The 112,595-nt window shown below is 58.8% G+C and carries 120 protein-coding genes (2 of these 120 cut by a window edge); 57 read left to right on the forward strand and 63 right to left on the reverse strand.

Annotation, left to right across the window (positions count from 1 at the left end):
- Positions 1-14 carry the end of a glyoxylate/hydroxypyruvate reductase A gene (locus GS614_RS16015; RefSeq protein WP_171726785.1) on the forward strand. It extends 919 nt beyond the left edge of the window, so the window shows 14 of its 933 coding nt (coding positions 920-933); its start codon lies beyond the left edge, outside the window; its stop codon occupies positions 12-14.
- A gap of 2 nt (positions 15-16) precedes the next feature.
- On the opposite strand, the gene GS614_RS16020 is transcribed toward GS614_RS16015, so the two are convergent.
- The 6 genes from GS614_RS16020 to GS614_RS16045 all read right to left on the reverse strand — a co-directional run bounded on the left by GS614_RS16020 (position 17) and on the right by GS614_RS16045 (position 6,587).
- Positions 17-2,032 carry a M3 family metallopeptidase gene (locus GS614_RS16020; protein WP_171726786.1) on the reverse strand — a complete coding sequence of 672 codons (2,016 nt, stop codon included), beginning with the start codon at positions 2,030-2,032 and terminating at the stop codon, positions 17-19.
- A 75-nt stretch (positions 2,033-2,107) separates the two neighbouring features.
- Complete coding sequence (locus GS614_RS16025) at positions 2,108-3,157, reverse strand: molybdopterin-synthase adenylyltransferase MoeB (RefSeq protein WP_171726787.1); 1,050 nt, start codon at positions 3,155-3,157, stop codon at positions 2,108-2,110.
- Entirely contained in the window at positions 3,157-3,612 is a 456-nt protein-coding gene (gene dut / locus GS614_RS16030) for a dUTP diphosphatase (RefSeq protein WP_171119662.1), read from the reverse strand. The genes GS614_RS16025 and dut overlap by 1 nt, the downstream gene beginning before the upstream one ends.
- Before the next feature lie 15 nt (positions 3,613-3,627).
- A complete protein-coding gene (coaBC, locus tag GS614_RS16035) occupies positions 3,628-4,824 on the reverse strand; it encodes a bifunctional phosphopantothenoylcysteine decarboxylase/phosphopantothenate--cysteine ligase CoaBC (RefSeq protein WP_171171088.1) in 1,197 nt (398 codons plus the stop codon).
- A gap of 63 nt (positions 4,825-4,887) precedes the next feature.
- Positions 4,888-5,712 carry a ChaN family lipoprotein gene (locus GS614_RS16040; protein ID WP_171726788.1) on the reverse strand — a complete coding sequence of 275 codons (825 nt, stop codon included), beginning with the start codon at positions 5,710-5,712 and terminating at the stop codon, positions 4,888-4,890.
- A complete protein-coding gene (locus GS614_RS16045) occupies positions 5,709-6,587 on the reverse strand; it encodes an RNA polymerase factor sigma-32 (protein WP_152456879.1) in 879 nt (292 codons plus the stop codon). The genes GS614_RS16040 and GS614_RS16045 overlap by 4 nt, the downstream gene beginning before the upstream one ends.
- Positions 6,588-6,686: 99 nt before the next feature.
- Between GS614_RS16045 and cobU the strand changes: the two genes are divergently transcribed.
- The 4 genes from cobU to GS614_RS16065 are packed head-to-tail and all read left to right on the forward strand — an operon-like array spanning position 6,687 to position 10,285.
- On the forward strand, positions 6,687-7,208 hold the full coding sequence (gene cobU, locus GS614_RS16050; RefSeq protein WP_171726789.1) for a bifunctional adenosylcobinamide kinase/adenosylcobinamide-phosphate guanylyltransferase: 522 nt from the start codon (positions 6,687-6,689) through the stop codon (positions 7,206-7,208).
- Entirely contained in the window at positions 7,205-7,783 is a 579-nt protein-coding gene (locus GS614_RS16055; RefSeq protein ID WP_171171094.1) for a histidine phosphatase family protein, read from the forward strand. Before cobU ends, GS614_RS16055 begins: the two co-directional genes overlap by 4 nt.
- A 58-nt stretch (positions 7,784-7,841) precedes the next feature.
- The gene (locus tag GS614_RS16060; RefSeq protein ID WP_171726790.1) at positions 7,842-8,723 is read left to right on the forward strand and encodes a glutathione S-transferase; all 882 of its coding nucleotides are present in this window, start codon (positions 7,842-7,844) and stop codon (positions 8,721-8,723) included.
- Positions 8,724-8,770: 47 nt separating this feature from the next.
- Positions 8,771-10,285: a YifB family Mg chelatase-like AAA ATPase gene (locus tag GS614_RS16065; RefSeq protein ID WP_171616780.1), complete on the forward strand. Its 1,515-nt coding sequence runs from the start codon at positions 8,771-8,773 to the stop codon at positions 10,283-10,285.
- Here GS614_RS16065 and gshB read toward each other — a convergent pair.
- The 3 genes from gshB to rsmI all read right to left on the reverse strand — a co-directional run bounded on the left by gshB (position 10,282) and on the right by rsmI (position 12,506).
- The gene (gene gshB / locus GS614_RS16070) at positions 10,282-11,214 is read right to left on the reverse strand and encodes a glutathione synthase (protein WP_171206023.1); all 933 of its coding nucleotides are present in this window, start codon (positions 11,212-11,214) and stop codon (positions 10,282-10,284) included. The two genes, GS614_RS16065 and gshB, sit on opposite strands and share 4 nt — an antisense overlap.
- 61 nt (positions 11,215-11,275) lie before the next feature.
- Positions 11,276-11,647, reverse strand: coding sequence for a YraN family protein (locus GS614_RS16075; RefSeq protein WP_171726791.1), 372 nt, complete (start codon positions 11,645-11,647; stop codon positions 11,276-11,278).
- A gap of 1 nt (position 11,648) precedes the next feature.
- Positions 11,649-12,506 (reverse strand): 16S rRNA (cytidine(1402)-2'-O)-methyltransferase, encoded by an 858-nt coding sequence (gene rsmI, locus GS614_RS16080; RefSeq protein ID WP_171726792.1) that lies wholly within the window; start codon positions 12,504-12,506, stop codon positions 11,649-11,651.
- Between the two features lie 88 nt (positions 12,507-12,594).
- On the opposite strand from rsmI, the gene GS614_RS16085 reads away from it, so the two are divergent.
- From GS614_RS16085 to murJ, 3 genes are read left to right on the forward strand one after another with little or no spacing between them, the layout of a single operon-like run.
- Entirely contained in the window at positions 12,595-13,755 is a 1,161-nt protein-coding gene (locus GS614_RS16085) for a penicillin-binding protein activator (protein ID WP_171634868.1), read from the forward strand.
- Positions 13,715-16,534, forward strand: a complete 2,820-nt coding sequence (locus GS614_RS16090; protein ID WP_152456870.1) for a [protein-PII] uridylyltransferase — start codon at positions 13,715-13,717, stop codon at positions 16,532-16,534. Before GS614_RS16085 ends, GS614_RS16090 begins: the two co-directional genes overlap by 41 nt.
- Entirely contained in the window at positions 16,531-18,072 is a 1,542-nt protein-coding gene (gene murJ, locus GS614_RS16095; RefSeq protein ID WP_171726793.1) for a murein biosynthesis integral membrane protein MurJ, read from the forward strand. Before GS614_RS16090 ends, murJ begins: the two co-directional genes overlap by 4 nt.
- Here murJ and GS614_RS16100 read toward each other — a convergent pair whose 3' ends face one another.
- The gene (locus tag GS614_RS16100) at positions 18,073-18,759 is read right to left on the reverse strand and encodes a rhomboid family intramembrane serine protease (protein WP_171171106.1); all 687 of its coding nucleotides are present in this window, start codon (positions 18,757-18,759) and stop codon (positions 18,073-18,075) included.
- An 86-nt stretch (positions 18,760-18,845) separates the two neighbouring features.
- Here GS614_RS16100 and trpS point away from each other — a divergent pair, with 86 nt between their 5' ends.
- The 13 genes from trpS (at position 18,846) to GS614_RS16165 (ending at position 30,352) form a co-directional block, all read left to right on the forward strand.
- Complete coding sequence (gene trpS, locus GS614_RS16105; RefSeq protein ID WP_171726794.1) at positions 18,846-19,874, forward strand: tryptophan--tRNA ligase; 1,029 nt, start codon at positions 18,846-18,848, stop codon at positions 19,872-19,874.
- Between the two features lie 59 nt (positions 19,875-19,933).
- Positions 19,934-20,797: a branched-chain amino acid aminotransferase gene (locus tag GS614_RS16110; RefSeq protein WP_171726795.1), complete on the forward strand. Its 864-nt coding sequence runs from the start codon at positions 19,934-19,936 to the stop codon at positions 20,795-20,797.
- Positions 20,798-20,874: 77 nt separating this feature from the next.
- On the forward strand, positions 20,875-21,330 hold the full coding sequence (locus tag GS614_RS16115) for a universal stress protein (protein ID WP_152456865.1): 456 nt from the start codon (positions 20,875-20,877) through the stop codon (positions 21,328-21,330).
- 9 nt (positions 21,331-21,339) lie between these two features.
- Complete coding sequence (locus GS614_RS16120; RefSeq protein ID WP_171616793.1) at positions 21,340-21,933, forward strand: 2-hydroxychromene-2-carboxylate isomerase; 594 nt, start codon at positions 21,340-21,342, stop codon at positions 21,931-21,933.
- Positions 21,934-22,002: 69 nt separating this feature from the next.
- Positions 22,003-22,566, forward strand: a complete 564-nt coding sequence (locus GS614_RS16125; protein ID WP_152456863.1) for a NifU family protein — start codon at positions 22,003-22,005, stop codon at positions 22,564-22,566.
- The gene (tsaB, locus tag GS614_RS16130; protein ID WP_171171114.1) at positions 22,556-23,146 is read left to right on the forward strand and encodes a tRNA (adenosine(37)-N6)-threonylcarbamoyltransferase complex dimerization subunit type 1 TsaB; all 591 of its coding nucleotides are present in this window, start codon (positions 22,556-22,558) and stop codon (positions 23,144-23,146) included. Before GS614_RS16125 ends, tsaB begins: the two co-directional genes overlap by 11 nt.
- Complete coding sequence (locus GS614_RS16135) at positions 23,143-23,577, forward strand: N-acetyltransferase (protein ID WP_171726796.1); 435 nt, start codon at positions 23,143-23,145, stop codon at positions 23,575-23,577. Before tsaB ends, GS614_RS16135 begins: the two co-directional genes overlap by 4 nt.
- 139 nt (positions 23,578-23,716) lie before the next feature.
- Entirely contained in the window at positions 23,717-24,715 is a 999-nt protein-coding gene (locus GS614_RS16140) for a BMP family protein (RefSeq protein ID WP_171726797.1), read from the forward strand.
- A 95-nt stretch (positions 24,716-24,810) separates the two neighbouring features.
- Entirely contained in the window at positions 24,811-26,340 is a 1,530-nt protein-coding gene (locus GS614_RS16145) for an ABC transporter ATP-binding protein (protein WP_171233094.1), read from the forward strand.
- A 1-nt stretch (position 26,341) separates the two neighbouring features.
- Positions 26,342-27,436: an ABC transporter permease gene (locus GS614_RS16150; protein WP_152456858.1), complete on the forward strand. Its 1,095-nt coding sequence runs from the start codon at positions 26,342-26,344 to the stop codon at positions 27,434-27,436.
- A complete protein-coding gene (locus GS614_RS16155; protein WP_171119681.1) occupies positions 27,436-28,404 on the forward strand; it encodes an ABC transporter permease in 969 nt (322 codons plus the stop codon). The genes GS614_RS16150 and GS614_RS16155 overlap by 1 nt, the downstream gene beginning before the upstream one ends.
- Positions 28,405-28,661: 257 nt before the next feature.
- Entirely contained in the window at positions 28,662-29,582 is a 921-nt protein-coding gene (locus GS614_RS16160; RefSeq protein ID WP_171171123.1) for a sulfite exporter TauE/SafE family protein, read from the forward strand.
- 2 nt (positions 29,583-29,584) lie between these two features.
- Positions 29,585-30,352, forward strand: coding sequence for a TIGR02186 family protein (locus GS614_RS16165; protein ID WP_171206032.1), 768 nt, complete (start codon positions 29,585-29,587; stop codon positions 30,350-30,352).
- A 3-nt stretch (positions 30,353-30,355) separates the two neighbouring features.
- Here GS614_RS16165 and GS614_RS16170 read toward each other — a convergent pair whose 3' ends face one another.
- The 6 genes from GS614_RS16170 to GS614_RS16195 form a co-directional block, all read right to left on the reverse strand.
- On the reverse strand, positions 30,356-31,084 hold the full coding sequence (locus GS614_RS16170; protein ID WP_171363576.1) for an SDR family oxidoreductase: 729 nt from the start codon (positions 31,082-31,084) through the stop codon (positions 30,356-30,358).
- A complete protein-coding gene (locus GS614_RS16175) occupies positions 31,081-32,613 on the reverse strand; it encodes an ATP-dependent RecD-like DNA helicase (protein WP_171363575.1) in 1,533 nt (510 codons plus the stop codon). The genes GS614_RS16170 and GS614_RS16175 overlap by 4 nt, the downstream gene beginning before the upstream one ends.
- A 60-nt stretch (positions 32,614-32,673) precedes the next feature.
- Positions 32,674-33,312, reverse strand: a complete 639-nt coding sequence (locus GS614_RS16180; protein ID WP_152456852.1) for an acyl-homoserine-lactone synthase — start codon at positions 33,310-33,312, stop codon at positions 32,674-32,676.
- Positions 33,313-33,395: 83 nt separating this feature from the next.
- Positions 33,396-34,115 carry a LuxR family transcriptional regulator gene (locus GS614_RS16185; protein WP_171634910.1) on the reverse strand — a complete coding sequence of 240 codons (720 nt, stop codon included), beginning with the start codon at positions 34,113-34,115 and terminating at the stop codon, positions 33,396-33,398.
- Between the two features lie 368 nt (positions 34,116-34,483).
- Complete coding sequence (gene ccrA, locus GS614_RS16190; RefSeq protein ID WP_170346380.1) at positions 34,484-35,767, reverse strand: crotonyl-CoA carboxylase/reductase; 1,284 nt, start codon at positions 35,765-35,767, stop codon at positions 34,484-34,486.
- A 136-nt stretch (positions 35,768-35,903) separates the two neighbouring features.
- On the reverse strand, positions 35,904-37,268 hold the full coding sequence (locus GS614_RS16195; RefSeq protein ID WP_171119687.1) for a 1-acyl-sn-glycerol-3-phosphate acyltransferase: 1,365 nt from the start codon (positions 37,266-37,268) through the stop codon (positions 35,904-35,906).
- A gap of 144 nt (positions 37,269-37,412) precedes the next feature.
- Here GS614_RS16195 and GS614_RS16200 point away from each other — a divergent pair, with 144 nt between their 5' ends.
- From GS614_RS16200 to deoD, 3 genes are all read left to right on the forward strand, one after another.
- On the forward strand, positions 37,413-39,380 hold the full coding sequence (locus tag GS614_RS16200; RefSeq protein ID WP_171171138.1) for a protein meaA: 1,968 nt from the start codon (positions 37,413-37,415) through the stop codon (positions 39,378-39,380).
- Between the two features lie 124 nt (positions 39,381-39,504).
- Positions 39,505-39,822 (forward strand): H-NS family nucleoid-associated regulatory protein, encoded by a 318-nt coding sequence (locus tag GS614_RS16205; RefSeq protein ID WP_171206038.1) that lies wholly within the window; start codon positions 39,505-39,507, stop codon positions 39,820-39,822.
- A gap of 17 nt (positions 39,823-39,839) precedes the next feature.
- On the forward strand, positions 39,840-40,550 hold the full coding sequence (gene deoD / locus GS614_RS16210; protein ID WP_171331358.1) for a purine-nucleoside phosphorylase: 711 nt from the start codon (positions 39,840-39,842) through the stop codon (positions 40,548-40,550).
- 37 nt (positions 40,551-40,587) lie between these two features.
- Here deoD and GS614_RS16215 read toward each other — a convergent pair whose 3' ends face one another.
- The 13 genes from GS614_RS16215 to GS614_RS16280 form a co-directional block, all read right to left on the reverse strand.
- Complete coding sequence (locus tag GS614_RS16215; RefSeq protein WP_171726798.1) at positions 40,588-41,451, reverse strand: DUF1989 domain-containing protein; 864 nt, start codon at positions 41,449-41,451, stop codon at positions 40,588-40,590.
- A 290-nt stretch (positions 41,452-41,741) separates the two neighbouring features.
- Complete coding sequence (locus GS614_RS16225) at positions 41,742-41,882, reverse strand: hypothetical protein (protein ID WP_171119692.1); 141 nt, start codon at positions 41,880-41,882, stop codon at positions 41,742-41,744.
- A gap of 123 nt (positions 41,883-42,005) precedes the next feature.
- Entirely contained in the window at positions 42,006-42,785 is a 780-nt protein-coding gene (locus GS614_RS16230; RefSeq protein ID WP_152456842.1) for a succinate dehydrogenase iron-sulfur subunit, read from the reverse strand.
- A 31-nt stretch (positions 42,786-42,816) separates the two neighbouring features.
- Positions 42,817-43,458 carry a sulfotransferase gene (locus tag GS614_RS16235; protein WP_171726800.1) on the reverse strand — a complete coding sequence of 214 codons (642 nt, stop codon included), beginning with the start codon at positions 43,456-43,458 and terminating at the stop codon, positions 42,817-42,819.
- 132 nt (positions 43,459-43,590) lie between these two features.
- Positions 43,591-44,190 (reverse strand): class I SAM-dependent methyltransferase, encoded by a 600-nt coding sequence (locus GS614_RS16240; RefSeq protein WP_171726801.1) that lies wholly within the window; start codon positions 44,188-44,190, stop codon positions 43,591-43,593.
- Positions 44,191-44,214: 24 nt separating this feature from the next.
- Positions 44,215-46,020, reverse strand: a complete 1,806-nt coding sequence (sdhA, locus tag GS614_RS16245) for a succinate dehydrogenase flavoprotein subunit (RefSeq protein WP_152456839.1) — start codon at positions 46,018-46,020, stop codon at positions 44,215-44,217.
- An 18-nt stretch (positions 46,021-46,038) separates the two neighbouring features.
- Positions 46,039-46,410, reverse strand: coding sequence for a succinate dehydrogenase, hydrophobic membrane anchor protein (gene sdhD / locus GS614_RS16250; RefSeq protein ID WP_171726802.1), 372 nt, complete (start codon positions 46,408-46,410; stop codon positions 46,039-46,041).
- A gap of 13 nt (positions 46,411-46,423) precedes the next feature.
- Complete coding sequence (sdhC, locus tag GS614_RS16255; protein WP_152456838.1) at positions 46,424-46,810, reverse strand: succinate dehydrogenase, cytochrome b556 subunit; 387 nt, start codon at positions 46,808-46,810, stop codon at positions 46,424-46,426.
- A 214-nt stretch (positions 46,811-47,024) separates the two neighbouring features.
- Positions 47,025-47,687 carry a DUF1194 domain-containing protein gene (locus GS614_RS16260; RefSeq protein WP_171171150.1) on the reverse strand — a complete coding sequence of 221 codons (663 nt, stop codon included), beginning with the start codon at positions 47,685-47,687 and terminating at the stop codon, positions 47,025-47,027.
- Between the two features lie 54 nt (positions 47,688-47,741).
- Positions 47,742-48,770, reverse strand: a complete 1,029-nt coding sequence (locus tag GS614_RS16265) for a MaoC family dehydratase (protein ID WP_171726803.1) — start codon at positions 48,768-48,770, stop codon at positions 47,742-47,744.
- On the reverse strand, positions 48,770-48,976 hold the full coding sequence (locus GS614_RS16270; protein ID WP_152456835.1) for a DUF1737 domain-containing protein: 207 nt from the start codon (positions 48,974-48,976) through the stop codon (positions 48,770-48,772). Before GS614_RS16270 ends, GS614_RS16265 begins: the two co-directional genes overlap by 1 nt.
- Positions 48,977-48,988: 12 nt before the next feature.
- Complete coding sequence (locus tag GS614_RS16275; protein WP_171726804.1) at positions 48,989-49,543, reverse strand: NnrU family protein; 555 nt, start codon at positions 49,541-49,543, stop codon at positions 48,989-48,991.
- A 6-nt stretch (positions 49,544-49,549) separates the two neighbouring features.
- Positions 49,550-50,407: a CoA ester lyase gene (locus GS614_RS16280; RefSeq protein ID WP_171726805.1), complete on the reverse strand. Its 858-nt coding sequence runs from the start codon at positions 50,405-50,407 to the stop codon at positions 49,550-49,552.
- A gap of 171 nt (positions 50,408-50,578) precedes the next feature.
- On the opposite strand from GS614_RS16280, the gene GS614_RS16285 reads away from it, so the two are divergent.
- Positions 50,579-50,884: a hypothetical protein gene (locus tag GS614_RS16285; protein ID WP_171726806.1), complete on the forward strand. Its 306-nt coding sequence runs from the start codon at positions 50,579-50,581 to the stop codon at positions 50,882-50,884.
- Here GS614_RS16285 and GS614_RS16290 read toward each other — a convergent pair whose 3' ends face one another.
- A complete protein-coding gene (locus tag GS614_RS16290; protein ID WP_171363565.1) occupies positions 50,885-51,640 on the reverse strand; it encodes a sulfite exporter TauE/SafE family protein in 756 nt (251 codons plus the stop codon).
- Positions 51,641-51,807: 167 nt separating this feature from the next.
- Here GS614_RS16290 and mdh point away from each other — a divergent pair, with 167 nt between their 5' ends.
- The 10 genes from mdh (at position 51,808) to lpdA (ending at position 63,451) form a co-directional block, all read left to right on the forward strand.
- Positions 51,808-52,770, forward strand: coding sequence for a malate dehydrogenase (gene mdh, locus GS614_RS16295; RefSeq protein ID WP_117870353.1), 963 nt, complete (start codon positions 51,808-51,810; stop codon positions 52,768-52,770).
- Positions 52,771-53,079: 309 nt separating this feature from the next.
- Positions 53,080-54,273, forward strand: coding sequence for an ADP-forming succinate--CoA ligase subunit beta (sucC, locus tag GS614_RS16300; protein WP_152456830.1), 1,194 nt, complete (start codon positions 53,080-53,082; stop codon positions 54,271-54,273).
- 97 nt (positions 54,274-54,370) lie between these two features.
- Positions 54,371-55,198: a glycosyltransferase family 25 protein gene (locus GS614_RS16305; RefSeq protein WP_171119701.1), complete on the forward strand. Its 828-nt coding sequence runs from the start codon at positions 54,371-54,373 to the stop codon at positions 55,196-55,198.
- Positions 55,199-55,211: 13 nt separating this feature from the next.
- On the forward strand, positions 55,212-56,093 hold the full coding sequence (sucD, locus tag GS614_RS16310) for a succinate--CoA ligase subunit alpha (RefSeq protein ID WP_152456828.1): 882 nt from the start codon (positions 55,212-55,214) through the stop codon (positions 56,091-56,093).
- A gap of 116 nt (positions 56,094-56,209) precedes the next feature.
- Positions 56,210-56,707, forward strand: a complete 498-nt coding sequence (locus tag GS614_RS16315; RefSeq protein ID WP_171726807.1) for a DUF805 domain-containing protein — start codon at positions 56,210-56,212, stop codon at positions 56,705-56,707.
- Positions 56,704-57,246 (forward strand): DUF805 domain-containing protein, encoded by a 543-nt coding sequence (locus tag GS614_RS16320; RefSeq protein WP_171363561.1) that lies wholly within the window; start codon positions 56,704-56,706, stop codon positions 57,244-57,246. The genes GS614_RS16315 and GS614_RS16320 overlap by 4 nt, the downstream gene beginning before the upstream one ends.
- The gene (locus GS614_RS16325; protein ID WP_171726808.1) at positions 57,243-60,200 is read left to right on the forward strand and encodes a 2-oxoglutarate dehydrogenase E1 component; all 2,958 of its coding nucleotides are present in this window, start codon (positions 57,243-57,245) and stop codon (positions 60,198-60,200) included. The genes GS614_RS16320 and GS614_RS16325 overlap by 4 nt, the downstream gene beginning before the upstream one ends.
- Before the next feature lie 3 nt (positions 60,201-60,203).
- Entirely contained in the window at positions 60,204-61,718 is a 1,515-nt protein-coding gene (gene odhB / locus GS614_RS16330) for a 2-oxoglutarate dehydrogenase complex dihydrolipoyllysine-residue succinyltransferase (protein WP_171726809.1), read from the forward strand.
- A gap of 2 nt (positions 61,719-61,720) precedes the next feature.
- Positions 61,721-61,990 carry a hypothetical protein gene (locus GS614_RS16335; protein WP_152456823.1) on the forward strand — a complete coding sequence of 90 codons (270 nt, stop codon included), beginning with the start codon at positions 61,721-61,723 and terminating at the stop codon, positions 61,988-61,990.
- A gap of 72 nt (positions 61,991-62,062) precedes the next feature.
- Positions 62,063-63,451, forward strand: a complete 1,389-nt coding sequence (gene lpdA / locus GS614_RS16340) for a dihydrolipoyl dehydrogenase (RefSeq protein WP_171331372.1) — start codon at positions 62,063-62,065, stop codon at positions 63,449-63,451.
- Between the two features lie 21 nt (positions 63,452-63,472).
- On the opposite strand, the gene GS614_RS16345 is transcribed toward lpdA, so the two are convergent.
- Positions 63,473-64,051 carry a TetR/AcrR family transcriptional regulator gene (locus tag GS614_RS16345; RefSeq protein WP_171726810.1) on the reverse strand — a complete coding sequence of 193 codons (579 nt, stop codon included), beginning with the start codon at positions 64,049-64,051 and terminating at the stop codon, positions 63,473-63,475.
- Between the two features lie 103 nt (positions 64,052-64,154).
- On the opposite strand from GS614_RS16345, the gene GS614_RS16350 reads away from it, so the two are divergent.
- Positions 64,155-64,748, forward strand: coding sequence for an NAD(P)H-dependent oxidoreductase (locus tag GS614_RS16350; RefSeq protein WP_171616837.1), 594 nt, complete (start codon positions 64,155-64,157; stop codon positions 64,746-64,748).
- Positions 64,749-64,768: 20 nt separating this feature from the next.
- Here GS614_RS16350 and GS614_RS16355 read toward each other — a convergent pair whose 3' ends face one another.
- Genes GS614_RS16355 through GS614_RS16370 form a run of 4 tightly spaced genes read right to left on the reverse strand, consistent with a single transcriptional unit; the run spans position 64,769 to position 67,674 of the window.
- The gene (locus GS614_RS16355; protein ID WP_171233121.1) at positions 64,769-65,374 is read right to left on the reverse strand and encodes a pyridoxamine 5'-phosphate oxidase family protein; all 606 of its coding nucleotides are present in this window, start codon (positions 65,372-65,374) and stop codon (positions 64,769-64,771) included.
- Positions 65,358-66,101, reverse strand: a complete 744-nt coding sequence (locus GS614_RS16360; protein ID WP_171233122.1) for a 1-acyl-sn-glycerol-3-phosphate acyltransferase — start codon at positions 66,099-66,101, stop codon at positions 65,358-65,360. Before GS614_RS16360 ends, GS614_RS16355 begins: the two co-directional genes overlap by 17 nt.
- The gene (locus tag GS614_RS16365) at positions 66,101-67,000 is read right to left on the reverse strand and encodes an ABC transporter permease (RefSeq protein WP_171171176.1); all 900 of its coding nucleotides are present in this window, start codon (positions 66,998-67,000) and stop codon (positions 66,101-66,103) included. Before GS614_RS16365 ends, GS614_RS16360 begins: the two co-directional genes overlap by 1 nt.
- Positions 66,997-67,674 (reverse strand): cell division ATP-binding protein FtsE, encoded by a 678-nt coding sequence (locus GS614_RS16370; RefSeq protein WP_152456816.1) that lies wholly within the window; start codon positions 67,672-67,674, stop codon positions 66,997-66,999. The genes GS614_RS16365 and GS614_RS16370 overlap by 4 nt, the downstream gene beginning before the upstream one ends.
- Before the next feature lie 182 nt (positions 67,675-67,856).
- Here GS614_RS16370 and GS614_RS16375 point away from each other — a divergent pair, with 182 nt between their 5' ends.
- Positions 67,857-68,597, forward strand: coding sequence for a zinc-ribbon domain-containing protein (locus GS614_RS16375; protein WP_171206056.1), 741 nt, complete (start codon positions 67,857-67,859; stop codon positions 68,595-68,597).
- Positions 68,598-68,600: 3 nt separating this feature from the next.
- Here GS614_RS16375 and GS614_RS16380 read toward each other — a convergent pair whose 3' ends face one another.
- The 5 genes from GS614_RS16380 to argH form a co-directional block, all read right to left on the reverse strand.
- Positions 68,601-71,144, reverse strand: coding sequence for a TIGR02302 family protein (locus GS614_RS16380; RefSeq protein WP_371809408.1), 2,544 nt, complete (start codon positions 71,142-71,144; stop codon positions 68,601-68,603).
- A gap of 37 nt (positions 71,145-71,181) precedes the next feature.
- Positions 71,182-72,447, reverse strand: a complete 1,266-nt coding sequence (gene lysA, locus GS614_RS16385; protein WP_171726811.1) for a diaminopimelate decarboxylase — start codon at positions 72,445-72,447, stop codon at positions 71,182-71,184.
- Between the two features lie 62 nt (positions 72,448-72,509).
- The gene (locus tag GS614_RS16390; RefSeq protein WP_171119713.1) at positions 72,510-72,665 is read right to left on the reverse strand and encodes a hypothetical protein; all 156 of its coding nucleotides are present in this window, start codon (positions 72,663-72,665) and stop codon (positions 72,510-72,512) included.
- A gap of 87 nt (positions 72,666-72,752) precedes the next feature.
- Positions 72,753-72,968 (reverse strand): hypothetical protein, encoded by a 216-nt coding sequence (locus GS614_RS16395; RefSeq protein WP_224854660.1) that lies wholly within the window; start codon positions 72,966-72,968, stop codon positions 72,753-72,755.
- Positions 72,950-74,338 carry an argininosuccinate lyase gene (argH, locus tag GS614_RS16400; RefSeq protein WP_171363555.1) on the reverse strand — a complete coding sequence of 463 codons (1,389 nt, stop codon included), beginning with the start codon at positions 74,336-74,338 and terminating at the stop codon, positions 72,950-72,952. The genes GS614_RS16395 and argH overlap by 19 nt, the downstream gene beginning before the upstream one ends.
- A gap of 21 nt (positions 74,339-74,359) precedes the next feature.
- On the opposite strand from argH, the gene GS614_RS16405 reads away from it, so the two are divergent.
- From GS614_RS16405 to GS614_RS16455, 11 genes are all read left to right on the forward strand, one after another.
- Positions 74,360-74,926, forward strand: coding sequence for a TlpA disulfide reductase family protein (locus tag GS614_RS16405; protein ID WP_171119716.1), 567 nt, complete (start codon positions 74,360-74,362; stop codon positions 74,924-74,926).
- Positions 74,927-74,989: 63 nt separating this feature from the next.
- Positions 74,990-75,358: a hypothetical protein gene (locus GS614_RS16410; protein WP_171363554.1), complete on the forward strand. Its 369-nt coding sequence runs from the start codon at positions 74,990-74,992 to the stop codon at positions 75,356-75,358.
- 84 nt (positions 75,359-75,442) lie between these two features.
- Positions 75,443-75,772 (forward strand): hypothetical protein, encoded by a 330-nt coding sequence (locus tag GS614_RS16415; protein ID WP_170346337.1) that lies wholly within the window; start codon positions 75,443-75,445, stop codon positions 75,770-75,772.
- Positions 75,773-75,831: 59 nt separating this feature from the next.
- Positions 75,832-76,218 carry a hypothetical protein gene (locus GS614_RS16420; RefSeq protein ID WP_171119718.1) on the forward strand — a complete coding sequence of 129 codons (387 nt, stop codon included), beginning with the start codon at positions 75,832-75,834 and terminating at the stop codon, positions 76,216-76,218.
- Positions 76,215-77,186 carry a sterol desaturase family protein gene (locus GS614_RS16425; RefSeq protein WP_152456808.1) on the forward strand — a complete coding sequence of 324 codons (972 nt, stop codon included), beginning with the start codon at positions 76,215-76,217 and terminating at the stop codon, positions 77,184-77,186. The genes GS614_RS16420 and GS614_RS16425 overlap by 4 nt, the downstream gene beginning before the upstream one ends.
- A gap of 93 nt (positions 77,187-77,279) precedes the next feature.
- Complete coding sequence (locus tag GS614_RS16430; RefSeq protein ID WP_171171185.1) at positions 77,280-77,468, forward strand: hypothetical protein; 189 nt, start codon at positions 77,280-77,282, stop codon at positions 77,466-77,468.
- Positions 77,469-77,571: 103 nt separating this feature from the next.
- Positions 77,572-78,405 (forward strand): EAL domain-containing protein, encoded by an 834-nt coding sequence (locus tag GS614_RS16435; RefSeq protein WP_171726812.1) that lies wholly within the window; start codon positions 77,572-77,574, stop codon positions 78,403-78,405.
- 190 nt (positions 78,406-78,595) lie between these two features.
- A complete protein-coding gene (locus tag GS614_RS16440; RefSeq protein WP_170346332.1) occupies positions 78,596-79,771 on the forward strand; it encodes an acetyl-CoA C-acetyltransferase in 1,176 nt (391 codons plus the stop codon).
- Positions 79,772-79,957: 186 nt separating this feature from the next.
- Positions 79,958-80,680 (forward strand): acetoacetyl-CoA reductase, encoded by a 723-nt coding sequence (gene phbB, locus GS614_RS16445; RefSeq protein WP_152456804.1) that lies wholly within the window; start codon positions 79,958-79,960, stop codon positions 80,678-80,680.
- Positions 80,681-80,980: 300 nt separating this feature from the next.
- Positions 80,981-81,928, forward strand: a complete 948-nt coding sequence (locus GS614_RS16450; RefSeq protein WP_171726813.1) for a transcriptional regulator GcvA — start codon at positions 80,981-80,983, stop codon at positions 81,926-81,928.
- Positions 81,925-82,791: a DMT family transporter gene (locus GS614_RS16455; RefSeq protein WP_171363550.1), complete on the forward strand. Its 867-nt coding sequence runs from the start codon at positions 81,925-81,927 to the stop codon at positions 82,789-82,791. Before GS614_RS16450 ends, GS614_RS16455 begins: the two co-directional genes overlap by 4 nt.
- Here the strand turns inward: GS614_RS16455 and GS614_RS16460 are convergent.
- From GS614_RS16460 to GS614_RS16470, 3 genes are all read right to left on the reverse strand, one after another.
- Entirely contained in the window at positions 82,788-82,952 is a 165-nt protein-coding gene (locus GS614_RS16460; RefSeq protein ID WP_083445267.1) for a YdcH family protein, read from the reverse strand. The two genes, GS614_RS16455 and GS614_RS16460, sit on opposite strands and share 4 nt — an antisense overlap.
- Positions 82,953-83,067: 115 nt before the next feature.
- Complete coding sequence (locus GS614_RS16465) at positions 83,068-83,847, reverse strand: tRNA1(Val) (adenine(37)-N6)-methyltransferase (RefSeq protein WP_171726814.1); 780 nt, start codon at positions 83,845-83,847, stop codon at positions 83,068-83,070.
- The gene (locus GS614_RS16470; RefSeq protein ID WP_152456800.1) at positions 83,844-84,059 is read right to left on the reverse strand and encodes a DUF2007 domain-containing protein; all 216 of its coding nucleotides are present in this window, start codon (positions 84,057-84,059) and stop codon (positions 83,844-83,846) included. Before GS614_RS16470 ends, GS614_RS16465 begins: the two co-directional genes overlap by 4 nt.
- A 56-nt stretch (positions 84,060-84,115) precedes the next feature.
- Here GS614_RS16470 and GS614_RS16475 point away from each other — a divergent pair, with 56 nt between their 5' ends.
- Positions 84,116-85,114, forward strand: a complete 999-nt coding sequence (locus GS614_RS16475; RefSeq protein WP_171119725.1) for a polyprenyl synthetase family protein — start codon at positions 84,116-84,118, stop codon at positions 85,112-85,114.
- Here GS614_RS16475 and GS614_RS16480 read toward each other — a convergent pair.
- From GS614_RS16480 to soxR, 4 genes are all read right to left on the reverse strand, one after another.
- Entirely contained in the window at positions 85,107-85,928 is an 822-nt protein-coding gene (locus GS614_RS16480; RefSeq protein ID WP_171726815.1) for a 4-(cytidine 5'-diphospho)-2-C-methyl-D-erythritol kinase, read from the reverse strand. The genes GS614_RS16475 and GS614_RS16480 overlap by 8 nt on opposite strands.
- On the reverse strand, positions 85,918-87,588 hold the full coding sequence (locus tag GS614_RS16485) for a tetratricopeptide repeat protein (RefSeq protein WP_171726868.1): 1,671 nt from the start codon (positions 87,586-87,588) through the stop codon (positions 85,918-85,920). The genes GS614_RS16480 and GS614_RS16485 overlap by 11 nt, the downstream gene beginning before the upstream one ends.
- Positions 87,589-87,733: 145 nt before the next feature.
- On the reverse strand, positions 87,734-89,380 hold the full coding sequence (locus tag GS614_RS16490; protein ID WP_171726816.1) for an electron transfer flavoprotein-ubiquinone oxidoreductase: 1,647 nt from the start codon (positions 89,378-89,380) through the stop codon (positions 87,734-87,736).
- Between the two features lie 136 nt (positions 89,381-89,516).
- Positions 89,517-89,972, reverse strand: a complete 456-nt coding sequence (gene soxR / locus GS614_RS16495) for a redox-sensitive transcriptional activator SoxR (RefSeq protein WP_171119728.1) — start codon at positions 89,970-89,972, stop codon at positions 89,517-89,519.
- A gap of 86 nt (positions 89,973-90,058) precedes the next feature.
- On the opposite strand from soxR, the gene GS614_RS16500 reads away from it, so the two are divergent.
- The 3 genes from GS614_RS16500 to GS614_RS16510 all read left to right on the forward strand — a co-directional run bounded on the left by GS614_RS16500 (position 90,059) and on the right by GS614_RS16510 (position 92,151).
- Positions 90,059-90,439, forward strand: a complete 381-nt coding sequence (locus GS614_RS16500) for a VOC family protein (RefSeq protein WP_171726817.1) — start codon at positions 90,059-90,061, stop codon at positions 90,437-90,439.
- A 231-nt stretch (positions 90,440-90,670) separates the two neighbouring features.
- Positions 90,671-91,141, forward strand: coding sequence for a transcription elongation factor GreA (greA, locus tag GS614_RS16505; RefSeq protein WP_152456794.1), 471 nt, complete (start codon positions 90,671-90,673; stop codon positions 91,139-91,141).
- Positions 91,142-91,155: 14 nt separating this feature from the next.
- Entirely contained in the window at positions 91,156-92,151 is a 996-nt protein-coding gene (locus GS614_RS16510) for a hypothetical protein (protein WP_171726818.1), read from the forward strand.
- Here GS614_RS16510 and GS614_RS16515 read toward each other — a convergent pair.
- The 6 genes from GS614_RS16515 to fdhD are packed head-to-tail and all read right to left on the reverse strand — an operon-like array spanning position 92,148 to position 97,353.
- Entirely contained in the window at positions 92,148-92,741 is a 594-nt protein-coding gene (locus tag GS614_RS16515) for a GNAT family N-acetyltransferase (RefSeq protein ID WP_367397109.1), read from the reverse strand. The genes GS614_RS16510 and GS614_RS16515 overlap by 4 nt on opposite strands.
- A complete protein-coding gene (gene glp, locus GS614_RS16520; protein WP_171726869.1) occupies positions 92,738-94,783 on the reverse strand; it encodes a gephyrin-like molybdotransferase Glp in 2,046 nt (681 codons plus the stop codon). Before glp ends, GS614_RS16515 begins: the two co-directional genes overlap by 4 nt.
- Positions 94,784-94,803: 20 nt before the next feature.
- Positions 94,804-95,295 carry a molybdopterin-guanine dinucleotide biosynthesis protein B gene (mobB, locus tag GS614_RS16525; RefSeq protein WP_171119730.1) on the reverse strand — a complete coding sequence of 164 codons (492 nt, stop codon included), beginning with the start codon at positions 95,293-95,295 and terminating at the stop codon, positions 94,804-94,806.
- On the reverse strand, positions 95,292-95,936 hold the full coding sequence (gene mobA, locus GS614_RS16530; protein ID WP_171726819.1) for a molybdenum cofactor guanylyltransferase MobA: 645 nt from the start codon (positions 95,934-95,936) through the stop codon (positions 95,292-95,294). The genes mobB and mobA overlap by 4 nt, the downstream gene beginning before the upstream one ends.
- Positions 95,933-96,469 carry a hypothetical protein gene (locus GS614_RS16535; RefSeq protein WP_171726820.1) on the reverse strand — a complete coding sequence of 179 codons (537 nt, stop codon included), beginning with the start codon at positions 96,467-96,469 and terminating at the stop codon, positions 95,933-95,935. The genes mobA and GS614_RS16535 overlap by 4 nt, the downstream gene beginning before the upstream one ends.
- Entirely contained in the window at positions 96,466-97,353 is an 888-nt protein-coding gene (gene fdhD, locus GS614_RS16540) for a formate dehydrogenase accessory sulfurtransferase FdhD (RefSeq protein WP_171726870.1), read from the reverse strand. The genes GS614_RS16535 and fdhD overlap by 4 nt, the downstream gene beginning before the upstream one ends.
- Before the next feature lie 49 nt (positions 97,354-97,402).
- On the opposite strand from fdhD, the gene GS614_RS16545 reads away from it, so the two are divergent.
- Together GS614_RS16545 and GS614_RS16550 are read left to right on the forward strand one after the other, a co-directional pair.
- Entirely contained in the window at positions 97,403-98,119 is a 717-nt protein-coding gene (locus tag GS614_RS16545) for an AzlC family ABC transporter permease (RefSeq protein WP_171206073.1), read from the forward strand.
- Positions 98,116-98,448, forward strand: a complete 333-nt coding sequence (locus tag GS614_RS16550) for an AzlD domain-containing protein (RefSeq protein WP_171119734.1) — start codon at positions 98,116-98,118, stop codon at positions 98,446-98,448. Before GS614_RS16545 ends, GS614_RS16550 begins: the two co-directional genes overlap by 4 nt.
- On the opposite strand, the gene GS614_RS16555 is transcribed toward GS614_RS16550, so the two are convergent.
- The 7 genes from GS614_RS16555 to GS614_RS16585 form a co-directional block, all read right to left on the reverse strand.
- Positions 98,437-99,069, reverse strand: a complete 633-nt coding sequence (locus tag GS614_RS16555; protein ID WP_171206074.1) for a hypothetical protein — start codon at positions 99,067-99,069, stop codon at positions 98,437-98,439. The genes GS614_RS16550 and GS614_RS16555 overlap by 12 nt on opposite strands.
- Positions 99,070-99,086: 17 nt before the next feature.
- The gene (locus GS614_RS16560) at positions 99,087-99,221 is read right to left on the reverse strand and encodes an aa3-type cytochrome c oxidase subunit IV (RefSeq protein ID WP_050604020.1); all 135 of its coding nucleotides are present in this window, start codon (positions 99,219-99,221) and stop codon (positions 99,087-99,089) included.
- An 89-nt stretch (positions 99,222-99,310) separates the two neighbouring features.
- Positions 99,311-99,850 carry a hypothetical protein gene (locus tag GS614_RS16565; protein WP_171726821.1) on the reverse strand — a complete coding sequence of 180 codons (540 nt, stop codon included), beginning with the start codon at positions 99,848-99,850 and terminating at the stop codon, positions 99,311-99,313.
- A complete protein-coding gene (locus tag GS614_RS16570) occupies positions 99,837-101,678 on the reverse strand; it encodes a glycerophosphodiester phosphodiesterase family protein (protein WP_171726822.1) in 1,842 nt (613 codons plus the stop codon). The genes GS614_RS16565 and GS614_RS16570 overlap by 14 nt, the downstream gene beginning before the upstream one ends.
- Before the next feature lie 56 nt (positions 101,679-101,734).
- Positions 101,735-102,187: a DUF6173 family protein gene (locus GS614_RS16575; protein WP_171119738.1), complete on the reverse strand. Its 453-nt coding sequence runs from the start codon at positions 102,185-102,187 to the stop codon at positions 101,735-101,737.
- A 4-nt stretch (positions 102,188-102,191) separates the two neighbouring features.
- Positions 102,192-103,238, reverse strand: coding sequence for an MBL fold metallo-hydrolase (locus GS614_RS16580; protein WP_171726823.1), 1,047 nt, complete (start codon positions 103,236-103,238; stop codon positions 102,192-102,194).
- Positions 103,238-104,941 carry an acyl-CoA dehydrogenase gene (locus tag GS614_RS16585; protein WP_171726824.1) on the reverse strand — a complete coding sequence of 568 codons (1,704 nt, stop codon included), beginning with the start codon at positions 104,939-104,941 and terminating at the stop codon, positions 103,238-103,240. The genes GS614_RS16580 and GS614_RS16585 overlap by 1 nt, the downstream gene beginning before the upstream one ends.
- 138 nt (positions 104,942-105,079) lie before the next feature.
- Between GS614_RS16585 and GS614_RS16590 the strand changes: the two genes are divergently transcribed.
- Positions 105,080-106,030: an L-threonylcarbamoyladenylate synthase gene (locus GS614_RS16590; RefSeq protein WP_171726825.1), complete on the forward strand. Its 951-nt coding sequence runs from the start codon at positions 105,080-105,082 to the stop codon at positions 106,028-106,030.
- On the opposite strand, the gene GS614_RS16595 is transcribed toward GS614_RS16590, so the two are convergent.
- Positions 106,031-106,585 carry a YqgE/AlgH family protein gene (locus GS614_RS16595; RefSeq protein WP_152456781.1) on the reverse strand — a complete coding sequence of 185 codons (555 nt, stop codon included), beginning with the start codon at positions 106,583-106,585 and terminating at the stop codon, positions 106,031-106,033.
- Between the two features lie 151 nt (positions 106,586-106,736).
- On the opposite strand from GS614_RS16595, the gene GS614_RS16600 reads away from it, so the two are divergent.
- Positions 106,737-107,543, forward strand: a complete 807-nt coding sequence (locus tag GS614_RS16600; protein ID WP_371809409.1) for a protein-disulfide reductase DsbD domain-containing protein — start codon at positions 106,737-106,739, stop codon at positions 107,541-107,543.
- Between the two features lie 4 nt (positions 107,544-107,547).
- Complete coding sequence (locus GS614_RS16605; protein ID WP_171229821.1) at positions 107,548-107,997, forward strand: NUDIX hydrolase; 450 nt, start codon at positions 107,548-107,550, stop codon at positions 107,995-107,997.
- Here GS614_RS16605 and GS614_RS16610 read toward each other — a convergent pair.
- Both GS614_RS16610 and GS614_RS16615 read right to left on the reverse strand, forming a co-directional pair.
- Entirely contained in the window at positions 107,964-111,365 is a 3,402-nt protein-coding gene (locus GS614_RS16610; protein ID WP_171726827.1) for an efflux RND transporter permease subunit, read from the reverse strand. The genes GS614_RS16605 and GS614_RS16610 overlap by 34 nt on opposite strands.
- A gap of 5 nt (positions 111,366-111,370) precedes the next feature.
- On the reverse strand, positions 111,371-112,595 hold the 3' portion of the coding sequence (locus GS614_RS16615; RefSeq protein ID WP_152456777.1) for an efflux RND transporter periplasmic adaptor subunit. The gene runs 224 nt beyond the window's last position; the window shows 1,225 of its 1,449 coding nt (coding positions 225-1,449); the start codon falls outside the window, past its right edge — the gene reads right to left on this strand; the stop codon is at positions 111,371-111,373.

Raw genomic sequence — 112,595 nt, forward strand, 5'->3', positions numbered from 1 at the left:
CTTTGGGCTACTGATTTCAGGCCGCGATCAGACCGCGGCCTTTCAACAGGGCGTCAACCCCCGGCAATCTTCCCCGGAACGCCAGATACAGGTCTTCTGCCTCGCGCGAACCGCCAGTGGACAGGATGTTGTCCTCCAACGCTTTGGCGCGTTCGGGGTCAAAGGCACCTCCCGCCTCTTCAAAGGCGGCAAAGGCGTCGGCATCCATCACTTCGGACCACATATAGCTGTAGTACCCCGAGCTGTAGCCATCGCCTGCAAAGACATGCGCGAAATGCGGAGTAGCGTGGCGCATTCCAATGGCCTTCGGCATCCCCAACCCGGCCAAAACTTCTGACTGTTTCGCCATCGGATCTGCCGGCGCCTCGCCATCGTGGAAGGCCAGATCAACAAGGGCCGAGGCGACATATTCCACCGTCTGGAATCCCTGATCGAAATTGGCCGCTTTCAGCACCTTTTGCAGCATTTCCTGCGACATCGGCTCGCCCGTTTCCGCATGGGTCGCAAACTCGGCAAGAACCTCGGGCACTTCCAGCCAGTGTTCGTAAAGCTGGCTGGGCAATTCTACGAAATCGCGCGCCACAGACGTGCCCGAGATGCTTTCATATGTCACGTTGGACAGCATCTGGTGCAGGGCATGGCCGAATTCATGAAACAGAGTCCGCGCGTCATCATAGGACAGCAGGGCGGGATCCCCCTTGGCAAAGTTGCAGACATTGATGACAACCGGTGTCTGCTTCTTTGGGAATTTGGCCTGCGCCCTCATCGCGCTGCACCAGGCACCTGACCGCTTGGACCCTCGTGCAAAGTAGTCTCCGATAAATACGGCAACATGCTGCCCGTCGCGGGTAACGTCCCAAGCCCGGCAATCCGGGTGATAGAGGGGTACGTCCAACGGTTTGAATTCCAGCCCGAAAAGCCGGTTGGCGCAGGCAAACGAAGCCTCGATCATACGATCCAGTTGCAGATAGGGTTTCAACGCGGCCTCATCCAGATCATGTTCCGCCTTGCGCCGCTTTTCAGCATAGTACCGCCAATCCCAGGCTTCCAGCGGGCCGTTGATGCCGTCTTCCTGCATCATCTGCGTCAGAACATCCGCGTCGGTGTCGGCGCGGGACTTGGCCGGTTCCCAAACCTGCATCAACAGTTCACGCACCCGATCCGGCGTGCGCGCCATCTCGGTTTCCAGCTTGTAGTCGGCGAACGTGTCATAGCCCAGAAGCTTGGCACGCTCTTCGCGCAAGGCCAGGATCTCGGCCGAGATATCTCGGTTGTCTGTCTCGCCCCCATTGGCACCGCGTGCGGCCCAGGCGCGATAGGCTTTTTCACGCAGGTCCCGGCGGGGCGAGAATTGCAGAAACGGCACGATCAGCGACCGTGACAAGGTGACCACCGGCCCTTTGGCTTTCTTCTCCTGCCCCGCGGCACGCGCCGCGTCCACGACGAAATCCGGCAGGCCGTTCAGATCCTCTTCGGTCAGATCCATGTACCAGTCCCGCTCATCCGCCAGCAAGTTCTGGGTAAACGACGTGCCCAGCGACGCGAGGCGCGACTTGATCTCTTGCATACGGGCGTCTTCGTCCCCTTCCAAAGCTGCACCGGCACGCACAAAGCCCCGGTGGGTCAGCATCAGCACACGCGCCTGTTCCTCGGTCAGGTCAAGATCATCGCGCCGTGCCCATAGGTCGGCCACACGCTTGAACAGCGACTTGTTGGAAGAAATGCCCGAAAAATGCGCCGAAAGCCTGGGGGAAAACGCGCGTTGCAGTTCTTCCCGCTTGGGGTTGCTGTCCGCGCCCGCAATCGTGAAGAAGACCGACAGAACCTTGTCCAGTTGCCCGCCCGCAGCCTCGAGCGCCTCGATCGTGTTGGCGAATGTGGGGGTATCCGGATTTGCCGCTATCGCGTCAATCTCGGCGTTATGCTCTTTCATCGCCTGCTCCAGTGCCGGCGAGAAATCACCATCCGAGATATCGGAAAAAGGGGCTATTTCAAACGGTGTGGTCCAGTTGGACAGGATCGGGTTGGTCATGCGGATCTCCTTTGATCCCATAGCTATGTCGCCATGGCCGGGTGTTCCAGAACACCCATCCCATGTGAAGAAAGGTTAATCGTTTCTCATGCCACAAACGGGGCAATCGTCCCGGCGGGTCAGAACAATCTTTCGGCTTTCGCCGTACAGCGCGTCATAGATCAGCATCTCGCCGCGCAGCGCCATGCCGGCGCCCGTTATCACCTTGATCGCCTCGACCGCCATCATTGATCCGACGACGCCCGGCAGCGGGCCGATCACGCCGGCCTCGGAACAGGACGGGGCCAGACCGGGGGCCGGGGCCTCTGGGAAGATGCACTGATAGCAGGGGCTGCCCTTGGCCGGGTCAAACACACTCAGCTGACCTTCCCACTGCGACAAAGCCCCCGAAATCAGCGGTTTGCCCAGCGCGACAGCGGTTCGGTTTGCCAGATACCGGGTCTCAAAATTGTCGGTTCCGTCAAGAATCAGATCGAAGTCTGCAAACAGGTCGGTGGCGATTTCCTCGCTCAAGCGGCGGTGATAGGGCAGAACAACGACGTTCGGGTTTTGCGCATCCATCGCCTGCTGCGCCGAAAAGACCTTGGGCATTCCAATATCCGCGTCCCGGTGAATGACCTGTCGTTGCAGGTTGGCATTCTCGACAACGTCATCGTCGATGATCCCGATCGTGCCGACACCCGCAGCCGCCAGATATTGCAGCGCAGGTGCACCCAGGCCACCTGCGCCGATCACCAGTACGCGGGCTTTTTTGAGTTTTTTCTGACCGGGCCCACCCAGTTCGCGCAAAACGATATGGCGGGCATAGCGGTCCAGCTCGGCCTCGGTAAATCGGTCCGAGGGCATGTCGGGCTCCGTTTCCGAAGTTGAAACTGCGCGGTTACGCAAGGCTTTGAGTATTCTGCCATACAGCAAAGCCAGCGCCGCGAAACCCACGAGGATCAGCCAAAGCGCCACAGACCCACCCGTTGCTTCGCGAAGAGGGTGCCCATCCGGCAAGATCAGATGGGACAGTATGACGCCGGCCAGCAACATACTCACGGAAACCACCCGCGCTTTTTTCGACGTGCCGGCGATATAACCGACACCCCAAAGCCCAGCAGCCAGGATGAAAACCAACAGCATCAGCCGCGCCCGGTCGAGCCGAAACCGCCAGCCCCGCGATCGGTTTCGCCCAGAGCCTGAGCCAGTTCAAACGTTGCCTGCACTACCGGCGCGACCACAAGCTGCGCGATACGATCTCCGTGGGCGATCTCGAACCGTTCCTGTCCCGCATTCATCACGATCACGCCCAAAGGCCCACGATAGTCGCTGTCGATAGTGCCCGGCGTGTTGGGCAGTGTAATCCCATGCTTCAACGCAAGGCCCGAGCGGGGCCGAACCTGCACCTCATACCCTTGTGGGATTTCAATGCGCAGGCCGGTCGGCACCAGCGCCCGCTGACCGGGGTCCAGCGTAATCGGCGCGCCGCCGGGCAGATTGGCACGCACGTCCGCGCCGGCCGCCCCCGAGGTTTCGTAAGAGGGAAGCGCCACGGCGGGGTCTGCCCCGTCTTCGCGGATCACCCGGATTGCAACCATGCCCTTGCCTTTCCTTCAGCCCGCCAACGCGTCCGCGATTTTCGCCGCCAGACGCCGGGCAACTTCGCCTTTGCCCATACGGGGCCATTCCTCGGCCCCGTTGTCCGAAATCAGGATGACCGCATTCTCTGACCCGCCCATAATGCCTGTTGCAGGGCTGACATCGTTTGCGACGATCCAGTCGCAGCCTTTGCGCAGACGCTTGGCCGTGGCGTGTTCGATCACATTGTCGGTCTCGGCCGCAAAGCCTACAACCAACGGCGGGCGGTTCACGCCCATCCCGGAAACACGTTTCAGAATGTCCGGGTTTTCGGCGAATTCCAGTACCGGCAGGCCATCGCGGCTTTTTTTCAGCTTCTTGTCCGATGCGCTGGCGACCCGCCAGTCCGCGACCGCAGCCGCGAATATTCCGGCATCGACGGGCAGAGCTGCATCAACCGCATCAGACATCTGTTGCGCGGTTTCGACAGGTACGACCCGCACACCCGCCGGGGGCGGCACGTCTGCCGGGCCAGTCACAAAGGTCACCTCGGCCCCCAATTCCGCCAGCGCCCGGGCCACGGCGGCACCTTGGGCCCCGGACGAACGGTTGGCTATGTACCGGACCGGATCTATCGGCTCATGCGTCGGGCCGGACGTCACCAGCACCCGCCTGCCCGCCAAGGGCCCCGCAGACAACCGAGCCTCAACCGCCGTGACAATTTCCAGCGGCTCGGACATGCGCCCGGGGCCGTATTCGCCACAGGCCATGTCGCCTTCGTTCGGGCCCACAAAGCGCACGCCATCCGCTTGCAGCTGCTTCAGGTTTCGCTGTGTTGCCGGGTGGGTCCACATGCGCACATTCATCGCGGGCGCACACAGAACGGGTGTGTCCGTGGCCATCAGAAGGGTCGAGGCCAGATCGTTGGCCAGCCCTGCGGCCATCTTGCCCATCAGATCCGCCGTTGCGGGGGCCACAACGATCAGATCCGCAGAGCGCGACAGTTGAATATGCCCCATCTCGGCCTCATCAGTGAGGTCAAACAGATCGCGATAGCCTTTTTCACCTGCCAGAGCCGAAACGGACAGCGGTGTCACAAACTCTTCCGCAGCGCGCGTCAATACAGGGGTTACGTCCGCGCCACGCTCGCGCAATCTGCGGATCAGGTCCAGCGATTTGTAGGCCGCGATTCCGCCACCGATAATCAGCAGAATGCGTTTGGATGACAGCATGTTCAGCCCTTCCCGTCCCGGTCGGCCCCGACATTAGGCAAGGCCCGCAGGTAGTTCCAGCGATTAATTCTGAACCTGAAATGCTGCACAGGGGTCTTCGCGCTCGGCCGTGGGGCTATCAATCACGATATCGAATTCTCCGTCGATCGCTCCATCCTCGGATTGTCCGACGGCCACGACTTTCCAACCTGGTCTGAGGCGCGCAACATAGGTCGGTATGCCCCGATCCTTTCGCGCGTGACCATTTCCAGTAATCACGGCAACCGGACCCCCGGTTTCGTCCATCGCACGGACCACGGCACGGGCCAGCACAGCATCGCGCAATCGTTGGATCGCAACCATCTGGGGCAACATTTCAGCCGGAAGCGCATCGCAATGCGCCGCCAACTGGTCGGCTTCGCGCGCGGCTTGTTCTTCGGGCGATAGAGGCACCGTCAGACCATAACGCGCCGCGTCTGCCCCCAACGCCGTGGCGGCACCGCGTTCCATCGCGGCACGCGCAGCAGCACGCGGAACCATGGCCCCGTAAACCGGCGCGCCCGATGCTTCGAACACCGGATAATACATGCTGAGCGGCGGCCAGCCACTTTCAGCCCATTCCAGAATACGGCTCAGTTCTTCTGGGTTGGACACAGCTTTCTGAGCGAGCCTCTGCGCGCCCTCTTCCGTGACCATTTCCCAGACGACGGCCGAGGGTGAAACAGCCTTGAGCGCTTCGGCCTGCACCAGATGATGCGTCGGGTTGTCGTGAACTTCCCCCAATATCACGACATCGGCGTCCCGCATCGCGGACATGGCATCAGCGGGAACAAGTCTATCTGCCAGCCCCGGTCGCGCTGCCGCAACCGTAAGACCCAGAAGGCACACAAGAATCGCAAACTGTTTCATGCGATGAAGTGTTGCACCTCGCGCGACTGGGCTTCAAGGTTCTTGCGCATTTTCGCGAAGGCTGCGGCCTCAAGCTGTCGTACACGTTCTTTTGACAGACCCAGCTCGGTTCCCAAGCTTTCCAGGGTTCGCGCGGGGTCTCGCAGCTTGCGCTCGCGCACGATGAAACGCTCGCGATCATTCAAGGCATTCATCGCCGTCAACAGCCACTTGCGCAATTGTTCGGTATCATGGCTGTGTTCAACTGCTTCGGCTGCCTGCTCGCGGTCATCTTCCAGAGCATCGATCCACTCGCGCCCATCCTCATCAGCGGATTGCACCGCATTCAGCGAAAAATCAGAGCCGGACAGACGACCTTCCATCATCTCGACGTCGCGCAGCGGCACACCGATTTCCGTGGCGATCATCTGATGCAACTGATGACGGTCCAGTTCCTGACCTTCAGTGGCGGCTTCACGTTCCAGCCGGGCCTGAACTCGCCGCATGTTGAAGAACAGCGACTTCTGAGATGAGGTTGACCCGGTCCGAACCATGGACCAGTTCCGCATCACATAGTCCTGAATGCTTGCCTTGATCCACCATACGGCATAGGTCGAAAACCGCACGCCGCGATCTGGATCGAACTTGTCTGCGGCCTTCATCAGGCCAAGGCCTGCTTCTTGAATGAGATCATTCATCGGCGCGCCATAGCGCTTGAACTTGGCCGCCATCGAAATCGCCAGACGCATATAGGCGGTGATCAGACGGTGCAACGCCTGTTCATCACGCTCATCACGCCACGCATAAGCCAGTTTCAGTTCGGTTTCCGCATCCAGCAGCTCGGCCTTCATTGCTTGCCGGGACATCGAAAAGTCCGTCGCATTATCCAGTGCCATAAACCTCTCCCCTGTTTGCAGGTACTGGTCAGACTTGCTTTGCCGACCTATGACCATTACGCAAAACAGCACCAAACGGATCATCTATAGGTAAGTACTGTGTCGCCGGATTTAACCTTGGTTCTGGGTGGGGCCGCGTCAGGCAAGTCGGTTTTCGCCGAAGAACTGGTTGTTTCTCAGGGGAAAAGCCGACTTTACCTTGCGACATCACAAGTGTTTGATGACGAGATGCGCCAGAAGATTGAGCGCCATCTTGAACAACGCGGCGACGGGTGGACTACGGTTGAAGAACCCTTCGATCCGGGGCCGGTTCTGGCCACGTTGTCGCCCGATCAGATTTGCCTGATTGACTGCGCCACCATGTGGCTGAGCAACCACCTGTTGGCTGATACCGATCTGGAGGCGGCACAAACCGCCCTGCTTGACGCCCTTCGTGGATGCCCGGCGCAAATCGTGATCGTCTCGAACGAAGTTGGCCACGGCATTGTCCCGGACAACGCCCTGGCCCGCCGGTTTCGCGAAGCCCAGGGGCGGCTGAATATCGCACTTGCAGCGCAGGCCGATCTGGTGGTGCAGATCACCGCCGGATTGCCCTTGGTTCTGAAAGGGCAATTGCCGTGACGCGCCTTCACCTTGTTCGACACGGGCCGACACATGCGAAAACCATGGTCGGCTGGTCCGACCTGCCCGCCGACCTGAGTGATACAGCCGCACTGAAACGTCTGAACGACCATTTGCCGCCCGAGGCGCTTGTGATCTCGTCCGATCTGTCACGGGCAGTTGAAACCGCCACGGCCATACAAGGCCAACGTCAACGTCTTCCTCATCATCCGGGCTTGCGGGAAATCCATTTTGGTCACTGGGAGTTGCGCGGATTTGCCGAAATCGAAGCCGAAGACCCGGAACTGGCCTTTGCATATTGGGACAACCCCGGCGATGTCCGCCCGCCGCAGGGTGAAAGCTGGAACGACGTCCGCAATCGGGTCGACGCGGCGATCGACACGCTTGTTTCAGCACATTCAGGCGGCGATCTGGTCATCGTTGCGCATTTCGGCGTTATCCTAACTCAGGTGCAGCGCGCCCTTGATCTGGACGGACAACAGACTTTTTCACACCGAATCGACAACTTGTCGGTGACGGATATCCTGATCGACGCAGACAGGTGGTCCGTCGGTACAATTAATCACCTTCCGTGAACAGACCCCGCACAAATCACTGTTTTACCGAACTGCGAACCTGCGGCATCGTCTGCGCATGACATATGATTTGTATATCGGCGACCGCCTCTTCTCCAGCTGGTCAATGCGTGGCTGGTTGATGCTTGAGAAATTCAACCTGCCCCATAGAAGCCACATGATTGGCCTGTATTCGGGCACCATGGCACAGGATATGGCTTCCCTGGCTCCAGCGCGACTTGTACCTGCCCTGCGCCTGCCGGATGGAACTGTGGTCGGCGAAAGCCTGGCCATGGCCGAAACCCTGGCCGAGCGCCACCCTGATGCCGGGTTGTGGCCATCAGATCCCGCCGCCCGGGCAACCGCCCGCTGGCTGTGCGCCGAGATGGTGGCAGGGTTCGGTGCCCTACGAGGCGAATGCCCGATGCAATTGCTGCATGTCTGGCAGGGTTTCGACCCATCGGATGAAACACTGGCAAATCTGGCTCGTATCGAAACACTCTGGGACCATGCGCGCACAGTGTCCGGTGCGGAACAAGGCCCGTTGTTTGGCACGTATTCGCTGGCGGACGTGTTTTACACACCTGTCGCAGCGCGGATCATCGGATATGGACTGCCAGTTTCAAGGGCCAACCGAACCTATTGCCTGGACCTGTTGTCAGACCCCGCCGTCAGACAATGGCGCGCAATGGGCCTGACCGTCAGATACGACCCTTTTCCCTATCGTCAGGACTTGCCGTCCAAGCCCTGGCCGATCGGAGGGGTTTCAACCGCCAAGCCGGTCTCCGGCCCGTCAATCAACCAAGTTTGCCCCTATTCCGGCAAACCCGTCGTGGAGTTTTTGGAGTTGGACGGCAAATGCTGGGGCTTCTGCAATCCGTTCTGCCGCGACAAAACCGTTGCAGATCCCGACGCGTGGCCCAAATTCGCTGCCTTGCGCGCAACCGTTAACGACTCTTAAACCACAACCATGGCAGCAACGTCCTGTTAACCAAGAACAGGACTGCCATGGTTGCCCGCGCCCACACTGTTGCCTTTCAAGGGGTCGAAGCCCGCCCGGTCGAGGTGCAATGTGCCGTATCGCCCGGCTTGCCGGCCTTCTCCATCGTTGGCCTTCCCGACAAGGCCGTATCCGAAGCCCGCGACCGTGTCCGCAGCGCGCTGAGTGCGATGGCCATCGCCCTGCCCTCGAAACGAATTACGATCAACCTGTCTCCTGCGGATCTGCCCAAGGAAGGCAGCCACTTCGACCTGCCCATCGCAGTCGCGCTGTTGTCTGCGCTCGAAATCATCCCGGTCGATGCCGCCGAAGGAACGGTTGCACTGGGAGAGTTGTCGCTTGATGGATCTCTGGTGCCTGTTGTCGGCGCCCTGCCCGCAGCCATGACGGCAGCGTCCGAGGGCCGCATGTTGCTATGTCCCAAAGCCTCCAGCGCCGAAGCGGCATGGGTCGACGCCACTCAGGTTATCGGCGCGGATTCCCTTGGTGATGTTGTCCGCCATTTCTCGGGACAGTGCCCTTTGCCGGCGGCACAACCCGGCGAGGTGAATCTGACGCCCAGCGTGCGGGATCTGCGCGATGTAAAGGGACAGGAACGCGCCAAGCGCGCCCTGGAAATCGCGGCAGCCGGACGTCACCATCTGATCATGATCGGTACGCCGGGATCGGGCAAATCCATGCTGGCTGCACGGCTTCCGGGCATCTTGCCTCCGCTCACGGCGGTCGAAGCGTTGGAAACTTCGATGATCCAGTCCCTGTGCGGGTTGCTGGACGAAGGCGGCATCAACCGCACCCGTCCTTTTCGGGAACCGCATCATACGGCGTCGATGGCAGCCATTGTCGGTGGCGGCAAAGGCGCCAAGCCCGGTGAAATCTCATTGGCGCATAACGGCGTGCTGTTCATGGATGAGTTTCCCGAGTTTCCGCGTACGGTTCTGGAGACCCTGCGCCAGCCAATAGAGTCCGGAGAAGTCATGGTGGCGCGTGCCAATGCCCATGTGAAATACCCTTGCCGCTTCATGCTGGTGGCCGCCGCGAACCCGTGCAAATGCGGCTACCTGACGGATCCATCGCGCGCCTGCTCTCGCGCACCCGGCTGCGGCGAGGATTATCTGAACCGTATCTCGGGGCCCCTGATGGACAGGTTCGACCTGCGGATCGAAGTTCCGCCTGTGGGCTTCACCGATCTTGATCTGCCCCCTTCCGGCGACAGCTCGGCGACAGTTGCCACGCGGGTTGAAAACGCCCGCGCCATACAGGCAGACCGGTTTCGGGGAATGCCAGAGATGCGTCAGAATTCCGACGCCGAAGGCAAAGTTCTGGAACAGATCGCAACACCCGATGCAGAAGGAAAAGCAGTTTTGCTGAAGGCGGCTGATCGGTTCGGCCTATCGGCCCGTGCCTTTCATCGCATTCTGAGGGTGGCGCGGACGATCGCCGACCTGGACGGCTCAGCCGACATCCGCAGGCCACATGTCGCAGAGGCGCTGAGCTTTCGCATCAGCGCCCGCGTGATGGCTTAGATCTTGGCTTCAATCGCCTGCCAGATCTTTTCGGCAATGTTCACGCCGTCGAACCGTTCCAGCTCTTGAATACCGGTGGGCGAGGTCACGTTGATCTCGGTGAGATAGTCGCCAATGATGTCGATCCCGACAAAAATCTGCCCTTTTTCCTTCAGCAACGGTCCGATGGCGGCGCAGATCTCCAGATCACGCTCTGACAACCCGATCTTTTCCGGGCGTCCGCCCACATGCATGTTTGACCGCGTTTCGCCCGCGGCCGGCACCCGGTTGATTGCGCCAACCGGTTCACCGTCCACCAGGATCACCCGCTTGTCGCCATTGCTAACATCCGGCAGGAATTTTTGCACGATCAGAGGCTCGCGCGAGAACCCCGTGAACAGCTCGTGCAGAGAGGTCAGGTTGCGGTCATTGGCATCCAGTCGGAACACGCCCGCACCGCCGTTGCCATAAAGCGGCTTTAGGATGATATCGCCGTGCTTTTCCTTGAACGCCTTGATCGTTTTTATGTCACGGGCAATCGTTGTCGGCGGCGTCAGGTCAGGGAAATCCAAAACCAGCAGTTTTTCAGGATAGTTCCGAACCCAGAACGGGTCGTTGACCACCAGCGTTTGCCCTTTCAGTCGGTCCAGCAGATGGGTGGACGTGATGTAATGCATGTCAAAGGGTGGATCCTGACGCAGCCAGACCACGTCGAAATCGGCCAGGTCAACTTCACGTTCGGGGCTCAGAACCGCCGGATCGCCGGCGACCCGCTGCACGGTCATGTCATGGCCGCGCGCCGTGATACGACCTTCCTGATAGGCCAGCTGATCCGGCCCATAGAAAAACAACGAATGACCGCGCGCCTGCGCCTCTTCCGCCAGACGGAATGAGCTGTCGGCGTTGATGTCCACGGCCCCGATCGGGTCCATTTGAAAGGCGATTTTCATGGCGTGTCCCTCAGTTTCACGCAAGATACATGGCCCAGCAGGCCTGAGGGTTCAATGGGGCTTAGGCGTGACCGAAGGCGTTTTCGATGATTTGAACCGCGCCAGTGCTATCTACAAGCGCCGCGTCAAAGCGGACATTGGTCAACTGCCCACCCGGTTCGTTTTCCAGGTATTGCGCGGCCGAGGCACAGATTCGGTCAATTTGTCTTTGGCTGATCCGGGCTGCAGCATTTTCGAAACTGGAGCTTTTCTTGACCTCGATGAACACTAGCCCATCGCCGTCCCGCGCAATCAGATCGATTTCACCACCGGCACCCCGCCACCGATGATGCGCAATTGCAAACCCCCGGCGCTCGTAGTCCGAGGCGACCCGAAGCTCGGCCGACTGCCCCGCCTGGTAGGAAACCGAGCCCTGAATTGCACGCCGCCCCATGTCATCCCTTTCCCAGTTTCAGAGCTTTCTGGTAAATTGGACGGCGCGGCAGATCATACATTTCTGACACAAGATCCGCTGCGTCCCTGACCGAATGAGTTTCCAAAGCTCGCTTCAAAGCCTCTTCTACGTCGGATTCGTTAACACTTTGCGAATGGCTACGGTCAACCAGCAGAACGATCTCACCCTTGACCGGTTTTTCCTGAATTTCTGCCGCCAGATCGGCCAGTCTTCCACGGCGAATTTCTTCGAACTTTTTCGTCAGTTCACGGCACAAAGCCGCCTGACGGTCTGCCCCCAGGCATTCCGCAAGATCTGCAAGGCTGGCCGAGACGCGTTTTGGGGATTCATAGAACACCAAGGTGCCTGGTATGTTTTTCAAAGCCTCAATCCGGGTCCGGCGTGCACCCGATGCATTGGGCAAGAAACCTGCGAAAAAGAATGAATCCGTTGGCAGGCCCGCCAGGGTCAGCGCTGTTATGGCGGCGGATGCCCCGGGCGCACAGGTCACCATATGCCCGGCTTCGGCCGCCTGCTTGCCCAGATTATATCCCGGATCAGCGATCAGCGGCATACCCGCCTCGGATGCATAGGCGACCGATTGCCCCTGCGCCAGGGCATCCATAAGCTTGCCACGCGCCCCGGCGCCGCTGTGATCATGGTAGGCTTGGATATGCCGACCCTCCAGGGGGATGCCATGGATTTCCATCAACCGCCGCAGGCTCCGGGTGTCCTCCGCCGCTATCACATCAGCCGAGGCCAGAACATCCAGCGCCCTGAGCGTAATATCGCGCGCGGTTCCGATCGGAGTGGCAACAAAATACAGGCCCGCAGCCAATCTGATCTTTTGGAAATTCAAAGCTGGACCCTCACAGCATGACGTTTATTATCGCGGCTCAACAGAACAGAAGCATTCACAGCCGCCGGATCAGGGAGTTTTCATTTAGATGTTTACCGTTTGCAAGCCCGTAAGCAAGCTGGCGAAAGCCGCCATTGCCCTGACGACCGCAGCGTTTCTGGCCGCTTGTGAGCCGGGCGGCGTTGGGGGTGGCCCTTCGATTGACACGTCGAATCCTGTTCCGGTTGCTTTGCTGGTTCCCCGCTCGGGCGACGCCGCGCTGGCGCAGAGCCTTGAGAATGCGGCCCGTATGGCAATGTCCGATCTGCCTAACGTCAAAATCGACCTGCGTGTTTACGATACGGCAGGAAACCCGACCACGGCGACAGCGGTGGCCCAGCAGGCCGTTGCCGAAGGCGCCAAGATCATTGTCGGCCCTGTTTACGCCCAGGCGGCAAACGCTGCCGGACTGGCCGTACTGAACAATAACGTGAATGTTCTTTCGTTCTCGAACAACACCAGCATTGCGGGTGGCAATGTATTTGTACTTGGACCGACCTTTGAAAACACCGCCAACCGGCTGGTGAATTATGCGGGCAGGCAAGGCAAAACGAACACGGTTATCGTGCACAGCAATGATGCCGCGGGGCAAGTGGGGCAAGCTGCCATCGCCAATGCTCTGGCAAACAGCCGGGTCAACAATGCGGGAACGGTCGGATACGACCGGTCGCAACAGGGTGTCATCAACTCGGTTCCCACCATCAAGGCCACCGTCGATTCGACAGGGGCGGACTCGATTTTCATGACGGCAACGACAGCGGGTGCCTTGCCACTTTTCTCGCAATTGCTGCCTGAGGCCGGCGTTTCTCCGGCGACGACACAATTCATCGGTCTAACCCGTTGGGATATCCCCCCGCAAACGCTGGAGCTGCCGGGCGTGCAAGGGGGATGGTTCGCCCTGCCCGACCCGTCAAAGGCCCAAGCCTATCGTCAACGGTATAACGCGACATATGGAGAAGCCCCTCATCCGATCAGCGGTCTGGCCTATGACGGAATAGCGGCGATTGGTGCTTTGGTCAGCCAAGGCAAGTCCGATGCGCTGACCGGTGCTGCCCTGACGCAAAATGCCGGTTTCCAGGGTGTTGGCGGTATCTTCCGCCTCCGCCCGAACGGCACCAATGAACGCGGCCTTGCCGTAGCGACGATTCAGAATAAACAGGTGGTTGTGATTGACCCTGCCCCGCAAAGCTTCTCTGGTGCCGGTTTCTGAGCGATCGGGCGAGACCATGGCGCCGGATGGCGCGCTAATTTGCCCTGCCGAAAACATCTTTGACAGCGTCAGCGTCAATGATGCGCTGGCCGAGGTGTTCGAGACCAGCTCTGACAACAGCAAAATGCGTTCTGAAACAGTGCGCATCCTGCGTGACGCTCAGAAAGCGGGCCGTAAAGCCATTGCCGATGCCTTCAGCGAGCGTCCGTTCGACGCGCGCGCGCTGACCCGGTCCTATACCTACCTGACGGACCAGCTGGTCGGAACCGCGATGCTGGTCTCCAGCACGCGCTTGCACCCGCTTGCGACGCCAACACAAGGTGAAAAGATCGCCGTACTGGCCGTTGGCGGATACGGGCGCGGTGAAATGGCGCCGTCTTCTGATGTCGATCTGCTGTTTCTGACCCCCTACAAAATCACCGCCTGGGCCGAGAGCGTCATCGAATCGATGCTTTATATCCTTTGGGATCTCAGGCTTAAGGTCGGGCATTCCTCGCGCACGATCAAAGACTGCCTTCGGCTGGGCACCGAGGATTTCACGATCCGCACGGCAATGCTTGAACAACGCTATCTGGCGGGCGACAAGGCGTTGGCCGACGAGCTTGAGCGACGCCTGAAAACCGAGCTGTTCAAAGGAACCGAGCGGGAATTCATCGAAGCCAAACTGAACGAACGAGATGAGCGGCACCTGAAACAGGGAGAGCGCTACAAGGTCGAACCCAATGTGAAAGAGGGCAAAGGGGGGTTGCGCGACCTCCAATCCCTCTACTGGATCGCAAAGTACATCTATGGCGTTCAGGACGTGGCGGAACTTGTGCCTTTGGGTCTGTTCACCCCGGAAGAGTTCAAGACTTTCGTTCAGGCCGAAGAATTTCTTTGGGCCGTTCGTTCGCATTTGCATCTGGTGACGGGTCGCGCCACCGAGCAACTGACTTTTGACATGCAGGTCGAGGTTGCCGCGCGCATGGGCTATGAGGATCACGCCGGTCGCCGGGCGGTCGAGGTGTTCATGCAACGCTATTTCCGCGAAGCCACGCGTGTCGGCGAGTTGACGCGGATTTTTCTGACGAAGCTTGAGGCGCTGCACGTGAAAGGCGCACCTTTGCTGGAGCGTATTTTCCGCAGGCGCCGGCGGGTCAAAGCGGGATACCGGGTTGTTCACGGTCGTCTGGACGTAGCGGACCCTGACAAATTTCTGTCCGACAAGGTAAACCTTCTGCGCCTGTTCGAAGAAGGCTTGCGAACGGGAATGCTGATCCATCCGGATGCCATGCGTCTGGTGGCGGCAAATCTGCATCTGATCGACGACGAAATGCGCAATGACAAAGAAGCGCGGCGCATCTTTCTTGACCTGATGCTAAAACACGGCAACCCAGAGCGAGCCTTGCGGCGGATGAACGAACTGGGTGTACTGTCCGCCTTCCTGCCCGAGTTCGAGCCCATCGTGGCCATGATGCAGTTCAACATGTACCACAGCTATACGGTGGACGAGCATACCATCCAGTGCATCGTGAACCTGGCCCAGATCGAACGCGGAGAGCTGATCGAATCGCTGCCTCTTGCCTCTTCGATTCTGAAAGGTGGGGTCAATCGCAAGGTGCTGTATGTTGCCCTGTTGCTGCATGATATCGCGAAGGGGCGACCCGAGGATCACTCGATCCTTGGGGCACAGATCGCGCGCAAGGTGGCACCAAGACTGGGCCTGAACAAAGCAGATTCGGAAACGGTCGAATGGCTGGTGCGCTATCACCTGCTGATGTCCGACATGGCACAGAAACGTGACATTTCAGACCCCCGCACAGTGCGTGATTTCGCCAAGGCAGTTCAAACCGTCAAACGGCTAGACCTGTTGACCGTTCTGACCGTCTGCGACATTCGCGGCGTGGGGCCGAACACATGGAACAACTGGAAAGCCACGCTTTTGCGTGCCCTTCACGCTGAAACCAAGCGCGCGCTGGAAACCGGGATGGAGGACCTCAACCGCGCCAATCGCGGCGCCGAGGCAAAGAAAGCCCTGCGCACCGAACTGGCAGCCTGGTCCAAGGCCGACCTCAAATCCGAGACGGGGCGCCACTACGACCCGTATTGGCAGGGTCTCAATCTGGCCACACATGTCGAGTTTGCGAACATGCTGCGTGCGCTGGAACAAAGCGGCGACCCCGGCGCGATGGAGATCCGCCTGCAACCGGACGAGGATCGCGACGCAACCCGAGCCTGTTTTGCCATGGGCGACCACCCCGGTATCTTTGCCCGCATTGCCGGCGCGCTGGCCCTGGTCGGCGCGAATGTCGTGGATGCGCGCAGCTATACGACCAAAGACGGCTATGTCACCGATGCATTCTGGATTCAGGACGCCGAAGGGCACCCGTTTGAAGCCTCGCGCCTGCCACGTCTTACACAGATGATCCATAAGACATTGCGCGGCGAAGTCGTTGCGAAGGAGGCGTTGAAATCACGCGACAAGATCAAGAAACGCGAGCGTGCCTTCAACGTTCCAACGCATATCACCTTCGACAATGACGGCTCTGAAATTTACACGATCATCGAAGTGGACACCCGCGACCGTCCGGGTCTGTTGTTTGATCTGACCCGGACCCTCGCCGCAGCGAATGTCTACATCGCCAATGCCGTGATCGCGACCTATGGCGAACAGGTGGTCGATACGTTTTACGTCAAGGATATGTTCGGCTTGAAGTACCATTCGGAAAGCAAGCAACGTGGGCTCGAGGCCAAGCTGCGCAAGGCGATCACCGAAGGCGCCGAGCGTGCTGCGTCATGAAGCAAATACGCTTGGTCTCGGGCCTGTTCACGGTCGGTTTCTGGACGCTGGCCAGTCGAATACTGGGGTTTCTGCGGGAAATTCTGCTGACCGCCTTCATCGGCCCCGGGCCGGTGATGGATGCTTTCGTGGCGGCCTTTCGCCTGCCGAACATGTTCCGCCGCTTTTTTGCCGAAGGCGCGTTTAACGCAGCCTTTGTGCCCATGTTCTCGAAACGGCTGGAAGCGGATGAGAATCCACAGGGCTTCGCGCAGGATGCGTTCAACCTGCTGGCCCTGGCTGTTCTGGCACTGGTCGGGCTGGCCATGGTCTTCATGCCCGGCCTGGTGTGGCTGACAGCCGAAGGGTTTTATGGCGATGAACGGTTCGATCTGGCCGTGGACTATGGCTATGTCGTGTTCCCGTATATCCTTTTCATGTCCTTGGCGGCCCTGTTCTCGGGCGTATTGAACGCAACCGGCAGGTTCGCCGCGGCCGCAGCGGCACCTGTTTTGCTGAACATCTTTGCCTGCACCGCGCTGATTGCCGGGGCCATCTCCGGCGGTGAGGTGATACGATGGCTGATCTCGGTCATTCCGGTCGCCGGCGTCGCACAACTGGTGCTGGTCTGGGTGGCGACCGAACGTGCAGGTATCCGTATCCGCCCCGGCCTGCCCCACCTGACGCCCGAGATGCGCCGGATGGTCCGCATCGCGGTTCCCGCCGCCTTGGCCATGGGGGTCACCCAGGTCAATCTGGTGGTCGGACAACTGGTGGCATCAAAGACCGAAAAGGCCGTGAGTTGGCTGTTCGCCGCGGATCGCCTGTACCAACTGCCTTTGGGCGTCGTCGGAATCGCCATTGGCATTGTCCTGCTGCCCGACCTGTCCCGCCGCCTGCGCGCCGACGACAAGGAAGGGGCCCGCAACGCGTTTTCCCGCGCCGGGGAATTTATGCTGCTGTTGACGCTGCCCTCTACCGTGGCGTTCCTGATCATCCCGAACCCGCTGGTTTCGGTACTGTTCGAACGGGGACAGTTCAGTCCCGAGGATACCGCTGCGACAGCTCTGGCGGTCGCGATTTATGGCATCGGTCTGCCTGCATTCATGCTGCAAAAACTGCTGCAACCACTTTTCTTTGCGCGCGAGGATACGCGTTCCCCGTTCCGCTATGCGGTGGTCGCAATGGTCGTGAACGCGGCCTTGGCGTTTGGCCTATTTCCGCTGGTGGGTTGGATCGCCCCTGCGATTGCCGCGTCAACTGCCGGCTGGGCCATGGTTGTTCTTCTGGCGATCGGGGCACGTCGCATGGGCGAAGAAGCGCGTTTCGATGACCGTTTCAGGGCACGTGCGGGCCGGATCGTTCTGGCCTCGGTCGGTATGGGCGCGGTTTTGTTTGCGTTGATCCACTTCTTGGGTTGGACGCTGGACATTCCCGGCTGGCGCTATCTTGCGCTTTTGGTCCTGATCGTGGTCGCCGCCGTCTCGTATTTCTGTCTTGGTCATGTCCTGGGAGCGTTCAAATTGTCAGAGTTCAAACGCGCCTTGCGCCGGGCCTGATCAATCGCGGCGGATGCGCCCGACGATCCGGGCCCAGGCCCCCGGCGCCACCAGAAATGACATGCCAAAGCCAGTGGCAAACCCGCCCAGATCGGCGACCCATTCCGCGTTTCCGCCGAAGATCAGACCAAACAGGAACTGAATGCCCATCAGAACGGCGATCAGTTGGAACGCCCTTGCCTGATTTGCCCCCACAAGCGACAGTTTGCGCCACAACAACCACGTGAATGCTCCGATCAGGCCATAAACAGGTGGAAACCCTCCGATCAGGGGATAGCGCGGGTCCAGCAAAACGGCATAACTCAACGCGCCGCCAATCCCCGAGACGACGAAAATCAGCAGCATGGGGACACCACCGAAAACCTCACCAACCATTTTTCCCATCGCCAGAACGAAGACACAGACAAAAATCGCCTGCGTAAAGTTGGCGGATACAAAGGGATAGGTCACGAACCGGACCAGATGTTCGAACGGCCAACGCCCGTTCAGCACCATCCAATCGAAAATATCCGCCGAGAAGGCATAGTGCTGTATCGCGTCTAGACGCCAACCCACGGCCGCCGGCCCTCCGATCAAACCGCGCGATCCCAGCGTGAAGGCCAGTTCGACGCCGATGATGAACAGAACCAGCGCCACCACAACGGGCGGCAACGGGTTTACGGCGGGTGTGTAATGCTCACTGCTCATCGGGCTGGCCTTTCGCGGCTGTTGACGTCCCTTTGCCTCATGGGTAAGCGACGGGGGCTGATTTTTCCAGACAGGAGTTCCCTTTGATGACCGAGACCCAGTTCACGCCCCGCGTGTTTTCCGGCGCACAGCCTTCGGGTAACCTGCACCTCGGCAATTATCTCGGTGCGCTTCGGAACTGGGTGAGAATGCAAAGCGAGGAATTTGAAACCATCTATTGCATGGTCGATCTTCATGCAATCACGGTCTGGCAAAATCCAACCGAGTTGCAGCATGCAACGCGGGAGCTTTGTGCCGGTTACATCGCTTCTGGACTCAACCCCGAAAAATCGATTTTGTTCAATCAAAGCCAAGTGCCGGAACACGCGCAACTGGCTTGGATATTTAACTGTGTTGCTCGTATGGGTTGGATGCAGCGCATGACCCAGTGGAAGGACAAGGCCGGCAAGAACCAGCAGAACGCTTCGCTTGGCTTGTTTGCCTATCCTGCTCTGATGGCTGCGGACATCCTCATCTACCACGCGACCCACGTACCGGTCGGGGAAGACCAGAAACAGCATCTTGAGCTGACTCGCGACATCGCCATCAAGTTCAACAACGATTTCGGCGTCGATTTCTTTCCCGTCACCGAGCCGGTGATCGAAGGTGCGGCCACACGGGTCATGAGCCTGAGGGACGGATCAAAGAAGATGTCGAAATCCGATCCTTCTGACATGAGCCGGATCAACCTGACGGATGACGCCGAAGCGATTGCCAGGAAAATCCGCAAAGCCAAGACCGACCCTGATGCTCTCCCGTCAGAGGCCGAAGGGCTCGAGGACCGCCCCGAGGCGCGTAACCTGGTCAATATTTACGCGACCCTGAACGATCAAACCATCGAACAGGTTCTGTCCGAAGTAGGCGGCAAGCAGTTCGGTGAGTTCAAACCGATGCTGGCCGATCTGGCAGTGGCGAAACTGGCTCCGATCTCGACTGAAATGTCACGCCTGATGGGGGATCAGGCCGAGATTGACCGGATTCTCGCCCGGGGCGCCGAGCGCGCACGTGAAATCGCTGCTCCGATCCTGCAAAAGACTTACGAGATCGTTGGCATGGTCGGCGCCGCATCACGCTGATTGCACTGGACCTTCGCCTGACGCCCTCCTAGGGTTTGCCTGAATCAAAGGAGGGCGTCATGGCAACCGGCACGAACATCCGGACCTATTTTCAAGGCCAATGGCATGAGGGGGACGCACCCATCATGCGCGCGGCGGATCATGGCGCCTGGCTGGGATCTTCGGTCTTTGACGGCGCGCGATATTTTGACGGCGTGGCCCCGGATCTGGAGGCCCATTGCGCACGGGTGAACCGGTCAGCCGAAGCCTTGATGCTGACGCCGACCATGACGACCGAACAGATGGTCGAGTTGGTACGCGAAGGGTTGCAGGCCTACAGCCCGGACACAGCCGTTTACATTCGTCCGATGTACTGGGGGATCGACGGTGACAGCACGGCAATAGTCCCTCAGGAAAACAGCACCGGTTTTGCCATCTGCCTGGAAGAAATCCCAATGGCCCCGGAAACCGCGTCGGCCACTCTGTCGACCACGCGCTTCCGCCGCCCGGTTCTGGAAAGCGCGGTCGTAAACGCCAAGGCGGGGTGCCTTTACCCCAACAACGCCCGCATGCTGCAAGAGGCGCGCTCGAAAGGCTTTTCCAACGCTTTGGTGGCCGATGCGATGGGGCATGTGGCGGAAACGGCGACGGCCAACATCTTCATGGTGAAGGATGGCGAAGTCTTTACACCGATCCCGAACGGAACCTTCCTGGCTGGAATTACCCGAGCACGGCATATCAAAAACCTGCGCGCAGATGGAGTAAAGGTCCACGAAACGGTTCTAAGCTTCGAGGATTTCCACGAGGCCGACGAGGTCTTCATGTCCGGCAACATGAGCAAGGTCACACCGGTAACTGCACTGGAGGATACGCAATTTCAGGTGGGTCCTGTTGCTCACCGTGCCCGCGCGCTCTATTGGGATTGGGCTGCAAGCGAACGCTAGCGCAAAGCCTCAGGCTTGCCCGAGTTGCCAGCGTGCGATCGGTCGGGCATGATCCCGGAAACCTAAAGAGGATACCCATGCGTAAGTTCCTAGTCGTTCTGGATGACAGCCGCGAATGCCTCAACGCGATGCGGTTCGCCGCGATGCGGGCTGCCCATACCGGAGGTGGTGTGACGGTCCTGTCTGTCATCCCGCCCGACGAATTCAATCACTGGATCGGTGTGGCCGAAACCATGCGTGAAGAAGCCCGCGAACGTATCCACGCGCATTTCGAAGTGTTTGCCAAATGGATGCGGGACAAGCAGAACGTGGAACCGGAACTGGCCATTCGCGAAGGCGATCCCGTGGCACAGATCATCGAACATGTTCAGTCCGATCCCGAGATTGGTGTTCTTGTACTTGGGGCAGGGACCGACAAGAAAGGTCCTGGTCCGTTGGTGACTCAACTGACGAAGAATTCGGGTAGCCTGCCGATTCCGATCACGATCGTTCCGGGCAATCTGAGCAAAGAGAAACTGGAAGAAATAACCTGAGGAGCGGCGATGGCGAAGACGATACAGTTCTGGTTCGAATTCGCCTCGACCTATTCCTACCTCAGCGCGATGCGGATCGAAGCGGCCGCGCAAGACAAAGGCGTTGACATTGAATGGCACCCGTTCCTGTTGGGTCCGATTTTCGCGGATCAAGGATGGCGCACCTCACCTTTCAACCTGTATCCGGCCAAAGGGCGGTACATGTGGCGCGATATGGAACGTCTGTGCAAGGCGCGCGGGCTTCCTTTTGCAAAGCCTGATCCATTTCCGCAGAATTCGCTCAGGGCAGCACGTCTGGTTCTGGCCATCGAGGATCATCGGGAACGGGCGGCGTTTGTTCGGGCCGTCTTCAGCGCCGAATTCGGCGCCGGGCAGAATATCTCCGAGGACAGCGTACTGGCCTCCTGCCTCGACGAGGCAGGGCTGCGCAGCAGCCTGATGAACCGTGCAGGGGACACCGACATAAAACAGGCCCTGTTCGAACAATCTGCCCGCGCCAACGCGCTTGGTCTGTTTGGTGCACCAAGTTTTCTGGCCGGGGAAGAGTTGTTCTGGGGCGATGACCGTCTGGATGATGCACTAGAATACGCTTCCACAATTTAGAATCGTTCCAAATCTTGACTTCCCGTGCGCCTGCGCGCATATCAGAAGCACATCAGACGGAGCGCCCTCATGTTCATCCAGACCGAATCCACCCCCAATCCGGCCACGTTGAAATTCCTGCCCGGCCAAACGGTGCTGGAAGCTGGAACAGCGGATTTCCCAACTGCGGAAGCGGGCGAAAAATCCCCTCTGGCCAAACGCATATTTGCGGTCAATGGTGTGACTGGCGTGTTTTTTGGCAACGATTTTGTCACCGTCACCAAATCGGACGACGTTCAGTGGGACCACATCAAACCGGCCATTCTTGGCGCAGTGATGGAGCATTATCAATCCGGCCAGCCTGTTATGGGCGCAGATTCCGCCGGGGCCTCGGGCCATGCCGAGCACTCTGGTGAGGACGCTGATATCGTCAACCAGATCAAGGACTTGCTGGACAGCCGTGTGCGTCCTGCCGTGGCTCAGGATGGGGGTGATATCACGTTCCACGGGTTTGATCGCGGCGTGGTCTATCTGCACATGCAGGGGGCCTGCGCGGGTTGCCCGTCTTCGACATTGACCCTGAAGATGGGTATCGAAAACCTTCTGCGCCATTACATTCCGGAAGTGACCGAGGTTCGCCCTGTTGCCGTCTAACCCGACGATTCTGGCATTTGACACATCGGCCGCGCATTGCGCGGCCGCTTTGTTGCGCGATGGCGAAATCGTGACGTCTCGTGCCGAAGCAATGTCACGCGGACAAGCCGAACGATTGATTCCGCTGTTGGAAGACGTTCTGGCGGAAACCGGATGTGATTGGGCCGGTTTGGACGCGATCGGCGTTGGGATAGGGCCCGGGAACTTCACCGGCATCCGTATTTCGGTTTCGGCCGCGCGGGGTCTTGCACTTGGGCTGGAAATCCCTGCGGTCGGAGTTTCCGGCTTCGATGCCTTGCGTGAGCTGGCGGAAGACGGGCAGATACCGGCGATCCCTGCCCCGCGCGACCAGGTTTATGTGAAAATGCCCGGTGCCGATCCGTGTCTCTTGCCTCGGGCCGAAGCGGAACTTGGCGGGCCGTTGTATTCCTGCTCTGACCCTGCCTTGCTGGCACAAGCCATCGCCCGGCTGGCCGCGCGGCGCTGGGATCGTACCAGCTTGCCGCCTGCACCTTTGTACGTAAGGCCCGCCGACGCGGCTCCGTCCCGCGATACCCCCCCTGTTCTGCTGAACGAATGACACCGCACGAGATGGCATCGACCCATGCCGCAGCGTTTTCGCACTCGCGCGGCTGGACAGAAGATGAATTCGCCGCCCTTCTTGAAAACCGCTTTACTCATGCCGTCGGAGATTCCCGGTGCTTTGCACTGTTTCAGGTGATTGCGCGCGAAGCCGAGTTGCTGACAATTGCGACCCACCCTTCGTTTCAAAGGCAAGGCCTGGCACTTCGACTCATGCAGGAATGGCATGATCAAGCGATCGATTTGCAGGCAACGCGTGCCTTTCTGGATGTCGCGGCCGACAACAATGCGGCCATTTCCCTGTACAATCGATGCGGATATCGGCAGTGCGGGCTGCGCAAGGCGTATTATGCGCGCGAAACGGGCCCAAAAATTGATGCACTTGTAATGGAATGCGACCTGCCCCAACGGCAATCGCCCGTTTTTTAGACCATTTGGTCAGAATTCAGTTGACCATGGTGGTTGCAAACCCCCTTAATACCCGCCATCACAACAGTTATGCTCGCTAAAAGTGGGTGAACGGGGCTAATCTGACCCTGTGCCAACAAAATAAAATTGGGAGACTGAAATGACCCTGATGAAATCCTTGATGGGTGCTGCTGCTGCCGTCGCAATGTCAGCCGGAGTGGTTCCGGCCGAACCGGCGGTGATCTTTGACCTGGGCGGCAAGTTCGACAAGTCCTTCAACGAGGCCGCCTACAACGGCGCGCAGCGCTGGGCGAATGAAACCGGCGGCAAGTATCTGGAAATCGAAATTCAGGCAGAACCGCAGCGCGAACAGGCCCTGCGCCGGTTTGCGGAATCCGGTGCAAATCCGATCATCACCATGGGGTTCGGAATCGCCGATGCCCTGGCCGCTGTTGCAAGTGATTACCCCGACACCAAATTCGTCGCTGTTGACGTGACTTGGCTGGACGCTCCAAACATCCGCCAGATTGGCTTTGCCGAGCACGAAGGGTCCTACCTGGTCGGCATGATGGCCGCCATGGCGTCGAAATCCGGCACCGTTGGTTTCATCGGCGGTATGGACATCCCGTTGATTCGCCATTTCGGATGCGGCTATGCCCAGGGCGCGAAGGCCGTGAACCCAGACATCAATGTTGTTGCCAACATGACAGGAACAACGCCTGCTGCCTGGAACGATCCGGTAAAAGGTTCGGAGCTTACAAAAGCGCAGATCAGCCAGGGCGCTGATGTGATATACGCTGCGGCCGGCGGAACCGGCGTTGGCGTTCTGCAAACTGCGGCTGACGAGGGCATCCTGTCGATTGGTGTGGACAGCAACCAGAATCACCTGCACCCAGGCAAAGTTCTGACTTCGATGCTGAAGCGTGTGGACGTCGCGGTTTATGAAGCGATGAAAGCAGGCGAAAACGTTGAAACCGGCGTTTTCATCATGGGTCTGGCCGAAGATGGGGTCGGCGTTGCTATGGATGAAAACAACAAAGAGCTTGTTTCGGTTCGCATGAGCGACGCCGTAGACGAAGCCCGCAAGGCGATCATCAACGGCGAAATCAATGTTGTAAGCTATTACGAGAACGACAGCTGCCCGGCGCTGCAGTTCTGATACCGTGCGGGGCGGGAGAGTGCCTTCCGCCTCGCCACCCACTTCGCCATCCTGGCGGACAGCCGGATGGGTTTCTCGGCAGTTGAGGGCAAGACATGACCGTCCCAGCCATTGAGCTCAAAGGGATATCCAAAGCCTTTGGGCCAGTTCAGGCCAACAAAGACATCTCGATCAGCGTTGCACCCGGTACGATCCATGGGATCATCGGTGAAAACGGCGCAGGCAAATCCACGTTGATGAGCATTCTCTTCGGCTTTTACAAAGCCGACAAAGGTGAGATCTGGATCAATGGGACCAAGACCGACATCCCGGACAGCCAGGCGGCCATCGCCTCGGGCATCGGGATGGTGTTCCAGCATTTCAAGCTGGTGGAAAATTTCACCGTTCTGGAAAACATCGTACTGGGCGCCGAGGATGGCGGGCTGCTGGCGCCATCACTGGCAAAAGCCCGCAAAGAGCTGAAAGAGCTCGAGGAAGAGTACGAACTGTTCGTCGATCCCGACAAGCGTATCGACGAGATCGGCGTGGGGATGCAGCAGCGGGTCGAGATCCTGAAGGCGCTGTACCGCAAGGCCGAAATTCTGATTCTGGACGAACCGACCGGCGTGTTGACCCCTGCCGAGGCCGATCAGCTGTTCCGCATCCTCGACCGGCTGCGGTCCGAGGGCAAGACGGTCATCGTGATCACCCACAAACTGCGCGAAATCATGGAAAACACCGACACCGTATCGGTTATGCGGCGCGGGCAAATGACGGCGACTGTCAAGACATCCGAGACCAGTCCCGAAGAGCTGGCCGAACTGATGGTCGGCCGCAAGGTTCTGCTACAGGTTGACAAGGTGCCCGCGACGCCCGGCAAACCCATCCTCGAGATCGAAAATCTCAGCGTTTTTGATTCGGCAGGCGTTGAACGGGTCAAAAATATCGACCTGACCGTACGCGCAGGTGAGATCGTCGGCATCGCCGGCGTGGCCGGCAATGGTCAATCCGAACTGCTGGAAGTTCTTGGTGGAATGCGCCCCGGACAGGGCACGATCAAGCTGAACGGCGAACCGCTGGCACTGAGTGGGGCCGGATCAGATGGTCAGGCCCGCCGCGCGCATCACATCGCCCACGTGCCCGAAGACCGGCAGCGCGAAGGCCTGATCATGGACTTCCACGCCTGGGAAAACGTGGCCTTCGGATATCACCGCGACCCGGCCTATAAACGCGGTATCTTCATGGACAACGCGGCGTTGCGCGCCGATACCGAAGCCAAGATCGAAAAATTCGACGTCCGCCCGCCCAATCCCTGGCTGGCAGCCAAAAGTTTCTCGGGCGGCAATCAGCAGAAAATCGTTGTCGCCCGCGAGATTGAACGCAACCCTGACCTGCTGCTGGTCGGGCAACCCACGCGGGGCGTGGACATCGGCGCCATCGAGTTCATTCACAAACAGATTGTCGCGCTGCGTGATCAGGGCAAGGCAATCCTGCTGGTATCGGTCGAACTGGAAGAAATCTTCTCGCTCTCGGACCGGATCGCGGTGATGTTTGACGGACATATCATGGGAGAACGCCTGCCCCATGAGACAGATGAAAAAGAACTGGGCCTTCTGATGGCCGGTGTTGCGGGAGAGGCCGCGTAACATGGAAAAAATGCCTAAATGGGCCGATGTCATTCTGATCCCCCTGATCAGTCTGATACTGGCCGCAATCCTTTCGGCGCTGGTCATCCTCGCCATCGGCGAAAACCCTGTCGAGGCCGTCAAATTGATGGTCACTGGTGCGCTGGGATCGACCTATGGCTGGGGCTATACGCTCTATTACGCGACCAACTTCATGTTTACCGGTCTTGCGGTGGCCGTCGCCTTCCATGCCCGTATGTTCAACATCGGGGGCGAAGGTCAGGCGATGCTGGGCGGGCTGGGCGTGGCCATGGTCTGTCTTTATGTCGACTGGCCGCATTGGAGCATTGCCTTGCTTGCCGCCTGCGCGGCATCGATGCTGTTCGGCGCGCTCTGGGCGGCCATTCCGGCCTATCTTCAGGCAAAGCGTGGCAGCCATATCGTGATCACCACGATCATGTTCAACTTCATCGCCGCTGCTTTCCTGAATTACATGCTGGTCAATGTCATGCGCCCGCAAGGGTCGCAGGACCCGGCCACCGCGCGGTTCTCTGAAAGCGTGCATCTGCCCTCTTTCCAGGAGATGTTCTCGACCGCAGAGAATGTTGTTTTCCGCGGCGCTCCTGCGAACATCACCTTCTTTATCGCGTTGCTTGCCTGCGTCGTTGTCTGGGCGCTGATCTGGCGCACGCGTCTGGGTTATGAAATCCGGGCTTACGGCCATTCCGAGACCGGCGCTGTCTATGCCGGTATTTCACCTGTGCGCATCACGATTGTCGCGATGCTGATTTCCGGCGGGCTGGCAGGGCTGATGGCCATCAACAATGTCATGGGCGAAGCCGAGCGACTTGTTATGAACTCGACCGAGGGCGCGGGGTTCATTGGCATCGCCGTGGCTCTGATGGGGCGTTCACATCCGTTCGGCGTGTTTCTGGCCGCGCTCTTGTTCGGATTTCTGTATCAGGGCGGCGCCGAGCTGGCGCTGTGGGCTTCGATTCCGCGGGAACTGATCGTGGTCATTCAAGCCCTGGTCATCCTGTTCACCGGCGCATTGGACAACATGGTGCGAATGCCGCTTGAAAAACTTTTCCTGGGTATGCGGAAGAGGGCTGAGTGATGGAATTTTTTGTAACCCTCATTCAGGTTCTGGATTCGACCATTCGCCTGTCCACGCCACTGCTGCTTGCCTGTCTGGCCGGTCTGTTTTCGGAACGGGCCGGGATCTTCGACATCGGCCTCGAAGGCAAAATGTTGATGTCAGCGTTCTTTTCGGCTGCAATCGCAGCTTTCACAGGGTCGGTTTGGCTGGGCCTGCTGGCTGGTATCGCATCCTCTTTGTTGCTGTCGGGCCTGCACGGGCTGGCGTCGATCACCTTCCGGGGCAACCAATTGATATCGGGCGTGGCCATCAACTTTCTGGCCTCGGGCCTGACCGTCCTGGTCGCGCAAAGCTGGTTTCAGCAAGGTGGGCGGACACCCTCCCTGTTTGGCGGGGGCCGGTTCGAACCGATCAACTTCCCATTCGCCGAGTCCCTCAGCGGTGTGCCGATTGTTGGTCCCATCTATTCCGAATTGCTCTCGGGCCACTCGATCCTGGTTTATGTCGCGTTCCTGATGGTTCCGGCCACTTGGTGGATTCTGTATCGCACCCGGTTCGGTCTGCGCCTGCGGGCGGTGGGTGAGAACCCGGCCGCAGTGGACACCGCCGGTGTCTCGGTGGTTGGCCTGCGGTTCGCCGCTGTCGCCATCTGTGGTGTGCTGTGCGGTATTGCAGGAGCCTATCTGGCTACGGCCTTGCAGGCAGGGTTTGTCAAGGAAATGACCGCCGGTCGTGGCTTTATCGCCTTGGCCGCCCTGATCTTTGCCAAGTGGCGCCCGTGGCATGCCATGTGGGCCTGCTTGCTGTTTGGTCTGCTGCAAGCGATCGCGCTGCGTTTCCAAAATATCGATCTGGGTGGCGTCGTGATTCCCGTGCAGGTGATGGACGCCCTGCCCTATATTCTGACGGTGGTGATCCTTGCCGGCTTCGTCGGCAAAGCCATCCCACCTCGGGCAGGCGGAGAACCCTACGTCAAAGAGCGCTGATAAGGCCAGTTCCGAACTGAGTTTCAGTCCTGTTCGCTGCGGAGCGGCATGCAGAGTTGATTTTGCATGCCGCAACCGTTCTAAGAGGGTATGAGTGTGTACCTTCCTGCAAACTGGCAGTTGTCCGCAGACCCGATCAGCGCAAACAGGCAGGTCTGGTCGTATGTGCCGATTAGTCACATTCAATTTTTTAAATATTTAGGCGAATGCGACGCTATGGCGTTGCGCCTCTCAACTCAGTGCGACTAGAAGAGCCCATGCAGATATACCTTCCCATCGCCGAAGTCTCAGTAAACGCCTTTCTCTTGTTGGGGTTGGGCGGCATGGTTGGCATCCTGTCCGGAATGTTCGGTGTCGGTGGCGGCTTTTTGATGACCCCGCTGCTGTTCTTCATCGGTATTCCGCCGGCGGTGGCTGTTGCTACCGAAGCCAATCAGATCGTCGCATCATCCTTTTCCGGAGTTCTGGCACATTTCCGACGAAAGACCGTGGACCTCAAAATGGGAACGGTATTGCTGGTTGGCGGGCTTGTTGGGGCCGCTTTGGGCGTGGTTGTCTTCAACTATCTCAAAAGCCTGGGTCAGGTCGATCTGCTGGTGACACTCTGTTACGTTGTTTTTCTTGGCGTCATTGGCAGCCTGATGTTTGTCGAAAGCCTGAGGGCACTGCGTAAAGCCAAGAAAGGCGGCGCGGCCCCTGCCAAGCGCCGGCAGCGGGGCTGGGTCCATGCCATGCCCTTCAAAATGCGTTTTCGCACCTCGGGCCTGTATATCTCGGTCATCCCGCCGGCCTTGGTCGGTCTGTGCGTTGGGGTTTTGTCGGCGATCATGGGCGTTGGCGGCGGCTTTATCATGGTCCCTGCCATGATCTACTTGCTGGGTATGCCGACCAAGGTCGTTGTCGGCACGTCGCTGTTTCAGATCATCTTTGTGACAGCCTTCACCACGATGCTGCACGCCACCACCAACTATACGGTTGATGTTGTTCTGGCGGTCTTGTTGCTGGTGGGCGGCGTCATTGGCGCCCAGATCGGAACCGTGATCGGAGCCCGAATGCCGGCGGAACAATTGCGCGTGCTGCTTGCCGCTCTGGTGCTGGCCGTATGTGGCAAGCTTGCACTTGATCTGCTTATCGAACCCGCCGAGCTCTACTCGCTTGGCAACGGCGGAGGGCACTGAGGATGCTGCGTTCGCTTATCGCCGCCCTGTGCTTGTTCTGCACGCCCGCTTCGGCAGCGGAAGAACAGGTTGTTCTTGGTCTCAGCCAGGACCGGGTTGCCATCACCGCGACATTCGACGGATCGGAACTTTTGATTTTTGGGGCTATCAAGCGGGAAACCCCAATCCCTTCCGGCCCTCCGGTCGAAGTCATCGTCGCGGTTGCGGGTCCGTCCGAGCCTGTCACCGTGCGACGCAAGGAACGCAAGCTTGGGATCTGGGTGAACACCGACAGTGTTCTTGTCGACCTTGCACCCAGCTTTTACGCCGTTGCAACCAGCGGACCCTTTGACGACATCCTGTCCGACACCGAAGACCTGCGTTTCCGGATTTCGATCGAACGCGCGATACGCTCGGTCGGTGCCGCGATGCATATCCGGGGCGCACAGGATTTTGCAGACGCCGTAATAAGAATTCGAGAACACGAACAACTGTATTCGATCCGCGAAAACACCGTAGCAGTGGATGAACAGACCCTGTTCCGCACCTCGATCGATATGCCCGCCGACCTGACCGAAGGCGATTATTCCGCCCGGATTTTCCTCACCCGTGGCGGAGAGGTCGTCTCGCAATATGAAGCGATCATTGATGTCCGGAAAGTCGGTCTGGAGCGTTTTTTGTACAATATGTCCCGCCAGCAGCCCGTCTGGTACGGTCTGATGTCGCTGGTCATAGCGATTGCGGCAGGCTGGGGCGCCTCGACAGCCTTCCGGCTGTTGCGAGAAAAGTAAAAGTCACCCTCGGCCGATATAGGGCATGGTCGTGGCCATGACGGTCATGAACTGCACGTTGGCCTCGGGCGGCAGGCTTGCCATATGCAGGACCGAACGCGCGGCGTCTTCCACGGCCATCGTCGGGTCTGGTGTCTCGCCCGCGGCTTGCGCCGCGTCCACAAGGCCCTGAACCATCTGCGTGCGCGCGTTTCCGATATCGATCTGCCCGCAGGCGATTCCAAAGCGACGCCCATCCAGCGAAAGGCTGCGCGTCAGCCCTGTAATGGCATGCTTTGTGGCCGAATAGTGTACCGAATTCGGGCGCGGAACATGTGCCGCTATCGAGCCGTTGTTTATGATCCGGCCGCCCTGCGGGTTTTGGTGACGCATGATTTTGAAAGCTTCACGCGCGCATAGGAACATGCCGTTCAGGTTCACGTTGACGCTTTGATACCAATCGTCCAGAGCGATCTCGTCGATCGTGCCGCCCGGCGCGAAGATCCCGGCGTTGTTGAACAGAACATCCAGCCGCCCGGTGCGGTCTGTAAAAGACCGAAAAGCCCGTTCAACCGCATTCGGGTCGGTCACATCCGCAGGCAGGACGATGGCTGCCTGATGCTCCTTTGCCAGAGCTTCCAATTTGTCTTTGCTGCGCGCCAACAGCCCGACCGTCCACCCTTGGGACAAGAACAGCAGGGCCGTTGCCCGGCCAATACCTGAACTGGCACCCGTTACGATGATGGATTTCATGTCTCTTCCGCCTCCAACGTCAGCGACGCCGCCGGAATCGCCCTCAAGTCATCCACACGCAGAGGGTGCGTGGGTTTCGACAGGCGATTGCGCACCACCCAGATCAGCCGCTCTTGCGCGCGTGTGATCGCGACATATGCCAAACGCTTCCACAATGGCTGTCCGGCCTCGGTCCGGCCCATGCGAGCGGCGGCATAGAGATCCGGAGCGAACACCTGAACCGTATCCCATTGTGACCCCTGCGCCTTGTGGATCGTCACGGCCGCTCCGTGCAAAAAGGTCGCCCCCATGCGGGCGGCATAGGGAATGAACGGCTCTTCCTCGTCCGGTTTTTCGATCTGAACAATGGACGCGGCGCTGACCTGCGGGTCTTCGGCCCCCATCACGTGAAGACGCGAGAAGCCCGGCTTTCGTCCCGGCCCCAGATATACCACCTGAGCTCCTTTGATCAGCCCACGCGCCTCAAGGTCCAGCCGTTTCTTGCGATGTTTCAAGGGCAATTCGATCCCATCACAAATAAGCGGTTCACCTTCCAGCAATTCCGTATCCGGTGCGCCGTGAACTTGCCTGAAGGCCTGTATCAAACGAATGCGCGTGGCGTTGCGCCAGACGAGAACCGGGCTTCGGGCCATCAGATCGACCTCAACCCGCTGGCCCCAGACAACCCGGTCATCCCGACGGGCTGTTTCTTCGATCAGTCGCTCGAAATCCTCGAAGCTCATTGCCGGGTCAGCCAGCGCATGCGCAAGATCCAGAATTGGGTTGTCTGCATCCTGGCGGTGCACGCGCTGAAGTGTCAGCTTCCTGGGCTCGGGCAATGCCTCGAACACCATGCTGCCAGACTGATTTACCGGTGCCAGCTGAGCCGGATCGCCGAACAACAGAAGGGTCGGGAAAATCTCTTTGAGATCATCGAACTGGCGGTCATCCAGCATCGACGCCTCATCGACGAACCCGATATCCAGCGGTTCGTCACGGCGCTTCCACCCGGTGATGAAATCCGACCCTCGCAAACCGGCGGCGGCCAGCGCCCCGGGGATAGATTTGTTGTTTTGGTAAAAAGCAGCCGCACGATCCAAGGCTTCATCCGTCAAACCTTCGATATCGGGGCGTTCGTCATTGCCAGCCAGCCATTCCGCAATACGCTCGTATTCCGGATCATAGACCGGCGTGTACAATATGCGGTGAATCGTGGTCGCAGGCACGCCGCGCAATCGCAGAACGCTTGCAGCCTTGTTCGTCGGGGCCAGGATGGCAAGGCTGCGCTTGTCTTTCGATTTGCGGCTTTCATAATCGCCGGACACGATCTGAACACCCGTCTCTGCCAGTGCCTTGTACAGCTCGGCCAACAGCAGCGTTTTGCCCGAACCAGCCTTGCCGATCACGGCCATCACACCTGATTTTCCTGCGCCTGGCAGTTTCAGAAGGGCATCATCTTCGAGATCAACACCTGCTGCCCGCAGCATCTCGGCGATGCTGTCATACGCGGCGGCCTGATCATCTGAGAACGTTACATTCGGCAAGGACATGGCGCGACCCTACAGGGCCGCGCCGACCACCACCAGATGTGGATTAGCGTTTTCCGACACTTAAGCGGACAGGGCGAACCGGTGCTGTTTCTTCGGCCCGAATGCGGCCTTGAACCACATCCGAGACAGGTCGCGCGGGATGCCCGCACGCTCGGCCACCCGGTTGCAGTCGTCCGCGGAATAGGGCCACAATCCGACTGAAATCTGATCGCGCCCGCTGCCCTGGGTTCCCAGAACCTCGGGCGAGGACCCGATCAGGCGATAGATTCTGATCATCCTTGCATCGAATACGCCGGCGATATGCGTCAGGCCGAAACCTTCCATCATTTCACCGCCGCTCAACATGATGGCGCCGGCAGTATGCGGGCTGGCTGTTCGGGACAGGCAGAACCGGGTGACTTCCCAGATCAGGGGGCTGCAAATCGGCTTGCCGCCATTCAGATGACCAAAAACCTCATTGATCATCACCCGACCGGTCGTAGGCAATACACGCATCGACCCTCCGTGGCTGCCATCCGGCTCTTCCCAGATGACATAAAGCGGATTGAGATCATCGTATTCGTCCCGTTCTTCGCCCTTCTCGTTGACGTGGACATCCCACCCCAACCTGGTCTTGAACTGATCCGCACGATCCTTGAACATCCCCTCTGCCAGAGTCGGAAATCTGTGTAACTCATCGGCATATAGATAACGCAACATGACTTGTTCCCCTTGTCGTCCTGTGCAGGAACGAAGGGAGTACAGAGTCGTGGTTAATTTTGCGTGTGGAGGCCGTTCGCCTCTTAAACCACTATTAATCCCCGGCTGAGTGCCGTGGCAATTGCGTGTGTTGTGTTATGTGCGCCCAGCTTTGAGCGCGCGCTTTCAATGTAAACGCGCAGCGTATGCTCAGAAATCGTCAGGGAATGGGCCACTTGGGCGCGGCTGTATCCCAACGCCAAAAGTGTGATCGCGTCGATTTCCCTTGGCGACAAGCTGCGCGGGCAGTCCGGCTGCCTGTCTTTTTCAAACTCCAGCGCCTTGCGATTTATGTAATGCGCAACAAGAATCAAATCACGTCCGTAAGTCGAGATAAAGTTCTTCCAGGTTTGGTCATCACAACTGTGGTTGACCGTGAACAGGGCGAACTGACCATTTGGACCCCGAATTGGGATGGAATACCCCTGATTTCCAACGCCATGGTTTTGCGCATCCAGAAGGAAGGCCTTTGCCACCTTGCCGGACCAATCCAGCGACTTCCAGTCAACCGGATGAAACCGCTGGAAACACCCCAAGATCACAGGGTCGATACGGTGATAGTTTTTTTCCCTGTAGCGCTCATCCCAGGCGTCTGAATAGGTGGTGTAGCCGTATTGATCTCCGGCACCGTCAACCCAGTGATACGTCAGGTGCTCGACCTTCAACGCGTCCCGCAAACGCTCAGCTACGGCGCTGAGTTCTTCAAGCGTGTTGGTGTTTTCCAAATCCTGAAGGATTTGACCCAAATCGACCTTCGTTGCCATTCGCGGGCGCCCGTACCTCGTTCTTCAAGGACGCAATCTCGGCAGCCGCGATCAGTCTTGTGTCATCAAGCTGCTCTGCAAGCGCGCTCAAACCATTCGCAACGGCGAAAGCATTGAGGTCCGACAATACGTCCAATATCCACTCATTTTGCGCCATCAGGGTCTCTCTGAAACAGTTAACGAAGGGTTAACACAACCATAACATGTATGATCTTTTTCAGCCTATTCGCCGGTTTCTACTCCCCAAAAATAGCGATGGGCAAAAATGCAAGCATTTGAAAGATCGTCAGAGGCCCGAAAAACGCAAAACACCCGCGAACCAGCAAGGTGATTCGCGGGCGTTTTTTGTCTACAACCCTGGCGGGTTGTTAGCCTGCGTCCAGGACTTCCTCGAGGGTACGCAGACCCGTACGCGGCGCCTGAACAAGAACGGACATATTGCCCGGCTTGTGCTCGTTCCGCAGCATTTTCATATGGGCCTCGGGCAGGTCATTCCACGTGAACACTTCGGACATGCAGGGGTCCAGGCGGCGCTCGACCATCAGCTTGTTCGCGGCTGCCGCCTGCTTCAGATGAGCAAAGTGCGAGCCCTGCAAACGCTTTTGGTGCATCCACATGTAGCGCACATCGAATGTACAGTTGAAACCCGATGTTCCGGCGCAAATCACGACCATACCGCCTTTTTTCACAACGAAGGTCGACACTGGGAAAGTGCTTTCACCCGGGTGTTCGAACACCATGTCAACATTGTTGCCTTTGCCGGTTATGTCCCAGATCGCCTTGCCGAATTTGCGGGCCTCTTTGAACCATTCGGCATATTCCGGTGTGTTGACCGTGGGCAATTGACCCCAGCAGTTAAAGTCGCGGCGGTTCAGCACGCCCTTGGCGCCCAGCCCCATTACGAAATCACGTTTGCTTTCGTCCGAGATCACGCCGATCGCATTTGCACCGGCGGTATTGATCAGCTGGATGGCATAGGAACCCAGACCCCCGGATGCACCCCAAACCAGGACGTTCTGACCCGGTTTCAGATCGTGTGGCTCGTGGCCAAACAGCATCCGGTACGCGGTTGCCAGCGTCAGGGTGTAGCACGCCGCTTCTTCCCATGTCAGATGCTTGGGGCGCGGCATAAGCTGCTGTGCCTGCACGCGGGTGAACTGGCTGAACGAGCCATCCGGTGTTTCATAGCCCCAGATCCGCTGGCTGGGCGAATACATCGGATCACCGCCGTTGCATTCCTCGTCATCGCCGTCGTCCTGGTTGCAGTGGATCACAACCTCGTCGCCAACTTTCCAGCGCTTTACCTTGTCGCCAACGGCCCAAACGATGCCCGACGCATCCGAACCCGCGATGTGGTAGGGTGCTTTGTGGCCATCAAACGGGCTGATCGGCTGCCCCAGAGCAGCCCAGACGCCGTTGTAGTTGACCCCGGCAGCCATAACCAGAACCAGCACTTCGTTGCTGTCCAGGGTCGGAACATCCACAACTTCCTGCTGCATGGCGGTGTTCGGCTCACCATGACGTTCTTTGCGGATGGCCCAAGCGTACATTTGCTTTGGGACATATCCCATGGGCGGGATTTCACCCATTTCATACAGATCTTTTTCAGGTGCCTCGTACGACGCGATACCACTTTCGGTGTCCAAAGCCATGCCGGCCTCCTCTGTTCAGTGCCTTTGCCGCGACGCAGAATCGCGCGCTTCACAGACTGGAATATTGGGCGATGAGTAATATTGCAACCGTTTTTGGCGCCATATTGTAATTTTATGACCCAGCGGTTGCAGAAAGTTATTTTGCGGATGCAGAAACCTGGTTACCTGAATCCGCCGGGGCGGATGCGGCGTAGTAGTCCAGAAGATCGCCGCGCTGACCTGATACGGACAGCATGTTCCCCTGTCGGTTCAGAATCCGGCGTTCAACCAGTTGATCCAAAGCATTTGATATGGCCTGCGAATTGTCCTTGGTCTGCGGATCATCGCGCTCCATCATCTGTCGGATTTGTGACAGCACGTCTTCTTCGGACATCGGGCCCTTGTCGCGCACCAGCAAACAGGCCGCTGGTGCCGGCACAAGCGGAATAGCATGCTGGATACGCTGCATCAGCGTCCGAGCCAAATCCGTCATCATGTCGTCACTGCCTTCAGCCCGGAATTCCTTGAGAGAGATCGGCCTGCCGTACCGGACGGACGCCAGACCGAACCGCTTGTATCGGCCGATCAAACGACGCCAGATCTGTTTCACTATCCAGCGCGTGATGACGCCGATCCGTGCGCGAAACCGCCGCTCTGTTCCAAGTGCCGCGCGGGTCAGGATGGTGTCTTCCAACACACGGTCGTAATTCAGAGCAACCGGGACAAACACCACATCGCGCCCCTGTGGCGATGTTCCATCCATAATGTACTTGAGCAGTCCAAGCTTGGGGCGCGCAATGGCACCGGTCAGGCTCAGCCCGCCTTCTGGAAACATGGCTTGAGTTACGCCGGCTTCGGTTGCGTGACGCACATAGGTGGACAGAACCTGACGATAGAGTTCGCTACCGGACTTGCGCCGGATAAAATACGCCCCCATCGCCCGGATCAATCGGCTGAGCGGCCAGACCCGGGCCCACTCTCCTACAGCATAAGACAGCGCAGAATGTCGGGCCGCAAGATACGTGACCAAAACGTAATCCATGTTGCTTCGGTGGTTCATGACAAAGACAACCGTAGCTTCGGGATCAATGTTCCTGACGGATTCTTCGTCCTGATAGCTAAGCCGTACCTCGTAGAATGTGTTGCTCAGCAAGCGGGCCAGCCGGATCGCAAAGCTGAAATAGGCGAAGGCCGAAAAGGACGGAACGATCTCTCGGGCATAACGACGTGCCTGCTCCGAGGCGACGGCCTCGGGCATGCCGGTTTCACGGGCATGTTGCTGAACCGCCTGGCCGACCTGCGGATCATAAATCAAGCGCTGGATCATGTCGTGTCGACGCGCCAACTTGAAGGGCTGGATTGGGCGTTGAAGGCGCTGGTTCAGGCGCGCCACCGCGCGTTCCAACCTGCGACGGAAAAACCAGCGGACGGACGGAAACAGGAAATGCGATGCGAAAGTGACCATGGCAAAGACCACGATCAGCACGAAAAGCCAAAGCGGAAGTTCCACGGTTTGCGTCATGGCGGCAGATTGCCACCAATCACAGCTGCCCACAATCTGAACAATTGCGGCATGCCGCAACGCAGCGAATTGACATGTCCCGAAAATTGCGCTTTAGAACCTCAAGACGAAATTTTATTGCCCACTGAAACGCGAGGCCCCGCTATGACGCAGACGCAGAAAGATCGCCCCTGGCTCATCCGAACCTATGCCGGTCATTCCACGGCCAAAGCCTCGAACGCGCTTTATCGGGGGAATCTTGCGAAAGGCCAAACCGGCCTGTCGGTGGCCTTCGATCTGCCCACTCAAACGGGCTATGACAGCGACCACACTTTGGCCCGCGGTGAAGTCGGCAAGGTTGGTGTGCCGGTCTGTCATCTGGGCGACATGCGGGTTCTGTTCGACCAGATCCCGCTGGAGCAGATGAACACCTCGATGACGATCAACGCCACTGCGCCATGGCTTTTGGCGCTTTATATCGCCGTCGCGGAAGAGCAAGGCGCGGATGTATCCAAACTACAGGGCACGGTTCAAAACGACCTGATCAAGGAATACCTGAGCCGCGGCACTTATGTTTGCCCGCCCAAGCCGTCGCTCAAGATGATCGCGGACGTGGCCGAGTATTGCTATACCAATGTTCCGAAATGGAACCCGATGAACGTGTGCTCGTATCACCTGCAAGAGGCGGGTGCGACGCCAGAGCAGGAACTGGCATATGCCCTAGCCACTGCCATCGCCGTGCTGGACGAATTGCGCCCACGTGTACCTGCCGAGGATTTTCCGGCGCTCTGCGGCCGGATTTCCTTTTTTGTGAATGCCGGCATCCGCTTTGTCACTGAAATGTGCAAAATGCGAGCCTTCGTGGATCTTTGGGATGAGATCCTGCAACAACGCTATGGCGTTGAAAATCCGAAATTCCGTCGATTCCGCTATGGCGTGCAGGTGAACTCTCTGGGTCTGACCGAGCAGCAGCCCGAAAACAACGTCTATCGCATCCTGATCGAGATGCTGGCCGTAACCCTGTCGAAGAATGCCCGCGCCCGAGCGGTGCAGTTGCCCGCCTGGAACGAGGCGCTGGGTCTGCCGCGCCCGTGGGACCAGCAGTGGTCGATGCGGATGCAGCAGATCCTGGCCTACGAAACCGATCTGCTGGAATACGATGACCTGTTCGATGGCAACCCCGCGGTCGATGCCAAGGTGAAAGAGCTGAAAGAAGGCGCACGCGCCGAACTGGCCAACCTGGATTCGATGGGCGGCGCGGTCGCTTCGATCGAATACATGAAGTCCCGACTGGTGGATTCCAACGCTGAACGCCTGAACCGGATCGAGCGCAACGAAACCGTTGTTGTCGGTGTGAACAAATGGATCGAAGGCGAGGCATCACCGCTTCAAACCGAAGACGGTGGCATCATGGTTGTTGATCCTGCCGTGGAACAAGAACAGATCGACCGCCTAAATACGTGGCGCGCAGAACGGGACGAAGCGGCCGTAACCGCGGCCCTGGCCGCGCTGCGCGAAGCGGCACAGACCGGGGCAAACATCATGGAACCGTCCATTGCCGCCGCAAAGGCCGGCGCGACGACGGGCGAATGGGCCGAAGAAATGCGCAAAGTCTATGGAACCTATCGCGGCCCAACCGGTGTTTCCGGGTCTGTTTCGAACAAGACCGAAGGGCTGGACGACCTGCGTGCCGCCGTTGATGCCGTCAGCGACAAGCTGGGCCGGCGTCTGAAGTTCCTTGTAGGCAAACCTGGGCTGGACGGCCATTCCAACGGTGCCGAGCAGATCGCCTTCCGTGCCCGCGATTGCGGTATGGACATCAGCTATGAGGGCATTCGCCTGACACCCGAAGAAATCGTTGCGGCCGCCCGCGAAGATGACGCGCATGTCATTGGATTGTCGATCCTGTCCGGCAGCCACCTGCCACTAGTCAAAGACGTCATGGAACGTCTGCGGCAGGCGGGGTTGTCTCATATCCCAGTCGTGGTGGGTGGCATTATTCCGGACGAAGATGCCGAAAAACTGAAATCCATGGGTGTGGCCAAGGTCTACACCCCGAAAAACTTCGAACTCAATTCGATAATGGGCGATATCGTTACTCTGGCGGATCCTCGGAACCTCGCGGCAGAGTAAATTAGCTTAAAGGCACTTTTTCTCCTGTTTCCGTCTCTGAAAAATTCGGGATGGAATAAGCTGATATTTGGAATTACGGTGCGCGCTCATGTGCACCGTAATTATTATCTGATGGAGAAGAATGATGGGGATCAATCTTGAGAATATGTCACGCAAAGACCTTTTGGCTTTGCGCAATGACATTGAAAAAGCTTTGGTCAGGGCAGAAAAACGCGAACGTCAGGAAGCTTTGAAAGCCGCAGAAAAGGCTGCGGCAGAATTCGGCTTCTCTTTGTCTGAGCTGTCCGGAGAAGCGTCGCGCAGCGTTAAGCCAACAAAAACAAAGGCTAAATACCGCAACCCGGAAAATCCAGATCAAACTTGGACCGGTCGCGGCCGCAAGCCTCAATGGGTGCATGACGCGCTGACCGCAGGCGTGGATATTTCTGATCTGGAAATCTAATCTGAGCGTTTTTGAAAATGACAATTCATATTGGCGCCGAAAAAGGCGAAATAGCTGAAACCGTTCTTTTGCCCGGTGATCCCTACCGGGCGAAATGGGCGGCCGAGACGTTTTTGGACGATGTCAAACAGGTCAATAACGTTCGGGGAATGCTTGGCTTTACCGGAAACTGGAAGGGAAATCCCGTGACAATTCAGGGAAGCGGCATGGGAATGCCGTCTCTTTCCATTTATGTAAACGAGTTGATCCTCGAATACGATGCGAAAACCCTGATCCGCATCGGATCCTGCGGGGGGATGCAGGACAGCGTCAAAATTCGTGACGTTATTCTGGCCATGACATCAACCACGCTGAGCACGCCGTCGCGCGGCATCATGAAAGAGCTCAACTTTGCACCCTGCGCCGATTGGGGGCTGCTGCAAGCTGCCGCCACCGCGGCTGCCGCCAAGGGAACGCCGACCCATGTTGGTGGAATTTACTCGTCAGATGTCTTTTATGACGAGCGTCCAGATCTCAATGAACAGATGGTGCGTCACGGCATTCTGGGGGTCGAGATGGAAGCGGCCGAACTCTATATCCTGGCGGCGCGCCACAAGTGCCGCGCTCTGGCCGTTCTGACTGTTTCCGACCACCTGTTGACCGGAGAGGCTCTGCCATCGTCAGAACGTGAAAGCAGCTTTGGTGAAATGGTGGAAATCGCGCTTCAGGCTGCGTTCCCCAACAGCTGATGGTGGGCAGGCACGAGGAAACGGGCGCCTGCCGTTGCTAACGCCCGTGCGAGCGATCATAACCATTGCTCGCAGGGCTATCCCACCCCTTCAAATCACCACTGGCAGGAGCGAACACCTCCACCAGCAAGGGGTGGCATGCAGCCGTGTCCGAGGAATGTTCCGAAGAACAATCCCCGCCCGGGCAGGCGCTGAGGTTGCCCAGCAAATCAATCTCGGCAAAAAATTCCAGAAAATCTCCGGGGCGCACGGGTGAGGCTTTCATGAAGTACTGACCCGTGTCGCGGGTGAAACCGGTACACATGAAGACGTTCAATACGTCGTGCACCGCGGGTTCGGCTTCGGCCAGCGGAATATTGAGGTGATCCGCAAGCGCGCGTGTCAGGTTGGAATGGCAACAATGGTGGTATTGCGTACCGGACAAAAGGTTGCCCGTATACGGATCGCATCGCGTACCGATGACGTCATGAACCGACCCCCCATAGGAATCGATCCCGTACCACTCCAGCGTATCCGCAATAATCGTGGCCATCGGGCGCAGATGAGGAAAACTGGACCACATCCGCTCTCCGGTGGTCAGATGCGTGCCATGCAGCGCCCGGGTTTTTCCGGAATAGAAGCGTTCCGAAAGGTCGTTTCGGTTCCAGAGGTTCAGATCGCCAACCTGCGGCCCCTCGACGGAAGTGATGCGAAAGAAATGGCCGGCAGGCACTTCAAAACAACGCGCATCGCGTGGCGGCACCAGCACTTCGCCCGTTTTGCTTGCGCGTGCTCGAAGGGACTTCATCCAAGGTACATCCGGTCGCGGCAATGCCTCGTTCGAGTAACAGATGACAGGGGCAACCGCGCGACGGGCTTCGGCATCTTCGGGCGGTTGTAGAGTGTTTTCTGAAACGGTCATGCCGGGCAGAGTGGCGTATTATTCAGCCCTCGGAAAGCCCTATCTTTCAGGGGTCACGCGCCCTCAAACACCGCAATGGTTGGTCCGGTGCGGTGGCTTCGGCACCGCAGAAGCTGCATCGCCAGATGCCGTGGCTCTTGTCCTGCCGCCACCTGCAATCACGTGTCAGCCCGGAATGGCGCGAGCGCCAGAGGAAATAGGCAAACACGCCGGCCGCCAGAAGAAGCAGAAGAACAGGCATCCCTGTGCTTTGCCGATAAACCGTCAGTTTGCAAGCCTTGCCGCCTGTATCAGGCTGCGTTTGCGTATTCGAAAAGCTCTGGTTCCTTGTCAGCCTTCGCAGGTTCGGGCGTGTAATAGGCCCATGCCTGTTCAAGCAGTTCCAGCGCGTCTTGGGCGTCGGTTTTCCGTTTGGATGTGTCTTTGCTCATTGGAGTGATCCTGACTTAAGCTCATCACCCCTCCCTGCCCAAAAAAAATAAGGCAATGCAGCCGGGGCTGCATCGCCTATTTTTGCAAGATGGACATGCGAAAATCGCAAATCGGGCCTGTGTTTAGACCGCGCGCTCGACCATCATCTTCTTGATCTCGGCAATCGCCTTGGCCGGGTTCAGACCTTTCGGGCAGGTCTTGGCGCAGTTCATGATGGTGTGACAGCGGTAGAGCTTGAACGGATCTTCCAGCTCATCCAGACGTTCACCGGTGGCTTCATCCCGGCTGTCGATGATCCAGCGATAGGCATGCAGCAAGGCCGCAGGGCCAAGATAGCGGTCGCCATTCCACCAGTAGCTGGGGCATGAGGTCGAGCAGCTGGCGCACATCACGCATTCATAGAGACCGTCCAGCTTCTTGCGATCTTCGATGGATTGTTTCCATTCCTTCGCAGGGCGATTGGTCTTGGTTTCCAGCCACGGCATGATGGACGCATGCTGGGCATAGAAATGAGTCAGATCAGGGATCAGGTCCTTGACCACCGGCATATGCGGCAGCGGATAGATTTTCACATCGCCCTTGATCTCATCCATGCCATAGATACAGGCCAGCGTGTTGATCCCGTCGATGTTCATCGCGCAAGATCCACAGATGCCTTCGCGGCAAGACCGGCGGAACGTCAACGTCGGATCGATCTCGTTTTTGATCTTGATCAGCGCGTCCAGTACCATCGGACCGCACGTATCCATATCAACGAAATAGGTGTCGACACGCGGGTTCTGCCCGTCATCGGGGTTCCAACGATAGATCTGGAACTTGCGCACGTTCGTGGCGCCGTCCGGCTTTGGCCAGGTCTTGCCGGTGGTAATCCGGGAATTCTTGGGCAGGGTCAGTTGAACCATGTCAATTCTCCATTCAGCACAAGGCCGCCTTTCAGCCTGTCCGGGCGCGTTCAGACGCCCCTCGGTTATAATGCCCCCAATGGGCAATGTTCACGTCGAAATCCGGAGAAAGCCAATCCGCAAGGTTTTGCGGGTCGTCCCGGTCGATATCAAAACGCAGAAAGCGCGGGTTGTCGTCAAAGAAAGCTTCGACCTCGGAATGGTGCACGTCATACATATGCGCCCAGCCCCGCTTCACCTGGTCGGCCGTCTGTCCATTGGCCTTGCAGCATCGCTCAAGGTACCTACCGCCGGAATGGTTGGCACGTGATGCGATCCAGTCATCGCGATTGCGCGTGTTCAGCAAGAAATAGGCGTCCGGGTAAGCCGCGTGCAGCTCTCGAAAGAACCGCGCGCCGTCCAGCATGAAGCGCGAATTGACGAAGGCGATATCAGTGAAGGCCCGGACTGTACCAAACCCATCCAGCGGTCTGCGCCCCATGGCAATATTGGTTACCATGCGATGTGCAAGGTTTTGACCCTGGTCATCTTCCCAATGCACCGAAGGAATCCCGCTGTTCTGAAACAGCATGTGAAACGAGGTCGTCGCACATCGGTTCAAGCCGATCAGGATGATCTTGGGATCACTTTGCCCGGATTGGAGTTTCTCGACCGTCATTGCAAGCACCAGCATAGCATACGCCGCGATGCGCCTGGGATTTCATCATGGCTTGCGCTTTTTTGAACGCCCCACCGGCATTTGACAGGATCAAAAGCGGCTTGTTTGGCTTCCCCGGTCGATATGGTGCTTGCGCCAGTCACTCGTTCATCTCCGCTCGAACACTTTGAACGCGGCGAAGCTGTTCTTTGAGGCATGGGCATGCCCTTTGACGGCAAACGGGTTCTCTTCTTCACAATAGAGCTGCCAGCCGGGCATGAAGTCTTCTATCCAGGCGGAATACGAACGATGGCGCACATGCTGGTTGGAAGGGTTCAGGTCAAAATCCGACGAATAGATAACGACATAACGCTGTGCCAACCCGAAGAGCCGCCGCATGTAGTTGTCGAAAACGCTGTCCTCGGTCAGATGATAAATGACATCCAACGAAAGAGAAACGTCATGCGGCTCAACCTCGGAATCGGCGTTTTTGAACACCCAATTGGGGCGGGATCGAAAAACTTCGTTGCAGCGCCGAACGCAGAGGTCCGAGACATCCAAGCCGGTATATTTCGGGATATCAAACAATTGCGCCTGATTTCCGTCGCCCGATCCCAATTCTACAACCGATTCCACGCCTTCCATCTCGACCATCGTGTTGATGAAATTCGCTTTGTAGACAGCAAGACGCCCGTAAGACCCCGCACCCGAGGTCTTGCCGTGCTCATATCGGCGTTGCCAATAATCGGTCGAAGAAAACTCTGCCATCTCGCCCCTGTTCCTGACCAGCCTTTAGAACGTCCGCGCTTTGGGCGCGATTTTCTGCAAGCTGATACCGCCTTGGTCCTCGGTCGTCAGCGGATCAACGATGACCGGACGATAGCTGAGCTCAACCTTGCTGCCCTCAACCCGGCTGACCGTGTGAACACGCCAGTTTTCGTCATCACGCTCGCTGAAGTCCTCATGCGCGTGGGCCCCTCGGGATTCCTTGCGGGCCTCGGCGCCGACGATGGTGGCAAGCGCGTTTGGCATCAGGTTGGTCAGTTCAAGGGTTTCCATCAGATCGCTGTTCCAGACCAACGAACGGTCTGTGACCTTCAGGTCGTCCATCTTTGCGGCAATCGCTGTCATCTTCTCGACGCCTTCGGCCATGGTCTTGGCGGTTCGGAACACGGCCGCATCCGCCTGCATGGTCTTTTGCATCTCAAGCCGAAGATCAGCGGTTGGGATTGAACCGCTGGCGTTACGCACCGCATCAAAACGGTCAAACGCCTTGTCGACCGACGCCTGGTTCAGAACCGGGTTGGGGGATTCGGCGTCGACAACCTTGCCAGCCCGGATCGCTGCCGCCCGGCCAAAGACCACAAGGTCAATCAGCGAGTTCGACCCCAGTCGGTTCGCACCGTGGACAGAGGCACAACCGGCTTCGCCAACGGCCATCAAACCGGGAACAACCGCAGTCGGATCGTCGGCAGTCGGGTTCAGAACCTCACCCCAATAGTTCGTGGGGATACCGCCCATGTTGTAATGCACGGTGGGCAGAACCGGGATCGGTTCCTTGGTGACATCCACACCCGCAAAAATCTTGGCGCTTTCCGAGATACCGGGCAGGCGCTCCGCCAGAGCTTCGGCGGGCAAGTGGCTGAGGTTCAGGTGAATGTGATCCCCTTCGGCCCCAACGCCACGTCCCTCGCGGATTTCCATGGTCATCGAGCGCGAAACGTAATCGCGTGGTGCGAGGTCCTTGTACTGGGGCGCATAGCGCTCCATGAACCGTTCACCTTCCGAGTTTGTCAGATACCCGCCTTCGCCGCGCGCACCTTCGGTGATCAGACAGCCCGAACCGTAGATGCCTGTGGGGTGGAACTGAACGAATTCCATATCCTGCAAGGCCAGCCCAGCACGGGCCACCATGCCGCCGCCATCGCCGGTGCAGGTATGGGCCGAGGTGGCGCTGAAATAGGCACGGCCATAGCCGCCGGTCGCCAATACCACCATCTTGGCGTTGAAGACATGCATGGTGCCATCGTCCAGCTTCCAGCAGACGACACCCTGACACTGACCGTCTTCGGACATGATCAAGTCGATGGCGAAATACTCGATATAGAACTCGGCGTTGTTCTTGAGCGACTGTCCGTACAGAGTATGTAGGATCGCGTGGCCGGTCCGGTCGGCGGCTGCACAGGTGCGCTGTACCGCAGGACCTTCTCCGAATTCAGTGGTGTGTCCACCGAAGGGGCGCTGATAAATCTTGCCCTCTTCCGTCCGGCTGAACGGAACGCCATAGTGCTCCAGCTCGTAGACCGCCTTGGGCGCCTCGCGGGCAAGGTACTCCATCGCGTCGGTATCGCCCAACCAGTCCGAGCCCTTGACGGTATCGTACATGTGCCATTGCCAATGATCGGGGCCCATATTCGACAGCGACGCGGCAATGCCACCCTGTGCAGCCACGGTATGAGAACGGGTTGGGAAAACCTTGGTCACGCAGGCCGTACGCAGGCCTTGTTCCGCCATACCCAATGTCGCCCGCAGACCGGCCCCACCGGCGCCGACAACGACCACGTCATATTCATGCGTTTCGTATTCGTATGCAGCCATTTCTTTCAGCTCCGGGAATTAAAGGGCAATGCGCGCGATGGCGAAGATGCCGGCCGCAGCCGCACCGTAGGACAGGCAGGTCACCAGAATAATCAGGACCTTCTTAAGCGTGCCGTGAACGTAGTCTTCAAGCATCACCTGCGCACCGTCTGCGAAGTGTTTGAAGCCAACCGCCAGCGTCAGTGCTGCCACGATGGCCGGGAAGGGCCGCGAGTAGTATTCAAGCACCACGTCAAACGGCTGACCCAGAACCGGGCCGAAGGTGAAAACAAACAAAGGCACAAGGATCAGCAGAGCCACCGAGCTGACTTTCATCGCCCAGAAATGAGCGGTGCCGGATTTCGCCGAGCCGAGGCCAGCGGCGCGTTTGCGGTCGGTCAGATAACGCATGTCAGGCCTCCAATCACGCGACGATGACAAGGGTCAGAAGGGTCAGCACGACCGATCCGATGACAACGGCCCAGCCCAGCTTTGTCGCTGTGGGTAGGTCCAACCCAATCGCATTGTCCCAGATCAGGTGCCGTACACCGGCCAGCGTGTGATACCAAAGACCCCAAACGGACAGAGCCATCACCAGATCGCCAAGTACCGAAGTAATCACTCCGTTCGCAACGGCGAAGGCCTCGGGCGACGTTGCTGCGGCCAGAAACCACCAGACGATCAGCAGCGCCGCCAGCAGTAGCGCGTTTCCGGTGATGCGTGTCAGGATGGATGTGACCGACGTCAGCTGTGGACGATAGATCGACAGGTGCGGCGAAAGTGGGCGGTTGCCCCGATTTACATCGGCCATGGCGGCTCCTTTTCGGTTGGCTACCGAACGTTTTACTGTTTTTTGCGACACTGTCACGTGCTGCGGGTGCAAAAACCACTAAATTCAGCGCAATTTGACGGATTATTCCGGTATGTGATCACACAAAATATTGTCGTGATCACATTTAACATTCCCCTTCATCAATGTTAGCGATTTCAAGACCAAAGGCATGTGATCACGAATCTCCTGACTGTCATTTCAGGCCTGCCGTTTGCTGCGTCACTTCGCGCAGCAGTTTCTTGCGAATTCGTTCCGGGTAGTCCGCGAAGCCCGAGGCCGAAACGACAAAAGCGCCCTCGCCCACGATAACATTCTCAAAGAAATAGGCCGTCAGGTCCGGTTCACTTTCTTCGATGGCCAACGCATTGACGACGATGCCTCGGTCCCGCAAAGCCGCGTGAACTTGCGTCGGTTCGACGCCTTCATTGGATACGCCGTCCCCCGACAGATCGATCAGTCGCCGTTTGCAATCGGAAACGGACTCAAATGCGTCCAGCGTCGTATGCAGCGCCTCGCCAATCGCGGTCGAGAAGTTCCGCCAGATGCGTGGATCTTCGGCAACCTGATCGGCAAAACGATCCAGCGCCGCGAAACTGTCGACTCGGGTCCAGGGGATCGTGACCTGCTGGCGCGACGACCCGGTCCATTGCACCAGCATCAACTGCGCCTGACCACGAACCAATGCCTCGGACACGATCGGGTCACGCAGACCAGCGGCCAGCCCGTCCATCTGGATACGAAACTCGCTGGCGTCGACAGAGCCGGAAACGTCAACCGCCAGGGCCAGCGCCAGATCGCAGGCCTGAGCCGCCGGTGCCAGACAAACGCTGGTCAATATCGCGCGCAGAATATGCATGTTGCAAGCCTAGCACGGCTTGCACGCGAATGGCTCACATTACCGTCAGCACGCCTATTGCGGCATGAGCGCCCAATAGTCGAGGTCCAGAAGCACATCCGGCAAATACCGGCCCTCGTCATTCTTCAACACGAACGGATCGCCACCCTTTGTCGCCACCAGACGCAGGCGGATCGCACCCACGCCGGGAACACCGGTTTCCGCCTTATCCATGACTTCGGACCAGGCCTTGATCGTGTCGCCCGCGAAACACGGGTTGGCATGCGCGCCACCATTCAGGCCGACAATCATCTGCGCGTTCGCAAGCCCATTGAACGACAATGTCCGCGCCATCGAGATCACGTGCCCGCCATAGATCAACCTGCCTTCCGGGCGGAACGTCAGGTCGAAATGCACCTTGGCGGTGTTCTGCCACAATCGCGTGGCCAGCATGTGTTCGGCCTCTTCCACGGTGACGCCGTCCACGTGGTCGATTTTCTCACCGATTTCATAATCGCCCCAACGATGCGCTTCACCGGCCAAAGCGAAATCGTAATTCGAAAAATCCAGACCTTCGGGCACGATCAGATCCTGGGGCGTCAAGGCCTTCTTCAATTCTGGAACAACCGTTTCGGGCGCTGGCGCATTCACGTCTGCCTTGCGCACCATCACCCAACGGACATATTCGATGACGACTTCGTCCAATTGGTTCAAACCACGGGTGCGGACCCAGACGACACCTGTTTTCCCGTTGGAATTCTGTTTGACGCCAATAACCTCGGACACAGATCGCAGGGTATCACCGGCGTAGACGGGTTTCAGCCAACGGCCTTCGCCATAGCCAAGATTGGCAACCGCGTTCAACGAGACATCCGGAACCGTTTTGCCGAACACCAGATGAAACGCCGCCAGATCATCAAGCGGACTTTCCGGCAAACCGCAATCCCGGGCAAATTCGTCCGAGGAATACAGCGCGTGACGCGCGGGATAAAGCGCGTGATACAAACCGCGTTCGCCCTCGGTCACTGTGCGCGGCACGGCGTGTTGCAACACCTGCCCTACGGAATAATCCTCGAAAAATCGGCCCGGATTTGTTTTTACCATTACTGCTGTCCCAGTTTCATGTCGGGGGAATAGTCGGCTTCGACCTCTTTGGTCACAGCCTGCGCACACCGCATTACATTGTTGGCTGAGTCAAAGGCATAGGACGGGTCACCGTACAGCTCCCATCCCTTCGCCAGCGCATCTGACACCTTGTGGCAGAAGGCCGACGTGTCTTCTTCGGTCAACAAACGATAGAGTTTCGCCATGGGGTTAGGTCCTCATGAGCCAAACGGAGACGGACCGACCAGGCCGTGGATATATCCGATAATCCCCAGCAGCACGATCGACGCCACAAAGAACATCGCATCCTTGCCATAGGTTCCCGGTTCACTGGGCGTCCAGTCGGGTTCGGCCTTGTTGATCACAACAACTTCGACCACGGCCCATGCCAGAAGACCGCCGAACAGGATGATCGAGGCCAGATCTCCGTTCACCAGTAAATGCGCAAAGGCCCACAGCTTGAATCCACCCAGCATCGGATGGCGAAACTTGTTCAGCACCCGGCCTTTGGTGCCCGCGGGGCTCATCATGAAGATCGCGATCAGAACCAACAGATTATTGACGTGAATCAGGAAGGTCGGCGGTGCCCAGACATAAATGAAGTCGGTCATGCGATAGCCGAACACCATCAACAGGATCGACGCGACCAGCGCCAGGGCTACTGCCCCCTTGCCCCCGTCGCCCATCGCGGCGCGGCGTTCAGGCGCCACGCGTTTGAACAGATGCGCGGCCCACCACAGCGCCACGCCTAAAATCAGAAGAACAAAGCCCATGCTGGCTTACCCCGCTTGCAAAGCTGAAATCGCCTCTGCTTTTGCCAGAATTTCACGGGCCGTTGCAACGTGCAGGTTTTCAACGATCTTGCCATCCACGACGGCAACACCCTGCCCTTGCGCTTCGGTCTCTTCGAATGCCGAAATTTGGCGACGGGCCAGATCGATCTCGTCAACTGATGGTGCGAATGCAGTGTTGGCCACATCGACCTGGGCCGGATGGATCAGTGTTTTGCCATCAAAGCCCATGTCGCGACCCTGCGCACACTCGGCGGTTAGACCCTCGGCATCCTTGAAAGCATTGTACACGCCATCGATGATGATCAGCCCTTCGGCCTTGGCGGCCAACAGGCACAGACCCAGCGAAGTCATCATCGGCAGGCGATCGGGACGAAAGCGAGTTTGCAGCTCTTTGGCCAGATCGTTTGTGCCCATCACGAACCCGGCCATCAGCGGATGCGCGGCGATCTCGGCAGCGTTCAGCATTCCGCGCGGCGTTTCCATCATGGCCCAGATCGGCAATTCTCCGGTGATCGCCGCCAGAGCATCCACGTCAGCCGCCGAATTCACCTTGGGCAACAGGACAACATCGGCATCCATGTCGCGCACCGCCTCGGCATCGGCACGCCCCCATTCGGTGTCCAACCCATTGATCCGGACGATCTTGACCCGCGCACCATAGCCCCCAGCGGCCAAGGCCCCTTTCAGCGTTTCGCGAGCGTTTTCTTTTTCGTCCGCTGCAACTGCATCTTCCAGATCGAAGATGATCGCATCCACAGGCAAAGATCGGGCCTTGTCCAGGGCCCGGTCCCTCGAACCAGGAATGTAGAGAACCGAACGATAGGGGCGCAGACGAGGATCCATGGACCACTCCCATTGAAATAAAGTTGCGCGGAATGGGACATTTTTTGCAGGAAAGTTCAAGCACAAAATCGCCGCACCGCAGCAAACCCGACGCAACGTGCGTTCCCTTAACCGGATTTCGTCCCTTGCCACCCACCCTGATCGGCAGTTGGAATCAAAAAGGGGTACGGGATGCGAAAGACGGTGTTCAAGATGACGATGGGGCTTGGGATCATGGTCCTGGCCGCGCAACATGTGCATGCTCAGAGTCAAAACTGTGCGCCCAGAGAAGCTGTACTGGAACGGTTGCACGAGGCCTATGGTGAAACGCGCAGGGGTTTGGGACTGGCCCGGAAAGGCGCCGTCATGGAGCTTTTTGCCTCGGACGAAACCGGCAGCTGGACGATCACGGTGACGTTGCCCAACGGGATCACCTGCCTTGTGGCTTCTGGTCAGGCTTTTGAAGAGGTGGCCGAGGCGCTGCGACCCAATGCCTGATCAGGTAAGCGCGTCCCAGATCAGCTTGCTGCCGGTGAGTGTCAGCAGCACATAGGCAAGCCCGAAGAACAGGCGTTCGGACAACATGAAATGTGCCCGGACGCCCAGCCATGCCCCCAGGATCGCAAAGGGTGCCAGCAGCAAATCCGCCCATAACGTCTGCCATGTGAACATACCCAGATAAGCATAAGGTATGAATTTCGCGATATTGATCACCCAGAAAACCAGTACCGTACTGGCTTGAAATTTCGTTTTCGTCAGGCGTTGCGACAATAGATAGACCGCTGCCGGGGGGCCACCGGCATGGCTGACGAAACTTGTGAAACCCGCGACCAGCCCGGCAAACAAACCGGAAGACGGCGGCAGTCGCCTGGCAAACCCGCGCACCCACCCTTTCGACTGCGCGATGTGCCAGATTACGAACCCGACCGAGATGCCACCAATCAGCAGACGCAACAGATCATCATCTGTTGCACGATAAAGCCACGCACCCATCGCCACACCGGGCACGGCGCCAAGGATAAGCAGACGGGAATCCGGCCAGCTCCACCGCCTCCAATAGGGACCCAAAGTGGCCACGTCGATCACCATCAAGATCGGCAGCATTAGGGCCAAAGCCTGCCCGGGCGTCAGGATCAAGGCCAGAATCGACGACGAGGCAAAGGCCACGCCGGAACCGAAACCGCCCTTTGAAATACCGGCAAAGATCACGGCAGGGATCGCCACGGCAAAAAACATCAAGTTCAATTCGAACATGTGACAGTCCCGGTTTTGGCTTGCCTCAAAGGCCGTTTAGCGCAATCAAAGCGGGGCCTGCAAATAGTATGCGGTTGTATGCCACGTCGCAGAACTCTTGCCTATTGACGTTTTAACGACTAGCACAACCGCGATTTCAATACCGACCGGATATGGAGAAATTCCAAATGGCCAGACCCAAGATTGCGCTGATCGGCGCGGGGAACATCGGCGGCACGCTCGCACATCTCGCAGCTGTCAAAGAACTGGGTGACGTTGTCCTGTTTGACATCGCAGACGGGCTGCCTCAGGGCAAGGCGCTTGACATCGCTGAATCCGGCCCTTCGGAAGGGTTCGACGCCTCGATGAAAGGCACCAGCGACTATGCCGATATCGCTGGCGCGGATGTGTGCATCGTGACCGCAGGCGTGGCCCGCAAACCGGGCATGAGCCGCGATGATCTGCTGGGCATCAACCTGAAAGTCATGAAGTCGGTTGGTGAAGGCATCGCAGCCCACGCACCCGACGCGTTCGTGATCTGCATCACCAACCCGCTGGACGCGATGGTCTGGGCCTTGCGCGAATTCTCGGGCCTGCCGCACAACAAGGTCTGCGGCATGGCAGGGGTGCTTGACTCGGCGCGCTTTGCACACTTCCTGTCGGAAGAGTTCAACGTCTCGATGCGCGACGTCACCGCCTTCGTTCTGGGCGGCCACGGCGACACCATGGTACCGTCGGTCCGTTACTCGACCGTTGCCGGCATTCCGCTGCCTGATCTGGTCGAGATGGGCTGGACCACGCAAGAGAAACTGGACGCCATCGTGCAGCGTACCCGTGACGGCGGCGCCGAAATCGTTGGCCTGCTGAAAACCGGTTCGGCCTATTACGCGCCTGCAACATCGGCGATCGAAATGGCCGAAGCCTATCTGAAAGACCAGAAACGCGTTCTGCCATGCGCGGCCTACTGCAACGGCGAACTGGGTGTAGACGGGCTCTATGTCGGTGTTCCGACCGTGATCGGCGCAGGCGGCGTCGAGCGTATCGTTGACATCAAGCTGAACGAAGACGAGCAGGCAGGGTTCGACAACTCGGTGAACGCCGTGAAGGGTCTGATCGACGCGTGCAAGGGCATCGACAGCTCGCTGGCGTAAAACAGCCCTGAACTCCGAATAACAGACCGGCCCGTTTCAGGGCCGGTTTTCTTTTGGTCCGCGCATGTCCCGGTCGCAAATGTTGGCGCAAACACCGCAAATCCCTTTTTTCGAATGTGATTTTCTGACGCTGCGCAGTTTTTTCGAATCGTTTTGCCACATCAGAAATTTTGTGATCACACCCCAAAATCCCGTGATCACAAATGTTGAAAATCTTCGCTAAAAACCTATCGAGCATCAAAAAACCCTTTAAACTTGCCCGCTAGACACCCCTATAACGATTAAACGCAGTCAGACGGGACAGTTTCGATGAACATTCACGAATATCAGGCCAAAGCCCTCCTTCGCAGCTATGGCGCACCGGTGTCCGATGGTCGCGCCGTGTTGCGCGCCGAAGAAGCCAAAACCGCAGCAGGTGAGCTGGACGGCCCGCTCTGGGTTGTCAAAGCACAGATCCACGCGGGTGGTCGCGGCAAGGGTTCGTTCAAAGAGGCCGACGCCGGTGAAAAAGGCGGTGTTCGTCTGACCAAATCGGTTGAAGAAGCCGCCGAAGAAGCCAAAAAGATGCTGGGCCGTACACTGGTCACGCATCAGACCGGTCCGGCAGGCAAGCAGGTCAACCGCATCTATATCGAAGCAGGCTCGGGCATCGAGCGCGAACTGTACCTGGCCCTGCTGGTAGATCGTCAGACCAGCCGCATTTCTTTCGTCTGTTCGACCGAGGGCGGTATGGACATCGAAGAGGTGGCCGCCGCAACGCCCGAGAAAATCCTGTCCTTCTCGGTCGATCCGGCCACCGGTTACATGCCGTATCACGGTCGCCGCATCGCCTTCTCGCTGGGTCTGGAAGGCCCGCAAGTCAAGCAATGCGTCAAACTGATGGGTCAGCTCTATCAAGCCTTCGTCGAGAAGGACATGGAGATGCTGGAGATCAACCCGCTGATCGTTTCCGACAGCGGCGATCTCAAGGTGCTGGACGCCAAGGTCGGCTTTGACGGCAACGCGGTCTACCGCCACCCCGACATCGCCGAGCTGCGCGACACGACCGAGGAAGACCCCAAGGAGCTGGAAGCCAGCAAATACGACCTGAATTACATCGCGCTGGATGGTGAGATCGGCTGCATGGTCAATGGCGCCGGTCTGGCGATGGCGACGATGGACATCATCAAGCTGTATGGGGCCGAGCCTGCCAACTTCCTCGACGTGGGTGGCGGTGCGACCAAAGAGAAAGTGACTGAGGCGTTCAAGATCATCACCTCAGACCCGCAGGTCAAAGGCATTCTGGTCAACATCTTCGGCGGCATCATGCGCTGTGACGTCATCGCCGAGGGTGTCGTGGCCGCGGTGAAAGAGGTCGGCCTGAAAGTCCCGCTGGTCGTGCGTCTGGAAGGCACGAATGTCGAAAAAGGCAAAGAGATCATCAACACCTCTGGCCTCGACGTGATCGCGGCGGACAACCTGAAAGACGGTGCCGAAAAGATCGTGAAAGCGGTCAAGGGTTAAGCTTGTTCAAGTGGGGCTGGCCTCGGGCCCGCCCCATCGCGGCTAAAACCAAGCTGAAAAGCATTGCCGCGCAAGGCCGAAAGAAGCAATCGATCTGATGACCATCCCAATCTTCCTCATAGGCTTGGAACGCGCCACAGGGCGGGCGCGTTTGATGGAGCAGGAGCTGCAAAAGGCAGGCCTGTCGGCGACGCGCGTCAATGCTGTTGATTGCGACGCCGCCACCCGTGAGGATTTCCTGCGCGACTGTCGGGCCGAAGGGCCGTGGGGCTATTTCCATACCAAGGACATGGCCTGCACCCTCAGCCATGCCAAAGCATGGGAGGCGCTGATCGCCTCGGGCGCGGAACAGGCGTTGATCCTTGAGGATGATGTGTTTCTGACACCGGAACTGGCAGACTGGCTGAATGATGCCTCATGGTGGCCCGCAGATGCCGATATCGTCCGGTTCGAACGCTGGCGCAGCACGAAGCTTTACGTGGCACTTGGACGCAAGCGGTTGTCCCATTTGGGGCGGGAACTGCGCCTGATGCGCTCGCGCCATCCCGGTGGTGCAGCTTATGCTCTGACACGCGAAGCGGCCCGGCACTTCCTGGCCCAGAAACCCTTTGACATTACGCTGGATGGTTTGTTGTTCAACCCTTCCGCCTCGCCGGCGGCGCGCCAGATCAACACCTATCAGGTGATCCCGGCCATGGTCGAACAGGGCAACGAAGCGCCCGGCGAATACAATTTGGGTGCGCCGCGCGCGCGGCCAACAGGCTGGCCCCTGATCCGGCAAAAAGTAAGGCGTGGCATCGCTGAAATCAGCAGCGGCCTGCGCACGGCGGCCAACCTGGCCCTGGGACGTGCCACGCTCGAGAAAATTACCTATGCGCCGCAGGTTCTGCCGGCGACTGAACCCAATCAATCCAACACCGCCTAGAGAAAGGGACAAAATGGCAGTCCTCATCGACGAAAACACCAAAGTGATCTGTCAGGGCTTTACCGGCTCGCAGGGTACATTCCACAGCGAACAGGCCATTGCCTATGGCACCAAGATGGTCGGCGGCGTCACCCCCGGCAAAGGCGGGATGGAGCATCTGGGCCTGCCCGTGTTCAACTCGGTCCACGAGGCCAAGCACGTGACCGAAGCCAATGCCAGCGTGATCTATGTGCCGCCGCCGTTTGCTGCGGATTCGATCCTCGAAGCGATTGATGCCGAGATGGAAGTGATCGTCTGCATCACCGAAGGCATCCCGGTGCTGGACATGATGAAGGTGAAGCGCGCGCTGGAAGGCAGCAAATCCCGCCTGATCGGCCCGAACTGCCCCGGTGTGATTACACCCGACGCCTGCAAGATCGGCATCATGCCCGGCCATATCCACAAGCGCGGCTCGGTCGGCGTTGTGTCCCGCTCGGGCACTCTGACTTATGAGGCCGTCAAGCAAACCACCGATGTGGGTCTGGGCCAGTCCACCTGCGTGGGTATCGGCGGCGACCCGATCAAAGGCACCGAGCATATCGACGTGCTGGAATGGTTCCTGGCCGATGACGAGACCGAGTCGATCATCATGATCGGTGAGATCGGTGGCTCGGCCGAGGAAGAAGCCGCGCAGTTCCTGGCGGATGAGGCCAAGAAGGGTCGCAAGAAGCCGACCGCCGGTTTCATCGCAGGCCGCACAGCCCCTCCGGGCCGCCGTATGGGCCACGCGGGCGCGATTGTCGCCGGTGGCAAAGGCGGCGCCGAAGACAAGATCGAAGCCATGCGCTCGGCCGGTATCGTCGTGGCCGAAAGCCCGGCGCAGCTGGGCGAAGCCGTGTTGGAAGCGATTGGGTAAGTGATCAAGAACCGGGCATATGCTTTTGGGGCAACGCCCGGCTCGGGGGTGGGCGAGACGCGCCCGCCCATCAATCCTGAAGTTTGCCTTTGGCAATTCCGGGCGGAACAGTAACGATGGGACCAAAGCAAGCCATATCAACCGGCATCCGAAAGACATTTGTCTTTTCGGGCAGAGCGTCGCGTTCTGAGTTTTGGTGGTTTGCCCCTATTGCAATTGTTTTGCCGATCTCCGCCGCATTACTGTTTGACTCGAGCGTTCTCGTAAACTGGGGCACCTCGAGGCTTTTGGTGATCACCGCCGCGTCTTTGCCCCTGCTTTCGGCAATGTGCAGACGGCTGCAGGATACTGGCGAAGATGGGCATCAAGCGCTCTATCCGTTCGCAACAGTATTTATCGCTTGGCTGGGGTATCATGTCTTTCTTGGCTTCGGGTTGCTGATCGGCGGACCGATTCTCCTGTTTCTTCTGGTCATCTTTCTTTTTGTTCCAGTGTTCCTAATCGCGATAGTGACAAGCGCGCTGGCTGCGTCCAATGTTATCGGGTTGATGCTGGTTGCTTCCGACCCAGACAAAAACCGATTTGGGGTGCCGCGTGAAGAGGGCTTCGCATGACCTTCTCCGACGCCATACGCACCTGTTTCTCCAAGTTTTTCACCTTCTCAGGTCGTGCCTCGCGGCCCGAGTACTGGTTCTTTTTCCTGTTCATCGTGATCTGGAACATCATCGCCGGGATCATCGACTGGCAGTTCTTCACTCAGGTCGCGATCACCGAAAGCGATGAGGTGAAATCCGTCACCGCAACGTCCTCGGCTCCGGTGCAGAGCATCGTCGGCCTGATCGTCTTCTTCCCGCATCTGGCCGTTGCGTGGCGGCGGATGCACGACACCGGGCGCAGTGGGCTGTATGCTCTGCTGCCGATCCTGCTGATCCTTGGGGCCTTTGCCGTCCTGATCTTTGGTATCGGGATCGCCTCGAGTTTTCAGCATGGCGGAACGCTCGACATTTTGTTTACCCGCGCAACATTGCTGATCGTCATCCCGACACTTATCGTTCTGGTGGTGTCGCCCCTCCTGGTGCTGTGGTGGCTGACCCGCCCCAGCCACCCAGGCACCAATCAATACGGTCCCAACCCACATGAGGTAGCCCAATGACCGAACACTCGCCCAATACTGCCTTTCACGCCTCGAGCTTCATGCAGGGGCACAACGCCGAATATCTGGAACAGCTTTATGCGCAGTACACCAAGAACCCCGGTGCGGTAGACGCTGCCTGGGTCGAGTTCTTCAAAGCCATGGGTGACGCCGCGCCTGATGTGCAGCGCGAAGCCGAAGGGCCTTCGTGGGCGCGCACGGACTGGCCGCCCATGCCAGCGGATGATCTGACCGGTGCGTTGACCGGCGAGTGGGCCGAGATTGACGCCAAGGCCGCAGGCAAGAAAATCAAGGAAAAGGCCGCCGACAAAGGTGTCGAAGTCAGCGATGACCAGATCAAGCGCGCGGTGCTGGACAGTCTGCGGGCGCTGATGCTGATCCGGGCCTACCGGATCCGGGGTCATCTGGCCGCCAACCTTGACCCCCTTGGCATGCGCGCGGCCAGCAATCATCCGGAACTGGATCCCAAAACCTACGGCTTCACCGATGCCGATATGGATCGCCCGATCTTTATCGACAACGTTCTGGGACTTCAGGTCGCCTCGATGCGGCAGATCGTCGAGATCGTTAAACGGACCTATTGCGGCACTTTTGCGCTGCAATACATGCATATCTCGAACCCGGAAGAGGCCGCTTGGCTGAAAGAGCGCATTGAGGGCTATGGCAAGGAAATCCAATTCACCAAGGAAGGCCGCAAAGCCATCCTGAACAAGATGGTCGAGGCCGAAGGCTTTGAGAAATTCCTGCACGTCAAGTACATGGGCACCAAGCGCTTTGGTCTCGATGGCGGTGAGGCGCTTATTCCGGCGATGGAGCAGATCATCAAGCGTGGCGGCGCGCTCGGCCTCAGTGATATCGTGATCGGGATGCCGCACCGGGGCCGTTTGAACATTCTGGCCAATGTGATGGGCAAACCGTACCGCGCCATTTTCAACGAATTCCAGGGCGGCAGTTTCAAACCCGAAGACGTGGATGGTTCGGGCGACGTGAAATACCACCTCGGTGCTTCAAGCGATCGCGAGTTCGACGGCAACAGCGTGCACCTGTCGTTGACGGCGAACCCGTCGCATCTTGAGGCGGTGAACCCTGTGGTTCTGGGCAAGGTCCGCGCCAAGCAGGATCAGTTGGGCGACACGGACCGCACCAAGGTCATGGCCATTCTGCTGCACGGCGATGCAGCCTTTGCCGGTCAGGGCGTCGTGGCCGAAGGCTTTGGCCTGAGCGGTCTGCGCGGGCATCGCACCGGTGGGACAATGCATATCGTGGTGAACAACCAGATCGGCTTTACCACCGCGCCGCATTTTTCACGCTCCAGCCCATATCCGACGGATATCGCGCTGATGGTCGAGGCGCCGATCTTCCACGTGAACGGGGATGACCCCGAGGCGGTTGTTCATGCAGCCAAGGTGGCGACCGAGTTCCGCCAGAAATTCCACAAGGACGTGGTTCTGGATATCTTCTGTTATCGCCGGTTTGGTCACAACGAGGGCGACGAGCCCATGTTCACCAACCCGATCATGTACAAGAAGATCAAGACGCATAAGACCACGCTGTCCTTGTATACGGAACGCTTGGTCAAGGATGGCCTGATCCCCGAGGGTGAGATCGAGGATATGAAGGCGGCCTTCCAGGCTCATCTGAACGACGAATTCGAGGCCGGTAAGGACTATAAACCCAACAAGGCCGATTGGCTGGATGGGCGCTGGTCGCATCTTGACAAGAACAAAGACGAATACATGCGCGGCGAGACGGCGATTACGCCGGAAACCATGGCCGAAATCGGCGATGCCCTCACCCGCGCACCAAGCGGATTTGCCATGCACAAGACGGTTGGTCGTCTGCTTGAGCACAAGAAACAGATGTTTGAAACCGGTAAAGGCTTTGACTGGGCCACTGGTGAGGCGCTGGCCTTCGGATCCCTGCTGACCGAGGGCTACCCGGTACGCCTTGCAGGGCAGGACGCCACGCGCGGCACCTTCAGCCAACGCCATTCCGGATTCGTTCATCAGGAAACCGAAGAACGGTATTACCCGCTGAACAACATTCGCGCTGGTCAGTCGCATTACGAAGTGATCGACTCGATGCTGTCCGAATATGCAGTGCTCGGGTTCGAATACGGATACTCGCTGGCCGAACCAAATGCGCTGGTCCTGTGGGAAGCCCAGTTCGGGGACTTCGCCAACGGCGCGCAGATCATGTTCGACCAATTCATCAGTTCGGGTGAATCGAAATGGCTGCGGATGTCCGGCCTGGTCTGTCTGCTGCCGCACGGGTTCGAGGGGCAAGGCCCCGAACATTCGTCGGCAAGGCTGGAGCGGTTCCTGCAAATGTGCGGTCAGGACAACTGGATCGTGGCGAACTGCACGACGCCTGCGAACTATTTCCACATCCTGCGCCGCCAACTGCACCGGACATTCCGCAAGCCGCTGATCCTGGTGACACCGAAATCACTGCTGCGCCACAAGCTGGCAGTCAGCACCGCCGAGGATTTCACCACCGGATCCAGCTTCCACCGGGTACTGTGGGATGATGCCCAGAAGGGCAATTCCGACACCAAGCTGGTGGCGGATAACAAGATCAAACGCGTGGTGATGTGTTCCGGTAAAGTCTATTTCGACCTGCTGGAGGAACGCGATGCTCGCGGCATCGACGACATTTATCTGATGCGGATCGAACAGTTCTATCCTTTCCCGGCGCATTCTCTGATCAACGAGCTTGAACGGTTCAAGAATGCCGAAATGGTCTGGTGTCAGGAAGAGCCCAAAAACCAAGGTGCGTGGACCTTTATTGAACCCAATATCGAATGGGTTCTTTCCCGGATCGGCGCGAAACATACCCGTCCGGCTTATGTCGGTCGCGCAACCTCGGCCTCGCCCGCAACGGGCCTGGCCAGCCAACACAAAGCCCAACAAGAAGCGCTGGTTAACGAAGCGCTGAGCCTCGAAGGAAAATAAGCGATGACCATTGAAGTTCGTGTTCCCACGCTTGGCGAGTCGGTCACCGAAGCCACTGTTGCAACATGGTTCAAAAAGCCCGGTGATGCAGTCGCCGTGGATGAGATGCTGTGTGAGCTGGAGACTGACAAGGTGACGGTCGAAGTGCCCTCTCCCTCAGCTGGCGTGATGGGTGAGATTGTGGCCGCCGAAGGCGACACGGTTGGTGTCGATGCTCTGCTGGCGACGATTGCTGCCGGTGAAGGTGCAGCCGCGCCTGCCCCGGCAACAGCCGCAGCAACCCCCGAGGCCGCACCCTCTGCATCGGGCGGGTCGGTTGACGTGATGGTGCCCACGCTTGGCGAATCCGTGACAGAGGCGACTGTTTCGACCTGGTTCAAGCAAGTCGGCGACAGCGTCGCGCAGGACGAGATGCTGTGTGAGTTGGAAACCGACAAAGTCTCGGTCGAGGTACCCGCCCCGGCTGCAGGTGTTCTGGCGGAAATCGTCGCGCCGGAAGGTGCAACCGTTGATGCAACCGCAAAGCTGGCAGTCATCTCGGGCGCGGCCGCAGGCGCAGCCCCTGCACCGGCAGCTGCTGCTGCGGCTCCAGCTGCGGCAAGCACCGGCAAGGATGTTGCAAATGCGCCGTCTGCCGAAAAGGCGATGGCCGAAGCCGGGTTGTCAGCCGATCAGGTCACCGGCACCGGTCGCGATGGTCGCATCATGAAGGAAGATGTAGCCAAGGCGGTCGCGGCTGCTTCGGCCCCCGCACCTGCGGCGGCTGCGCCGGCACCCGTTGCTCAGGTTCCGCGCGCACCGGTTGCCGCCGAAGATGAAGCCCGCGAAGAGCGTGTACGGATGACCCGTCTGCGTCAGACCATCGCCAAGCGCCTGAAGGATGCGCAGAACACCGCCGCGATCCTGACCACCTATAACGAGGTGGACATGACCGAGGTGATGGCCCTGCGCAATCAGTACAAAGACCAGTTCGAGAAGAAGCACGGTGTGCGCCTGGGCTTCATGTCCTTCTTCACCAAGGCCTGCTGCCATGCCCTGAAAGAAGTGCCCGAGGTCAATGCCGAAATCGATGGCACCGACATCGTCTACAAGAACTTCGTTCACATGGGCGTTGCTGCCGGCACGCCGCAGGGTCTGGTGGTTCCGGTCATTCGCGACGCGGACAGCATGTCCTTTGCAGCCATCGAAAAAGCCATCGCCGAAAAGGGCAAGCGCGCCCGCGATGGCAAGCTTTCGATGGCCGAGATGCAGGGCGGTACCTTCACAATCTCGAACGGTGGCGTCTACGGCTCGCTGATGTCCTCGCCGATCCTGAACCCCCCGCAATCGGGCATTCTGGGCATGCACAAGATCCAGGAACGGCCGATGGTCATCAATGGCGAGATCAAGATCCGCCCGATGATGTATCTGGCGCTGTCCTATGACCACCGCATTGTTGACGGCAAGGGCGCGGTCACCTTCCTGGTTCGTGTGAAAGAGGCGCTTGAAGATCCGCGCCGCCTGCTGATGGATCTGTAACCATGGCGACACATGTACTCTGGCAGGCCGATGTGGCCGATTTCGACGCCTGGCTGAAAGTGTTCCGCGAGGACAAGCCGATGCGCAAGGCCGCGGGTATCCGCGACCTGCATGTCTGGCGCGATCCCGATCAGAAGGACCATGCGATCGCGATGTTCGAGGTGATCAACTTGGACAAGGCCAAGGCATTTTTCGGATCCGAAGAATTGGCAATGCACCATGAACGAGGCGGCATTGCGCATATCTCGATCAAGCTGCTGGAACCTGTTTGACAATAGATATTCCCGACCCGTCAGATCGGGTCGGGAAAGCGCCGGATCGTCCGGTCGGTTTAGGAGAATGTAATGGCAAACTATGACGTCATCGTAATCGGCGCCGGACCCGGCGGCTATGTCTGCGCGATTCGCTGCGCTCAACTGGGCTTGAAAACCGCTGTGGTTGAGGGGCGCGAAACGCTGGGTGGCACTTGCCTGAACGTGGGCTGCATCCCGTCAAAAGCTCTGCTGCATGCCAGCCATCAGCTTCATGAAGCCGAACACAACTTTGCCAAGATGGGCCTGAAGGGCAAAAGCCCTTCGGTCGATTGGACACAGATGCAGGTCTATAAAGATGAGGTGATCGAGGGCAACACCAAGGGCATCGAGTTTCTGTTCAAGAAGAACAAGATCGACTGGCTGAAAGGCTGGGGCTCGATCCCTGCGGCCGGCAAGGTTCAGGTTGGCGATGAAATCCATGAAACCAAGAACATCATCATTGCGTCAGGCTCCGAACCGTCCTCGCTGCCCGGTGTCGAAGTGGATGAGAAAGTCGTTGTGACCTCAACCGGCGCGCTGTCTCTGGGCAAGATCCCGAAGAAAATGGTGGTGATTGGCGCGGGTGTGATCGGGCTGGAGCTGGGTTCGGTGTACAGCCGCCTGGGTGCCGAAGTGACGGTGATCGAGTTCCTCAAGGAAATCACGCCGGGCATGGACCCGGAAGTACAGAAGACATTCCAGCGTATCCTCAAGAAACAGGGGCTGAAGTTCATCATGGGTGCCGCGGTGCAGAAAACCGAAGCAACCAAGACCAAGGCGAAGGTGACATACAAGCTGCTCAAGGACGACAGCGAGCATGTGATCGACGCCGATACCGTGCTGGTGGCCACCGGGCGCAAACCTTATTCCGATGGTCTGGGGCTGGACGCTCTGGGCGTCGAGATGACCCCGCGCGGCCAGATCAAGGTGGGTGCGGACTGGCAAACCAACGTACCGGGCATCTACGCCATCGGTGACGTGATCGAAGGCCCGATGCTGGCACACAAGGCCGAAGATGAAGGCATGGCCGCCGCGGAACAGGTTGCGGGCAAGCATGGCCATGTAAACTATGGTGTCATTCCGGGTGTGATCTATACGTGGCCCGAGGTCGCCAATGTCGGTGAAACCGAGGCGACGCTCAAAGAACAAAGCCGTGCCTACAAGGTCGGCAAGTTCATGTTCATGGGCAACGGCCGCGCCAAAGCCAATTTTGCCTCTGACGGGTTCGTCAAGATCCTGGCCGACAAGGAAACCGACCGTATCCTGGGCGCCCATATCATCGGCCCCGCAGCAGGCGATCTGATCCATGAGGTCTGCGTGGCGATGGAATTCGGCGCATCCGCCGAGGATCTGGCCCTGACCTGCCACGCGCATCCGACCTATTCCGAGGCCGTGCGCGAGGCCGCACTGGCTTGCGGCGACGGCCCGATCCACAGCTGACAACCTTGATCCCGACAGCGATCAGCCTGTCGGGGTCAACCAGGCATCCAGATAGGTCTCCAACCTGTCGGTGAATGTCGTCGCGGAATGCAACGCGCAGAATCTTAGTGACATGGCCTGAATGGCAAAGGCCTGCACACCTTCGGCCAATAACTCGGGTGGCACGTCTTTGCGCACCTCTGCATCTTCGAGCCACAGCATCACGACACGGAAGTATCGCTCAAAACAATAGGCCACCGGTCCTATCTCGGCGACAGCCGTAGCACCGGAATACCTGATCAACAGATCGAATACATATCGCTCGGACGTCATGAAACTGTGAACCGGTTCCAGCGCCGCGATGATTTCTGCGACAGTTTTGGGCGGTGTTCCGGCCTCGGCCTGATCCAGACAGGCGTTCAGCTTGTCAGCAATCAGAATTTCCATCAGCGCATCCTTGTCGTGAAAATGCGCGAAAAAGGTGCCCTTCGCGACCCCAGCGGCCTTCACGACCTCTTCCACCCGTAACGCTTCATATCCGCCTTTGCGGATGACCTCTTCAGCGGCCGCGAGAAGCTTGGCGCGGGTCTTGATCGTACGTTTCTGAATTGTCTTTTGCATATGGCTCAATCGCATAATTTCTGACCGTGGTCAAATTTTTTATTGACCACGGTCACTTTTTGATTCTATAAATTGACCACGGTCACTTTTTAGGAGATACCCGATGCAACCGAAAAAGATTCTCATCCTTGACGGACACCCCGCAGAAAGCAGCCTGTCACGCACATTTGCCAAAACGTACAGGGACGCGGCCCGCAAAAACGGGCACGATGTACGGTTGGTTCATCTGAGCGATCTGCAATTCGATTTTGATTTCGGTCAGGGCAATTATCACGACTTCAAACCACTTGAGCCGGTTCTGGAACAAGTGCTGCAAGACTTTGAGTGGAGCGACCATCTGGTCCTGACCACCCCGATGTGGTGGGGCGGCCTTCCAGCCAAACTCAAAGGACTGATCGACCGGATGTTCATTCCGGGACGAACCTTTGACACACGGAACACTACCAAGATCGGGTTTCCGGCCCCGATGCTGACAGGGCGGACTGCGCGCGTCATCCTGACGTCAGACACGCCGGGATGGTTCATGCGCCTGATATACCGGCAGGCGCTTATCCGTCAGGTACGGGACCAGATTCTTGGGTTCGTCGGCTTCAAACCAACCCGTTTCACCTATTTTTCCGGCGCTAGCTATCCCAAGCCCGGCAGCGTAGATCGCTGGGTGGAAAAAGTATCCAGGATCGGGGCCGCTGCGGTTTGAACCACAGCCGACACCCACATCTACCACATCGTTTTTGCGGCGCGTGCAAGCCATTCCTCGTCATATTGCGCGCCGCCTTCCACGCCGTCTGATGCCTCGGACAGAAGCTGGCCTATCGTGGGAAGATTGCCGCTTTCGTCACCACTTGACCAGATACGCGCCCGGATCAGAGCACGGGCACATTGGCTGTATATCTCGGCGATTTCAACGACGATAACGGTCGCTGGGCGTTTGCCGGCCTTCTCGAATTGATGCCGCAGGGTCTCATCCGCCGTTACCCGCGCCAACCCGTTCACCCGAACGACGTTGTTGGACCCCGGAACAAGGAACATCAGCGAAACACGTGGATCGCGCACGATATTGCGCAAACTGTCCAGACGGTTGTTGCCGCGCCAGTCCGGCAGAGCCAGCGTATTCGCATCCAGGTCTTTAACCACCGGGCCATCATCGCCCCGAGGGCTGCCATCCACACCTTCAGGACCAACCGTGCTGAGCACACACAGGCGCGATGCAAGGATCCACTTTCGATAGAGAGGCGTCAGTTGATGAACGACCTTTCGCAAGGACGGAGCACCGGGCCGACCATACAAAGCTTCAAGCGTTTCAATGTCACGAATGTGCTCCATCCGGATCAAACCCCACTTCCCGCATCAACTCGTTGGAACGTGTTTCTATCACATCTTCCAGCCGGGCAAGGAATTCGTCCCGGCCAACACCCGGCTCGATTGGGTCGAGGAAATCGACGATCGCAAGGCCCGGTTTGCGCATGACACCCGTTCGGGGCCAGAAAACGCCAGCATTCGTCGCGACCGGAACGCAGGGAAAGCCGAGCCCTTCGTAAAGAACGGCTGTTCCAACCTTGTAAGGTTTCTTCGCACCGGGCGCCACACGTGTCCCTTGCGGGTAAATCACAAGCTGCCCGGGTTCCGAAAACTCTTTCGACACATCTTTGACCATCTTGGTCACGGCAGCACCGCGCTTGCCGCGATTGACCGGAATACAGCCAAGTCGCCGCGCATACATTCCAATGACTGGCGTAAACAAAAGCTCACGCTTCATGATGAACTTGCCGTGCGGAATGGCATCAAAAATGATGATGATATCAAGAAACGACTGGTGTTTTGCGGCTATGACCACCTCATTCGTTGGGACCGTACCCCGCACTTCACACCGAATGCCAACCATCCAACGAGCCAGCCACATGGTGCTGCGCGCGTAGGTCTTGCACGCCCTCAGGGCGCCAGCCTTGGAAAACAGTGCATAGGGCAGAAAGACAATGCCAAGGATCAGCATCCAGGCGTAGATCACGATCATGAAGATCAATGACCGAACCCATTGAACAGCCATCAACATCAGGAAAGCTCCTTCAATTTGCGTCGGGCCGCAGCCCAGGTGGCAAAAAACGCTACCATGGCACCAAGGATCGGAATAAGAACCGGCAACGCCCAGTCTTTGCCCTGAAAGCCGACGCCAGCCAGAAAACCACCCGATTCCGAGGCTTCGGGCAGCATCAGAACACCGGTCATGCCCAGCAATGTACCGACCGATGCCCCAAAAAATGCGCGATATGTAAACCGCCTTACGAATGCGCCCGCTATGAACCCATCGCGTGCACCGACCAGGCGCAACACTTCGATGATCTGGGCATTTGCGGCAAGTGACGCATTGGCGGCAAGAGTAATCATGGCAGCGGTCGCACCGCCGATCAGCAGGATCGAAATCCACCCCAGACGACGCAGGGACATCGCCGCATCAACCAAAGGCTCCCGCCACCGCGTGTGATCATCCAGTACGGCGCCCGGCACCTCGGCTCCCAGTCGCAAACGCAACCCAGCCACGTCGATGCCCGGTTCGGTTTCAATGATCTCGATAAGCTGCGGCACGGGCAGCGTATCCAGCGGCAGATCCGGCCCAAACCAAGGGGCAAGCAACGCCGCCTGCTCTTCCTGCGTCAAGGCACGGGCCGAGGCCACGCCAGGCGTCTGGCTCAGAACGGTCAGCGCGGCCTCGGTCTGGGCCGCACGCTGTTCCGTTGGCGCGTTGATGCGCAGGGTTGCAGCTCCGGCCAGTTCCGAGGCCCAGCGATCCGCAATGCGCCCCGACGCCAGAGACAGGGCCAGGGCGAATACCGCAAGAAACGCCATCGCACCCGCGACAAACAGAGTCAGGTGTGCCGTGTATCCCGTTGGGGGAACAACCCGGTCTGCCCGTTTGTCACCGCGCAACAGATTTCTGAGGTCAGGACTGATCATAGATCCGCCCCCGCCAGTTGCAGCTTGCGCTGCGAAATACGCAAGACACGGGCCTGTACCTGGCTTTTGGCCGCGCGGATCAGGCTCAGATCATGGGTGGCGATCAGGACGGTTTTGCCCATCCGGTTCAGTTCGATCAGAAGACGCAGCAGCCGTTGCGACATTTCCCAGTCGACATTGCCCGTCGGCTCATCCGCCAAAACCACGTCAGGCGACAATATGACGGCACGCGCCAGAGCGGCCCTTTGCCGCTCGCCGCCGGACAGTTCAGGCGGGAGCGCTTCGAGCCTGGCGCCAAGACCCACCCAGCTGAGCAGCTCGGTCAGGTTTTCCTGCTCGGATGTTTCCGAACGCCCGGACACCATCAGCGGCAACGCGACGTTTTCTGCAAGCGTCATGTGGTCAAGGAACTGACAATCCTGATGCACGACACCAACGCGGCGACGCAATACGGCCAGCTGGTCGCGATCAAGCGTTGAAATATCCTGGTCAAACACGCTCAACCGCCCCGAGCTCGGCAGCAGGGCACCATAGCACAGCTTGAGCAACGTGGTCTTGCCCGCCCCGGAAGGCCCGGTCAGAAAGTGAAACGAACCCGGCTGCAATTGTACCGAGACATCACTCAGCAATTCGCCACCACCGTAGGTGTAGCTGACATTTTCCAGCTCGATCACACGTGCCCCCGTTATTTTGCCGCTCTTCTTGCCCGAGCATGGTGATGGTTTCAATGGCTCTACCGAGTCCAATTGGTGACACTTGACCCGCGAAACCGAAAACGCTCTTTGCTGTTGGGTCTTAACCGAATATCATTCCTGAAAAAACTATTATCGGCCCTTCGCCCGGCCGAGGAGGCAGCATGCGTCTTACATGTCCGAATTGCAGCGCGCAGTACGAGGTTCCTGACGAGGTCATCCCCGAGGAAGGCCGCGACGTACAGTGTTCCAACTGCGATCAGACCTGGTTCCAAGCGAAGCACCCTGCCGAAGCCGCAGAGGCACCGAACGAAAAAGCGGAAACCCCTGAACAGGATGACGCATCGCCCGACGTGGTCGACGCTCCGCAGGGCGTTGAACCGGAACCTGTTGAAGAAGCGGTATCCGAAGACAAGCCAGAAATTGATGAACCCGCCGAGCCCACCGGGAATGTCGATCCGTCCGTCGCCAGCATTCTGAGAGAGGAAGCTGCCCGCGAAGCGGAATTGCGGGCGCAGGAAGGCAGCAGCCTCGAAAGCCAGCCCAATCTGGGGCTGGATACGCCGCCAGAACCCAAGGTGCGCCCCAAGCGGCCTTCGGCTTCGGAAACCGCTGTCGATGCCGGGCAGAAAGACGCACTGCCGGATGTCGAAGCCATCAATTCGACCATGCGATCAGATGAGCCGGAAGAGGTCCCGCAGCCACCCCGCAAATCGGGCGGATTCCTACGCGGCTTCGCGTTGATGCTGATCATCGGCGTGGTTCTGTATCTGATCTATGGAAATGCCCAACAGATCAGCGAAGCGGTCCCTCAGGCCGACCCGTTGCTGAGCTCATACGTGTCGCTTGTGGATCAGGCGCGTATCTGGCTTGAGGCACAGGCTGGATCCGGTGCCCAGAACTGAGGTCTAGAACCGCTCCAACAAACGTTTCAGGTATTCCAGCTCGATCTGGGGGCGGTCCGATTCCCCGGTTCTGCGCCGGATTTCATCCAGCAGTTCCCGCGCCCGGCGATACACGTCTTCGCCTTGCAGCAAATTCTCATCTGTTGAAATCGAACCGGCGGCACCCGGGTTTCGGCCCAGCGGATCGCGGTTGTTGGCTTGCATATCGCCATCCTGCGTTCCCTGACCCGGCTGATTCTGCTGGTTCTGCGCCATCGCCTCACCCAGCGAGCGCATCCCTTCGCGCAGGGCTTCCATCGCCTCGGATTGCCGGTCGATGGCTTCGGCCAGATCATCCCCACGCAGGGCCTGTTCCGCCTCGTCCATGGCGCGCCCGGCCCGGTCCAGCGCCTCGCGCGCGGCGTCGCCTTCGGGCGTACCGGCACCGGGCAACCCCTGTTGCTGGCGGCTCAACTCATCTCTCAGCGCCTGCTGCCGATCCGCAAGTGTGCCTTGACCCTGCTGGCCTTCGCCAGCCTGATCCGAGCCTTCCCCCTGACCGCCCTGACCTTCGTGGCTTTGCCCCCGGCCTTGCCCGCCATTGCGTCCCTCATTGCCCTGGCTTTCACCGGATTGAGCGCCCGGGTTGAACTGTTCCTGCAAATCACGGAAGGCCTGATCGCTCAGACCTTGTTGCTCGCGCAGAGTTTCCGCAAGACCTTCCATGGCCTGCTGACCTTCGGACTGCTGCCCACCGCCCTGGCCCTGAGTCACACGCATGTTTTCCATCATCTGCTGGAACTCTTCCAGCGCCTGCTGGGCTTCAGCCATTCGGCCCTGTTCCATGAGCTCCTGAATGCGGTCCATCATGCGTTGCAGATCATCCTGCGTCATTTGCAGGGACTCGCCGTTCTGGCCCTGCTGACGCTCGCCATCTTCGCCGTTTGGCTGGGCCAACCGTTGCAGTTGTTGGAGGTAATCCTGCGTCGCTTCGCGCAATTCCTGCATCAGTTCCGCGATTTCCTCGTCGCTGGCGCCGTTCTTCATTGCTTCGGTCAGACGTTCCTGCGCGCGCCGCATCCGTTCCAGCGCATCCGCAAGCGTGCCGTCCTCGATCAACACGGCAAGATCCCAGAGGGCCTGGGCGATCTCTGCCTGCTGTTCGGGTTTCAGCCCGTATTGATCAAAGGTCTCTAGCCGCCGCAGCACGACCCTCAGACGCAAATAGGCAGTTTCCGAACGAAACAGGTCCTCTGGAAGATGCGATACAGCCCGCAGCAGTTGCGCTATCCGAGGCGCATTGGACCGCGACCACAGCAGATCGCGCCGTTGTTCAATCACCGCTGCGGCCAGCGGATCAAAAAACCGACGGGCCGGAAGGTCGGTCACATAAGGTTCGGAAGACGATTGCTGATCCGCCGCGTCCGTGGCCATCAAAGTAATCCGGACCGGCAAATGCGCCCACGGGTGTTGCGAGAAGTCCTCGATCAGATCTTCCGCAAAATCCGCCCGGTCGCCGGTGATCGGCATAGGCAGTTCAACTGCGATCGCTTCGCGTGGCTCGGGCTCTGCTGCCAGACCATAGCGGCGGTCAACGGCAGCCAGATCCAGTTCGATCAAGGCAGAGCCTGCAACCACACCATAGTCATCTCCTGCGACGAATGGCAGCTTCATCTGCCCGCCCGCTTCGGCCTCAGCCGATCCAGCCACGGCTATCTGTGGTGCCGTGTCGTCAATGATCTCAACGGCCCATTCCCGCCCCGCTGGCCCGTCGATGCGCAACTGGCCAGAACGTTCTGCCACGAACTCCTGCTCGGGGTCGGTCGCCGCCTCGGCCCCCAGGGCCGAGCTGTTTTCCGTCAGGCTATGTGCGCCAACCTCACCATAAAGCCGCAAGGTAACGCGACTGCCTTTGGGAACGGCAAGCTCTGCATCCGTTTGGTCCGCAAGATACAGCGTTGGAAGGCCCGTATAGCGCGGGGGTTCGACCCATCCTTCCCAAGTCGGCCCTTGCCCGGCGACGGCAGTGCCCGGGGCCATGTCCGCCACAGACCCCACGCGCCACAATGAGCCGAAAACCAGCGCTACGACAAAAGCCAGCAACGCCGCGTAGCGCAGTGCATAAGGATCTCGCGATGCCAGCCGAAGATCTGGTTTCACGGCCTCGGCCGTTGCGACCCGTTGCGCCATCCGGTCTTTGTGGGCTTGCCACAGCGCCACGGAATCCCGATCGGCCGCACCAATAGCCTGATCATCCATCAAGGCCTGAATTGGGCGTCCCGGCAAGGTCTCATCCAGCCGCACCAAAACGTCGGCGCGCGAGGGCAACTTGAGACCCCTCAGGCCAAGCACCGCGGCCGTCAACAACAACCCCAGGGACAGCGCGCCAACTGCCCAGACGATTTCCACGGAAACAACATCTTGAAGCCCCAGCATCAATGCCGCAAGCAGAACAAGTGCAATCGAGAATGCCGGCCAGAACGCGCGCAACACCTGTTCAGCCACCATGCCGACATGGGTCAGCCAAACGGACAGGCGCGGAATGGGCAGGTTTGAACGGTCGGACAAGACGGGCCTCCGGGGTTAGGCCCGCGCGGTCATCGCGTCAAAGCCATGAAGGTATGGTATCGCGGTTTATGATTTCGTCAAAGCTTGGTCGTTCACGAATGACTGCAAATTGATCACCATTGACCAGAACCTCGGGGATCAGCGGGCGGGTATTGTACTCGCTGGCCATCACCGCGCCATAGGCACCCGCGCTGCGGAAGGCGATCAAGTCACCCGATTTCAGCGGCGGCATGTTGCGTTGTTTGGCAAAAGTGTCACCGGATTCGCAAACCGGGCCAACGATGTCATAGGCTTGCTGTTCCACGCCTGCCGCCGGTTCCTGCACCGCGACGATATCATGATGCGCCTCATACATCGCCGGGCGGATCAGATCATTCATGGCGCCGTCGACAATCAGGAAATCACGGCCTTCGCCCGACTTCACATAGATCACTTTGCTGACCATCAGCCCCGCATTGCCTGCGATCAGGCGGCCCGGCTCGATCTCGATCTCACAGCCCAGATGGCCCAGTGTTTTCTTGATCAACGCGCCATATTCCACCGGCAGCGGCGGCGCGTCATTCGAGCGGGTATAGGGGATGCCCAATCCACCGCCCAGGTCAAGACGGCGGATGTTGTGGCCTTCAGCCCGCAACTGCTCGGTCAGTTCGGCTACTTTCGTATAGGCCAGCTCGAATGGTTCGAGTTCCGTCAGCTGCGAGCCGATATGGACGTCGATGCCGATCACCTCCAGCCCCGGCAGGCTGGCCGCATGCGCATAGACGTCCGAGGCGCGGGATATCGGAATTCCAAATTTGTTCTCGGACTTGCCGGTCGCGATCTTGGCGTGGGTCTTGGCATCAACATCCGGATTCACCCGGACCGTGATCGGAGCAACCACACCCAATTCCAGTGCAACGGCGTTGATCACTTCCATCTCGGGCTCGGATTCGACGTTGAACTGACGGATGCCACCGGTCAGCGCGGTACGAATCTCATCCGCCGTTTTGCCCACGCCAGAGAACACGATCTTGTCGCCGGGAACGCCCGCCGCCTTGGCGCGCAGGTATTCCCCGCCCGAGACCACGTCCATCCCCGCGCCCGCCTGTGCCAGAGTTTTCAGGATCGCCTGATTGCTGGCCGCTTTCATCGCATAGCAGACAAGGTGGTCCGTGCCGTCAAGCGCATCGTCGAACAGCTGGAAATGCCGCAGCAAGGTCGCGGTGGAGTAGACATAGAACGGCGTTCCGACCGCGGCAGCGATTTCGGAGACAGGGACATCCTCGGCGAAAAGCGCGCCGTCGCGGTAGAGAAAATGATCCATGTCTGCGCGCTTAGACCAGAAGATGGCTTCGAATCAATGGATTCCGAACCCATCGACCAAGTTTAATTTCGGGTCGAAACTCCAACCCGGCCATAGCCCGAGATCGAAACTCCGGTGCCCGATTGCTTGGGCTCTGCCGCAGGTTCCGGGCGTCTTGCCGATGTAGGTTCGCAAGCCGTCAAAGCCGCAAATACCAGAATCAGTCCTAGTGTTCTCATTTCAGTATCTTTTCTTTGGATGGCATGCGCACCGACATGCCACCTCACGTTGGTGGATACAAAACCGATGCGCAATATGAAAGTGGCTTAGAATCCCAGGTAAATCCCCAGCGGCCCACGGCTTAGACCTACGCCACCGCCTACATACGCTCCGCCAGAGCCAACGCCAACGGTTGCACTGACAGTTGGCTGAGCGGGCGCAGGCTGAACGGGCTCGCCGTCGGCTCCGCATCCGGCCAGCATTAGGCCGGACCCTGCAATCAGAATCGCGCGCAGCACGGTCATCACACCATTGCCTTCCATCGTTCAACCTGAGCACGCACCTGATCCGGGGCCGTGCCACCATAGGACTGGCGTGAGTTTACAGAGTTTTCGACACCAAGGACAGAGTAGACGTCATTTGTGATCTCGGCATGGACCGATTGCATGTCGTCCAGCGTCAGATCGGGCAGGTCGCAGCCCTTCTTCTCGGCCATGGCCACCAGCGATCCGGTAACATGATGCGCGTCGCGGAAGGGCAGGCCCAGCACCCGCACCAGCCAGTCGGCCAGATCAGTTGCAGTCGAGAAACCCGAACCCGCCGCAGCGGCCAGGCTGTCGCGATTGGCGGTCATGTCCTTGACCATGCCTTCCATCGCCGCCAGCGCCAGCATCCAGTTGTCGGCGGCATCAAAGACCTGTTCCTTGTCTTCCTGCATGTCCTTGGAATAGGCCAGCGGCAGGCCCTTCATCACCATCATCAGCGCCGTGTTGGCGCCAAAGATCCGGCCCACCTTGGCGCGGATCAGCTCGGCCGCGTCGGGGTTTTTCTTCTGCGGCATGATCGACGAGCCGGTCGAGAACCGATCTGACAGTGTAACAAAGCGGAACTGCGCCGAGGACCAGATCACCAGTTCTTCGGCAAAGCGCGACAGGTGGACGGCGCAGATCGAGGCGGTCGACAGGAACTCCAGCGCGAAATCCCGGTCGCTGACGGCGTCCAGCGAGTTGGCAGCGGGCCGGTCAAAGCCCAGCGCCTGGGCCGTCATATGGCGGTCGATCGGAAAGGACGTGCCAGCCAACGCCGCAGCACCCAGTGGGGATTCATTCATCCGGGCGCGCGCATCGCGGACACGCGACAGATCGCGGCCGAACATCTCGACATAGGCCATCATGTGATGGCCCCATGTCACCGGCTGCGCCGTTTGCAGGTGGGTAAAGCCCGGCATGACCCAATCGGCCCCGGCCTCAGCCTGCGCCAAAAGCGCGCGGATCAGGGCCAACAGGCCGGATTCAGCCGCGTCCAGCTGATCGCGGACCCACAGCTTGAAATCGGTTGCGACCTGATCATTGCGCGAACGCCCTGTGTGCAAACGGCCTGCGGGCTCGCCGATGATCTCTTTCAGGCGTGCCTCGACATTCATGTGGATGTCTTCCAGCGCGATCGAGAACTGGAACTCTCCGTTCTGGATTTCTGACAAAACGGTGAGCAGCCCTTCCCGAATGGCTTCAGCGTCACTATCACTTATGACGCCTGTAGCGGCCAGCATGGCCGCATGGGCGCGCGAGCCTGCGATGTCCTGGGCTGCCATCCGCTGATCGAACCCGATCGAGGCGTTGATTGCCTCCATGATCGCGTCTGGACCAGCGGCAAAGCGGCCGCCCCACATCTGGTTCGAGGATTGATCGGTCATGTAAGAAAACCCGGAGTTGATATGCGCCTATTTCGTCTGATCCCCCTTTATATGGCCCTTGCGCTGGGTGCAAATGCCGCCTTGGCGACCGATGCCGAGACGCTGGCCCCTCTGCGGGAAGACAGCCTGAAACGTCTGATCCTGCACAAGGAACCGAAACCCGCCAAATCAATCGAATTCCAGCTAGAAGATGACGGCGGCGTCGGCACGCTTGCCGATTATGAGGGCAAGTATGTGCTGCTGAATTTCTGGGCCACCTGGTGTGCGCCTTGCCGCAAAGAGATGCCTCAGATCGCTGAGCTTCAGGAAGAGTTCGGCGGCGACAAGTTTCAGGTTCTGACACTGGCCACGGGCCGCAACTCGCCTGCCGGCATCAAAAAGTTCTTTGCAGAGAACGGCATCGCCAACCTGCCCCGTCACCAAGACCCCAGCTCGGCCGCTGCCCGTGAGTTCGGCGTCATCGCCTTGCCGATCACGGTCATCCTGAACCCCGAAGGGCAGGAAATCGCCCGGCTGATCGGCGACGCCGAATGGAACTCGGACAGTGCGAAGGCGATTATCTCGACGCTTGTTGGCGCCGAAAGTTAACGCATTCAGAAAAATTCGCGGAGTTGTGTTACCCTCCCACGCATTAAGAGTGGGAGGTTTTTAATGAAACATACGATTTTATTCCTTGCTGTTGCAGGCACATTGGCAATCGCTGGCACCGCACACGCGGACTACAAACGGATCAAGACCGCAAAGCAGTTCAATTCTGATATTGTTGGGAAAAAGCTGACCGACGAACAAGGCAATGTTTTTATCGCGAATGCTGATGGCACGATTTCAGCCAAACTCAAAAGTGGGAAAAAGTTTAGCGGAACCTGGGTCTGGAACAAAAAATTCTGGTGCCGAAACGGAGTATTGGACGGCAAGGCACTGGGCACGGATTGTCAGCTTTGGGAAATTGACGGGGCCACTGCCCGAATGACCCGCGAAAAAGGTAAAGGCGAAACAACCATTTATTCGATCAACAACTAAAGGCGTCAGCTCCTTTCAATCTCGTGATATACTGTTCCTGCCCTGCCCGGCAGGGCCGGCATATTTTTTGGAATGGAGGCAATGATGAAACCCGTCGTACTGCTGATCGGACGGTTGCCAAATGTGATCGGTGACGTGGCGCGGCAACTGGATCATCTGCCGATTCAGTGGCTGGGCGCACATGACACGGACGAGGTTCGGAAACAGCTGGATGCCGAGCCCCGGATTGCCTGTGCCATCTTGGGCGCGGGGCTTGACGACAAGATCCGTGGTGAAATGGTGGGTATTATTGCCGCCCGCCGCCCAGATATCTGCATCCATCTGAAGGATCGTACATCCGGCCCCGAGGGGCTGGTGCCCTTCGTCGAACGTGTGGTGCAACACGAGATACTGGAACGGCTGGAAAACAGCTGACGCAACGCCACCTTTGACAGAATTTCAACTCCTTTGCACTCTGCGCTCAGGAGGATGGAATGCCACTTGAAATTCTACTGGCGCTGGTCGTCGGCGGCATAGCTGGTGTCACCCTGTTATTGCATCTCACCGGCAGGTCGCAGCAGGTGATGCTGACGCCCGACATTGCACGCTCACAATGGGCACGTCACTTTCCGGACGATGATGTGGTCGACGTCACGGTTTCCCATGATGGCCACGCCGCGGTGGTGCGCACCAGTTCAGGCAATGGGTTGCTTTGGTCCTTGGGGGCCGACACCGTGGCCCGGCATCTGATGGACTATGATCTTCTGGATCATCCGGAAGGCTTTGAGATTCTGTTTCACGAATTCTCGGTGCCCAAAACACTCATCCGACTGGACGATTTCGAACGCCATCACTGGCGTGACCTGATGGAGCCCGCATGACAGACCAAATTAGTTTTCCCGATGCGGTACAATGGGCCGTTCCCTTTTTCATCGCAGCAATTCTGGCCGAGTTTCTATGGATCGCAGTCAAAGGCAAAGGCGGGCGTTATGAAACACGCGATGCAGTGACCTCTTTGATCATGGGGGCCGGAAACATCGCATCGGGCTTTTTGCTGGGCTTTATCGCCTACGCGTTTTTCATGTGGCTTTGGCAGATCACGCCGATGAACCTGGGTACGTCAATTCCGGTTATCATCCTGTGCTTTGTCCTGGACGATCTGCGTTACTACTGGGTCCACCGCTTTGGCCATCGCATCCGCTGGGTCTGGGCCAGCCACGTAAACCATCACAGCTCGCAGCACTACAACTTGACGACCGCGCTGCGGCAGACCTGGACCTATACGTTCACTTTCATGATGGTTGTACGCGCCCCGCTGATCCTGCTTGGGTTCCATCCTGCGATGGTTTTGTTCGTCGGTGGCCTCAATCTTATCTATCAGTTCTGGATTCACACCGAGGCCATCGGCAAGATGCCCCGCTGGTTCGAGGCCATAATGAACACGCCCAGTCACCACCGCGCCCATCACGGCCGCAACGCGCGCTATCTGGATTGCAACTATGCCGGGGTGTTCATCATCTGGGACAAGCTGTTCGGCACCTTCGTCCCCGAGCAGGAGGACGACCGGGTGGACTATGGCCTGGTGCACAATATCGGCACTTTCAATCCCCTGCGGGTGGCCTTTCACGAATGGGTGGCCATCTGGCGCGACGCGACCCAGCCGGGTCTGACCCTGAAACAGCGGCTGGCCTACTGCTTTGCCCCACCTGGGTACAGCCATGACGGCAGCCGGGACAGTTCGGAACAGATCAAGGCCAAGCATCTGGCGCGCCACCCGGAAGACCGCGGAACGCCAGGATTTGAGCATCTGGACAAAAAACTGCCCAGCGGACAAGCAGAACAGGCCTGAAACGGCCGGCTGGAACCTGCTTGTGCCTTGAATCTCGGCCGTTGAACGCCATATCAGACGACAGGCGCCATGTATGAGTGAGCGAGGGTCGGTATGAATCGTTTGGCAACCATTTCAACATTTTTCGGCCTGTTCGGCCTGTTGATGGCCATGCTCGCAGCCCTTGGGGGCGCCATTGCAGCCCTGATCGCGTTGGGTTTTGCAATGATGGCCCTAGGTGCGATGGGCGCGATACTTGGAGCGGCAGCTTCTTTGACGCGCGCGTGGCAATCCACCCGCTGAGCCCGCGAGACGGAAATTTTTCCGAACCCTTAACCGCAGATTCATCTCTTTGCCCCGAGACTGTGACCAGACACCTGTCCCGGACACATGGGAATCCGCGCTTATGGGAAACAAAAAACTGGCAAATCTGCCTGAGGGGTCGGACAGCCCGTTGAATGCGGCCGTTTCGACGCGGGATCGTTCGGTTGTGCAGATGGCAACCGATGCCGTGAAGCATAAGCAATGCAAACTGGCTTTTCAGCCGGTGATACAGGCGCACGCCCCGTACCGAGTCGCGTTTTACGAAGGGTTCATTCGGGTTCTGGACGAAACCGGCCGCGTCATCCCGGCGCGAGAATTCATGCCTCAGGTCGAAAACACTCCTATCGGCCGCGATCTGGACTGCGTCGCGTTGGAGCTTGGGTTGCGCACATTGGCGAGGAACCCGGAAATACGCCTGTCGATCAACATGTCTGCTCGTTCGATCGGTTATTCCAAATGGTCCAGAGTACTGGACAGATTCCTGAAACGAGACGCCGGATTGGGCGAACGCTTGATCCTCGAAATCTCCGAAAGCTCGGCCATGCAGGTGCCTGAGCTGGTTGTCGACTTCATGGACCGCTTGCAGGATCGCGGCATCGCTTTTGCGCTGGATGACTTTGGTGCCAATAATTTCAGCTTTCGGTATTTTCGCGAGTTTCTGTTCGACGCAGCCAAAATCGATGGACAGTTCGTTCGGGGCATCAGCCACGATCCCGACAACCAGACTTTGGTGCGGGCCCTGATTGCGGTGGCCCGTGAATTTGAAATTCTGGTTACGGCCGAATCGGTTGAAACGCAGGAGGATGCCGCTTTCTTGGTGGCAAGTGGCGTGGATTGCCTGCAAGGATTCTTGTATGGCGCACCCAGTGTCGTGGAACCCTGGAAGCAGGAAAACAGATCAAAAACAGGAATTTGATTGCCTGTTCATCGACATTTTCCTACCATTTCCAACACTGAGACAAGCTGCCCGTTGCTGCATGTGCAGCGTTACGCTATTGCAAGAGTACTTGAGCGGGGGATCACGGGGCGCTCTTGTTTCGAAAGGACACCTTTCGACCTGCGCCGTCAGAAATTCCGCTGGCCCATGACGGTAAAGGACTGATCATATGACCAACGTAGTAATCGCATCCGCCGCACGAACAGGTGTTGGCAGCTTCAGTGGTTCGTTTGCGAACACACCTGCCCATGATCTGGGCGCTGCCGTTCTGGAAGCAGTTGTCGAGCGCGCCGGAGTGGAAAAAGGCGAAGTCAGCGAAACCATTATGGGTCAGGTTCTGACTGCCGCCCAAGGCCAGAATCCCGCGCGTCAGGCGCATATCAATGCCGGCCTGCCACAGGAAAGCGCCGCATGGGGCATCAATCAGGTTTGTGGCTCGGGCCTGCGCGCCGTTGCTTTGGGCGCCCAGCATATTCAGCTGGGAGACGCGGAAATCGTCGCTGCAGGTGGTCAGGAAAACATGACGCTGTCACCCCACGCCGCCGCGCTGCGCGCCGGTCACAAGATGGGCGACATGAAGTATATCGACACGATGATCCGCGATGGCTTGTGGGATGCTTTCAACGGCTATCACATGGGTCAGACTGCCGAGAATGTTGCAGAGAAATGGCAGATTAGCCGCGAGATGCAGGATGAATTCGCCGTTGCTTCGCAGAACAAGGCCGAAGCAGCCCAAAAGGCCGGCAAGTTCGCAGACGAAATCGTGCCCTTCACCATCAAGACCCGTAAGGGCGACATCGTGATGGACAAGGACGAATACATTCGTCATGGCGCAACCATGGAGGCCATGGCCAAACTGCGTCCGGCCTTCACCAAGGACGGTTCGGTCACAGCTGCCAATGCCTCGGGATTGAACGACGGCGCGGCCGCGACGCTGCTGATGTCAGCCGAAAACGCTGAAAAGCGGGGAATCGAACCTCTGGCGCGCATCGCGTCCTATGCGACCGCCGGGCTGGACCCTTCGATCATGGGCGTCGGCCCGATCTACGCATCGCGCAAGGCACTGGAAAAAGCAGGCTGGTCGGTAGACGATCTGGACCTGGTCGAGGCCAACGAAGCCTTTGCCGCGCAGGCGTGCGCGGTTAACAAGGATATGGGCTGGGATCCGTCGATCGTGAACGTAAACGGCGGCGCCATTGCCATCGGCCATCCGATCGGTGCTTCGGGGTGCCGTGTTTTGAACACCCTGTTGTTCGAAATGAAGCGACGCGATGCGAAAAAGGGTCTGGCGACCTTGTGCATCGGTGGTGGCATGGGCGTTGCCCTTTGTGTGGAGCGCGACTAAGCGCTTTGACAATCAAATAGAATTAGGCGCCCAGTGGGCGCCTTTTTTTGTTACATTGAGGTTCTAACCCTTGGATGCGACGATATTGCCGCCCGGAAACCGAGATTCAAAACGAAACAATATTGCGCACAACCATCTCTCAGAGTAACAGCATTACTAAGACGACTAAAATTGAAGGAGTCATAAATGGCACGAACAGCACTCGTAACCGGCGGTTCCCGCGGCATTGGCGCAGCAATTTCCAAGGCGCTAAAAGCCGAAGGATATAACGTTGCGGCCACCTATGCAGGGAACGACGAAGCAGCCGCAAAATTCACCGAAGAAACCGGGATCAAGACCTACAAGTGGAACGTCGCGGATTATGACGAATCCAAAGCGGGCATCGAAAAGGTCGAAGCTGAGGTTGGCCCCATCGATGTGGTCGTCGCCAATGCAGGCATCACCCGCGATGCACCGTTCCACAAAATGACGCCGGATCAGTGGAAAGACGTGATCGACACCAACCTGACTGGCGTGTTTAACACCGTGCACCCCATTTGGCCCGGCATGCGCGAGCGCAAGTTCGGCCGTGTCATCGTCATCAGTTCGATCAACGGTCAGAAAGGCCAGTTCGCTCAGGTGAACTATGCTGCGACCAAGGCGGGTGACCTGGGCATCGTGAAATCCCTGGCGCAGGAAGGCGCGCGGGCGGGGATCACTGCCAACGCGATCTGCCCCGGCTATATCGCAACCGAAATGGTAATGGCAGTGCCTGAGAAGGTGCGCGAGTCCATCATTGGTCAGATCCCAGCCGGCCGCTTGGGTGAGCCGGAGGAAATCGCGCGCTGCGTGGTCTTCCTGGCATCGGACGATTCGCAGTTCATCAACGGTTCGACGATCTCGGCCAACGGTGCGCAGTTCTTCGTCTGATCCAGAGTTGTGAACAAAAAACGGGCCGGTCCTTTTGGGCCGGCCCTTTCTGATCCCGTAAGAACGCGCGCGCTGCGATCAGCGGGAACCGAATATCCATCCCCAAAACTGCCAGACCACCCTGCTGCGCTCTTGGTGGGCACGCAGGATCGCCATCTGGGCGGCGGGATTCGTCGTCATCTCGATCATGGCAGTCTCCTTTTTTCAAATCAGTTTTGTTTGACCTGATGTGAATATGGAGGCTAAAAACAAACACGACAAACGAGCTTTCTTGAGACTTCAGTTAAGTTTTTCTTCACTATGAGTGACTATCTGCCTCCGCTGACCGCGTTGCGTGCTTTTGACGCCGCAGCCCGGCACATGTCTTTTTCGAAGGCGGCGGAAGAGCTGCATGTGACGCCAGCTGCCCTGTCCTTTCAGATCAAGTCGCTTGAAGAACACCTTGGCCGGCCGCTGTTTCGTCGTCTGAACCGCGCCGTAGAACTGACCGAGGCGGGCCGTGCCCTTGCGCCTGGTACGGCAGAAGGGTTTGCCACCTTGCAAGCCGCATGGCGTGCGGTGCGCAGACAGGAAGATGACACAAGCCTGACCGTCACCGCGGGCCCAGCTTTGACCGCCAAGTGGCTGGCGCCGCGGCTTTACGAATTTGCTCGGGCGCATCCCGAGATCGATCTGAAATTCTCGGCCACGCTGCGCAACATGGATCTGGAACGGGACGACGTGGACGTCGCCATCCGCTTCGGGAATTCGGCCGATGACGGGCTGTATTCCGTTCCCGTCAGAAAGGAATGGCTGACCCCTGTCATGACGCCCGAACTTGCGGAACAATTCACCACGCCGGCAAGCCTTGAAGGGGCCCCGCTGATCCATGACGATTCGATCAGCTTTCTGACCCCGCCTTGTGATTGGCCCGCTTGGTTCCGTGCTGTCGGAATGGATTTCACTCCGACCCATGGCGCGCATTTTTCCAATGCAGATCACGCGATTGATGCCGCTGTTGCCGGTGTCGGCGTGGCACTGGGGCGACGCGCCATGATTCTCAAGGACCTGACCGAAGGCCGCCTGGTTGCACCGTTCAAGGTGGCCCTGGAAACACAAGGCCGGTTCCGGTTTCTGTGCCTGCCGGGGGCTGAAAAGAAACCTCAGATCGCGGCGTTTCGCGATTGGTTCCTGACCGAGATTGAAAAAACCGCGCATATATCGGATGAGTTCAAAATCATACCGATTGAAGAGGTTTCCCGCCCATGACCAAAATGCGCGCAACGGCAATCGGCTTCGTGGCTGTCTTGCTATGGGCCTTGCTGGCGTTGTTCACTGTCGGGTCGGCGCCCACGCCGCCCCTGCTGCTGAACACGATCTGCTTTTCGATTGGTGGTACGCTTGGGCTTGTCTGGGCGACGGCGACAGGTGGTCTGAGCGATCTAAAGCAAGTCCCCTGGACGACCTACCTGTTTGGCGCATTGGGCCTGTTTGGCTATCACGCGCTGTATTTTTCGGCTCTGCGCATGGCGCCGGCTGCCGAGGCCGGGCTGATCGCATATCTCTGGCCTCTGCTCATTGTGCTTCTGTCGGGCCTGCTTCCGGGTGAACATCTGCGTATCGGCCACCTGATCGGGGCCTGCCTTGGATTCGCAGGGGCCGCTGTCATCATTGCCGGGGGTGGCGGCGCGGGCTTTCAGGCCCAATACCTGCCCGGATACGCATTGGCTTTGCTTTGCGCACTGACATGGTCGGGCTATTCCGTTCTATCACGCAAACTGGAGGGCACGCCGACCAGTTCCGTCGCAATATTCTGCCTTGCGGCTGCACTGGCTTCGGGTCTGCTGCATCTGGCTGTGGAAGATACTGTACTGCCCGATACGGCACTGGGCTGGGCGTCGGTGCTGGCACTCGGCCTTGGGCCCGTCGGGCTGGCGTTCTACGTCTGGGACATTGGCGTCAAGCAAGGCGACATTCAAATCCTCGGAACCTCATCCTATGCGGCCCCGTTATTGTCGACCCTTGCTTTGGTGGTGGCCGGGATCGCGACCCCGTCCTGGGGGCTTGCGATCGCGGCCTTTCTGATCACCGGCGGGGCCTTGATCGCGGCCCGCGCCAGCCTGAAAACTTAAGCGGACAGGCGTTCGATCTCTTCTTTCAGCTTGAGCTTCTGTTTTTTCAACTGAGCAATATGGAGATCATCGATACCTGGCGAGCGTTGGGCTTGTTCCACTTCTAGACCGAGAGATTCGTGCTTTTTCTTCAGTTCCGTCAGATGTGCGCTCACGCTCATTGCGATCCTCCTTGTTTATGTGTCTGTATGTCACGTAAGAATTTGACCACATCGTTTCCACCCTGTCACGCTGCAGACGCACAGAATCTGTAACAAATCCGACAAATTCGGCTGGTCATTGCCGATGGCACAAGTTCCGAGGCAACGGAGCGGCGTGTCGAAGCACGGCTGAGACCGCTTCGGTATAGCTTTCACCGTCATTTTCGTGGCGCTCACCGGCGTGCAGAATCAAAGGCGCATGGAGGCGAAATGCCGCGCGTCCCCCTTTGCGGGCGCTCAGGATGACCAGCTCTGCCTCGCGGCCCACCCGCGCGCTGAGCGGCAGCACCTCGATTGAACCCAGTTTCCCTTCACAAGCCGTCAGCATATCGGGAAGACGGTCGGCTTTCTGGATCATGTGCAGGAACCCCCGAGGGGCAAGGCGTTTGGCCGCCACGGTGATCCAGTCGATCAGAGGCGTATTTTCACCCAGGGCAATGCTCCGCCCTGTGTCGCTGGCGGGGCTATGCGCCCCAGAACGGTAATAGGGCGGGTTCGCGATTACGTGATCAAAGTGCCGCTGTCGGAGGTCATCAGGCAAAGCGTTCAGGTCAGCCTCGATCACGTCCAGATCACAGCCGTTGATTTCAGAATTGCGGCGGGCCAGCTCCGCGTAGGCCGGTTGCAATTCGATCCCAACCATTTGCAGCCCCGGTACCCGCGCGGACAGGCACAGAATGGCAGCCCCCGCGCCACATCCCAGTTCCAGCACGGATTGCCCGGCCTTTGCAGGGACGGATGCGGCAAGCAGAACAGGGTCTACTCCGGCGCGGTAACCTGACGCAGGTTGCAGCAATCGCACCCGGCCAGCAAGGAAATCGTTGCACGTCAATTCATTGTCGTCAAAGCGCATCATCGGCCCAGCGGGATCTCGTTGTCGCGCATCACACGCTCGGCACGGGTCAGGTCTTCGGACCGAACCATCAGTCGACGGGGAAAGATCCCGATACCACCTTCGAGGATGCTCATATTTACGTCCATCTGAAAGCAGTCTATATCCTCGCCCTCAAGGAGAGCGGATGCAAAGGCCAAGATTGTCGGATCGGTACTGCGCAACAGTTCTTTCATGGGGATGGATGTAAGGGCAAGGCGAGGCGAAAGTCGAGCCTTGTATCAGGAGTGTGATGACCGTCGACATGATCTCAAAACCGCATGAGCGTCTGGCTGAAATTCTGGCGGGCGAGATGGAGGCCGTGAACGGGCTGATCCGCACGCGGATGGCATCGGACCATGCGCCACGCATCCCGGAAGTGACGCGGCATCTGGTCGAAGCAGGTGGAAAACGCCTGCGCCCGATGCTGACACTGGCCGCAGCACGCCTGTTTGGCTATTCCGGCGACCACCACGTGCGCCTTGCTGCGACGGTCGAGTTCATTCACACCGCCACCCTGCTGCATGACGACGTCGTGGATGAAAGCGCACAGCGACGGGGCCGCCCGACCGCCAATCTGCTTTGGGACAACAAATCCAGCGTTCTGGTTGGCGATTACCTGTTTTCACGCAGTTTCCAGCTGATGGTGGAAACGGGCTCGCTGCGCGTTCTGGATATCCTGGCCAATGCCTCTGCAACCATTGCCGAAGGCGAAGTGCTGCAAATGACGGCCGCAACCGATCTGCGTACGGATGAAAACGTTTATCTTCAGGTCGTACGCGGCAAGACGGCTGCATTGTTTTCAGCCGCGACCGAAGTGGGCGGCGTGATCGCAGGTGCCTCGGAAGAGCAGGTCAAAGCGCTTTTCGACTATGGCGATTCACTGGGCATCGCGTTCCAGATTGCCGATGACCTGCTGGATTATCAGGGCGACAGCAAAGCGACCGGGAAGAATGTTGGCGATGACTTCCGTGAACGGAAACTGACCCTGCCCGTCATCAAAGCCGTGGCGCAATCCACGCCGGAAGAACGCGCCTTCTGGGAGCGTGCGATCGAAAAGGGCCGCCAACAGGATGGGGATCTGGATCAAGCGCTGGGTCTGATGAACAAATACGCCACGCTGGAAGAAACCCGGCAAGACGCTTTGGGCTGGGCCAACAAAGCCAAGGCGTCGCTGGAGGTACTGCCGGATCATGAGATTCGCAGCCTGTTGCGCGAATTGGCCGATTACGTGGTTTCACGTCTCAATTGAGCTGCGTGGCGCGGCACCACCAATCAGGATGGGCTGCGCCGATCTCATAGGCCGCGAAATGCGCGTCTTTCATCGTCGGATACAGCGCAAAACAGGTTGATCCTGACCCTGACATGCGCACCACGAGCGCGCGATTGGTCATCGTCAACTCGTCCAACACCTGATCGATCTCAGGTGCGACGTTCATGGCGGGCACTTGCAGATCGTTGCGCTGATTGCGCAGCCACTGGGCGCACTCATCGGCACTTTCAAACTCAGGTGTGCATTCAGGCATTGGCGGGTTGTCTCTGGACGCCAGCGCGTTGAAAACGGGACCGGTGGGCACCTGTACATTCGGGTTGACCAAAAGGGCGGGCAGGTGCGGAAGGTTCACCGCCGTCAATCGATCGCCAATGCCCTGCATTCTGATCGCCCGACCTTCCAGGCAGACGGGGACATCCGCCCCCAATGACAACGGCAGGCCCTGCGGGAGGTCGTGGCCTTGATCTGCCAGGGCCCCAAGCGTGGCCGCAGCATCAGACGACCCTCCGCCAATGCCCGCCCCATGGGGCAGGGACTTGGTCAGTTGAATATGACCGGTCCAGCCGACAGCTTCTGCCGCCTTCCAGACCAGATTTCGGCTGTCCGTGGGGACTCCGTCGGCAAACTCGCCGCGCACATCCATGGACAATTCGGGACCGGGGGTGAATGTCAGCCGATCACCCAGATCGGCGAATACAACCAGCGAATCCAACAGGTGATAGCCATCGTCTCGACGGCCAGTCACATGAAGGGTCAGGTTGATCTTGGCGGGCGCAAACGCCTTAATTTCCATTGGCGACTTTCAATGGCTCCGAACCTTCTTCGGCCAGAACGGCATCCAGCCCGACTTCGATCTTGCGCCGGATTCGATCCGGATCGGCTTCGCCGTCCGTGTCTTCCGGGTCGATAAAGGACAAGGCGCGGCTCCACTGAAACTCGGCCTCGCGCGCGCGCCCGACAGCCCAATAGACGTCACCCAGGTGATCGTTGACCACCGGATCCACCGGCATCAGCTCGACCGCACGTTCCATGTGTTCGACGGCCTCGTCGTAACGCCCCAGACGGAACAGAACCCAACCCAGACTGTCCACGATATAGCCACTGTCCGGACGCGCAGCTACTGCGCGCTCGATCATGTCCAATGCTTCATCCAGCTTTTCCTGGCGCTCAACCAGCGAATACCCCAGGTAATTCAGAACCTGAGGCTGATCCGGGTTCAGCTCCAGCGCCCGGCGGAAATCAGCTTCGGCCTGGTCCCATTGCTTCAGCCTTTCATGACTGATTCCACGAGCATAATGCAGGAACCAATTCCCACCCGCCGCGCTGTCCGTCAGCGCTATCGCAGTGTCATATGAGGCCACGGCAGCGGCATAGTTTTCCTGTCGGCGCTGCAAGTCTGCCAAAGCGACATGCACACCCGGAAAACCAGGGTCCTGCGCAGCCAGGTTTTGCAACACCTCGACGGCCGCATCGGTTTTTCCCGAACGGTCCAGAACTTCGGCCCGGCCCAATTCGGCCGCATGGTGATCGTTGCTGTCCGCCGGGACCAGGCGGTACGCTTCAACCGCCAAATCATATTGCTGCAAGTTGTCCAGCAGATCCGCGCTCAGCAAAATGGCATCCACATGATCGGGGCGCAGGAAACTGGCCAAGCGTGCGTACAGCAGAACGTAATCGGCCGAAGCATCGCTGTTCAATGCGGCACCGACGGTGAAAAAAATCTCGGCCATGCCGTCCTGAGCGGATCGGACATGGGTGAACGGCAGTGTTTCACCCGCCGCCAACTGGCTCAAATACGCCTCGATGGTCGGGTCACTGCCCGCTACAAACACATCGTCCAGAAACTGAATGGCGTCTTCGTTGCGATCCAGCTGCGACAGAATCTCGGTGCGGGCCAAAGCAGCACGACGAGAGAACCGGGCAACCGTTCCATCATTATCCGCAAGTATCGCCTCTGCGCCTTCGAAATCACCGATAGACGCCAATGCCATCGCCTTGTGGTAAAGCGCAAATTCCCTGAGGCCATCCTGTGTGGCGACAGAATCGAACTGTTCCATCGCCTTGGTCATCTCACCCTGCCCCAGATGGGCCCAGGCGATCATCAGGCCGTCAACAAGGGGGCCAACTCCCTGTGTTTCAGGGTCCCGGGCCAGCAGGTCGTCAAATTTCCCATCGGCGATCAGATTGGCCGAAATCACCATACGCGCAGCCTGGCTGGGCAGGTTGGCTTCTTCGATCTGCTGGGCGATCGGCAGCGCGCGCGCCACTTCCCCCAAAGCGATGCGTGCAACGACAACGCTTTCCTGCAACAGCGCATTTTGGGGATCAAATCTGAGAGCCTGAGCGTAATATCTTTCAGCGGCAGAATAGTCGTTTTCGTAAATCGCCTGCCGCCCGGCCAGATAAGACCCGGCACCCGTTTCCGAAAAGGCCGGAAGCGCGACCGACGACATGAACAGCACGGACAAAGCCGCGCGACGAACCAGGGAAAACACCGAAATCCTGCCTTGCTATCGTTGACTGAGGGGTAAGCTAGGGCTTCGGCAGGCAAGAGGCAATGGCAGAGCCTTCACAGCGCCGCCATTGCCCGTTTTTTGCTTACATGTTCGGATAGTTTGGACCGTCGCCGCCCTGCGGTGTGGTCCAGGTGATGTTCTGGCTGGGATCCTTGATGTCGCAGGTTTTGCAGTGAACGCAGTTCTGGAAGTTGATGACGAATCGCGGGCCGCCCTCATCCTCGACCACTTCATACACGCCCGCAGGGCAATACCGCTGCGCCGGCTCGTCGTATTTGGGCAGGTTGACCTTCACGGGGATCTCGGGATCGGCCAGACGCAGGTGGCAGGGCTGGCTTTCCTCGTGGTTTGTCGCTGCGAACGAGACATTCGTCAGACGATCGAAAGACAGCGTCCCATCCGGCTTTGGGTAATCGATTGGCTGGTGCTTGCTGGCATCCTCGGTCGATTCCGCGTCGTTCTTGCCATGGCCCAACGTGCCAAACAGCGAAAAGCCAAACGTGTTGGTCCACATGTCCAGACCACCCAACATCAGGCTGGCGGTCAGACCCCATTTCGACCACATCGGCTTGACATTACGAACCTTCTTCAGGTCGGAGCCAATCGCGCCATTGCGAACTTCGGTCTCGTAAGCCGTTAGCTCATCGCCCGAACGCTCGGCCTTGATCGCTTCGAAAGCAGCCTCGGCCGCAGCTTTGCCCGACAGCATCGCGTTGTGGTTGCCTTTGATGCGCGGCACGTTGACCATGCCTGCCGAACAGCCCAACAGCGCCACGCCCGGCGCGACCAGTTTCGGCATCGACTGATAGCCGCCTTCCGTAATCGCACGGGCGCCGTAAGCCACGCGCTTGCCGCCTTTCAGCAGATCGGCCACCATGGGATGGTGCTTGAAACGCTGGAACTCCATATAGGGGTACAGATACGGGTTCTTATAGTTCAGGTGAACCACGAAACCGACGTAAACCTGATTGTTCTCAAGGTGATAGATGAAGGATCCGCCGCCTGCGTTGCTGCCCAAAGGCCAGCCCATCGTGTGCGTCACGCTGCCTTCCTTGTGCTTGGCAGGGTCGATCTCCCAGATCTCTTTCATGCCGACACCATATTTCTGCGGCTCTTTGCCGGCAGACAGGTCGTATTTGGCGATCACTTCCTTGGACAGCGACCCGCGCACTCCTTCTGACAAGAAGACATATTTGCCGTGCAACTCCATCCCCGGTTCGGTGTTGGGGCCATAGGAACCGTCTGCCTCAAGGCCAAAAACGCCTGCTACCACGCCTTTGACTTCGCCATTGTCGCCATAGACCATTTCCGAGCACGCCATGCCCGGAAAAATCTCGACACCCAGTTCTTCGGCCTGTTCCGCCATCCAGCGGCACACATTGCCCATCGAGACGATGTAGTTGCCGTGGTTGTGCATCAGCGGCGGCATCGGGAAGTTCGGGATGCGGACCTGGCCTGCTTCACCCAGCATGTAGAACTTGTCGTCCTTCACGGGCACATTCAGCGGCGCGCCTTTTTCCTTCCAATCCGGGATCAGCGCGTCCAGACCACAGGGATCAAGAACCGCGCCCGACAGGATATGCGCGCCAACCTCGGACCCTTTTTCCAGAACGACAACGTTCAGGTCGGCATCCAGCTGTTTCAGACGAATGGCCGCCGACAGTCCCGCAGGACCTGCACCCACGATCACCACATCGTATTCCATCGCTTCGCGTTCAATCTCGGCCATCGCGGGCTCCCTAGCTAACTTTCCGAATTGGCGCTGTCACCGCATGATCTGCGCAATTTTGTTTCACGGCTGATTACATGGTCGGAAAGACATTGGTCAATCGAAACACGGCGTAACAAGGGCGCTATTCGACACATCACCCCTCTGGTGCATCCCCCATCAGGTACCTGGGACCGCTACCATGCGATTTTGCCCGGTCATCGGGGTTGTAGAGCGCGCATTTCGGCAGGCTCAGACACCCGCATCCGATGCAGCCATCCAGATTGTCGCGCAACCGCTTTAGGGTGTCGATTCGCTGATCCAGATGGGCCCTCAGCTGTACGCTGATCGCCTTCCAGTCCTGAGGCGTCGGCGTGCGGTTTCCGGGCAGGCCCGACAGCACCCGCCGGATTTCCGGCAGCGTCAGGCCGAACTGCTGCGCAATCATGACAAAGCTCAGCCGCCGAATATCGGCCCGCTGATAGCGCCGCTGTCCGCCCGCGTTGCGCCAGGGCGAAATCAGACCCTGCGCTTCGTAATACCGGATGGCCGACACGGCCAGACCTGTGCGCCGGGCCAATGCGCCAATCGCCAGCCCCTCTGATGCCGCCATCAAACCCTCATGAAAAATTCCTTGACCTAAAGTTAGGTTTAGAAATTACGCTGAGTCGGGACAAGCCAAAAAACACAGGAGATCCCATGATGGCGACGCTTGAACACACCAACTTCACTGTCCGCGACCCGAAGGCCTCGGCCAATTGGATGCAAAAGGTCTTTGGCTGGAAAACCCGTTGGGAAGGCCCCGCAATTGCCGGCGGATACACCGTGCATGTCGGTTCGGCCCATACGTATCTGGCACTGTACAAACCTGACGACCCGAAGCAGTCGGATGAAATCAGCTATGATGTAATCGGCGGGCTGAACCACGTGGGTGTTCTGGTCGAAGACATCGATGCCACCGAAGACAAGGTTCGCAAGGCAGGATTCGAGCCCCACAACCATGCCGATTACGAACCAGGGCGCCGGTTCTATTTCCGTGATGACAACGGGATCGAGTTCGAAGTGGTGCAATATGATTGAGATGATTTGGCTTTGCACCCCATCACAGCGTTGGCGCAGGTCGCGGCATCCCGATCATCGGCACAGGCCCCACCCCAAATCAAAACGGCGCGAAGTCGCGAATTGATCGCTGCTGACGCTGTCACCTCTTGCAATTCACGTGGCATTTGGGTCAGGTAACTGCCAATCTAACATTCGCCCCGACGCTCCTGTGCGGCGGGGCGACTCAATTTATGCGTGGACGTAGAGAGTATGGAAAAGATCCCGATGACGCCTGCGGGCAATGCCGCGCTCGAGGCTGAGCTGAAGAACCTCAAATCCGTTGAACGCCCGGCGATCATCGAAGCCATCGCCTCGGCGCGCGAGCTGGGCGACCTGAAGGAAAACGCCGAATATCATTCTGCCCGTGAAAAACAGGGCTTCATCGAAGGTCGCATCAAGGAACTGGAAGGTATTCTGTCGCTGGCTGATGTCATCGACCCGGCAAAATTGTCGGGTGCGGTCAAATTTGGCGCAAAAGTCACATTGGTCGACGAAGATACCGAGGAAGAAAAGACCTGGCAGATCGTTGGTGAATACGAGGCCAATATCGAAAACGGCCTGCTGAACATAAAATCCCCCATCGCCCGCGCCCTGATCGGCAAAGATGAAGGGGACAGTGTCGAAGTGCGCACACCCGGCGGCGTGCGCTCTTACGAAATCCTGAGTATCGAGTACGCCTGACCGGAGCGCATGTAATGTCGGGGCCAAAACCTGACCCGGAAACCGAAAAGCCGACGTCGCTGGGCATCTATGATCGCCCGAAAACTCCGGCTGTCACCGAAATCGAGATTGCCGCACTGGTGCTCAGCCTGATCTGGCTGGTGGTGTCGGTCGTCTTTCTCGTGCTGCCCGGTCAGGGGCAGAACGGTGGCTTTGTCGTCGCCTTTCTGGCCGTGTTCATGCCCGTGGCGATGATCTGGGTTGCGGCCACCGCGATGCGCGCCAGCCGGGTGATGCGAGAGGAAAGTGCGCGGTTGCAAACGGCAATCGACGCGATCCGGCAGGCCTATGTGGCGCAGCAGCAGCGCGCCTCCAGCACCTATGAACCTGCGGTGACCAAAAAGCTGGATGAAATCGCTGCGGCCACTCGAAAAACCGAAGACGCCCTGGCAACGTTCTCGACCAAACGCACGGCGCGTTCTGCCACGGCCACGCAGAGTTCCTCTCAGGGCGACCAGACCTCGTTGGAACTGGGCACACCTGCGGAAGAGATCACACCGCCGCTGAGTACCGAGGTATTCATCCGCGCCCTGAACTTCCCCGAAACGCAGGATGACACCGAGGGGTTCAATGCGCTGCGTGTTGCATTGAAGGACCGCAAGACGGCACAGCTTGTGCAAGCTTCGCAGGATGTACTGACGCTGCTCAGCCAGGAAGGCATCTACATGGATGACCTGCGGCCCGACAAGGCCCGGCCAGAAATCTGGCGCCAGTTCGCCCAGGGCACACGCGGGCGCGCCGTGGCGGCGCTGGGGGGCGTGCGCGACAGATCCTCACTTGCGCTGACGGCAGCCCGGATGAAACAGGATCCGATTTTCCGCGACGCCGCGCACCATTTCCTGCGTCGGTTTGACAAGATGATGGCCGAGTTCGAACCCACGGCAAGCGATGCGGAACTGAGTGAACTGGGTGAAACCCGAACGGCCCGCGCGTTCATGTTGCTGGGTCGCGTGGCGGGCACGTTTGATTAATCCGGCCCGACAATCCACGACATTTTGGTCGCGCTGCTGAAATTGAACAGATACTTCAGCGGTCCGGTTTTTTCTTGACCCATGGGCTGGAATCCCTCGCGCTCGTAAAGGCTGCGGGCGCGGGGGTTCGTGTCGATGACATCAAGCTGAACCTCTGACATGTTGCGGTTGCGGGCCTCGGACTTGATGGCATTCAGCAATGCCGTGCCCACTCCTTTGCCGCGCGCCTCGGCAGCGACAAAAATACCATCCATCTGGAACACGCCCGGTTTCAATTCGCGCTCCAGCACGCTCAGAACCGACGCGCGCCAGGTCGCCCCGAACCAACCATAGACCTGCGCCAGACCAGACATATTGCCCCCCGCAAAAGAGCCGTCACGTGTCTTGAAACCTGCCAGACCCAGTATCCGGCCCGTTTTATCCCGTGCAACCAGCGCGAAATCCGGGTTCAATGCGATTTCAAAGAAAGCCAATCCTTTTTCGTCCGGCCCCATGACTTTGCCCAGTTTTGCCGCAAATGCCTGCCAGAACAGTGCCGCCGTTTGCGCGCGTTCCTGATTGGCGAACCCTCTTGAAATCGTGACCGTCACAACCCGAAACTTCCATACGGAAGGAACCGGACCATATCGCCCGGTTTGACATGGCGCGCACCGTCCTCGATTTCGACCAACCCTTCAGCCCAGCTGAGGCCACTGATCCGGCCTGATCCTTCCGAGTGGAAAACCTCGGCCCGCCCATCCCGCATTCTTGCTCGCAGATATTCCCGGCGACCGGGCTTCTTGCGCTTTTCAAAGGCGGCAGGCACTTCGAAACCTTGCGGTTCAGCCCAGCCTTCGCCGGACATCAGCCCCAAAGCCGGACGCGCGAAAATCAATGTACAGACCATGGCGGCAACCGGATTTCCGGGCAGGCCAAACACCGGCACGCCAGACCACAAACCCAAAGCCAGCGGCCGCCCGGGTTTCAACGCAATGCGCCAGTGCTGCATCGCTCCGGCCTGACGCAACAGCGCCGAAACATGGTCTTCGTCACCCGCTGACGCGCCACCACTGGTCAAAATCACATCCGCCTGTTCCGCGGCCTGATCCAATCGATTCCGCAAGGCGTCCCGATCATCCGAAACACGCCCCATATCCACGGGTACGAACCCCATACGTTCGATCAATGACAGCAGCATCGGGCGATTGGCGTCGAAAATCTGACCCGGACCAGCGCTCTCTCCGGCTTCGACCAATTCATCACCCGTAGAGACCACGGCCACGCGAAGCGGTTTGCGCACGTTGACTTCGGCAATCCCCACGGCAGACAGCAGCGCAAGATCGGCAGGGGTAAGCCTGCGCCCGGCAGCAAGGGCGACATCGCCTGCGGCCACATCTTCTCCCGCGCGCCGTGTGTTGGCGCCTTTTTTCAGCGGACCGAGGAAGGCTATGTGGCCGTCCTTGACCGTGACATCCTCTTCCAGAATGACCGTATCGACACCGGCAGGCAGCGCCGCCCCCGTCAGCACGCGCAAGGCCCGACCTTCAGGCACGTCACCGTCGAACGGGATCCCTGCCGCCGCGCGCCCGTCAATCAATGGCATGATCTGCGGGCCATCAGCGACGGGACCGGCAAACCCGTACCCATCCACGGCCGTATTCGGTTGCGGCGGGTTCGAACGTCGGGCGACTACATCCCCAGCCAGAACGCGCCCGCATGCCTTGGTCAGCGCCATCGTCTCAGATGCGGTGATCGGGTGCAGCCTGTCCCGCAAACAGGCCAGCGCCTCATCCACCGGTGTCCAGTTGACCCCGGCGGGCAACGCGAAGCAATCGTTCCGCAACGGGGGCGGGGTTATGTTCGGCTTGTCCTGAGGCACACCCAATATCCAACCTTCCTCTGCCGCTGAGACGTTCAATTGCGCATCCAACTCCTGCTCTGTCAAACCCGACAGAGTCAAGGCGACCTGTTCAACCTGCCAGTCATCTTTGATCCGCCCTTCCGGAGGCGCGCCCAAGGTCAGAGACGGCCAGATTTCCACGAAAGAGACTGGTTTATCCAGCGGTTCGAACGGCCAGACCGAGATTTGCCCGGCAAACCGATGGCGAAGCCGGTTCAGAACCGGAAGGCCCATCATCACCTGCCCGCCCACTGCACCCACACCCGCCATCTGCCAGCAGGTGAAACTGCCCTTTGCCAAAGTCTCCACGGCACGACGGTTCGGGAACGGGTTTGAATAGTCCGATTTGGTGCGTGGCAGGCCGTCAATATCTCGGCGCAGTCCATTCATCCAGAACGGGCCACGGCCGCCAAACTGAAGGTTGATCCGACCCGCCAGATCAAAGCGGTTGTTGGCCTTCGGGGAATCCTCGACATGTTGGTCGAACCAATCCCACAACGCCAGCGGATCGTCCGTTCCGGTCATCGCCCGCGCGAAGCCGCATGGATATCCAAAAGGAAAATCGAACCCAAGAAGCAGGCGGCGACCGGCCTTCAGTTCGGCGCGGATCAGAGCATCCAACCTCTGCTCGGCTATCTGCCTGTTGCGCAGGTATTCGGGGTCAAGCGCTTTTCCGTTTCGTACAATGCAGGCCCAGATCGCATCCTTGCGCGGGGTCGGCCCGGTGTCGTTTCCGCCAGACCAATCCACCATTGCAAAGGTCTGGAACAGACTCACAAACCGACCTCTTTCAGGATGAAGTCAGCAATCCCGACGGTATAGTCCAGATCATAGACCGGGCGGTCCAGATCCAGCGGAGTGTCGCTGGCCACCGCGCGGATGGTGCCATTTTCCGGTGCCATCAGCGCATGGCCCGCCGCGGCGCGATACGCTTCGATCTTGGGGTGGTCCTCGCGCTTGAAGCCTTCGACCAACACCAGATCGACCGGCGAGAGCCGCGCCAGAAGCTCGGCCAGCGGCGGTTCAGGCGCGCCCCGCAATTCCTGCATCAAAGCAATGCGTTGCCCCGAGGCAAGCAGCACCTCGCTGGCCCCCGCAACGCGGTGCCGGTGACTGTCCGTGCCCGGCTGATCCACATCGACGCTGTGATGCGCGTGCTTGACCGTAGAGACCGTAAAGCCCCGGCTGGTGATCTCGGCCACCAGCCGTTCCATCAGCCCGGTTTTGCCGGCATTCTTCCAGCCCGTGACGCCATAGACCCTCATGCCTGCTCCAATAATGTTCGGGCACGATCCAATTCTTCAGGCGTGTTGACGTTGAAAAACGGATCAAACGGGTCGGCGCTGAACAATGCCTCGCGTCCTTCATGTTTGTCGGTCCACAGCACCACCTTGCGCAACCCGTCCATCAGCGCCGCCCGCAGATCATCGCGCAGCGCCACGGGCCAAAGCCCGAATGTCGGGTGTCGGTTGACTCGCTTGCCGCCACCGGATTTCAGCGCCTCGTCGCCCGAACGCGGCGTGGTGGCCAAGACCAACGGGTGTACCTGCCCTTCCGCAGCCTGCGTCAGTCGCGTAACCAGATCGCGCGGGAAAAATGGCGTATCCGCGGCAGCTGTCACGATGCTGTCCGCCCCCTGCTCTGCCGCCCAGTCGAGCCCGGCCAGCACACCGGCCAGAGGCCCGGCAAACCCTTCGATCGTGTCAGGCAGGACGGGCAGGCCCAGTTCAGCGAAGCGCTCAGGGTCGCCATTCGCGTTCAACGCCAACCCACTTACCTGTGGGGACAAACGGTCAATCACATGGGATAGCAGGCTCTGCCCCCCGATCTGCAGCAAACCTTTGTCGCCACCACCCATACGGGTGGCCTGCCCGCCTGCAAGAATGACGCCAAGCGGTTTCGTCATGATGAGTCCTCGATTTCCGGCCATTTTCGGAATTTCTCCAGCGGTGTGAAAATCCAAACCCCACTACCCGCACCCAGCAAAATGAAACACAGGCTCAAAGGAAGTCCGGAAAAGTCGACCAGGACATGGCTCAAGCGAATGAAAGCGAAAAAGAGCACCAAAACCGCCACAGGCGCGAAAAACGACCAGAAATAGCACCGATACCTGCGGAGTGATCGACGGATCTCGTCGGGTAATACAACTGAGTCCGGTAAACCTTGAAGGAGGATACGTTGCAATACAGCGCTTTGTTTTTGCACCGCCAATCCCCAAGCCGCCCACCCCATCCGGAAGGGGGCAAACAGGTCGAATGTGCCGATGTATTCTCTTGCCTCCCACCCCAATCGATCCAGAGTTTCTTCGTCCAACCGTGCCATGCCCTCTACGATTGCCCGTTTGCTGCGTGCGTAGTTTCGCGCAGCAAGAATGCTCAGCGGCAAGATACTGACTGCAACGACAAACAGGAAAAAAAGTCTAAGGGTTTCCAAAATCATCCTGCACTTTTCCGGCGGTGTTTCCTGTCTTCGACAGCAACGGTTGACGGGTCCACGTCGCGCAGCAGGCGATCCTCACCCGACAGGCAGACAAAGCGCTGGCCGCGCATCCGCCCGATCAGCGTCAGCCCGACCTCGCGCGCGATCTCGACGCCCCAGGCGGTGAAGCCCGAGCGGGACGCCAGTACCGGAATCCCCATCATTGCCGTTTTGATCACCATCTCGGATGTCAGACGACCAGTGGTATAGAGGATCTTGTCCGCCGCACTCTCTCCTTCTGACAGCATCCAGCCAGCGATCTTGTCGACGGCGTTGTGGCGGCCCACGTCCTCCATATAGACCAGCGGGCGGTTTTCACGGCACAGGACCGTGCCGTGAATCGCTCCGGCTTCGAGGTACAGCGACGGAGTGCGGTTGATCTTCGAGGCCAGATCATACAGCCACGAGGTGCGCACCTGAACCTGCGGTAGCTGCACGTCTTCTAGCCCCTCCATCATGTCGCCAAACACAGTACCCACGGCACACCCGCTGGTGCGGGTCTTTTTCTTCAGCTTGTCCTCATACGATGTTTCGCGCGCGGTTCGGACGATCACGGTTTCAAGATCGTCGTCATATTCCACGCGCGTGATTTCGTCATCCGACAGCAGCATCCCCTGATTGCGCAGAAAGCCCAGCGCAAGATATTCGGGATAATCGCCAATCGTCATCGCCGTCACGATTTCCTGCGAATTGAGGAAGATCGTCAGCGGGCGTTCCTCGACCACAGATATCTGGCTGATTTCACCGTTCTGATCCACACCCTCGACCGCTCGGGTCAGGCGCATCGCACCCGGATCAGGGGCGATAAGATAGTCCGACAGATCGAATTCCGTGGCCAATTGCAACCCCTTCCCAAGACAGTTACTGCTGCATGAATCACCATAGGATTTAGCCATGGCCTCTGCCACATCCAAGTCATACTTCTGGAAAGGTTTTCGGGACGGGACGCCGTTTATCTTCGTCGCCGTGCCCTTTGGCCTTCTGTTTGGTGTTTTTGCGACGGAGGCCGGGTTGACCCTTGTCCAGACGATGGCCTTTACATCGACCGTTTTTGCAGGTGCCGCGCAATTCGCGGCGTTGCAATTGTTGCAGGACAACACCCCGACCGTGATCATCATAATCTCGGCGCTGGCCGTGAATCTGCGTATGGCGATGTATTCCGCATCACTGACACCTTACCTGGGTTCCGCGCCCATGTGGCAGCGTGCCTTTGCGGCATATCTAACCGTGGATCAATCTTATGCCTGCTCGATCGTGCGGTTCGAGAAAGAGCCCGACCTGTCAGTGCCACAACGCATGGCCTATTTCGTGGGCTCTGTCACGCCGATCACACCGCTTTGGATTCTGAGCACTTATCTGGGCGCGGTGCTGGGTGCGCAAATACCGGAAAGCTGGGCGCTGGATTTTGCCTTGCCGATCACCTTTCTGGCCATGATAGGGCCGATGATGCGGACCTTTGCACATGTGGTCGCGGCCCTTGTGGCCATCACGGTATCGTTGTTGACCGTCGTAATCCCGTTCAATCTGGGTCTGCTTATCGCCGGATGCGCTGGAATGGTTGCCGGAGCACAAGCGGAACTGATCCTCGAACGCAGAAAGACGCGACAATGACACAGCCCGCTTCCGTCACCATCTGGACCATTATCATCGGGCTTGCCATCGGCAGCTATGCGCTGCGCTTTGTCTTTATCGGTTTTGTGGGTGATCGCCCGATGCCGCCTTGGCTGCTGCGTCACCTGCGATATACAGCGGTGGCCATCCTTCCCGCATTGATCGCACCGCTGGTCGTTTGGCCCTCTGCCACCGAAGGGCAGCCTGATCTGCCCCGTATGTCGGCGGCAGCCGTTGCCCTGGCGGTCGGAGTGATCAGCAAAAACGTGATAGCGGCCATCTTTTCCGGGGCCGCCACGCTCTATGGTCTGCTTTATCTACTGAGTTGAGACAGCGTCGAGCTGGTTGAGACGCGCATTGTTTGCCGCCAAACCCTTTTGCAGATCCGCATCGTCATTTTCCCGATATTCTTCGGTCACGACGCCCGGAATCTGCGCAAACTGTTCCGACAGGTTAACCGGATAGAACGTCACATCAATCTGCTCGAACCCCGGCACCTGCTTCAACAGTTGAGAAGTCGAGTTGGTACAGAATGCGCCAGCGACCGGACCGGATTGCTTTGCCAGTTGCAAGGCGATTTCAGCCTGTTGCGGGCTCACCTGAATGGTCTGTATGCGGGCATAATGCGTCTCGCGCGCGTGCGAGCTGCGATAAGCTCGTTCGACCGCAGGGGTAATGCCGTAAAGCACATCATCCTTCACCGGAACCACATCCGCCCGGAACGAACCGGCAGGGTCAAAGATCACCCGCTCGCTGCCCGAGATCATCAGCGACGTATGCGCGCCCGATCCGGTGCGTGTGTTGATCATTGTGTACAGCGTCAGGGTCGCTGGCCCCGGATCACGGTAGGACCGGGACACGATTTCGTTCCGATCCGCCTGTGGACGGTTCGAATTGGCGCAGCCCGCCACTGTCGCTGCCAGCAAGCAGGCAATCAATATCCTGAGCAAGTCAGCCCCCGAAATGATTAGGAGGCGAAAACCGCCAGGAACAGGCACAGGAAGGCAATGGCGACCACACACCACGTGGTGGCCTTGATGAAACCGTTGAATGTCTTGGTTTGGACCGTGATGTCCATTTCGCCGTGCTTGTGTTCAGCCATGAGTCTCAGATTCCCAATTCGCGTGTTTGATCTGTTGGATAATAGAAAACAGAACGCCTGTCACCACGTCATTCGCGCGCAGGACGCTGTTACTTGAGAACCGAACAACCGGGATACCCGAACCCCCACCGCCAGGGCAGGCCGCTGCACGGCCCGCCACCGAATCGCACCGCCCCGTACATTGCATCCGCAGTGATCGCGTGCACGCTGCGAATCTGTTCAGGCGACATGTCGTACTGGTCGGCATAGTCCTCGGCATGGTTGTCTCCGTGCTGCACCACACAGGCGTGCAAGGCGTCATCCGCTGCCAGACGTGCCTCATAGCTTTCGTTGGCTGTCTCTGCACCGCCCGCATTGTGATATGCCCGGTCGTGGATGACGCAGCAGTACTCCCACGGCGGGTGTTCTTGATATAGCGCGCCAACCTGTGGGAATTGCTTTGCCACCCAGCGCCAACTGGCTGACAACCCGCCTGAACAGCCATCGGTTTCAAACGACGTCAGTTCGGCGTCCTTGCTTTGCTCGATCAGGGCGCGGTGGCCCGGCATTTCAAATCCGCGCATCAGATCTTGTGCCCATGCCGATAGTGGCAGCAGAGACAGAAACAGGGTCATATTAAGGACTTTCATCGCGCATCGCCTCTGTATCGACCTGCAATCCAAAGGTGGTTGCCAGCCACAGCAACAGCCGCTCGCCCGGCCCCATTTCAGCGCGTATGCGCAAAACCTCATTGGCCATGGCCGGGCGGTCGGTAATCAAACCATCCACACCCATCGAGGCCATCCTGGACATCTGCAACGGATCATTCACCGTCCAGACATAGATATCCTTACCAGCGTCCTGCACTTTGCGGATCAGCCCGGGTGTAACCATGCCTGCATTGACGGCGACAAATTCACCTTCCAACCCCGACAGATCCCCAATGGCCGTGGCCGCCAGCACACCAGAGCGCCAATCGGGCCGCAACTTTTCCATCTTTTGCACGGCCGGGTATTTCAGCGACATGGTGGCAACGTCGTTCTGCATCCCAAGTTCTTCGACAAGGCCGATCACCCGATTTTCCAGATCGACGTCGTGACCATAATATTTCAGCTCGATAAGAACCTTCGACTTACCCTTGGCCGCTTCCAGTACTTCTCGCAGGGTCGGGGTCCGCTCTGCGGCGTATTCCGGTCCGAACCAGCTTCCAATGTCGATATCAGCAACATCCTGAATCGTCGCATCCCAGACCTTCAGGTTGACGCCGGCCAACTTCATGAAATCGCTGTCATGGGCCACGACAACCACATCATCCGCCGTTTCCTGAACGTCTATCTCAACCCAGTCCGCACCATCCTCGATCGCTTTCAGGACCGAGGCCATTGTGTTTTCAGGTCGCAAAGCCGCAGCGCCCCTATGGCCGATGACCTCGGCTTGATCCGGCGCCTGCACGCGTTCCAGCAAGCTTTGCCCAAGCCAGAAGCCCACGCCCAACGCGGCCAAGGCCGCCACGACAGTCACAAGAACCGGCTCGCGGATCCTTCGGGGTTCGGGATGGGGAACGTCCTTGGTCTCAGCTTCAAAGAAACCGTCCAGCAAGACCGCCAATGCGCCCAGCGCCGTGGCCGCCAGAACCAACCCTGCCAGGGACCAAAGCCCCGCAATGACCAGGCTGAAGATCAATGCCAGTCTGAGGTTGCCGCCTTCCTGCAAGGGCACAACCGCAAACAACAGACTGGCCACCGCCGCAATCAAAGCCGCAATCACAAGCCGCAGTCCCAGCCAAAGGGCAAGCTCGATCTTCAAACGCCCGCGCTTGCCTTCCATCTTTTGTTCGCTTTTCGCGAATGCTCCGCGTGGTGAGGCCCCCTCGAACAGGACCAGATGCAACGCCAGCGCCCATCCCGACAGTCGGCGGATCAACACCCATGCCAACGCAAGAACGACAAGCCCGATCAGAACCACGGCCACCTGAAAGGCCGGAGGGTGGAATGTCAGGTAATAATTGATGTCATATTCCGTCAGCGTCCACCATGCGATCAACCCCGCGATGGCCACAAACGGCAAGGCGAGCAGCAGAACGCGCAGGATGAACCGAACGGCAAATCCGAACAGCGCCGGAAAGCGGGACAGGTTCAGTGCCAGTGCCGCGCTGCCTGCGCGCCAGGGGTCGTTTTCTCCCATACGCAAGGACCCGGCCATGACCGCGAACACAAGCACCTCGGCCAGCAAGAACAGACTGAGCACCGCAACACCCGCGATGAACCCTGCCGGAGACAGCAGGAACATCGCAATGTCCTGATCGGTCAGAGCGGTCTGATTTGACAGAGAGACCGCCAGATTGACAGCCACAGCCACACCCGGCGCGATCAGCGCCACCAGCAGCAAGCGCACAGCGATATAGATTGGCACAAAGACCCGGCGCCGTTCCCAGGCACCTGCATAGGCATGTGTTACTGCTTGAAAAAACCTTGTCACGTGCGCGCCTCCGGACTGATGCAGTCATTCAAAGGCGCGCAAGCGTGAATTGCAAGTCAGCTGTCTTCCAGATCCGCCGCCAGACGGAAACCGATGCGGTTGGCGGGTTTGTCCTCGACCGATTTGGGCAAGGCGCGCAGCATCACGTTCAACTGGCTGACATGCTGCACCAATTGCGTGCGGGCCCCGGTTCCGTCAGATCCGTAAAAGGTGATCACGTCGGGGTCGAAATACCCCATCCCTTCGATTCGCATGACGCCGGCATCGCCGCCGGTAAAGCCCATGGCGACTTCGTGATCGCCGTCCAGAGTCTTTTCAAAGTTCTGGATATACATGATCAGACGCTCGTAAGCCCATTGCGCCGGGCTTTTGTTGGCAACAGGCTTCTTCAACCCCTCGGGCAGGTCCTTGGTTCCGGATTCGGCATTGGGATCCGCGTGCACCTCGTGACACCGCGGCAAAGCGGCGGCTTCGGCGGCCTCGGCCGAGGTTTCGATCTGGTCCTGCATTCTTCTACCCTTTGCGCTGGTACAGCCATGCCCCGTCAGCGCGTTGCGTCCGGGTTACCGCACCAATGTGGTAGAGATGATTCACATGCGCAACCGCCTCAACCAGCGCAAGCCCATATTCGCCGTCGCGGATCGTGCGTTTGAACAGTGGCAGAAAACAATCCGCGGCCGCTCTGGGTTGATCCAGATGCTTCAACAGGCGGTCCAACGCGCCGTGATGGTTGTCGATCAGCTGTTTCATCCTCAGCGGCAGGCCCGAAAACGGCAGCTTGTGCCCGCCCAGAACCAGATGATCGGGCCGGGCAAGCGTCTGCAACCGCTCGCAAGCTTCCAGCCACGCTGAAACCGGATCGGCCATCGGTTCCGTGGCATAGACGCCCAGATTGGGACTGATCGAGCTGAGAATCTGATCGCCGCTCAACACCAGATTGTCGTCACGGCTCCAGAAAGTGGCGTGTTCCGGCGCGTGGCCATTGCCCATATGCACATCCCAGTCGCGCCCTCCCATTCGGATCGCGTCGCCCTGCTTGATCCGGGTAAAGCCCAGTGGCATGGGATAGACCGTGTCGGCAAAGTTGAAGGGGCGATCCTTCATCCGCACATTCAGAACCTGGGGCGCCATGCCGGCGCTGCGATAGAAATCAAGCGTCTCCTGCGGCCATGTGTCCTGCACATCCAGCGTCAGCATCCGCGCAAACAGCCATGAGGTGCGGCTTGTGACCAGTTCGGCCCCGTGTTCCGACTGAAACCACCCGGCATTGCCGACATGGTCAGGATGATGGTGCGTCACCACCACACGGGTGATCGGTTTGCCTTTCAAAGGCCCGCCCATCAGGGTTTCCCAGATACGCCGCGTCTTGTTCGACGACAGCCCGGTGTCAATCACCGTCCAACCTTCGCCATCGTCCAGCGCGTAGATATTGACGTGATCCAGCGCCATCGGAAGAGGCAGGCGCATCCACAGGACGCCCTCGGCAACCTTGATGGCTTCACCCGGCGCGGGCGGTTCAGCCCACGGATATCTGATCCCCGATACGCGATCCCCGTCCATCACGCCGCCAATTCATCCGGGCTGAGCGAAAAGAGATCATCCGCACCGCTTTGCACCCGCGCCAGAAGGCCGGAATGCTCGGGCAACAAAGCGTTGATGTAGTACCGCGCCAGTTTGGCCCGTGGTCCATCCGGATCGGCCAGTGCCGCGGACAGGTGATAGTGCCCGCCAAGAACCCGGGCAAACGCCAGAAGATATGCCGTTGCGCCTGCAAACCGATCGTTCATGTCGTCCTGCGCCACCAACCATTCGGTTGCCTCGCGCAGGGTTTCCGTGGCCTCCCACACTGGACCGGCCAGATCGGGCATCGTCGCACGCGCGTGCTCTGCCTGTTCTTCGATCTCGTCCAGAAGGTTCGACGCCGCCTCGCCGCCGTCCATCATTTTGCGCGCAACAAGGTCCATGGCCTGAATGCCGTCGGTTCCCTCGTAGATCGCGGTTACGCGAACATCGCGCGAGTATTGCGCCGCACCTGTTTCTTCGACAAAGCCCATGCCGCCATGCACCTGCACGCCGGTTTCGGCCACGCGTATTCCGGTCCGGGCCCCAAAGTTTTTGCCGATTGGCGTCAACAACGCAGCCCGCGCGGCCCAATCGGCGTCGCCTGTGGCTTTCGCCATATCAATCGCCGTTGCGTTGGCCAGAAGAATCGCCCGAGCTGCAAAGATATCGGCGCGCATATCCATGATCATGCGACGCACATCCGCATGATCGATGATCGTACCCGAAGGCGTCCTGCCCTGCTTGCGTTCCAGCGCATAGGCCAAAGCGTGCTGATAGGCGCCTTCCGCAACGCCCACACCCTGGCCACCCACGCCCAGGCGGGCGTTGTTCATCATGGTAAACATGGCCGCCATACCACCATGTTCCTTACCGACAAGCCATCCTTTGGCGCCCTCATATTGCATCACGCAGGTGGGTGAGCCGTGCAGACCCATCTTGTGTTCGACGGAAACAACCTTCAGGTCGTTGGCCACGCCGGGATTGCCATCCGAATCGGGGATGTATTTCGGCACCAGAAACAAGGAAATGCCCTTGGTGCCGGGCACACCGTCCGGCAGGCGGGCCAGAACCAGATGGCAGATATTTTCGGCAAAGTCGTTATCGCCCCAGGAGATGAAGATCTTCTGCCCGGTCACAGAATATGTGCCATCACCGTTTGGTTCGGCCTTCGAGGTCAGCGCCCCCACATCCGATCCGGCCTGCGCTTCGGTCAGGTTCATGGTGGCTGACCATTCGCCGGAAATCATTTTGGGCAGATACAGCGACTTCAGTTCGTCGCTGGCGTGATGTTCCAACGCCTCGATCTGGCCCTGCGCCATCAGCGGAGCCAGTTGCAACGACAGGCAAGCGGCGCTCATCATCTCGTTCACGGCAGTGGTGACAGCCATCGGCAGGCCCATACCGCCATATTCAGGATCAGCGCTGATCCCGATCCACCCGCCTTCGGCAATCGCCTTCCAGCCATCGGCATAACCCGGAGAGCTGCGCAGCACGCCATTTTCAAGCCGCGCCGGTTCCAGATCACCGGCACGCTGCAACGGGGCCAGAACCTCTTCGCTCATCTTGGCCGCTTCGGTCAGGATGGCCGTGACGACATCGGCGCTGGCATCTGCGAAAGTCTCGGTGGCGGCGACCTGGTCGAACCCGACGACATGTTGCAGCAGAAATTGATAATCTGAGATTGGGGCGCGATATGGCATGATTTCTCTCGGGGTCTAACGGATCAGAATACATCGGCGGGCTTGGAATCAAATGCAAGCGCCGGTAAGCGTGTGGGCCTGAACCGATTACGTACCTTACCTCAAGTTCCAGGCAACCAAAACGCGGCGTCATCAGATATGATCTCATCCGGCACACAGGAATTGACGGCAGATCCCGGCGGCATCGCGCAGGCTGCCGATTTTTTGCGCCAGGGTCTTCTGGTCGCTTTTCCGACCGAAACGGTCTATGGCCTTGGCGGCGACGCCCGCAACGGACAGGCCGTCGCATCGATTTACGAGGCCAAGGGACGGCCCAGCTTCAACCCGCTGATCGCCCATGTCGCCTCGGTCGAAGCGGCCCAGCGCTTTGTGCAATGGTCGGATCTGGCCGAGCAACTCGCACAGGCCTTCTGGCCTGGTCCTCTGACCCTGGTTTTGCCGTTGCGCGAAGGGCACGGGGTTTCCTCGCTGGTGACAGCCGGGCTGGACACTCTGGCCGTGCGGGTACCTGCGCATCCGACGGCGCGTGCGCTGCTGGCAGACTTTGACGGACCGGTCGCGGCCCCCTCGGCTAATCCCTCGGGTCAGATCAGCCCCACGACGGCGGCTCATGTGTGGTCCGGTCTTGGCGGACGGATCGCGGCTGTTCTGGACGACGGCCCCTGTGCGGTGGGGCTGGAATCCACCATTGTGGGTCTGGCCGGAGAGCCCACATTGCTGCGTCCTGGCGGCGTTGCGTTGGACCGGATCGAAAGCGTGCTGAACATGCACCTGCACCTGCACCAATCCGGCGATCTGCTGACCGCTCCGGGGCAGTTGCAGTCGCATTATGCGCCCGACGCCCCGGTCCGCCTGAACGCCACTGCGCGTCACGGGGATGAGGTTTTGCTGGGCTTTGGAGCGGTGGATTGCGACCTGAACCTGTCTGTCCAAGGACGTCTGACCGAGGCGGCCGCGAACCTCTTTGCAGCCCTTCACAGGTTGAACGAGACCGGTCGACCCATTGCCGTATCTCCGATCCCGAACACCGGATTGGGGGCCGCAATCAACGACAGGCTGCGCCGCGCCGCTGCGCCACGCGACAGCTGATCAGGCCCGGCCTGCGCTGGCGGACAACGTCAGAGGGTCCACCCCGAGCGTCGCCAAGGCAGCTTCCCATTTTTCGTCATCAGGCACGTCGAAGACAAGTTTCGTCGTCGCTTCGGTGGTCAGCCAGCCGTTCATCGCGATTTCGTCCTCAAGCTGACCCGGGCCCCAGCCGGAATAGCCCAGCGTCAGCATCGAATTCAGTGGTCCGCTGCCAGAGGCCAGATCTTCAAGCACATCCAGCGTCGCCGTCATGCTGAAATCCGCGGAAATATGCATCGAATGCAGATTGGCCTCATAATCGGCGCTGTGCAGGACAAATCCGCGCGACATCTCGACCGGGCCACCGAAATGCACAAGGCGCTCTCCGATCACCGGGATACGGCAGGCGATGTTCAGTTGCCCCAGCAACGTCTTGATTCGCAGATCCGAAGGCTTGTTCACGATCAATCCCATGGCGCCATCGTCGCCATGGCTGCACATATACACCACCGAATGGTCGAATCGCGGATCGCCCATTCCGGGCATCGCAATCAACAGTTTTCCGGTCAGGTCCATGGGCCTTCATCTCTTTGTCAGTTCACGTCAACAATGGCCCTGCCGCACCCCAGTTTGCAAGAGACCAACCCGTATTTCGACAGATTTCAGCGCAGTGACCGGATCGTGACTTGGAATCCGCGCCATCGACGCGCATTTATGGGGTATGAAGATGCTGATCAAACCCACCGCCGTAGCCGCGCTCGCGTGTCTGAGCCTGTCCGTTCCAGTTGCCGCGCAGGACTTGGACAACGTGGTTCGGCTGGATGTTCTGGATGGTGGACGGACGACCAACGGCACCTACATGACCGCGCTGAAACTGACGCTCAAGGATGGCTGGAAGACCTACTGGCGCGCGCCAGGAGATTCCGGCATCCCGCCCGAGTTCGACTGGAAGCGATCCAGCAATGTCGGCCAGGTGGAAATCATCTGGCCCTCGCCCGAAGTCTTTGACCAGAATGGCCTGCAATCGATTGGCTATGAAAATCAGCTGGTCCTGCCCATCAAGGTCACTCCGCGCAACCCGGCAAAACCGGTCCGTCTGAAAGGTAAGATGGATCTGGGGGTCTGCAAAGACGTTTGCATCCCGGAACGCCTGGATTTCGACCACACGCTGGACGCCGAAGCTGATCGCAACCCGGCGATTGCCGCAGCGATGGCGCAAAGGCCCTATTCTGCACGCGAAGCTCGTGTCACCAAGACCACCTGCAATCTGACGCCCACGAAAGATGGGATGCGGATCGAGGCGCGGATGACGATGCCGTCCGCGGGTGGCCGAGAAGTCGCCGTGATCGAACCTGGCAATCCTTCGCTTTGGGCCTCGCAACCCGTATCTCAGAGGCAGGGGGATACATTGGTGGCCGAAGCGGAAATCATACACGCATCAGGTGCACCTTTTGCGCTGGACCGGTCCGAGATCCGGATCACTGTTCTGGGGTCCGACCACGCGGTGGATATTCTGGGCTGTAGCGCGGGCTGAATGCATGAGCCAATCCCCCAAGATCGGTGCATTGGCGGTTGTTCTGCATCAGGACAAGGTACTTCTGGTTCAGCGCAGCAAACAGCCGGACAAGGGCCTGTGGGGGTTCCCCGGCGGCCACGTAGAGTGGGGTGAAACCGTTCTGCAGGCGGCGCAGCGCGAGTTGCGGGAAGAAACCTCGGTGATTGCGGAACCGTCTCATTACCTGAGAAATCTGGATCTGCTGCGTCACGACAAGGCGGGGCAGGTTTTGTCCCATTACCTGTTGGTCGGTGTTGCCTGCCGCTATCGCTCCGGCACACCACAAGCTGGTGACGACGCGCTGGATGCCCGCTGGTTTGCCATCGAGCAGATACGCCGGGGCGACCTGCCGATGAGCGCGCGGGTCATCGACCTTTTGGAACACGCGATCCGCGCGGATCAGGCATCGGCCGATCTTGTCAGCCGCCCATAAAGCAAACCTGACAGGATCACGCTCAGGACCACGATCAGAATTGCCCCGGCCAGGAATGCACCCAACCCCATTCGCAGCACCGCAATGCCATCTCCACCCGCATAGAGGCCTTGCAGCACGCCAAGCGGTGCGCCTGTAACCGCGGGCCAAATCATCGTCAGGCCGAACCAAACAGCCAAAGCGGCCCCGGTTGCCGCCAGCGCCCCCCGAACCACCCGGTCAGGTGCCCGCGCGGCACGGCGCATGGCTGTCATAGGACGCGCCACATCATTGAGGATCGCCAACAGGGCAGGCACCAGGATCAGAACCAGCAACATCCCGAACCCAAGCCCGTAAACCAGCGTGATCACGGTCGGCTTCAGGAATTGCGCCTGTTGCGATCCCTCATAGAGCAGCGGCGCAAGCCCAAGAACCGTTGTCAGAGTGGTCAGCATCACGGGACGCAACCTGTCTGCGGTACCTTCGACAATGGACGGAACCAGACCACGGTCTTTTTGATACGCATCTATCGTCGTCACCAGAACGATCGAGTCGTTGATGATGATCCCCGTCATGCCCAGCAACCCGACCACCGTGAACATGCTGAGCGGCACATCCCAGATGTAGTGGCCCCAGATTGCACCAACGAGGCCAAAGGGTATGATTGCCATGACAACCACTGGCCGTGTCCAGCTGGCGAACACCCAGGCCAGAACAAGGTAGATACCTGTCAGGCACAGGATCAAACCGGTGCGGGCTTCGGCAAGGAATTCATTTTCCTGTTCGCTCAGGCCCGACATGCGCCACTTGACTTGCCGTTCGGCAGCGATATTCGGCAGGATTTCTTCCTGCATCGCCCGTTCGATTTCAGCCGCGCGTGCCGGATCATCCTCGGAGATGTCGCCATAGACCGAAACAACTCTCAGGCCGTTTTCGCGCCGAACCGTCGAGAAACCGGACTCACGCTCGACCGAAACGATGTCGGCCAGCGGGACGTAAACCCCATCAGGAGACCGCATGAGCGTACGCTCGAGGAAATCTGCCGTCAGTTCGCCTTCAGGAAGTTCCACACGGATCTCGGCACTGCGTGGCCCGTCCGGGAAAGTTGCCGCTTCGATACCGTTCAGGCGATTGCGCAGGGCGCGACCAAGCGTTTCAATCCGGAAACCCAGCGCCTCTCCCTGTGCAGTCAGGTCAATAAGAAACTCTTCCTTGTCATATGTCAAAGTGTCCTCAAGCGCCGAGACTTCGGGAAGCTTCGACAGCGCAGTTTGCAGATCTTCTGATGCGGCTTTCAGGACATTTACGTCCGAACCATAAAATTGCACATCGATAGCATCGCCGCCGGGGCCGGACCGCCAACCACGGAAGCTGATCACTTCGACCTTGGGGTGACGCGGTACGAAATCCTGTAGCTCACCCACAAACTCAAAACTCGAATATGGGCGCAAATCGGCGTCGATCAATTCAATCGAAATGCCTCCCAGCACACTGCCGTCCTTGCCGTCAGCCGCAGCAAGCGCACGCCCGGCATTGCCGCCGACCTCGGCCAGGACATAGTCGATCGGATTGCGCCCATGACGCTCTTCGTAGATCTGGCCCAGGTCATTGACCGCCTGTTGCAGAAGGCGCATCATTTCCAGCGTATCCGATCGCGTCGAACCTTCGCGCATGATAAAGCCGCCGGTCACGGAACTTCGCTCTGGTGCATTGAAAAAACGCCAATTCACGTCGCCGCGAATGAACAGTGCTACCTGGCTGGCCAGTACCGCGATCATCAGCGCCACGACCACGTAGCGCGCCCATATCACCCAGGCGATCAAGGGACGGAACAGGTGATCCCGAACCCAACGGAAACCACGATTGACGACCCGGTTGGGCAAGTCATACCAGTGTTCCTTGGCCGAATGCGCGATGGCGTGTGCCATGTGATTGGGAAGGATCAGAAAGCACTCGACCAACGAAGCGATCAAAACGGCGATCACCGTAAAGGGAATGTCGCGGATCAATTCTCCGAATCGTCCGCCCACCAGGGTCAGACCGAAAAACGCGATTACCGTCGTGACAGTCGCAGCCAGAACCGGCATGGCCATCCGCCGCGCCGCACGTTCCGCAGCCACAACGGGCGGCTCACCCAAACGCCGGGCGCGGAAATCCGCGTGTTCCCCCACCACGATAGCGTCATCAACCACGATGCCCAGCGTGATGATCAGGCCGAACAGCGAGACCATGTTCAGCGACAAGCCCCCTAGATACATCAATGCGATTGCGGCCGACATCGCCACGGGGATACCCGCCGCAACCCAGAAGGCGATGCGCGCGTTGAGGAACAAGAACAGCAGACAGACGACAAGGCCAAGACCCATCAACCCGTTGTTGACCAGAATGTTCAATCGGTCGGTTATGGCCTGGGCGCGGGTGCGGATCAGCTCAATCTTCACACCTTCGGGCAAGCTGGCCTGCATTTCGCGGGCAACATCTTCGACCGTGTGCTGGATGTCTATCGCATCGCCCAGATTTGACCGGTCGACCCGGATGGACATGGCCGGATCGTCGCCGACGAAATAACTGCGATGCCGTGTGACACCTTCGACCCGAATCCTGGCAATATCACCGACCTTCAGCTTAGACCCGTTGGCAAAGGTCCGCAGCGCGATGTCTTCGATCTGTTCCGGGGTCCGCTTTTCGGTTCCGGCCCGGATGCGCGCACCTGCGCCCTCAACCTCACCAGCGGGATCGGTGCTGACCTCGGCCGCAATCGCCGACGCGATCTCTTCCATGGTGATGTCATTGGCGATCAATTGCGCCGTGGTGATTTCGACAATGATCTGAGGCGCGGCAATGCCCCTGATTTCGGTTCGCGTAACCCCTGCCGAAAACAAACGGTTGATGAACTCATCCGTCAGCTTCGCCAGTTGATTGGTGTCGGTGGGGCCACTGATAACGACATCCGTTACCCGATCCCGCCAAGCGCCGCGTCGAATTTCAGGTTCTTCCGAGCCTTCGGGCAGATCCATCACACCGTCTATCGCGGTCCGGACGTCTTCGACCGCGCGGGACATGTCCCAGTTCGGCTCGAACTCCAGTCTGACGCGGGTCCAACCTGGGTGTGAGCTGGCCTCGGTACTGGTTACCCCTTCAACGGCCAGCAGCGCAGGTTCCAACAACTGCACGATACCTGCATCCATGTCCTCGGGGCCTGCACCTTCCCACGAGACGGTGACATCAACCCGTTCCAGAATGACATCCGGAAAGAACTGCGCCCGCATGTTCGGGATAGCCGCTGCACCCAGAACCAGCATCACCAGCAGCAGCAAATTGGCGACCGTCCGGTGCCGTGTGAAATAGCTGAGAAGGCCACCCGCTGCGCCAGGTATCTCGCGCATCATGACGCTCAGCCCCCGGCCTTGGTTTCAATGCGCCGCACCAGAGATGAAGGGACGCGCGCTTCCCGCAACTGACCGAGAACCTGAGTTTTCTCATCCTGAGGCATGGTTTCGCTGGCCTCGACCCGGGCCACGAGTTCAGCGCGTTTCGCATCTGACAGTTCGACCATACCCGGGTCTGCCCCGGCCTCAAGCCGCAAGGGCCGCACCCGCACGCCAGATCCAAGCAACGGCGTGCGCCCGATCACAACCTCGCGCCCTTCCAACCCGTCGCCCCGCAGCAAAACCTCGTCACCCTGTCTGCGGACAAGCTGCACCGGCAAGCTTTCCAGGCGGTCATCCGCACCCAGCACCAGAACCGTTCCCGATGCGTCCAATGCCGAAGACGGCAAGCGGAACACATTGGCAAGCGGTTGTTCCTGAACCGAGACGGTGACGAAATCTTCGGGCTTGAAACCGGATGCCTCTTGCAGACGCGCATAGATCAGTCGTCCGGTCTGACCCTCGCCCGCAGAGCCGCTGTCGCGGCTGATATGACCAGTCGCGGTCAGATCGGTGCCCGTCACCTCAAGCGAAACCGTGACCGGTGCGTTGATCAGCCTGTCATTCTCGTCCAACAGACGTACATATTGTGCCGTCGACACCCGGAACGCCACTTCAAGAGCGTTTGGATCAACCAGTTCAGCCAGTTTTTCATTCGCCGACACCAACCGCCCTTCCACAAGCGTCACATCGGTCAGCGTACCGCTGAATCCGGCCCGAATGGTCATATCGTCAAGATCGCGTTCGGCTGCCTCCAAGGCGATCACCGCCCGCGCCAACAACGTCGTTGCCTGATCGACGCGGGATTCAGCCTGTGCAAGCGCGATACGGCGCGCCAGCACAGCCTGTTGTGCCGAAGCAGCCGCCAGTTCCGCCTCTTCCACGCTGGCGGCGGCGCCTACCCCTCGGGACTCCAGATCGCGTTGCCGTTGCAGCGCCCGTTCCCGCAGTTCGGCTTGCGCCTCGGCCGATTTCAATTCGTCCTGCGCCAGCAGCAAAGACCGTTCGGCATCACGTTCTTCGAATTGTGCGTCCAATAAATCGGACTTGGCCCGATCCAGCGCGGATTGGGCATCCGCCGGATCCAGTTCAACCAGAACTTCCCCGGCAGTCACCGTTCCGCCATCCACAAAATCCTCTGCCAGGGCGACAACGCGGCCACCCAGTGCCGCGCGCAATTCAAGTCTGCGC

It is taken from the genome of Ruegeria sp. HKCCD6604 (assembly GCF_013110635.1).
In the GTDB taxonomy this organism is placed as follows: Bacteria; Pseudomonadota; Alphaproteobacteria; order Rhodobacterales; family Rhodobacteraceae; genus Ruegeria.

Bases quoted from the DNA above. Each gene is read 5' to 3' on its own strand.
- sucC (WP_152456830.1), top strand. From the start codon at position 53,080: ATGAACATTCACGAATATCAGGCCAAAGCCCTCCTTCGCAGCTATGGC.
- GS614_RS16585 (WP_171726824.1), bottom strand. From the start codon at position 104,941: ATGCCATATCGCGCCCCAATCTCAGATTATCAATTTCTGCTGCAACAT.
- GS614_RS16120 (WP_171616793.1), top strand. From the start codon at position 21,340: ATGGCGAAGACGATACAGTTCTGGTTCGAATTCGCCTCGACCTATTCC.
- lysA (WP_171726811.1), bottom strand. From the start codon at position 72,447: ATGGATCATTTTCTCTACCGCGACGGCGCGCTTTTCGCCGAGGATGTC.
- GS614_RS16185 (WP_171634910.1), bottom strand. From the start codon at position 34,115: ATGGCAACGAAGGTCGATTTGGGTCAAATCCTTCAGGATTTGGAAAAC.
- GS614_RS16405 (WP_171119716.1), top strand. From the start codon at position 74,360: ATGCGCCTATTTCGTCTGATCCCCCTTTATATGGCCCTTGCGCTGGGT.
- GS614_RS16550 (WP_171119734.1), top strand. From the start codon at position 98,116: ATGACACAGCCCGCTTCCGTCACCATCTGGACCATTATCATCGGGCTT.
- GS614_RS16325 (WP_171726808.1), top strand. From the start codon at position 57,243: ATGACCGAACACTCGCCCAATACTGCCTTTCACGCCTCGAGCTTCATG.
- GS614_RS16605 (WP_171229821.1), top strand. From the start codon at position 107,548: ATGAGCCAATCCCCCAAGATCGGTGCATTGGCGGTTGTTCTGCATCAG.
- GS614_RS16235 (WP_171726800.1), bottom strand. From the start codon at position 43,458: ATGCTGGTGCTTGCAATGACGGTCGAGAAACTCCAATCCGGGCAAAGT.
- GS614_RS16045 (WP_152456879.1), bottom strand. From the start codon at position 6,587: ATGGCACTGGATAATGCGACGGACTTTTCGATGTCCCGGCAAGCAATG.
- GS614_RS16025 (WP_171726787.1), bottom strand. From the start codon at position 3,157: ATGCTGTTGGTTTTCATCCTGGCTGCTGGGCTTTGGGGTGTCGGTTAT.
- GS614_RS16140 (WP_171726797.1), top strand. From the start codon at position 23,717: ATGACCCTGATGAAATCCTTGATGGGTGCTGCTGCTGCCGTCGCAATG.
- GS614_RS16460 (WP_083445267.1), bottom strand. From the start codon at position 82,952: ATGAGCGTGAGCGCACATCTGACGGAACTGAAGAAAAAGCACGAATCT.
- GS614_RS16175 (WP_171363575.1), bottom strand. From the start codon at position 32,613: ATGTCCTTGCCGAATGTAACGTTCTCAGATGATCAGGCCGCCGCGTAT.
- GS614_RS16360 (WP_171233122.1), bottom strand. From the start codon at position 66,101: ATGTTGATGGCTGTTCAATGGGTTCGGTCATTGATCTTCATGATCGTG.
- GS614_RS16435 (WP_171726812.1), top strand. From the start codon at position 77,572: ATGGGAAACAAAAAACTGGCAAATCTGCCTGAGGGGTCGGACAGCCCG.
- GS614_RS16480 (WP_171726815.1), bottom strand. From the start codon at position 85,928: ATGGAAATTAAGGCGTTTGCGCCCGCCAAGATCAACCTGACCCTTCAT.
- GS614_RS16160 (WP_171171123.1), top strand. From the start codon at position 28,662: ATGCAGATATACCTTCCCATCGCCGAAGTCTCAGTAAACGCCTTTCTC.
- sdhD (WP_171726802.1), bottom strand. From the start codon at position 46,410: ATGCGTTATCTGACCGACCGCAAACGCGCCGCTGGCCTCGGCTCGGCG.
- mobB (WP_171119730.1), bottom strand. From the start codon at position 95,295: ATGAGGGTCTATGGCGTCACGGGCTGGAAGAATGCCGGCAAAACCGGG.
- GS614_RS16100 (WP_171171106.1), bottom strand. From the start codon at position 18,759: ATGAGCAGTGAGCATTACACACCCGCCGTAAACCCGTTGCCGCCCGTT.
- GS614_RS16225 (WP_171119692.1), bottom strand. From the start codon at position 41,882: ATGAGCAAAGACACATCCAAACGGAAAACCGACGCCCAAGACGCGCTG.
- GS614_RS16205 (WP_171206038.1), top strand. From the start codon at position 39,505: ATGGGGATCAATCTTGAGAATATGTCACGCAAAGACCTTTTGGCTTTG.
- GS614_RS16575 (WP_171119738.1), bottom strand. From the start codon at position 102,187: ATGCAGGACCAGATCGAAACCTCGGCCGAGGCCGCCGAAGCCGCCGCT.
- GS614_RS16490 (WP_171726816.1), bottom strand. From the start codon at position 89,380: ATGGCCGAGATTGAACGCGAAGCGATGGAATACGATGTGGTGATCGTG.
- GS614_RS16410 (WP_171363554.1), top strand. From the start codon at position 74,990: ATGAAACATACGATTTTATTCCTTGCTGTTGCAGGCACATTGGCAATC.
- GS614_RS16610 (WP_171726827.1), bottom strand. From the start codon at position 111,365: ATGATGCGCGAGATACCTGGCGCAGCGGGTGGCCTTCTCAGCTATTTC.
- GS614_RS16485 (WP_171726868.1), bottom strand. From the start codon at position 87,588: ATGTCGTCGGTCGCGCTTCCGGCCTTTTCGGAAACGGGTGCCGGGTCT.
- GS614_RS16415 (WP_170346337.1), top strand. From the start codon at position 75,443: ATGAAACCCGTCGTACTGCTGATCGGACGGTTGCCAAATGTGATCGGT.
- GS614_RS16020 (WP_171726786.1), bottom strand. From the start codon at position 2,032: ATGACCAACCCGATCCTGTCCAACTGGACCACACCGTTTGAAATAGCC.
- GS614_RS16475 (WP_171119725.1), top strand. From the start codon at position 84,116: ATGACCGTCGACATGATCTCAAAACCGCATGAGCGTCTGGCTGAAATT.
- GS614_RS16465 (WP_171726814.1), bottom strand. From the start codon at position 83,847: ATGATGCGCTTTGACGACAATGAATTGACGTGCAACGATTTCCTTGCT.
- deoD (WP_171331358.1), top strand. From the start codon at position 39,840: ATGACAATTCATATTGGCGCCGAAAAAGGCGAAATAGCTGAAACCGTT.
- GS614_RS16270 (WP_152456835.1), bottom strand. From the start codon at position 48,976: ATGGCGAAACTCTATCGTTTGTTGACCGAAGAAGACACGTCGGCCTTC.
- GS614_RS16500 (WP_171726817.1), top strand. From the start codon at position 90,059: ATGATGGCGACGCTTGAACACACCAACTTCACTGTCCGCGACCCGAAG.
- GS614_RS16040 (WP_171726788.1), bottom strand. From the start codon at position 5,712: ATGAAACAGTTTGCGATTCTTGTGTGCCTTCTGGGTCTTACGGTTGCG.
- GS614_RS16110 (WP_171726795.1), top strand. From the start codon at position 19,934: ATGGCAACCGGCACGAACATCCGGACCTATTTTCAAGGCCAATGGCAT.
- GS614_RS16535 (WP_171726820.1), bottom strand. From the start codon at position 96,469: ATGATTTTGGAAACCCTTAGACTTTTTTTCCTGTTTGTCGTTGCAGTC.
- GS614_RS16350 (WP_171616837.1), top strand. From the start codon at position 64,155: ATGCAACCGAAAAAGATTCTCATCCTTGACGGACACCCCGCAGAAAGC.
- sucD (WP_152456828.1), top strand. From the start codon at position 55,212: ATGGCAGTCCTCATCGACGAAAACACCAAAGTGATCTGTCAGGGCTTT.
- GS614_RS16545 (WP_171206073.1), top strand. From the start codon at position 97,403: ATGGCCTCTGCCACATCCAAGTCATACTTCTGGAAAGGTTTTCGGGAC.
- dut (WP_171119662.1), bottom strand. From the start codon at position 3,612: ATGGTTGCAATCCGGGTGATCCGCGAAGACGGGGCAGACCCCGCCGTG.
- GS614_RS16290 (WP_171363565.1), bottom strand. From the start codon at position 51,640: ATGTTCGAATTGAACTTGATGTTTTTTGCCGTGGCGATCCCTGCCGTG.
- GS614_RS16510 (WP_171726818.1), top strand. From the start codon at position 91,156: ATGTCGGGGCCAAAACCTGACCCGGAAACCGAAAAGCCGACGTCGCTG.
- GS614_RS16065 (WP_171616780.1), top strand. From the start codon at position 8,771: ATGGTTGCCCGCGCCCACACTGTTGCCTTTCAAGGGGTCGAAGCCCGC.
- GS614_RS16420 (WP_171119718.1), top strand. From the start codon at position 75,832: ATGCCACTTGAAATTCTACTGGCGCTGGTCGTCGGCGGCATAGCTGGT.
- GS614_RS16265 (WP_171726803.1), bottom strand. From the start codon at position 48,770: ATGGTAAAAACAAATCCGGGCCGATTTTTCGAGGATTATTCCGTAGGG.
- GS614_RS16150 (WP_152456858.1), top strand. From the start codon at position 26,342: ATGGAAAAAATGCCTAAATGGGCCGATGTCATTCTGATCCCCCTGATC.
- GS614_RS16285 (WP_171726806.1), top strand. From the start codon at position 50,579: ATGCGAAAGACGGTGTTCAAGATGACGATGGGGCTTGGGATCATGGTC.
- GS614_RS16595 (WP_152456781.1), bottom strand. From the start codon at position 106,585: ATGGACCTGACCGGAAAACTGTTGATTGCGATGCCCGGAATGGGCGAT.
- GS614_RS16335 (WP_152456823.1), top strand. From the start codon at position 61,721: ATGGCGACACATGTACTCTGGCAGGCCGATGTGGCCGATTTCGACGCC.
- GS614_RS16155 (WP_171119681.1), top strand. From the start codon at position 27,436: ATGGAATTTTTTGTAACCCTCATTCAGGTTCTGGATTCGACCATTCGC.
- GS614_RS16275 (WP_171726804.1), bottom strand. From the start codon at position 49,543: ATGGGCTTTGTTCTTCTGATTTTAGGCGTGGCGCTGTGGTGGGCCGCG.
- GS614_RS16200 (WP_171171138.1), top strand. From the start codon at position 37,413: ATGACGCAGACGCAGAAAGATCGCCCCTGGCTCATCCGAACCTATGCC.
- GS614_RS16425 (WP_152456808.1), top strand. From the start codon at position 76,215: ATGACAGACCAAATTAGTTTTCCCGATGCGGTACAATGGGCCGTTCCC.
- GS614_RS16195 (WP_171119687.1), bottom strand. From the start codon at position 37,268: ATGACGCAAACCGTGGAACTTCCGCTTTGGCTTTTCGTGCTGATCGTG.
- GS614_RS16580 (WP_171726823.1), bottom strand. From the start codon at position 103,238: ATGGACGGGGATCGCGTATCGGGGATCAGATATCCGTGGGCTGAACCG.
- GS614_RS16320 (WP_171363561.1), top strand. From the start codon at position 56,704: ATGACCTTCTCCGACGCCATACGCACCTGTTTCTCCAAGTTTTTCACC.
- GS614_RS16395 (WP_224854660.1), bottom strand. From the start codon at position 72,968: ATGGAAGGCAATGGTGTGATGACCGTGCTGCGCGCGATTCTGATTGCA.
- GS614_RS16455 (WP_171363550.1), top strand. From the start codon at position 81,925: ATGACCAAAATGCGCGCAACGGCAATCGGCTTCGTGGCTGTCTTGCTA.
- greA (WP_152456794.1), top strand. From the start codon at position 90,671: ATGGAAAAGATCCCGATGACGCCTGCGGGCAATGCCGCGCTCGAGGCT.
- GS614_RS16345 (WP_171726810.1), bottom strand. From the start codon at position 64,051: ATGCAAAAGACAATTCAGAAACGTACGATCAAGACCCGCGCCAAGCTT.
- GS614_RS16215 (WP_171726798.1), bottom strand. From the start codon at position 41,451: ATGACCGTTTCAGAAAACACTCTACAACCGCCCGAAGATGCCGAAGCC.
- GS614_RS16180 (WP_152456852.1), bottom strand. From the start codon at position 33,312: ATGTTGCGTTATCTATATGCCGATGAGTTACACAGATTTCCGACTCTG.
- GS614_RS16145 (WP_171233094.1), top strand. From the start codon at position 24,811: ATGACCGTCCCAGCCATTGAGCTCAAAGGGATATCCAAAGCCTTTGGG.
- GS614_RS16600 (WP_371809409.1), top strand. From the start codon at position 106,737: ATGCTGATCAAACCCACCGCCGTAGCCGCGCTCGCGTGTCTGAGCCTG.
- GS614_RS16315 (WP_171726807.1), top strand. From the start codon at position 56,210: ATGGGACCAAAGCAAGCCATATCAACCGGCATCCGAAAGACATTTGTC.
- GS614_RS16260 (WP_171171150.1), bottom strand. From the start codon at position 47,687: ATGCATATTCTGCGCGCGATATTGACCAGCGTTTGTCTGGCACCGGCG.
- GS614_RS16115 (WP_152456865.1), top strand. From the start codon at position 20,875: ATGCGTAAGTTCCTAGTCGTTCTGGATGACAGCCGCGAATGCCTCAAC.
- GS614_RS16060 (WP_171726790.1), top strand. From the start codon at position 7,842: ATGACATATGATTTGTATATCGGCGACCGCCTCTTCTCCAGCTGGTCA.
- GS614_RS16430 (WP_171171185.1), top strand. From the start codon at position 77,280: ATGAATCGTTTGGCAACCATTTCAACATTTTTCGGCCTGTTCGGCCTG.
- GS614_RS16590 (WP_171726825.1), top strand. From the start codon at position 105,080: ATGATCTCATCCGGCACACAGGAATTGACGGCAGATCCCGGCGGCATC.
- GS614_RS16355 (WP_171233121.1), bottom strand. From the start codon at position 65,374: ATGGAGCACATTCGTGACATTGAAACGCTTGAAGCTTTGTATGGTCGG.
- GS614_RS16470 (WP_152456800.1), bottom strand. From the start codon at position 84,059: ATGAAAGAACTGTTGCGCAGTACCGATCCGACAATCTTGGCCTTTGCA.
- GS614_RS16230 (WP_152456842.1), bottom strand. From the start codon at position 42,785: ATGGTTCAACTGACCCTGCCCAAGAATTCCCGGATTACCACCGGCAAG.
- GS614_RS16375 (WP_171206056.1), top strand. From the start codon at position 67,857: ATGCGTCTTACATGTCCGAATTGCAGCGCGCAGTACGAGGTTCCTGAC.
- lpdA (WP_171331372.1), top strand. From the start codon at position 62,063: ATGGCAAACTATGACGTCATCGTAATCGGCGCCGGACCCGGCGGCTAT.
- trpS (WP_171726794.1), top strand. From the start codon at position 18,846: ATGACCGAGACCCAGTTCACGCCCCGCGTGTTTTCCGGCGCACAGCCT.
- GS614_RS16165 (WP_171206032.1), top strand. From the start codon at position 29,585: ATGCTGCGTTCGCTTATCGCCGCCCTGTGCTTGTTCTGCACGCCCGCT.
- GS614_RS16280 (WP_171726805.1), bottom strand. From the start codon at position 50,407: ATGGATCCTCGTCTGCGCCCCTATCGTTCGGTTCTCTACATTCCTGGT.
- GS614_RS16365 (WP_171171176.1), bottom strand. From the start codon at position 67,000: ATGATCAGTCCTGACCTCAGAAATCTGTTGCGCGGTGACAAACGGGCA.
- GS614_RS16075 (WP_171726791.1), bottom strand. From the start codon at position 11,647: ATGGGGCGGCGTGCAATTCAGGGCTCGGTTTCCTACCAGGCGGGGCAG.
- mobA (WP_171726819.1), bottom strand. From the start codon at position 95,936: ATGACGAAACCGCTTGGCGTCATTCTTGCAGGCGGGCAGGCCACCCGT.
- odhB (WP_171726809.1), top strand. From the start codon at position 60,204: ATGACCATTGAAGTTCGTGTTCCCACGCTTGGCGAGTCGGTCACCGAA.
- GS614_RS16450 (WP_171726813.1), top strand. From the start codon at position 80,981: ATGAGTGACTATCTGCCTCCGCTGACCGCGTTGCGTGCTTTTGACGCC.
- gshB (WP_171206023.1), bottom strand. From the start codon at position 11,214: ATGAAAATCGCCTTTCAAATGGACCCGATCGGGGCCGTGGACATCAAC.
- GS614_RS16170 (WP_171363576.1), bottom strand. From the start codon at position 31,084: ATGAAATCCATCATCGTAACGGGTGCCAGTTCAGGTATTGGCCGGGCA.
- coaBC (WP_171171088.1), bottom strand. From the start codon at position 4,824: ATGCTGTCATCCAAACGCATTCTGCTGATTATCGGTGGCGGAATCGCG.
- murJ (WP_171726793.1), top strand. From the start codon at position 16,531: ATGAAGCAAATACGCTTGGTCTCGGGCCTGTTCACGGTCGGTTTCTGG.
- phbB (WP_152456804.1), top strand. From the start codon at position 79,958: ATGGCACGAACAGCACTCGTAACCGGCGGTTCCCGCGGCATTGGCGCA.
- ccrA (WP_170346380.1), bottom strand. From the start codon at position 35,767: ATGGCTTTGGACACCGAAAGTGGTATCGCGTCGTACGAGGCACCTGAA.
- GS614_RS16085 (WP_171634868.1), top strand. From the start codon at position 12,595: ATGTTTACCGTTTGCAAGCCCGTAAGCAAGCTGGCGAAAGCCGCCATT.
- GS614_RS16440 (WP_170346332.1), top strand. From the start codon at position 78,596: ATGACCAACGTAGTAATCGCATCCGCCGCACGAACAGGTGTTGGCAGC.
- GS614_RS16390 (WP_171119713.1), bottom strand. From the start codon at position 72,665: ATGAGAACACTAGGACTGATTCTGGTATTTGCGGCTTTGACGGCTTGC.
- GS614_RS16305 (WP_171119701.1), top strand. From the start codon at position 54,371: ATGACCATCCCAATCTTCCTCATAGGCTTGGAACGCGCCACAGGGCGG.
- sdhA (WP_152456839.1), bottom strand. From the start codon at position 46,020: ATGGCTGCATACGAATACGAAACGCATGAATATGACGTGGTCGTTGTC.
- mdh (WP_117870353.1), top strand. From the start codon at position 51,808: ATGGCCAGACCCAAGATTGCGCTGATCGGCGCGGGGAACATCGGCGGC.
- soxR (WP_171119728.1), bottom strand. From the start codon at position 89,972: ATGGCGGCATCAGAGGGGCTGGCGATTGGCGCATTGGCCCGGCGCACA.
- GS614_RS16560 (WP_050604020.1), bottom strand. From the start codon at position 99,221: ATGGCTGAACACAAGCACGGCGAAATGGACATCACGGTCCAAACCAAG.
- argH (WP_171363555.1), bottom strand. From the start codon at position 74,338: ATGACCGATCAATCCTCGAACCAGATGTGGGGCGGCCGCTTTGCCGCT.
- GS614_RS16240 (WP_171726801.1), bottom strand. From the start codon at position 44,190: ATGGCAGAGTTTTCTTCGACCGATTATTGGCAACGCCGATATGAGCAC.
- glp (WP_171726869.1), bottom strand. From the start codon at position 94,783: ATGGTGGATTGGTCTGGCGGAAACGACACCGGGCCGACCCCGCGCAAG.
- GS614_RS16135 (WP_171726796.1), top strand. From the start codon at position 23,143: ATGACACCGCACGAGATGGCATCGACCCATGCCGCAGCGTTTTCGCAC.
- sdhC (WP_152456838.1), bottom strand. From the start codon at position 46,810: ATGGCCGATGTAAATCGGGGCAACCGCCCACTTTCGCCGCACCTGTCG.
- GS614_RS16125 (WP_152456863.1), top strand. From the start codon at position 22,003: ATGTTCATCCAGACCGAATCCACCCCCAATCCGGCCACGTTGAAATTC.
- GS614_RS16565 (WP_171726821.1), bottom strand. From the start codon at position 99,850: ATGAAAGTCCTTAATATGACCCTGTTTCTGTCTCTGCTGCCACTATCG.